General features: G+C 60.1%; 105 protein-coding genes, 4 tRNA genes and 1 pseudogene (1 of these 110 cut by a window edge). 83 read left to right on the top strand and 27 right to left on the bottom strand.

From position 1 onward, the window contains the following. Window positions 1-8, bottom strand: the 5' portion of a protein-coding gene (lgt, locus tag AACO21_RS10135; RefSeq protein WP_346192400.1) for a prolipoprotein diacylglyceryl transferase. Its footprint begins 784 nt before the window's first position; the window shows 8 of its 792 coding nt (coding positions 1-8); it begins with the start codon at window positions 6-8; its stop codon lies beyond the left edge, outside the window. 91 nt (window positions 9-99) lie between these two features. Between lgt and ilvD the strand changes: the two genes are divergently transcribed. The 48 genes from ilvD to rplQ all read left to right on the top strand — a co-directional run bounded on the left by ilvD (window position 100) and on the right by rplQ (window position 34,767). Then, window positions 100-1,956 carry a dihydroxy-acid dehydratase gene (gene ilvD, locus AACO21_RS10130; RefSeq protein WP_346192399.1) on the top strand — a complete coding sequence of 619 codons (1,857 nt, stop codon included), beginning with the start codon at window positions 100-102 and terminating at the stop codon, window positions 1,954-1,956. A gap of 192 nt (window positions 1,957-2,148) precedes the next feature. After that, window positions 2,149-2,457, top strand: a complete 309-nt coding sequence (locus AACO21_RS10125) for a c-type cytochrome (RefSeq protein ID WP_346192398.1) — start codon at window positions 2,149-2,151, stop codon at window positions 2,455-2,457. 112 nt (window positions 2,458-2,569) lie between these two features. Further along, window positions 2,570-2,654, top strand: a tRNA-Tyr gene (locus tag AACO21_RS10120). Between the two features lie 42 nt (window positions 2,655-2,696). Continuing rightward, window positions 2,697-2,770: transfer RNA gene (locus tag AACO21_RS10115), tRNA-Gly, on the top strand. A gap of 30 nt (window positions 2,771-2,800) precedes the next feature. Then, window positions 2,801-2,875: transfer RNA gene (locus AACO21_RS10110), tRNA-Thr, on the top strand. Window positions 2,876-2,929: 54 nt separating this feature from the next. Continuing rightward, a complete protein-coding gene (gene tuf / locus AACO21_RS10105) occupies window positions 2,930-4,120 on the top strand; it encodes an elongation factor Tu (protein WP_346192388.1) in 1,191 nt (396 codons plus the stop codon). A 59-nt stretch (window positions 4,121-4,179) separates the two neighbouring features. After that, window positions 4,180-4,255: transfer RNA gene (locus tag AACO21_RS10100), tRNA-Trp, on the top strand. A 24-nt stretch (window positions 4,256-4,279) separates the two neighbouring features. Beyond that, a complete protein-coding gene (gene secE / locus AACO21_RS10095; RefSeq protein ID WP_346192397.1) occupies window positions 4,280-4,633 on the top strand; it encodes a preprotein translocase subunit SecE in 354 nt (117 codons plus the stop codon). Beyond that, window positions 4,630-5,163, top strand: coding sequence for a transcription termination/antitermination protein NusG (gene nusG / locus AACO21_RS10090; protein WP_346192396.1), 534 nt, complete (start codon window positions 4,630-4,632; stop codon window positions 5,161-5,163). The genes secE and nusG overlap by 4 nt, the downstream gene beginning before the upstream one ends. Before the next feature lie 104 nt (window positions 5,164-5,267). After that, window positions 5,268-5,699 carry a 50S ribosomal protein L11 gene (gene rplK, locus AACO21_RS10085; protein WP_346192395.1) on the top strand — a complete coding sequence of 144 codons (432 nt, stop codon included), beginning with the start codon at window positions 5,268-5,270 and terminating at the stop codon, window positions 5,697-5,699. 2 nt (window positions 5,700-5,701) lie between these two features. Next, window positions 5,702-6,397 carry a 50S ribosomal protein L1 gene (gene rplA, locus AACO21_RS10080; RefSeq protein ID WP_346192394.1) on the top strand — a complete coding sequence of 232 codons (696 nt, stop codon included), beginning with the start codon at window positions 5,702-5,704 and terminating at the stop codon, window positions 6,395-6,397. Window positions 6,398-6,630: 233 nt separating this feature from the next. Continuing rightward, window positions 6,631-7,134: a 50S ribosomal protein L10 gene (rplJ, locus tag AACO21_RS10075; RefSeq protein ID WP_346192393.1), complete on the top strand. Its 504-nt coding sequence runs from the start codon at window positions 6,631-6,633 to the stop codon at window positions 7,132-7,134. 38 nt (window positions 7,135-7,172) lie between these two features. Next, the gene (rplL, locus tag AACO21_RS10070) at window positions 7,173-7,544 is read left to right on the top strand and encodes a 50S ribosomal protein L7/L12 (RefSeq protein WP_346192392.1); all 372 of its coding nucleotides are present in this window, start codon (window positions 7,173-7,175) and stop codon (window positions 7,542-7,544) included. Window positions 7,545-7,753: 209 nt separating this feature from the next. Then, the gene (rpoB, locus tag AACO21_RS10065) at window positions 7,754-12,034 is read left to right on the top strand and encodes a DNA-directed RNA polymerase subunit beta (RefSeq protein WP_346192391.1); all 4,281 of its coding nucleotides are present in this window, start codon (window positions 7,754-7,756) and stop codon (window positions 12,032-12,034) included. Between the two features lie 22 nt (window positions 12,035-12,056). Next, window positions 12,057-16,268: a DNA-directed RNA polymerase subunit beta' gene (rpoC, locus tag AACO21_RS10060; RefSeq protein ID WP_346192390.1), complete on the top strand. Its 4,212-nt coding sequence runs from the start codon at window positions 12,057-12,059 to the stop codon at window positions 16,266-16,268. A 157-nt stretch (window positions 16,269-16,425) separates the two neighbouring features. After that, a complete protein-coding gene (gene rpsL, locus AACO21_RS10055) occupies window positions 16,426-16,803 on the top strand; it encodes a 30S ribosomal protein S12 (protein ID WP_027456682.1) in 378 nt (125 codons plus the stop codon). Window positions 16,804-16,913: 110 nt separating this feature from the next. Further along, window positions 16,914-17,384, top strand: a complete 471-nt coding sequence (gene rpsG / locus AACO21_RS10050) for a 30S ribosomal protein S7 (protein ID WP_234087945.1) — start codon at window positions 16,914-16,916, stop codon at window positions 17,382-17,384. Between the two features lie 18 nt (window positions 17,385-17,402). Continuing rightward, window positions 17,403-19,496 (top strand): elongation factor G, encoded by a 2,094-nt coding sequence (fusA, locus tag AACO21_RS10045; protein ID WP_346192389.1) that lies wholly within the window; start codon window positions 17,403-17,405, stop codon window positions 19,494-19,496. A 31-nt stretch (window positions 19,497-19,527) separates the two neighbouring features. Continuing rightward, window positions 19,528-20,718 carry an elongation factor Tu gene (gene tuf / locus AACO21_RS10040; protein WP_346192388.1) on the top strand — a complete coding sequence of 397 codons (1,191 nt, stop codon included), beginning with the start codon at window positions 19,528-19,530 and terminating at the stop codon, window positions 20,716-20,718. A gap of 62 nt (window positions 20,719-20,780) precedes the next feature. After that, entirely contained in the window at window positions 20,781-21,092 is a 312-nt protein-coding gene (gene rpsJ, locus AACO21_RS10035) for a 30S ribosomal protein S10 (RefSeq protein ID WP_346192387.1), read from the top strand. 110 nt (window positions 21,093-21,202) lie between these two features. After that, on the top strand, window positions 21,203-21,841 hold the full coding sequence (gene rplC, locus AACO21_RS10030; RefSeq protein WP_346192386.1) for a 50S ribosomal protein L3: 639 nt from the start codon (window positions 21,203-21,205) through the stop codon (window positions 21,839-21,841). Between the two features lie 9 nt (window positions 21,842-21,850). Then, window positions 21,851-22,474, top strand: coding sequence for a 50S ribosomal protein L4 (gene rplD / locus AACO21_RS10025; RefSeq protein WP_346192385.1), 624 nt, complete (start codon window positions 21,851-21,853; stop codon window positions 22,472-22,474). Further along, the gene (rplW, locus tag AACO21_RS10020; protein ID WP_346192384.1) at window positions 22,471-22,773 is read left to right on the top strand and encodes a 50S ribosomal protein L23; all 303 of its coding nucleotides are present in this window, start codon (window positions 22,471-22,473) and stop codon (window positions 22,771-22,773) included. The genes rplD and rplW overlap by 4 nt, the downstream gene beginning before the upstream one ends. Then, a complete protein-coding gene (rplB, locus tag AACO21_RS10015; protein WP_346192383.1) occupies window positions 22,773-23,600 on the top strand; it encodes a 50S ribosomal protein L2 in 828 nt (275 codons plus the stop codon). The genes rplW and rplB overlap by 1 nt, the downstream gene beginning before the upstream one ends. Window positions 23,601-23,610: 10 nt before the next feature. After that, window positions 23,611-23,886 carry a 30S ribosomal protein S19 gene (gene rpsS / locus AACO21_RS10010; RefSeq protein WP_346192382.1) on the top strand — a complete coding sequence of 92 codons (276 nt, stop codon included), beginning with the start codon at window positions 23,611-23,613 and terminating at the stop codon, window positions 23,884-23,886. Window positions 23,887-23,895: 9 nt separating this feature from the next. Next, window positions 23,896-24,225 carry a 50S ribosomal protein L22 gene (gene rplV, locus AACO21_RS10005; protein ID WP_346192381.1) on the top strand — a complete coding sequence of 110 codons (330 nt, stop codon included), beginning with the start codon at window positions 23,896-23,898 and terminating at the stop codon, window positions 24,223-24,225. Window positions 24,226-24,234: 9 nt separating this feature from the next. Beyond that, on the top strand, window positions 24,235-25,017 hold the full coding sequence (gene rpsC / locus AACO21_RS10000; protein ID WP_346192380.1) for a 30S ribosomal protein S3: 783 nt from the start codon (window positions 24,235-24,237) through the stop codon (window positions 25,015-25,017). A gap of 1 nt (window position 25,018) precedes the next feature. Beyond that, window positions 25,019-25,432 carry a 50S ribosomal protein L16 gene (gene rplP / locus AACO21_RS09995; RefSeq protein WP_027456671.1) on the top strand — a complete coding sequence of 138 codons (414 nt, stop codon included), beginning with the start codon at window positions 25,019-25,021 and terminating at the stop codon, window positions 25,430-25,432. A gap of 2 nt (window positions 25,433-25,434) precedes the next feature. Beyond that, the gene (gene rpmC, locus AACO21_RS09990; protein WP_346192379.1) at window positions 25,435-25,629 is read left to right on the top strand and encodes a 50S ribosomal protein L29; all 195 of its coding nucleotides are present in this window, start codon (window positions 25,435-25,437) and stop codon (window positions 25,627-25,629) included. Beyond that, window positions 25,626-25,892 (top strand): 30S ribosomal protein S17, encoded by a 267-nt coding sequence (gene rpsQ, locus AACO21_RS09985; RefSeq protein WP_346192378.1) that lies wholly within the window; start codon window positions 25,626-25,628, stop codon window positions 25,890-25,892. Before rpmC ends, rpsQ begins: the two co-directional genes overlap by 4 nt. Before the next feature lie 151 nt (window positions 25,893-26,043). Continuing rightward, the gene (gene rplN, locus AACO21_RS09980; protein WP_027456668.1) at window positions 26,044-26,412 is read left to right on the top strand and encodes a 50S ribosomal protein L14; all 369 of its coding nucleotides are present in this window, start codon (window positions 26,044-26,046) and stop codon (window positions 26,410-26,412) included. Window positions 26,413-26,422: 10 nt separating this feature from the next. Continuing rightward, entirely contained in the window at window positions 26,423-26,740 is a 318-nt protein-coding gene (rplX, locus tag AACO21_RS09975; protein ID WP_346192377.1) for a 50S ribosomal protein L24, read from the top strand. A 9-nt stretch (window positions 26,741-26,749) separates the two neighbouring features. Beyond that, on the top strand, window positions 26,750-27,289 hold the full coding sequence (rplE, locus tag AACO21_RS09970; protein WP_346192376.1) for a 50S ribosomal protein L5: 540 nt from the start codon (window positions 26,750-26,752) through the stop codon (window positions 27,287-27,289). Window positions 27,290-27,296: 7 nt separating this feature from the next. Beyond that, window positions 27,297-27,602 carry a 30S ribosomal protein S14 gene (gene rpsN / locus AACO21_RS09965; RefSeq protein WP_346192375.1) on the top strand — a complete coding sequence of 102 codons (306 nt, stop codon included), beginning with the start codon at window positions 27,297-27,299 and terminating at the stop codon, window positions 27,600-27,602. 15 nt (window positions 27,603-27,617) lie between these two features. Next, complete coding sequence (gene rpsH / locus AACO21_RS09960) at window positions 27,618-28,013, top strand: 30S ribosomal protein S8 (protein ID WP_346192374.1); 396 nt, start codon at window positions 27,618-27,620, stop codon at window positions 28,011-28,013. A 12-nt stretch (window positions 28,014-28,025) separates the two neighbouring features. Further along, window positions 28,026-28,556: a 50S ribosomal protein L6 gene (rplF, locus tag AACO21_RS09955; protein ID WP_346192373.1), complete on the top strand. Its 531-nt coding sequence runs from the start codon at window positions 28,026-28,028 to the stop codon at window positions 28,554-28,556. Between the two features lie 9 nt (window positions 28,557-28,565). Beyond that, the gene (gene rplR, locus AACO21_RS09950) at window positions 28,566-28,922 is read left to right on the top strand and encodes a 50S ribosomal protein L18 (protein ID WP_346192372.1); all 357 of its coding nucleotides are present in this window, start codon (window positions 28,566-28,568) and stop codon (window positions 28,920-28,922) included. A gap of 27 nt (window positions 28,923-28,949) precedes the next feature. Further along, a complete protein-coding gene (rpsE, locus tag AACO21_RS09945) occupies window positions 28,950-29,477 on the top strand; it encodes a 30S ribosomal protein S5 (RefSeq protein WP_346192371.1) in 528 nt (175 codons plus the stop codon). Between the two features lie 2 nt (window positions 29,478-29,479). Beyond that, the gene (gene rpmD, locus AACO21_RS09940; RefSeq protein ID WP_346192370.1) at window positions 29,480-29,662 is read left to right on the top strand and encodes a 50S ribosomal protein L30; all 183 of its coding nucleotides are present in this window, start codon (window positions 29,480-29,482) and stop codon (window positions 29,660-29,662) included. A gap of 3 nt (window positions 29,663-29,665) precedes the next feature. Beyond that, window positions 29,666-30,100, top strand: a complete 435-nt coding sequence (gene rplO / locus AACO21_RS09935; protein ID WP_346192369.1) for a 50S ribosomal protein L15 — start codon at window positions 29,666-29,668, stop codon at window positions 30,098-30,100. Between the two features lie 22 nt (window positions 30,101-30,122). Further along, entirely contained in the window at window positions 30,123-31,445 is a 1,323-nt protein-coding gene (gene secY / locus AACO21_RS09930) for a preprotein translocase subunit SecY (RefSeq protein WP_346192368.1), read from the top strand. 6 nt (window positions 31,446-31,451) lie between these two features. Next, a complete protein-coding gene (gene infA / locus AACO21_RS09925) occupies window positions 31,452-31,670 on the top strand; it encodes a translation initiation factor IF-1 (protein WP_346192367.1) in 219 nt (72 codons plus the stop codon). A 71-nt stretch (window positions 31,671-31,741) separates the two neighbouring features. Further along, window positions 31,742-31,855 (top strand): 50S ribosomal protein L36, encoded by a 114-nt coding sequence (rpmJ, locus tag AACO21_RS09920; RefSeq protein ID WP_205201551.1) that lies wholly within the window; start codon window positions 31,742-31,744, stop codon window positions 31,853-31,855. Between the two features lie 50 nt (window positions 31,856-31,905). Next, window positions 31,906-32,268, top strand: coding sequence for a 30S ribosomal protein S13 (gene rpsM, locus AACO21_RS09915; protein WP_346192366.1), 363 nt, complete (start codon window positions 31,906-31,908; stop codon window positions 32,266-32,268). Window positions 32,269-32,280: 12 nt separating this feature from the next. Beyond that, a complete protein-coding gene (gene rpsK, locus AACO21_RS09910) occupies window positions 32,281-32,670 on the top strand; it encodes a 30S ribosomal protein S11 (protein ID WP_028994208.1) in 390 nt (129 codons plus the stop codon). A gap of 12 nt (window positions 32,671-32,682) precedes the next feature. Continuing rightward, on the top strand, window positions 32,683-33,312 hold the full coding sequence (gene rpsD, locus AACO21_RS09905; protein ID WP_346192365.1) for a 30S ribosomal protein S4: 630 nt from the start codon (window positions 32,683-32,685) through the stop codon (window positions 33,310-33,312). Between the two features lie 24 nt (window positions 33,313-33,336). Further along, window positions 33,337-34,311, top strand: coding sequence for a DNA-directed RNA polymerase subunit alpha (gene rpoA, locus AACO21_RS09900; protein ID WP_346192364.1), 975 nt, complete (start codon window positions 33,337-33,339; stop codon window positions 34,309-34,311). A 57-nt stretch (window positions 34,312-34,368) separates the two neighbouring features. Continuing rightward, the gene (gene rplQ / locus AACO21_RS09895) at window positions 34,369-34,767 is read left to right on the top strand and encodes a 50S ribosomal protein L17 (protein WP_346192363.1); all 399 of its coding nucleotides are present in this window, start codon (window positions 34,369-34,371) and stop codon (window positions 34,765-34,767) included. Between the two features lie 132 nt (window positions 34,768-34,899). Here rplQ and AACO21_RS09890 read toward each other — a convergent pair whose 3' ends face one another. The 3 genes from AACO21_RS09890 to AACO21_RS09880 all read right to left on the bottom strand — a co-directional run bounded on the left by AACO21_RS09890 (window position 34,900) and on the right by AACO21_RS09880 (window position 39,277). Next, a complete protein-coding gene (locus AACO21_RS09890) occupies window positions 34,900-36,441 on the bottom strand; it encodes a SpoIIE family protein phosphatase (protein WP_346192362.1) in 1,542 nt (513 codons plus the stop codon). 94 nt (window positions 36,442-36,535) lie between these two features. Next, on the bottom strand, window positions 36,536-38,341 hold the full coding sequence (locus AACO21_RS09885; RefSeq protein WP_346192361.1) for an ABC transporter ATP-binding protein/permease: 1,806 nt from the start codon (window positions 38,339-38,341) through the stop codon (window positions 36,536-36,538). A 402-nt stretch (window positions 38,342-38,743) separates the two neighbouring features. Beyond that, complete coding sequence (locus AACO21_RS09880) at window positions 38,744-39,277, bottom strand: response regulator (protein ID WP_346192360.1); 534 nt, start codon at window positions 39,275-39,277, stop codon at window positions 38,744-38,746. Here AACO21_RS09880 and AACO21_RS09875 point away from each other — a divergent pair. After that, window positions 39,275-39,673: pseudogene (locus AACO21_RS09875) on the top strand (ATP-binding protein); the annotation flags it as partial. The gene AACO21_RS09880 and the pseudogene AACO21_RS09875 sit on opposite strands and share 3 nt — an antisense overlap. A gap of 586 nt (window positions 39,674-40,259) precedes the next feature. Here the strand turns inward: AACO21_RS09875 and AACO21_RS09870 are convergent. The 3 genes from AACO21_RS09870 to AACO21_RS09860 are packed head-to-tail and all read right to left on the bottom strand — an operon-like array spanning window position 40,260 to window position 46,384. Then, a complete protein-coding gene (locus AACO21_RS09870; RefSeq protein ID WP_346192359.1) occupies window positions 40,260-42,998 on the bottom strand; it encodes a response regulator in 2,739 nt (912 codons plus the stop codon). After that, window positions 42,962-45,487, bottom strand: a complete 2,526-nt coding sequence (locus AACO21_RS09865; RefSeq protein ID WP_346192358.1) for an ATP-binding protein — start codon at window positions 45,485-45,487, stop codon at window positions 42,962-42,964. The genes AACO21_RS09870 and AACO21_RS09865 overlap by 37 nt, the downstream gene beginning before the upstream one ends. 15 nt (window positions 45,488-45,502) lie before the next feature. Then, window positions 45,503-46,384 (bottom strand): transporter substrate-binding domain-containing protein, encoded by an 882-nt coding sequence (locus AACO21_RS09860; RefSeq protein ID WP_346192357.1) that lies wholly within the window; start codon window positions 46,382-46,384, stop codon window positions 45,503-45,505. Between the two features lie 321 nt (window positions 46,385-46,705). Between AACO21_RS09860 and AACO21_RS09855 the strand changes: the two genes are divergently transcribed. Next, a complete protein-coding gene (locus tag AACO21_RS09855) occupies window positions 46,706-47,320 on the top strand; it encodes a response regulator (protein WP_346192356.1) in 615 nt (204 codons plus the stop codon). Between the two features lie 340 nt (window positions 47,321-47,660). Here AACO21_RS09855 and AACO21_RS09850 read toward each other — a convergent pair whose 3' ends face one another. Next, on the bottom strand, window positions 47,661-47,885 hold the full coding sequence (locus AACO21_RS09850; protein ID WP_346192355.1) for a hypothetical protein: 225 nt from the start codon (window positions 47,883-47,885) through the stop codon (window positions 47,661-47,663). A gap of 284 nt (window positions 47,886-48,169) precedes the next feature. Here AACO21_RS09850 and radC point away from each other — a divergent pair, with 284 nt between their 5' ends. The 5 genes from radC (at window position 48,170) to AACO21_RS09825 (ending at window position 51,938) form a co-directional block, all read left to right on the top strand. Continuing rightward, the gene (radC, locus tag AACO21_RS09845; protein ID WP_346192354.1) at window positions 48,170-48,778 is read left to right on the top strand and encodes a DNA repair protein RadC; all 609 of its coding nucleotides are present in this window, start codon (window positions 48,170-48,172) and stop codon (window positions 48,776-48,778) included. A gap of 268 nt (window positions 48,779-49,046) precedes the next feature. Next, the gene (locus tag AACO21_RS09840; RefSeq protein ID WP_346192353.1) at window positions 49,047-49,607 is read left to right on the top strand and encodes a hypothetical protein; all 561 of its coding nucleotides are present in this window, start codon (window positions 49,047-49,049) and stop codon (window positions 49,605-49,607) included. Continuing rightward, the gene (locus AACO21_RS09835; protein ID WP_346192352.1) at window positions 49,591-49,989 is read left to right on the top strand and encodes a hypothetical protein; all 399 of its coding nucleotides are present in this window, start codon (window positions 49,591-49,593) and stop codon (window positions 49,987-49,989) included. The genes AACO21_RS09840 and AACO21_RS09835 overlap by 17 nt, the downstream gene beginning before the upstream one ends. A 173-nt stretch (window positions 49,990-50,162) precedes the next feature. Continuing rightward, the gene (locus AACO21_RS09830) at window positions 50,163-50,537 is read left to right on the top strand and encodes a hypothetical protein (protein WP_346192351.1); all 375 of its coding nucleotides are present in this window, start codon (window positions 50,163-50,165) and stop codon (window positions 50,535-50,537) included. A gap of 198 nt (window positions 50,538-50,735) precedes the next feature. Further along, complete coding sequence (locus tag AACO21_RS09825) at window positions 50,736-51,938, top strand: tyrosine-type recombinase/integrase (protein ID WP_346192350.1); 1,203 nt, start codon at window positions 50,736-50,738, stop codon at window positions 51,936-51,938. A 195-nt stretch (window positions 51,939-52,133) separates the two neighbouring features. On the opposite strand, the gene AACO21_RS09820 is transcribed toward AACO21_RS09825, so the two are convergent. Further along, the gene (locus AACO21_RS09820) at window positions 52,134-52,490 is read right to left on the bottom strand and encodes a hypothetical protein (RefSeq protein WP_346192349.1); all 357 of its coding nucleotides are present in this window, start codon (window positions 52,488-52,490) and stop codon (window positions 52,134-52,136) included. A 100-nt stretch (window positions 52,491-52,590) separates the two neighbouring features. After that, window positions 52,591-53,589 (bottom strand): hypothetical protein, encoded by a 999-nt coding sequence (locus tag AACO21_RS09815; RefSeq protein WP_346192348.1) that lies wholly within the window; start codon window positions 53,587-53,589, stop codon window positions 52,591-52,593. A gap of 290 nt (window positions 53,590-53,879) precedes the next feature. Here AACO21_RS09815 and AACO21_RS09810 point away from each other — a divergent pair, with 290 nt between their 5' ends. The 7 genes from AACO21_RS09810 (at window position 53,880) to AACO21_RS09780 (ending at window position 62,288) form a co-directional block, all read left to right on the top strand. Then, window positions 53,880-55,355: a tyrosine-type recombinase/integrase gene (locus AACO21_RS09810; RefSeq protein WP_346192347.1), complete on the top strand. Its 1,476-nt coding sequence runs from the start codon at window positions 53,880-53,882 to the stop codon at window positions 55,353-55,355. A gap of 281 nt (window positions 55,356-55,636) precedes the next feature. Then, the gene (locus AACO21_RS09805) at window positions 55,637-55,981 is read left to right on the top strand and encodes a hypothetical protein (RefSeq protein WP_346192346.1); all 345 of its coding nucleotides are present in this window, start codon (window positions 55,637-55,639) and stop codon (window positions 55,979-55,981) included. Window positions 55,982-56,070: 89 nt separating this feature from the next. Next, on the top strand, window positions 56,071-58,989 hold the full coding sequence (locus AACO21_RS09800) for a hypothetical protein (protein WP_346192345.1): 2,919 nt from the start codon (window positions 56,071-56,073) through the stop codon (window positions 58,987-58,989). A 272-nt stretch (window positions 58,990-59,261) separates the two neighbouring features. Continuing rightward, the gene (locus AACO21_RS09795; RefSeq protein ID WP_346192344.1) at window positions 59,262-59,657 is read left to right on the top strand and encodes an acyl-CoA thioesterase; all 396 of its coding nucleotides are present in this window, start codon (window positions 59,262-59,264) and stop codon (window positions 59,655-59,657) included. Between the two features lie 64 nt (window positions 59,658-59,721). Further along, window positions 59,722-60,909: an outer membrane protein transport protein gene (locus AACO21_RS09790; RefSeq protein ID WP_346192343.1), complete on the top strand. Its 1,188-nt coding sequence runs from the start codon at window positions 59,722-59,724 to the stop codon at window positions 60,907-60,909. A 3-nt stretch (window positions 60,910-60,912) separates the two neighbouring features. Then, window positions 60,913-61,437, top strand: coding sequence for a DUF2802 domain-containing protein (locus AACO21_RS09785; protein ID WP_346192342.1), 525 nt, complete (start codon window positions 60,913-60,915; stop codon window positions 61,435-61,437). An 11-nt stretch (window positions 61,438-61,448) separates the two neighbouring features. Then, window positions 61,449-62,288, top strand: coding sequence for an SPOR domain-containing protein (locus AACO21_RS09780; RefSeq protein WP_346192341.1), 840 nt, complete (start codon window positions 61,449-61,451; stop codon window positions 62,286-62,288). A gap of 3 nt (window positions 62,289-62,291) precedes the next feature. Here AACO21_RS09780 and AACO21_RS09775 read toward each other — a convergent pair whose 3' ends face one another. Both AACO21_RS09775 and AACO21_RS09770 read right to left on the bottom strand, forming a co-directional pair. Then, entirely contained in the window at window positions 62,292-62,537 is a 246-nt protein-coding gene (locus AACO21_RS09775; protein ID WP_346192340.1) for a hypothetical protein, read from the bottom strand. 85 nt (window positions 62,538-62,622) lie between these two features. Continuing rightward, window positions 62,623-62,949: a tetratricopeptide repeat protein gene (locus tag AACO21_RS09770; protein ID WP_346192339.1), complete on the bottom strand. Its 327-nt coding sequence runs from the start codon at window positions 62,947-62,949 to the stop codon at window positions 62,623-62,625. 42 nt (window positions 62,950-62,991) lie between these two features. Between AACO21_RS09770 and AACO21_RS09765 the strand changes: the two genes are divergently transcribed. Together AACO21_RS09765 and recG are read left to right on the top strand one after the other, a co-directional pair. Beyond that, window positions 62,992-63,372 carry a RidA family protein gene (locus AACO21_RS09765; RefSeq protein ID WP_346192338.1) on the top strand — a complete coding sequence of 127 codons (381 nt, stop codon included), beginning with the start codon at window positions 62,992-62,994 and terminating at the stop codon, window positions 63,370-63,372. Next, window positions 63,365-65,395, top strand: a complete 2,031-nt coding sequence (gene recG / locus AACO21_RS09760; RefSeq protein WP_346192337.1) for an ATP-dependent DNA helicase RecG — start codon at window positions 63,365-63,367, stop codon at window positions 65,393-65,395. The genes AACO21_RS09765 and recG overlap by 8 nt, the downstream gene beginning before the upstream one ends. A gap of 78 nt (window positions 65,396-65,473) precedes the next feature. Here recG and AACO21_RS09755 read toward each other — a convergent pair whose 3' ends face one another. Continuing rightward, window positions 65,474-66,361: an alpha/beta hydrolase gene (locus AACO21_RS09755; RefSeq protein WP_346192336.1), complete on the bottom strand. Its 888-nt coding sequence runs from the start codon at window positions 66,359-66,361 to the stop codon at window positions 65,474-65,476. A gap of 146 nt (window positions 66,362-66,507) precedes the next feature. Between AACO21_RS09755 and AACO21_RS09750 the strand changes: the two genes are divergently transcribed. From AACO21_RS09750 to AACO21_RS09730, 5 genes are all read left to right on the top strand, one after another. Next, window positions 66,508-67,272 carry a transporter substrate-binding domain-containing protein gene (locus AACO21_RS09750; protein ID WP_346192335.1) on the top strand — a complete coding sequence of 255 codons (765 nt, stop codon included), beginning with the start codon at window positions 66,508-66,510 and terminating at the stop codon, window positions 67,270-67,272. Window positions 67,273-67,347: 75 nt separating this feature from the next. Further along, window positions 67,348-67,500 (top strand): hypothetical protein, encoded by a 153-nt coding sequence (locus AACO21_RS09745; RefSeq protein ID WP_346192334.1) that lies wholly within the window; start codon window positions 67,348-67,350, stop codon window positions 67,498-67,500. Between the two features lie 4 nt (window positions 67,501-67,504). Then, complete coding sequence (locus AACO21_RS09740; RefSeq protein WP_346192333.1) at window positions 67,505-69,421, top strand: ATP-binding protein; 1,917 nt, start codon at window positions 67,505-67,507, stop codon at window positions 69,419-69,421. Between the two features lie 68 nt (window positions 69,422-69,489). Next, the gene (locus tag AACO21_RS09735) at window positions 69,490-69,801 is read left to right on the top strand and encodes a metalloregulator ArsR/SmtB family transcription factor (RefSeq protein WP_346192332.1); all 312 of its coding nucleotides are present in this window, start codon (window positions 69,490-69,492) and stop codon (window positions 69,799-69,801) included. After that, the gene (locus AACO21_RS09730) at window positions 69,801-71,264 is read left to right on the top strand and encodes an AMP-binding protein (RefSeq protein WP_346192331.1); all 1,464 of its coding nucleotides are present in this window, start codon (window positions 69,801-69,803) and stop codon (window positions 71,262-71,264) included. Before AACO21_RS09735 ends, AACO21_RS09730 begins: the two co-directional genes overlap by 1 nt. A 363-nt stretch (window positions 71,265-71,627) precedes the next feature. On the opposite strand, the gene AACO21_RS09725 is transcribed toward AACO21_RS09730, so the two are convergent. The 7 genes from AACO21_RS09725 to AACO21_RS09695 all read right to left on the bottom strand — a co-directional run bounded on the left by AACO21_RS09725 (window position 71,628) and on the right by AACO21_RS09695 (window position 80,931). Further along, on the bottom strand, window positions 71,628-72,014 hold the full coding sequence (locus AACO21_RS09725) for a hypothetical protein (protein WP_346192330.1): 387 nt from the start codon (window positions 72,012-72,014) through the stop codon (window positions 71,628-71,630). A 22-nt stretch (window positions 72,015-72,036) separates the two neighbouring features. Beyond that, the gene (locus tag AACO21_RS09720; RefSeq protein WP_346192329.1) at window positions 72,037-75,156 is read right to left on the bottom strand and encodes an efflux RND transporter permease subunit; all 3,120 of its coding nucleotides are present in this window, start codon (window positions 75,154-75,156) and stop codon (window positions 72,037-72,039) included. 10 nt (window positions 75,157-75,166) lie between these two features. Then, a complete protein-coding gene (locus AACO21_RS09715; protein WP_346192328.1) occupies window positions 75,167-76,297 on the bottom strand; it encodes an HlyD family efflux transporter periplasmic adaptor subunit in 1,131 nt (376 codons plus the stop codon). Beyond that, window positions 76,294-76,833: a hypothetical protein gene (locus tag AACO21_RS09710; RefSeq protein WP_346192327.1), complete on the bottom strand. Its 540-nt coding sequence runs from the start codon at window positions 76,831-76,833 to the stop codon at window positions 76,294-76,296. The genes AACO21_RS09715 and AACO21_RS09710 overlap by 4 nt, the downstream gene beginning before the upstream one ends. Before the next feature lie 38 nt (window positions 76,834-76,871). Then, complete coding sequence (locus AACO21_RS09705; protein ID WP_346192460.1) at window positions 76,872-78,065, bottom strand: TolC family protein; 1,194 nt, start codon at window positions 78,063-78,065, stop codon at window positions 76,872-76,874. A gap of 229 nt (window positions 78,066-78,294) precedes the next feature. Beyond that, window positions 78,295-78,645, bottom strand: coding sequence for a DUF2946 family protein (locus AACO21_RS09700; protein ID WP_346192326.1), 351 nt, complete (start codon window positions 78,643-78,645; stop codon window positions 78,295-78,297). A 48-nt stretch (window positions 78,646-78,693) separates the two neighbouring features. Continuing rightward, entirely contained in the window at window positions 78,694-80,931 is a 2,238-nt protein-coding gene (locus AACO21_RS09695; protein ID WP_346192325.1) for a heavy metal translocating P-type ATPase, read from the bottom strand. Window positions 80,932-81,053: 122 nt separating this feature from the next. Here AACO21_RS09695 and cadR point away from each other — a divergent pair, with 122 nt between their 5' ends. The 7 genes from cadR (at window position 81,054) to AACO21_RS09660 (ending at window position 91,187) form a co-directional block, all read left to right on the top strand. Then, window positions 81,054-81,503: a Cd(II)/Pb(II)-responsive transcriptional regulator gene (gene cadR, locus AACO21_RS09690; protein WP_346192324.1), complete on the top strand. Its 450-nt coding sequence runs from the start codon at window positions 81,054-81,056 to the stop codon at window positions 81,501-81,503. 180 nt (window positions 81,504-81,683) lie between these two features. Next, window positions 81,684-83,108, top strand: a complete 1,425-nt coding sequence (locus AACO21_RS09685; RefSeq protein WP_346192323.1) for a site-specific integrase — start codon at window positions 81,684-81,686, stop codon at window positions 83,106-83,108. After that, window positions 83,101-86,406 carry a VPA1269 family protein gene (locus AACO21_RS09680; RefSeq protein ID WP_346192322.1) on the top strand — a complete coding sequence of 1,102 codons (3,306 nt, stop codon included), beginning with the start codon at window positions 83,101-83,103 and terminating at the stop codon, window positions 86,404-86,406. Before AACO21_RS09685 ends, AACO21_RS09680 begins: the two co-directional genes overlap by 8 nt. Window positions 86,407-86,408: 2 nt before the next feature. Then, window positions 86,409-87,110 carry a hypothetical protein gene (locus AACO21_RS09675; RefSeq protein ID WP_346192321.1) on the top strand — a complete coding sequence of 234 codons (702 nt, stop codon included), beginning with the start codon at window positions 86,409-86,411 and terminating at the stop codon, window positions 87,108-87,110. A gap of 107 nt (window positions 87,111-87,217) precedes the next feature. Further along, a complete protein-coding gene (locus tag AACO21_RS09670; RefSeq protein ID WP_346192320.1) occupies window positions 87,218-88,021 on the top strand; it encodes an AMP-binding protein in 804 nt (267 codons plus the stop codon). Between the two features lie 53 nt (window positions 88,022-88,074). Continuing rightward, on the top strand, window positions 88,075-89,310 hold the full coding sequence (locus tag AACO21_RS09665) for an amidohydrolase family protein (protein ID WP_346192319.1): 1,236 nt from the start codon (window positions 88,075-88,077) through the stop codon (window positions 89,308-89,310). Beyond that, entirely contained in the window at window positions 89,307-91,187 is a 1,881-nt protein-coding gene (locus AACO21_RS09660; RefSeq protein WP_346192318.1) for an MFS transporter, read from the top strand. The genes AACO21_RS09665 and AACO21_RS09660 overlap by 4 nt, the downstream gene beginning before the upstream one ends. Here the strand turns inward: AACO21_RS09660 and AACO21_RS09655 are convergent. Further along, window positions 91,184-92,482: a diguanylate cyclase gene (locus AACO21_RS09655; protein ID WP_346192317.1), complete on the bottom strand. Its 1,299-nt coding sequence runs from the start codon at window positions 92,480-92,482 to the stop codon at window positions 91,184-91,186. The genes AACO21_RS09660 and AACO21_RS09655 overlap by 4 nt on opposite strands. Before the next feature lie 106 nt (window positions 92,483-92,588). Here AACO21_RS09655 and ubiA point away from each other — a divergent pair, with 106 nt between their 5' ends. The 3 genes from ubiA to AACO21_RS09640 are packed head-to-tail and all read left to right on the top strand — an operon-like array spanning window position 92,589 to window position 95,393. Next, window positions 92,589-93,464 (top strand): 4-hydroxybenzoate octaprenyltransferase, encoded by an 876-nt coding sequence (ubiA, locus tag AACO21_RS09650; RefSeq protein WP_346192316.1) that lies wholly within the window; start codon window positions 92,589-92,591, stop codon window positions 93,462-93,464. Then, window positions 93,461-94,936: a 4-hydroxy-3-polyprenylbenzoate decarboxylase gene (ubiD, locus tag AACO21_RS09645; RefSeq protein WP_346192315.1), complete on the top strand. Its 1,476-nt coding sequence runs from the start codon at window positions 93,461-93,463 to the stop codon at window positions 94,934-94,936. The genes ubiA and ubiD overlap by 4 nt, the downstream gene beginning before the upstream one ends. A 43-nt stretch (window positions 94,937-94,979) precedes the next feature. Then, a complete protein-coding gene (locus AACO21_RS09640; RefSeq protein WP_346192314.1) occupies window positions 94,980-95,393 on the top strand; it encodes a hypothetical protein in 414 nt (137 codons plus the stop codon). A gap of 15 nt (window positions 95,394-95,408) precedes the next feature. On the opposite strand, the gene AACO21_RS09635 is transcribed toward AACO21_RS09640, so the two are convergent. From AACO21_RS09635 to AACO21_RS09625, 3 genes are read right to left on the bottom strand one after another with little or no spacing between them, the layout of a single operon-like run. Further along, window positions 95,409-96,014 (bottom strand): YitT family protein, encoded by a 606-nt coding sequence (locus tag AACO21_RS09635; protein WP_346192313.1) that lies wholly within the window; start codon window positions 96,012-96,014, stop codon window positions 95,409-95,411. Window positions 96,015-96,055: 41 nt separating this feature from the next. Then, complete coding sequence (gene dacB, locus AACO21_RS09630; protein WP_346192312.1) at window positions 96,056-97,534, bottom strand: D-alanyl-D-alanine carboxypeptidase/D-alanyl-D-alanine-endopeptidase; 1,479 nt, start codon at window positions 97,532-97,534, stop codon at window positions 96,056-96,058. A gap of 58 nt (window positions 97,535-97,592) precedes the next feature. Then, on the bottom strand, window positions 97,593-99,677 hold the full coding sequence (locus AACO21_RS09625; protein ID WP_346192311.1) for a methyl-accepting chemotaxis protein: 2,085 nt from the start codon (window positions 99,675-99,677) through the stop codon (window positions 97,593-97,595). 330 nt (window positions 99,678-100,007) lie between these two features. Here AACO21_RS09625 and groES point away from each other — a divergent pair, with 330 nt between their 5' ends. From groES to AACO21_RS09605, 4 genes are all read left to right on the top strand, one after another. Then, window positions 100,008-100,298 carry a co-chaperone GroES gene (groES, locus tag AACO21_RS09620; RefSeq protein ID WP_346192310.1) on the top strand — a complete coding sequence of 97 codons (291 nt, stop codon included), beginning with the start codon at window positions 100,008-100,010 and terminating at the stop codon, window positions 100,296-100,298. Window positions 100,299-100,342: 44 nt separating this feature from the next. Further along, window positions 100,343-101,992, top strand: coding sequence for a chaperonin GroEL (gene groL, locus AACO21_RS09615; RefSeq protein WP_346192309.1), 1,650 nt, complete (start codon window positions 100,343-100,345; stop codon window positions 101,990-101,992). Between the two features lie 596 nt (window positions 101,993-102,588). Then, entirely contained in the window at window positions 102,589-103,674 is a 1,086-nt protein-coding gene (locus AACO21_RS09610; protein ID WP_346192308.1) for an efflux RND transporter periplasmic adaptor subunit, read from the top strand. Next, on the top strand, window positions 103,674-106,727 hold the full coding sequence (locus tag AACO21_RS09605) for an efflux RND transporter permease subunit (protein WP_346192307.1): 3,054 nt from the start codon (window positions 103,674-103,676) through the stop codon (window positions 106,725-106,727). The genes AACO21_RS09610 and AACO21_RS09605 overlap by 1 nt, the downstream gene beginning before the upstream one ends. On the opposite strand, the gene AACO21_RS09600 is transcribed toward AACO21_RS09605, so the two are convergent. Genes AACO21_RS09600 through AACO21_RS09590 form a run of 3 tightly spaced genes read right to left on the bottom strand, consistent with a single transcriptional unit; the run spans window position 106,704 to window position 114,125 of the window. Further along, entirely contained in the window at window positions 106,704-110,384 is a 3,681-nt protein-coding gene (locus tag AACO21_RS09600) for a translocation/assembly module TamB domain-containing protein (RefSeq protein WP_346192306.1), read from the bottom strand. The genes AACO21_RS09605 and AACO21_RS09600 overlap by 24 nt on opposite strands. 1 nt (window position 110,385) lies before the next feature. After that, window positions 110,386-112,074, bottom strand: a complete 1,689-nt coding sequence (locus AACO21_RS09595) for an autotransporter assembly complex family protein (RefSeq protein WP_346192305.1) — start codon at window positions 112,072-112,074, stop codon at window positions 110,386-110,388. Beyond that, the gene (locus tag AACO21_RS09590) at window positions 112,074-114,125 is read right to left on the bottom strand and encodes a preprotein translocase subunit TatB (protein WP_346192304.1); all 2,052 of its coding nucleotides are present in this window, start codon (window positions 114,123-114,125) and stop codon (window positions 112,074-112,076) included. The genes AACO21_RS09595 and AACO21_RS09590 overlap by 1 nt, the downstream gene beginning before the upstream one ends. Window positions 114,126-114,346: the final 221 nt, after the last annotated feature.

The following is a 114,346-nucleotide window of genomic DNA, read 5'->3' as shown; positions in this document are numbered from 1 at the left end:
GTCAGCATGTTGCGGGCAGAGTCGGCTAGAATCCCAAGATTATAGTTTGCCCCAGACTGCACCCGTGTGACGGGTGTTTTGCTTCCGACGGAGAAAGTCATGCCTCAGTACCGTTCCCGCACTTCCACCCATGGCCGCAACATGGCCGGCGCCCGCGCCCTGTGGCGCGCGACCGGCATGAAAGACGGTGATTTCGGCAAGCCGATCATTGCGGTCGTCAATTCCTTCACGCAATTCGTGCCGGGCCACGTTCACCTGAAAGACCTCGGTCAGATGGTGGCGCGCGAAATCGAAGCCGCCGGCGGGATTGCCAAGGAATTCAATACCATCGCCATCGACGACGGCATCGCCATGGGCCACAGCGGGATGCTGTATTCCCTGCCTTCGCGTGACCTGATCGCCGATTCCGTCGAATACATGGTCAATGCCCACTGTGCCGATGCCATGGTGTGCATTTCCAACTGCGACAAGATCACCCCGGGCATGCTGATGGCTGCCATGCGCCTCAATATTCCGGTGGTGTTCGTCTCTGGCGGCCCGATGGAGGCCGGCAAGGTCAAATTGAAGGATCAGGTCGTGCACCTCGACCTGGTGGATGCCATGGTCAAGGCGGCCGATGCCTCCGTGCCGCAGGCCGAACTCGACGAAATCGAGCGTTCCGCCTGCCCGACCTGTGGTTCCTGCTCCGGCATGTTTACCGCCAACTCGATGAACTGTCTGACCGAAGCGCTGGGTCTGAGTCTGCCGGGCAACGGGACAGTGGTGGCAACCCATGCCGACCGCAAGCAACTGTTCCTGCGTGCCGGCCGTCTGGCCGTGGAGTTGTGCAAGCGCTACTACGAGGAAGAGGACACCTCTGTCCTGCCGCGCTCGATCGCGAACCATCGCGCATTTGAGAATGCCATGACCCTGGACGTGGCCATGGGTGGTTCGACCAACACCGTGCTGCACATCCTGGCTGCCGCCCAGGAAGCCGGTGTGGATTTCACCATGGCTGACATCGACCGCATTTCGCGCTCGGTGCCGTGTCTGTGCAAGGTCGCGCCGATGACCGACAAATACCACATCGAAGACGTGCATCGCGCCGGCGGCATCATGGGCATTCTGGGCGAACTGGATCGCGCCGGTCTGATTCACCGTGACGCCCCGACCGTGCACGCGAAAACCCTGGGTGATGCCATCGATCGTTGGGATGTGGTGCGCGAGCACGACGTCAAGGTGCATGAGTTCTTCAAGGCGGCGCCGGGCGGGGTGCCGACCCAGGTTGCCTTCTCCCAGGATCGCCGCTTCAATGAACTTGATCTGGACCGTACCCACGGTTGTATCCGCAACAAGGCCAATGCCTACTCAAAAGACGGCGGTCTGGCGGTGCTTTCCGGCAACATCGCGGTCGATGGCTGTATTGTGAAGACGGCCGGCGTTGATGAGTCGATCTGGCAATTTACGGGTCGTGCCCGCGTCTTCGAAAGCCAGGACTCGGCGGTCGACGCCATTCTGGGCGGCAAAATCGTCGCGGGCGATGTGGTCGTGATCCGCTACGAAGGCCCGAAGGGCGGCCCGGGGATGCAGGAAATGCTCTATCCGACCTCCTATCTGAAGTCGATGGGCTTGGGTAAGGCCTGTGCATTGCTGACCGACGGTCGCTTCTCGGGGGGCACCTCGGGCTTGTCGATCGGACACGCCTCGCCGGAAGCTGCCGACGGTGGCGCCATCGGTTTGGTCAATGAGGGCGACCGCATTGAAATCGATATTCCGAATCGTCGCATTCATCTGGCGATTTCCGATGCGGAGCTGGCTGCCCGTCGTGCTGCCATGGAAGCCAAGGGCGATGCCGCCTGGAAGCCGGAGAGCCGTGAGCGTGTCGTGTCTGCGGCGTTGCAGGCTTACGCCTTGATGACGACCTCGGCGGACAAGGGGGCGGTGCGGGACGTGTCGCAGATTCAGCGTCGCAAATAAGCGCAAGCGATCGTGTCCGGACGGCCCGCATTGCGGGCCGTTTTTCTTTGGCCTATGTCAACGTCCCAGCCAGATAATGCGTTTATCCTGTCAGCCCCTCGGGGGCAGCGTGTGCCGGCTGTGCCGTCGTACAGAATTAGGTATATCATCACACGCTGATTTATCCATCAACTCGTAGAACGGAGCGAGAGAATGAAAGCTGTGTATATCGCCATGATGGCGGCTGCTGGTGTTGTGATGGCTGGCCAGGCTCAGGCTGACGAAGCGCTGGCCAAGGCCAAGAACTGCATGTCCTGCCATGCCGTCGACAAAAAGCTGGTTGGCCCGGCTTACAAGGACGTGGCTGCCAAGTACAAGGGTGACGGCAAGGCTGCTGCAACCCTGGCTGCCAAGATCAAGGCCGGTGGCAAGGGCGTCTGGGGTGAAATCCCGATGCCGCCGAACAACGTCAGCGATGACGAAGCCAAGAAGCTGGCTACCTGGGTGCTGTCCCAGAAGTAAGGTTTGGGCCTTGCATCTCGAAAGCCGACCATGGGTCGGCTTTTTTATTTAAAAAAATACTGTGAAAGTGTTGACAGCGCTATTGGGTCTCAGGATAATTGCGGGCTCTCCCGGAGGGATACCCAAGCGGTCAACGGGAACAGACTGTAAATCTGTCGGCTCTGCCTTCGAAGGTTCGAATCCTTCTCCCTCCACCAGATTAAATGCTGTAGCGGCCAGTGCTGCGGGCGTAGGGTTAAGCGGGTGTAGCTCAATGGTAGAGCTGAAGCCTTCCAAGCTTAAGACGAGGGTTCGATTCCCTTCACCCGCTCCACGATGCGGTACGGCTGGAGTTTTAAGGTAGGCCCATGTGGCTCAGTGGTAGAGCACTCCCTTGGTAAGGGAGAGGTCGGCAGTTCGATCCTGCCCATGGGCACCACCGATTAGCTTGGATTCTGGGTTTTTTGCTTATATAGATCATTGAGGAACTGGAATGGCTAAGGAAAAATTCGAGCGTACGAAGCCGCACGTCAACGTTGGTACGATTGGTCACGTTGACCACGGTAAGACCACGCTGACCGCTGCGATCACCACCGTGCTGGCTGCCAAGTTCGGCGGCGCTGCCAAGAAGTACGACGAAATCGATGCCGCTCCGGAAGAAAAGGCTCGCGGTATTACGATTAACACCGCCCACGTCGAGTACGAAACCGAAAACCGTCACTACGCTCACGTTGACTGCCCGGGTCACGCTGACTACGTGAAGAACATGATTACCGGTGCCGCCCAGATGGACGGCGCGATCCTGGTGTGTTCCGCTGCTGACGGCCCGATGCCGCAGACCCGCGAGCACATCCTGCTGGCCCGTCAGGTTGGTGTGCCGTACGTTCTGGTGTTCATGAACAAGTGCGACATGGTTGACGACGCCGAGCTGCTCGAGCTGGTCGAAATGGAACTGCGCGAGCTGCTGTCCAAGTACGACTTTCCGGGCGACGACACCCCGATCATCCACGGTTCCGCACTGAAGGCCCTGGAAGGCGATCAGTCCGAAATCGGTGAGCCGGCAATCTTCCGCCTGGCTGCTGCCCTGGACTCCTACATCCCGACCCCGGAGCGTGCTGTTGATATGCCGTTCCTGATGCCGGTTGAAGACGTCTTCTCGATCTCTGGTCGCGGTACCGTTGTGACCGGCCGTGTCGAACGCGGTATCGTCAAGGTTGGCGAAGAAATCGAAATCGTCGGTATCCGTGCTACCCAGAAGACCACCTGTACCGGTGTTGAAATGTTCCGCAAGCTGCTGGATCAGGGTCAGGCTGGTGACAACATCGGCGCGCTGCTGCGTGGTACCAAGCGTGAAGACGTCGAGCGTGGTCAGGTGCTGTGCAAGCCGGGTTCCATCACCCCGCACACCCACTTCACGGGCGAAGTGTACGTTCTGTCCAAGGACGAAGGTGGTCGTCACACCCCGTTCTTCAACAACTACCGTCCGCAGTTCTACTTCCGTACGACCGACGTGACCGGCGCGATCTCGCTGCCGGAAGGCGTTGAAATGGTTATGCCGGGTGACAACATCCAGATGACCGTCAAGCTGATCGCTCCGATCGCTATGGAAGAAGGTCTGCGCTTCGCAATCCGCGAAGGTGGTCGTACCGTCGGTGCTGGCGTCGTCGCCAAGATCATCGAGTAATTAAACGCTTCAAAGCTTTGGGGCGCTCTGGAAACAGGGCGCCTTGATGTCTCTGCTGCAGGGGTGTAGCTCAATTGGTAGAGCGCCGGTTTCCAAAACCGAAGGTCGGGGGTTCGATTCCCTCCGCCCCTGCCACTCTCTTTAAAGATCGCGAACGTCATGGCTGACAAGATCAAGTTTGCGCTGGCGCTGGTTATTCTGGCTGCTGGCGTGGCTGGCTTCTACCTGCTCTCCGAGCAGGCAATGATTTTGCGTGTCCTGACGGTGCTCGTTGGGATTGCGCTGGCGGTGGCTGTGGCTTGGAAAACCGAGCCGGGTCAACGCTTTTTTGCGTTTTCCAATGAGGCGGTTGTCGAGGCCAAGAAGGTTGTTTGGCCCAGCCGCAAGGAAACCATGCAAACGACGGGTGCGGTGTTCGCATTCGTGGTGGTCATGGCGCTGTTTCTCTACATGACGGATAAGAGCCTTGAGTGGGTTCTTTACGATCTGGTTCTGGGCTGGAAGAAATCATGAGCAAACGCTGGTATGTCGTACATGCCTATTCCGGCTTTGAAAAAAGCGTGATGCGCGCCATTCAGGAGCGCATTAATCGCTTGGGCATGCAGGATAAATTCGGCCGCATTCTGGTGCCGGTTGAAGAAGTGGTTGAAATGAAAGGTGGCCAGAAGTCCATCTCCGAGCGCAAGTTCTTCCCGGGCTATGTGCTGTGCGAAATGGAGATGGATGACGATAGCTGGCACCTCGTCAAAAATACGCCGAAGGTGACGGGCTTTGTGGGGGGTACGGGTAACCGTCCGACCCCGATTTCCCAAAAGGAAGTCGATAAGATCATGCAGCAGATGCAGGATGGTGTCGACAAGCCGCGTCCGAAGATCCTCTTTGAAGTGGGTGAAGTGGTCCGCGTCAAGGAAGGTCCGTTTACCGATTTCCATGGTTCGGTTGAAGATGTGAATTACGAAAAGAACCGCTTGCGCGTTTCTGTCACCATCTTCGGTCGTGCCACCCCGGTCGAGCTTGAGTTCGGCCAGGTCGAGAAGTCCTAAAGTTTCAAGGGTTCGCCGGGTTCCCTGATTCCCGGCAAGAGGAGCGTCAGTAGCTGCTTTCAGGCGGTCAACGCGCGTTACGACTCATTTTTCAGGAGTAATCAATGGCCAAGAAAATTGTTGGCTACGTCAAGCTGCAAGTGCCGGCTGGCAAAGCAAATCCGTCGCCCCCGATCGGCCCGGCCCTCGGTCAGCGCGGTCTGAATATCATGGAATTCTGTAAGGCCTTCAATGCCCAAACTCAGGGCATGGAGCCGGGCCTGCCGATTCCGGTTGTGATCACCGCCTACGCGGACAAGTCCTTCACCTTCGTGATGAAGACCCCGCCGGCCACCATCCTGATCAAGAAGGCTGCTGGCATCAAGTCCGGTTCGGCCAAGCCGCATACCGACAAGGTTGGCAAGATCACCCGTGCCCAGGCCGAAGAAATCGCCAAGACCAAAATGCCTGACCTGACTGCCGCCGATATGGAAGCAGCAGTTCGCACCATCGCCGGCTCCGCCCGTTCGATGGGTATCACGGTGGAGGGCCTGTAATCATGGCTAAGCTGTCGAAAAAGCAAAAGGCCCTGCAGGGCAAGATCGAGCCGCAAAAGCTCTACCCGCTCCAGGAAGCCCTGACCCTGGCCAAGGAAACCGCTACCGCCAAGTTTGACGAGTCCATCGATGTGGCCGTTAACCTGGGCGTGGATGCACGTAAGTCCGACCAAGTGGTGCGTGGCTCCGTCGTGCTGCCGGCTGGTACCGGCAAGTCCGTTCGCGTTGCCGTGTTCGCCCAGGGCGACAAGGCTGAGGCTGCCAAGGCTGCCGGTGCAGAAGTCGTCGGTTTCGACGATCTGGCTGCTGACATCAAGGCCGGTAACCTGAACTTCGATATCGTCATCGCCACCCCGGACGCCATGCGCGTCGTGGGTCAGCTGGGCCAGATTCTGGGTCCGCGCGGTCTGATGCCGAACCCGAAGGTCGGTACCGTGACCATGGACGTTGCCACCGCCGTCAAGAACGCCAAGGCCGGTCAGGTTCAGTACCGTACCGACAAGGCCGGTATCATTCACGCCACCATCGGTCGTGCTTCCTTCAGCGTTGAGAGCCTCGAGTCCAACCTGAAGGCGCTGATTGATGCGCTGAACAAGGCCAAGCCGGCTTCCTCGAAGGGCCAGTACCTGAAGAAGGTTGCTGTTGCCGCGACGATGGGCCCGGGTGTCCGCATCGACCAGGCTACGCTGGTCGGCTAAAAAACTTTGGGTCACGGCCTGGCCTGCGAAAGCAGACCGGGCCGTGGATCGTCAAAGACCGCAGGTGTCGGGTTGGCTACGGTCAACCTGATTTAATCGCTGAAAAGTAGCCTGCGCAGACGGTGTCCCCGAACAAGATTTCTGTCTCCTAAAAGAGGCAAGCTTCTGGTTCAGGTCGCCGTATAGGGGCGGCGGGTAACCGCCGTGTTATGACTTGAAAGGAGGAAAGACCTGTGGGTCTCAATCTGAACGACAAAAAAGCTGTCGTCGCCGAGGTTTCGGCACAAGTGGCGAATGCCCAGACGATCGCGATTGCCGAATACCGTGGTATCGAGGTCGGTGACCTCACCGTGCTGCGTAAGAAGGCTCGCGAATCTGGCGTTTACCTGCGCGTGCTGAAGAACACCCTCGTTCGTCGCGCTGTGGCAGACACTCAGTTTGCCGGCCTGGCTGACCAAATGGTCGGTCCGCTGATTTACAGCATCTCCGACGATCCCGTGGCAGCCGCGAAAGTCCTGAACGACTTCGCAAAGACCAACGACAAGCTGGTGCTCAAGGCCGGTTCTTACGCCGGCAAAACGCTCGACAAAGCAGGTGTCCAGGCGCTCGCCTCGATCCCGAGCCGCGAAGAGCTGCTCTCCAAGCTGCTGTACGTCATGCAAGCTCCGGTCGCCGGCTTCGTCCGCGCCGTGGATGCACTGGCCAAAAAGCGCGAAGAAGAAGCAACCGCTGCTTGATCATTACCGCATACGAACTGAATTAGGAGTACTTTGAAATGGCAATTAGCAAAGAAGACATCCTGGAAGCCGTTGGCTCCCTGACCGTTATGGAACTGAACGACCTGGTTAAGGCGTTCGAAGAGAAGTTCGGCGTTTCCGCCGCTGCCGTCGCCGTCGCTGGCCCGGCTGGTGGTGCTGCTCCGGCTGCTGAAGAGAAGACCGATTTCACCGTCGTCCTGGCTGCTGCCGGCGACAAGAAGGTTGAAGTCATTAAGGTCGTCCGTGCCGCTACCGGCCTGGGCCTGAAGGAAGCCAAGGATCTGGTTGACGGCGCTCCGAAGCCGGTCAAGGAAGGTCTGCCGAAGGCTGACGCCGAAGCCCTCAAGAAGCAGCTCGAGGACGCTGGCGCCAAGGTCGAACTCAAGTAATCGACTTGTGCCCTTTGGGCTGGCGGTTTTACCGCCAGCCCTTTTGTGCTTTGTACGACAGGTTTAGACGAATCTACTTTCCCTTGCTTGACCATCGCCACCGGCAAACGCAAACGTTGCTTTCCCTCTCCCCGGCCGGAGAGGTGAGCCCGTTTGCGTTTGCCTGTTTCGACAGGTTCAACGTTTGATTTCATCCTCACGGAGTTACCATGACTTACTCCTTCACCGAGAAGAAACGCATCCGCAAGAGCTTTGCCAAGCGCGAAAGCGTGCTGGAAGTTCCCTTCCTGCTGGCAACCCAGCTTCAGTCCTTCACTGCTTTCCTGCAGACCGATATTCCGGTCGAGAAGCGCAAGAATGAGGGGCTGCAAGCCGCGTTTACCTCGATCTTTCCGATCGTCTCGCATTCGGGCAACGCACGTCTCGAATTCGTCAGCTATGCCTTGGGCGAGCCGGCGTTCGACGTCACCGAATGTCAGCAGCGTGGCCTGACCTTTGCCTCCTCGCTGCGCGCCAAGGTGCGCCTGGTCATCATGGATCGTGATGCGCCGGATACGGTCAAGGAAGTGAAGGAACAGGAAGTTTACATGGGCGAAATTCCGCTCATGACGAACAACGGTTCCTTCGTGATCAACGGCACCGAGCGTGTCATTGTGTCCCAGCTGCACCGTTCCCCGGGCGTCTTCTTCGAGCACGATCGCGGCAAGACCCACAGCTCCGGCAAGCTCCTGTTCTCCGCCCGCGTGATTCCTTATCGCGGCTCCTGGCTGGACTTCGAGTTCGATCCGAAAGACACCCTGTTCTTCCGCGTCGACCGTCGCCGCAAGATGCCGGTCACGACGCTGCTGAAGGCCATCGGCATGAGCTCGGAAGAAATTCTCTCCGAGTTCTTCGAGTTCGATACCTTCCTGCTCGGTCGCGAACAGGTTGAATTCACGCTGGTGCCCGAGCGTCTGCGCGGTGAAGTGGCCCGCTTTGATTTCACGGCGCCGGATGGCAAGCTGATTGTTGCCAAGGACAAGCGCATTACCGCCAAGCACATTCGTGACATGGCGGCCGCTGGCCTGAAGCAGATCGTTGTCCCGGAAGATTTCATTCTGGGTCGCGTCGTCGCCAAGAATATTGTCGATACCGAAACCGGTGAAGTCGTGGCCAATGCCAACGACGAAATCACCGAGACCCTGCTCGCCAAGCTGCGCGATGCCGGTATCACGACGCTGGAAACCCTGTACACCAACGATCTGGATCGTGGTGCCTTCATTTCCAACACCTTGCGCGGCGATGAAACCGCCTCCCGTCAGGCAGCGCGTGTCGCCATCTACCGCATGATGCGCCCGGGCGAGCCGCCCACGGAAGAAGCCGTCGAGATCCTCTTCAACGGCCTGTTCTATTCGGACGAACGTTACGACCTGTCCGGCGTTGGCCGCATGAAGTTCAACCGCCGTCTGTCGCGTCAGGACGTGATCGAATACAAGGTGATGGTGCGTGGCCTGGCCTCCAAGGCTGAAGCCGCACTCAAGAACCTGTCTGAAGGCGCTGAACTGCCGCTCAACGCGATTTACGATCTGGTCAATGGTCTGTCCTACGGTGCGCGTGCACTGATGGAAAACATGACCCTGGCGGATGCTGAAGCGCTGGCTGGCAAGATCAAGCCGCTGGGTGCCCAGGCTGAGGTGCGTGAGCAACTGACCCTGTCGCCGCGCGACATCGTCGATGTCATCAAGATCCTGGTCGAACTGCGCAATGGCCGTGGCGAAATCGACGACATCGATCACCTCGGTAACCGTCGCGTCCGTTCCGTTGGCGAACTGGCCGAAAACCAGTTCCGTGCCGGCCTCGTCCGTGTCGAGCGCGCCGTCAAGGAGCGCCTGAGCCAAGCCGAGTCCGATAACCTGATGCCGCACGACCTGATCAATGCCAAGCCGATCAGCGCCGCCATCAAGGAATTCTTCGGTTCCAGCCAGTTGTCGCAGTTCATGGACCAGACCAACCCGCTGTCGGAAATTACCCACAAGCGCCGCGTTTCGGCCCTTGGCCCGGGTGGTCTGACCCGCGAACGCGCCGGCTTCGAAGTGCGTGACGTGCATCCGACCCATTACGGTCGTGTCTGCCCGATCGAAACGCCGGAAGGTCCGAACATCGGTCTGATCAACTCCCTGGCGCTGTTTGCCCGCGTTAACGACTATGGCTTCATCGAGACGGCCTACCGCAAGGTGATTGACGGCAAGGTAACCAACGAAATCGATTACCTGTCGGCCATCGAAGAAGGCAAGTACGTGGTTGCGCAGGCGAACGCGACGCTGGATGGCGAGCGTCTGGCTGACGAACTTGTGACCTGCCGTGAAAACGGTGAAACCATTCTGGCTGAGCCGTCCCGTGTCCAATACATGGACGTGGCGCCGGGTCAGATCGTTTCCGTGGCTGCTTCGCTGATTCCGTTCCTGGAACACGATGATGCGAACCGTGCGCTGATGGGCGCCAACATGCAGCGTCAGGCCGTGCCGTGTCTGCGTCCGGAAAAGCCGCTGGTGGGTACGGGTATCGAACGTACCGTGGCTGTTGACTCCGGCACTGCTGTCGTGGCCCGCCGTGGCGGCGTGGTCGACTACGTCGATGCCGGCCGCGTTGTGGTTCGTGTGAACGATGCCGAAGCCGTTGCCGGTGAAGTGGGCGTCGATATCTACAACCTCGTCAAGTACACCCGTTCCAACCAGAATACGAACATCAACCAGCGTCCGATGGTTAAGGTGGGCGACAAGATCGCCGCCGGTGACGTCGTGGCGGACGGTGCCTCGACCGATAAGGGCGAACTGGCGCTGGGTCAGAACATGCTGATCGCGTTCATGCCGTGGAACGGTTACAACTTCGAAGATTCGATCCTGATCTCCGAGCGTGTTGTAGCAGAAGACCGTTACACCTCGATCCATATCGAGGAACTGACCGTCGTCGCCCGTGACACCAAGCTGGGGCCTGAGGAAATCACCCGCGATATCGCATCGCTGGGCGAAGCACAACTGTCCCGCCTGGATGACTCCGGTATCGTCTATATCGGTGCCGAAGTCGAAGCCGGTGACGTGCTGGTCGGTAAGGTGACGCCGAAGGGCGAAACCCAGCTGACGCCGGAAGAAAAGCTGCTGCGCGCCATCTTCGGTGAGAAGGCCTCCGACGTGAAGGACACCTCGCTGCGCGTGCCGTCCGGTATCGCAGGGACCGTGATCGACGTTCAGGTCTTCACCCGTGAAGGGATTGAGCGTGACAAGCGTGCCCAGTCGATCATCGACGAGCACCTGCGTCATTACAAACTCGATCTGGCCGACCAGATGCGTATCGTCGAACGTGACGCGTTCGCCCGTGTCGAGCGCCTGATTCTGGGCAAGAAGGCCAACGGTGGTCCGAAGAAGCTGGCCAAGGGCAGCGAGATCACCAAGGAATACCTGGACGGTATGGATCCGCACCACTGGTTCGATATCCGTATCGCCGAGGATGACGTTGCGCTGCAACTCGAACAGGTCAAGGACAGCCTGGAGCAGGCTCGCAAGGACTTCGACCTGGCTTTCGAAGCCAAGCGCAAGAAGCTGACCCAGGGCGATGAACTGCCCCCGGGTGTGCAGAAGATGGTGAAGGTCTATGTGGCCGTCAAGCGTCGCCTGCAGCCGGGTGACAAGATGGCCGGTCGTCACGGTAACAAGGGTGTGGTTTCCCGCATCCTGCCGGTCGAAGACATGCCTTACATGGAAGATGGCTCGCCGGTCGACATCGTGCTGAACCCGCTGGGCGTGCCGTCACGGATGAACGTCGGTCAGATTCTTGAAGTCCACCTCGGCCTGGCGGCCAAGGGGCTGGGCCACAAGATCGGCGCCATGCTGCGCGCGCAGGCCACGACCAAGGAAGTCCGTGGTTACCTGGACCAGATCTACAACGCTTCCGGCAAGCAGGAAAATCTGGACGAGCTGACGGACGTTGAAGTCATGGAAATGGCTGAAAACCTGAAGGCCGGTGTGCCGTTTGCCACCCCGGTTTTCGATGGTGCCAAGGACGAGGAAATCAAGCAGATGCTGGATCTCGCTGGCATGCCGTCGTCGGGCCAGATGACCCTGTTCGATGGCCGCACTGGCGATGCCTTCGAGCGTCAGGTGACGGTGGGCTACATGCACTACCTGAAGCTGCATCACTTGGTCGATGACAAGATGCACGCCCGTTCGACCGGTCCGTACTCCCTGGTTACCCAGCAGCCGCTGGGTGGTAAGGCCCAGTTCGGTGGTCAGCGTTTCGGTGAAATGGAAGTTTGGGCACTGGAAGCCTACGGCGCATCGTATGTGCTGCAGGAAATGCTCACCGTCAAGTCCGATGACGTGAATGGCCGTACCAAGGTCTACGAAAACATCGTCAAGGGCGAGCACAAGATCGATGCCGGCATGCCGGAATCCTTCAATGTGCTGGTCAAGGAAATTCGTTCCCTGGCGATCGATATCGATCTGGAACGTTACTGATTCAGGGCTTAGGAGTTAAACAATGAAAGCATTGCTCGATCTGTTCAAGCAGGTAACCGCCGAAGAAGAATTCGACGCGATTACCATTGGCCTCGCTTCGCCCGAAAAGATCCGTTCCTGGTCCTATGGTGAAGTCAAGAAGCCGGAAACCATCAACTACCGTACCTTCAAGCCGGAGCGTGACGGTCTGTTCTGTGCCAAGATCTTTGGCCCGATCAAGGACTACGAGTGCTTGTGCGGCAAGTACAAGCGCCTGAAGCATCGTGGCGTGATCTGCGAGAAGTGCGGCGTCGAAGTCACGCTGGCCAAGGTTCGCCGTGACCGCATGGGTCACATCGAACTGGCCTCGCCGGTTGCCCACATCTGGTTCCTGAAGTCCCTGCCGTCCCGTCTGGGTATGGTGCTCGACATGACGCTGCGCGATATCGAACGCGTCCTGTACTTCGAAGCCTATGTCGTGACCGACCCGGGCATGGTGAGCAATCTGCAACGCGCTCAGCTGCTGACCGAAGAACAGTATCTCGACATGGTCGAAGAGCATGGCGATGACTTCCAGGCCCTGATGGGGGCGGAAGGCGTGCGCGAGCTGCTGCGCAGCCTCGAACTCGACAGCGAAGTCGAGTCCCTGCGTGCCGAACTGGATGTCACCGGCTCCGAAGCCAAGAACAAGAAGATCGCCAAGCGTCTGAAGGTGCTTGAGGCCTTCCAGAAATCCGGCATCAAGCCGGACTGGATGATCCTCGAAGTCCTGCCGGTGCTGCCGCCGGACCTGCGTCCGCTGGTGCCGCTGGATGGTGGCCGCTTCGCGACCTCAGATCTGAACGATCTGTACCGTCGCGTCATCAACCGTAACAACCGTCTGAAGCGCCTGCTGGAGCTGAAGGCCCCGGAAATCATCGTGCGCAACGAAAAGCGCATGCTGCAGGAAGCGGTTGATTCCCTGCTCGACAACGGTCGTCGTGGCAAGGCCATGACCGGCGCCAACAAGCGTCCGCTGAAGTCCCTGGCCGACATGATCAAGGGTAAGGGCGGTCGTTTCCGTCAGAACCTGCTGGGTAAGCGCGTTGACTACTCTGGCCGTTCGGTCATCGTGGTCGGCCCGCAACTGAAGCTGCACCAATGCGGTCTGCCCAAGCTGATGGCGCTGGAACTCTTCAAACCCTTCATCTTCCACAAGCTGGAAGTCGGCGGCTACGCCACCACCATCAAGCAAGCCAAGAAAATGGTGGATGGTCAGGAGCCGATCGTTTGGGACATGCTGGAAGACGTCATCCGCGAACATCCGGTCATGCTGAACCGTGCGCCGACCCTTCACCGTCTGGGTATCCAGGCATTTGAGCCGACCCTGATCGAAGGCAAGGCCATTCAGCTGCACCCGCTGGTTTGTGCCGCCTTCAACGCCGACTTCGACGGTGACCAGATGGCTGTTCACGTGCCGCTTTCTCTGGAAGCCCAGATGGAAGCCCGTACGCTGATGCTGGCCTCCAACAACGTGCTCTCGCCCGCCAACGGTCAGCCGATCATCGTGCCGTCCCAGGATATCGTTCTGGGTCTGTACTACGCGACCCGCGAAAAGATCAACGGCAAGGGTGAAGGCATGTACTTCGCCGACGTGGCCGAAGTCGAGCGTGCTCTGGCGGCCGGTCAAGTCGATATCCATTCGCGTATTTCCGTCCGCCTGAAGCAATTCGAAGCGGCTGCGGTCGACGGTGAATGGAACGAGAAAATCGTTCGTGTCGAAACCACGGTGGGTCGTTCCATCCTCTCCAAGATCCTGCCGAAGGGTCTGCCGTTCAAGGCCATTGATCGTGCGCTGAAGAAGAAGGAAATTTCCAAGCTGATCGACGAGTCCTTCCGCCGCTGCGGCCTGAAGGAAACGGTGGTCTTCGCCGACAAGCTGATGCAGAACGGTTATGCGCTGGCAACCCGTGCTGGTATTTCCTTCTGCTCGGACGACATGCGCGTGCCGGCCAAGAAATACGAAATCATCGCGGCAGCCGATGCTGAAGTGAAGGAAATCGAAGACCAGTACAAGAACGGTCTCGTGACTCAGGGCGAACGCTACAACAAAGTCGTCGATATCTGGGGCCGCACGGGTGACCAGGTAGCCAAGGTGATGATGGACGAACTCGGCCACGAGGAAGTCATCGACCGCCATGGCAAGAAGGTCAAGCAGGATTCCTTCAACTCCATCTACATGATGGCCGACTCCGGGGCGCGGGGTTCCGCTGCCCAGATCCGTCAGCTCGCCGGTATGCGCGGCCTGATGGCGAAGCCGGACGGTTCCATTATTGAAACCCCGATTACGACCAACTTCCGTGAAGGTCTGAACGTGCTTCAGTACTTCATCTCGACCCACGGTGCCCGTAAGGGTCTGGCCGATACGGCATTGAAGACGGCGAACTCCGGTTACCTGACGCGTCGTCTGGTCGACGTGACCCAGGATCTGGTGATCACCGAAGACGACTGCGGCACCGCCAACGGCTTCGTCGTCAAGGCGCTGGTCGAAGGGGGTGAGGTCATCGAGCCGCTGCGCGAGCGTATCCTCGGTCGCGTTACGGTCGACGATCTGGTTGACCCGGAAACCCAGGAAACCGTCATTTTCTCCGGCACCATGCTGGATGAAGACCTGGTTGATCTGATCGACAAGCTGGGTATTGATGAAGTCAAGGTCCGCACGCCGCTGACCTGTGACACCCGTTACGGCCTTTGCGCCCAGTGTTATGGCCGCGATCTGGGCCGTGGCACGATGGTCAACGCAGGTGAGTCCGTTGGTGTGATCGCTGCTCAGTCGATCGGTGAGCCGGGTACCCAGCTGACCATGCGTACCTTCCACGTGGGTGGTGCCGCGTCTCGTGCTGCCGTGGCCGACAAGGTCGAAGGTAAGTCGGCCGGTACGGTGCGTTACTCCGCGAACATGCGTTACGTCACCAGCGCCAAGGGCGACAAGGTGGTGATTTCCCGCTCCGGCGAAGTGTTGATCACGGATGATCATGGTCGCGAGCGCGAGCGTCACAAGGTGCCGTACGGCGCCATGCTTGAAGTGGATGAAGGCAAGGCTGTGAAGGCAGGTGCCAAGCTCGCTTCTTGGGATCCGCACACCCGTCCGATCATTACCGAATACGCCGGTACGGTGAAGTTCGAGAACGTCGAAGAAGGTGTCACTGTTGCCAAGCAGGTTGACGATGTGACCGGTCTCTCGACCCTGGTCGTGATCGACAACAAGCGCGCTGGCAAGGCCGCCAACAAGGGCGTTCGCCCGGCTGTGAAGCTGCTCGACGAAAATGGCCAGGAAGTGAAGATCCACGGTGGCGACCATGCCGTCTCGATCGCCTTCCAGGTCGGCTCCATTATTTCCGTGGTGGATGGCCAGCAGGTGGGTGTGGGTGATGTGTTGGCCCGTATGCCGCAGGAATCGGCAAAGACCCGCGACATTACCGGTGGTCTGCCGCGCGTGGCCGAGCTCTTCGAAGCCCGTACGCCGAAGGATGCCTCCGTGCTCGCCGAGTTCACCGGCACCATCAGTTTCGGTAAGGACACCAAGGGCAAGCAGCGCCTGATCATCACCGATCTCGACGGCCAAACCCATGAATACCTGATCCCGAAGGACAAGCACGTTCTGGTGCACGATGCACAAGTCGTGAACAAGGGTGAGAAGATCGTCGAAGGCGAGCCGGATCCGCACGATATCCTGCGTCTGCAGGGTGTTGAGGCGCTGGCACGCTACATCACCGATGAAGTTCAGGACGTTTATCGTCTGCAGGGCGTGAAGATCAACGACAAGCACATTGAGGTCATCGTGCGTCAGATGCTGCGTCGTCTGACCATTGTTGAGCCGGGTGACACCAAGTTCATCAAGTCCGAACAAGTCGAGCGCGCCGAACTGCTTGCCGAAAACGATCGCGTGATCGCCGAAGGCAAGATTCCGGCGACCTTCGAGCACATGCTGCTGGGTATCACGAAGGCTTCGCTGTCCACCGATTCGTTCATTTCCGCCGCTTCCTTCCAGGAAACCACGCGTGTTCTGACCGAAGCCGCCATCATGGGCAAGCGCGACGAACTGCGTGGTCTGAAGGAAAACGTCATCGTCGGTCGTCTCATTCCGGCCGGTACCGGTCTGGCCTATCACCGCAGCCGCAAGGCTCAGGCGGCAGGCGAAGATCTCGGTGCAGACCGTTTGGTCGACGAAGCGGTTTCGCAGAACGCCTCTCAGGAAGCCGAACAGGGTTCCTGATGGGATTACCAGCCCCCATGTTTCGTTGACATGGGGGTTGATCAACCATAGAATCTATGGTTTTTGTCGGCAGGGGCTAATCATTGTCCCTGCTTTGGATAACAAAATCGCCGTCGTGCCTTGCAACGCAAGGCCCGGCCGTTGAAGGAAGTTTGATATGCCGACCATCAACCAGCTCGTGCGCAAGCCGCGCGTCGCGGAAAAGGCCAAGAGCAAGGTTCCTGCTCTGGAAAAGTGCCCGCAGAAGCGTGGCGTTTGCACCCGCGTTTACACCACCACCCCGAAGAAGCCGAACTCCGCACTCCGTAAGGTTTGCAAGGTTCGTCTGACGAATGGCTTCGAAGTCATTTCGTACATCGGCGGTGAAGGCCACAACCTGCAGGAACACTCCGTGGTTCTGATCCGTGGTGGTCGTGTCAAGGATTTGCCGGGTGTGCGCTACCACACCGTTCGCGGCTCCCTGGATACGCAAGGCGTCAAAGATCGTAAGCAGGCCCGTTCCAAGTACGGTGCCAAGCGTCCGAAGGCTGCTTAATTCATTAAGTGGCTTAAGTAAGTGGCCGTTCTTATGGGCGGTCGAGAGAGCCGGGTGGGTGAAAACCCCTTCCCGGCTTTTCAACTGAATCGTGTTTTTTAGAGGTTAATATGCCCCGTCGTCGCGAAGTACCGAAACGTGACATTCTGCCGGACCCAAAGTTCGGCAATGTCGAAGTCTCCAAGTTCATCAACGCCATCATGCAAAGCGGCAAGAAGTCTGTTGCCGAGCGCATCGTTTATGGTGCTTTTGACATCATCACCACCAAGTCCGGTAAGGATCCGCTGGAAGTCTTCGGTTCTGCCATGGCCAACGTCAAGCCGATGGTTGAAGTGAAGTCCCGCCGTGTGGGCGGTGCGAACTACCAGGTTCCTGTTGAAGTTCGTCCGGCTCGTCGCGCTGCGCTCGCCATGCGCTGGCTGCGTGAGTCCGCTCGCAAGCGTTCCGAAAAGTCCATGGGTCAGCGTCTGGCTGCCGAAATGATGGAAGCGGCTGAAAACCGCGGCGGCGCTGTCAAGAAGCGCGACGAAGTTCACCGCATGGCCGAAGCCAACAAGGCCTTCGCTCACTTCCGCTTCTAATCCATCGAGGGCTACAACGTGGCACGTAAGACTCCTATCGAGCGCTACCGTAATATCGGTATTTCCGCTCACATTGACGCCGGCAAGACCACCACGACCGAGCGTATCCTCTACTACACCGGTGTTAACCACAAGATCGGTGAAGTGCACGACGGTGCTGCCACCATGGACTGGATGGAGCAGGAGCAGGAGCGTGGTATCACCATTACCTCCGCTGCAACGACCTGCTTCTGGAAGGGTATGGACAGTTCCTTCCCTGAGCACCGTTTCAACATCATCGACACCCCGGGACACGTTGACTTCACGATCGAAGTTGAGCGTTCCATGCGTGTTCTGGATGGTGCCTGCATGGTTTACTGCGCGGTCGGTGGCGTTCAGCCGCAGTCCGAAACCGTTTGGCGTCAAGCAACCAAGTACCAGGTGCCGCGTCTGGCCTTCGTGAACAAGATGGACCGTTCCGGTGCTAACTTCTTCAAGGTCGTTGACCAGATGAAGACCCGCCTGAAGGCCAATCCGGTGCCGATCGTGATCCCGATCGGTGCTGAAGATACCTTCGCTGGTGTGGTTGACCTGATCAAGATGAAGGCCATTTTCTGGGACGAAGCTTCCCAGGGTATGAAGTTCGATTACCGCGATATCCCGGCTGATCTGGTTGATACCGCTCAGGAATGGCGCGAACAGATGGTCGAAGCGGCTGCTGAAGCCTCTGAAGACCTGATGAACGAATACCTGGAAAACGGCGATCTGTCGGAAGAGAAGATCAAGCTGGGTCTGCGTCTGCGCACCCTGGCCTGCGAAATTCAGCCGATGCTGTGCGGTACTGCGTTCAAGAACAAGGGTGTTCAGCGCATGCTGGACGCCGTCATCGAACTGCTGCCGTCGCCGGTTGATATTCCGCCGGTTCAAGGTACGGACGAGCGCGAGCAGCCGGCTTCCCGCAAGGCTGACGACACCGAAAAGTTCTCCGCACTGGCATTCAAGCTGATGACCGACCCGTTCGTTGGTCAGCTGACCTTCATCCGTGTTTACTCGGGCGTGCTGAACTCCGGCGCAACCGTCTACAACTCGGTCAAGGGCAAGAAGGAGCGTATCGGCCGTATTCTGCAGATGCACGCCAACAACCGCGAAGAAATCAAGGAAGTTCTGGCTGGTGACATCGCCGCTTGCGTTGGTCTGAAGGAAGTCACCACGGGTGAAACCCTGTGTGATCCGGATGCCCCGATCATTCTCGAGCGCATGGTTTTCCCTGATCCGGTGATTCACGTCGCCGTCGAGCCGAAGACCAAGGGCGACCAGGAAAAGATGGGTCTGGCGCTGGGTCGTCTGGCTGCTGAAGATCCGTCCTTCCGCGTGCGTACTGATGAAGAATCCGGCCAGACCATCATTTCCGGTATGGGCGAATTGCACCTCGAAATCATCGTTGACCGCATGAAGCGCGAATTCAACGTTGAAGCCAACGTGGGTGCGCCGCAGGTTGCTTACCGCGAATGCATCAAGAAGGCTGTCGAACAGGAAGGCAAGTTCGTCAAGCAGTCTGGTGGTCGTGGTCAGTTCGGTCACGTTTGGCTCAAGATCGAGCCGAATGAGCCGGGTGCAGGTTACGCTTTTGTCGATGCGATCAAGGGTGGTGTGGTTCCGCGCGAATACATCCCGGCAGTCGACAAGGGTCTGCAGGACGCGATTTCCAATGGTGTGTTGGCCGGCTTCCCGGTTGTGGACATCAAGTTCACGCTGTTCGACGGTTCTTACCACGACGTTGACTCGAACGAAAACGCGTTCCGCATGGCAGCTTCCATGGCCTTCAAGGAAGGTATGAAGAAGGCCAGCCCGACGCTGCTCGAGCCGATGATGGCTGTGGTCGTCGAAACCCCGGAAGACTACATGGGTAACGTCATGGGCGACCTTTCTTCCCGTCGCGGTATCGTTCAGGGTATGGACGACCTGCCGGGTGGAACCAAGGAAGTGCGTGCAGAAGTGCCGCTGTCCGAAATGTTCGGTTATGCTACTTCGCTGCGCTCCCTGTCTCAGGGTCGTGCGACCTACACCATGGAATTCAAGCACTATGCTGAAGCGCCGAAGAACGTCGCTGAAGCTGTTATTAACAAGAAGTAATCAGTAATCGTATTTTGGAGATCCATTAAAAATGGCCAAGGAAAAATTTGAACGTACGAAGCCGCACGTCAACGTTGGTACGATTGGTCACGTTGACCACGGTAAGACCACGCTGACCGCTGCGATCACCACCGTGCTGGCTGCCAAGTTCGGCGGCGCTGCCAAGAAGTACGACGAAATCGATGCCGCTCCGGAAGAAAAGGCTCGCGGTATTACGATTAACACCGCCCACGTCGAGTACGAAACCGAAAACCGTCACTACGCTCACGTTGACTGCCCGGGTCACGCTGACTACGTGAAGAACATGATTACCGGTGCCGCCCAGATGGACGGCGCGATCCTGGTGTGTTCCGCTGCTGACGGCCCGATGCCGCAGACCCGCGAGCACATCCTGCTGGCCCGTCAGGTTGGTGTGCCGTACGTTCTGGTGTTCATGAACAAGTGCGACATGGTTGACGACGCCGAGCTGCTCGAGCTGGTCGAAATGGAACTGCGCGAGCTGCTGTCCAAGTACGACTTTCCGGGCGACGACACCCCGATCATCCACGGTTCCGCACTGAAGGCCCTGGAAGGCGATCAGTCCGAAATCGGTGAGCCGGCAATCTTCCGCCTGGCTGCTGCCCTGGACTCCTACATCCCGACCCCGGAGCGTGCTGTTGATATGCCGTTCCTGATGCCGGTTGAAGACGTCTTCTCGATCTCTGGTCGCGGTACCGTTGTGACCGGCCGTGTCGAACGCGGTATCGTCAAGGTTGGCGAAGAAATCGAAATCGTCGGTATCCGTGCTACCCAGAAGACCACCTGTACCGGTGTTGAAATGTTCCGCAAGCTGCTGGATCAGGGTCAGGCTGGTGACAACATCGGCGCGCTGCTGCGTGGTACCAAGCGTGAAGACGTCGAGCGTGGTCAGGTGCTGTGCAAGCCGGGTTCCATCACCCCGCACACCCACTTCACGGGCGAAGTGTACGTTCTGTCCAAGGACGAAGGTGGTCGTCACACCCCGTTCTTCAACAACTACCGTCCGCAGTTCTACTTCCGTACGACCGACGTGACCGGCGCGATCTCGCTGCCGGAAGGCGTTGAAATGGTTATGCCGGGTGACAACATCCAGATGACCGTCAAGCTGATCGCTCCGATCGCTATGGAAGAAGGTCTGCGCTTCGCAATCCGCGAAGGTGGTCGTACCGTCGGTGCTGGCGTCGTCGCCAAGATCATCGAGTAATCGTTCTTTACTAAAATCAGGGGCGGGTTTTTTCCCGCCCCATTGCTCTTTGGAAGCCAATCATGCAAAACCAAAAAATCCGTATCCGTCTGAAGGCCTTTGACTATCGTCTGATCGATCAATCCGCTCAGGAGATCGTCGAAACCGCCAAGCGCACCGGCGCTGTGGTGCGTGGCCCGGTCCCGCTGCCGACCCGCAAGCAGCGTTTTGACATCCTGCGCTCGCCGCACGTGAACAAGGCTTCCCGCGATCAGTTCGAGATCCGTACCCATCTGCGTCTGATGGATATCGTGGATCCGACCGACAAGACTGTCGATGCGCTGATGAAGCTGGATCTGCCGGCTGGTGTCGACGTCGAGATCAAGTTGCAGTAAAGATTGTTTTGCGGATATAATCCGCTGTTTTCGGGGGTGGTCGTTCGCGACTGCCCATTTGTTGTTTTACATCGACCGGCCAATCGCAGCCGGCGATGAGGAGAATAACCATGAGTCTAGGCCTTGTTGGTCGCAAGGTTGGCATGACTCGCATTTTCTCCGAGGATGGTGTTTCCATCCCGGTGACTGTGCTTGACGTGTCGAACAACCGCGTGACCCAAGTCAAAACGCCGGAGGTTGACGGCTATGCTGCCGTTCAAGTTACCTTCGGTACGCGCCGTGCCTCCCGTGTTTCCAAGCCCCTGGCTGGTCATATGGCCAAGGCGGGCGTCGAAGCCGGGCATACCCTCAAGGAATTCCATATTGATGCTGATCAGCTGGCTTCTCTGAAGGCCGGTGACCAGGTTGCTGTCACGATTTTCGCCGAAGGGCAGAAGGTTGACGTTACCGGTACCAGCATTGGTAAGGGCTTCCAGGGTGGTATCAAGCGCCACAATTTCAGCTCCAACCGTGCCACCCACGGTAACTCCATCTCCCATAACGCCCCGGGTTCCATTGGTATGGCGCAGGATCCGGGTCGTGTTTTCCCGGGTAAGCGCATGGCCGGTCATCTGGGTGCTGTTCAGGCAACCACGCAAGGTCTCACCGTTGTTCGCGTTGACGCTGAGCGTCAGCTGCTCTTGATCAAGGGTGCGGTTCCGGGTGCCAAGGGTTCCGACGTCGTTGTGCGTCCGGCAGTTAAGGCTTAAGGGGGCGAGATGGAACTGAAGGTTATTAACGAGCAGGGTCAGGAAGCAGCCAAGCTGCAGGCTTCCGATATTCTGTTCGCTCGCGAATTCAACGAATCGCTGGTTCATCAGCTGGTTGTTGCCTATCAGGCAAACGCTCGCTCCGCTGACTCCAAGCAGAAGGATCGTTCCGAAGTTCGTCACACCACGACCAAGCCGTGGCGTCAGAAGGGTACTGGTCGTGCTCGTTCCGGCTCCAATGGTTCCCCGTTGTGGCGTGGAGGCGGTCGGATTTTCCCGAATTCGCCGGATCAAAATTACTCCCAGAAGGTCAACAAGAAGATGTTCCGTGCCGGTATGGCCGCCATCCTCTCCGAGCTGGCTCGCCAGGATCGTCTGGTGGTCTGCGAAGACCTGTCTGTTGATGCGCCGAAGACCAAGCTGTTTGCCCAGAAGTTGAAGGGCATGGGCCTGGAAGGCAATCTGCTGGTCGTTACTGACGAACTCAGCGAAAACCTGTATCTCTCGTCGCGTAACCTGCCGAACGTGCTCGTTCTGGAAGCTCAAGAAGCTGATCCGGTTTCCCTGGTTCGCTTCAACAAGGTTCTGGTCACCAAGAGCGCCGTGGCTAAGTTCGAGGAGATGTGGGGATGAATCAAGAACGTTTGATGCAGGTGCTGTTGGCACCGCAAATCTCCGAAAAAGCGACTTACATTGCTGAAAAGAACGAGCAAGTCGTTTTCCGTGTTGCTTCTGATGCTACCAAGCCGGAAATCAAGGCTGCCGTTGAACTGCTGTTCAAGGTTCAGGTTGAGTCCGTTCAGGTTGCCAACGTAAAGGGCAAGGTAAAGCGTTTCCGCGGTGCTGTTGGTCAGCGCAAGGGCTGGAAAAAGGCTTACGTTAGCCTGAAGCCGGGTCAGGAGATCAACTTCGCTGAAGGGGGTAACGCCTAATGGCTCTCGTTAAAGTCAAGCCGACTTCCCCTGGCCGCCGCGGTGTTGTTCAGGTCGTTAATGCCGATCTGCACAAGGGTAAGCCGTTTGCCGGTCTGGTTGAGTCCAAGTCCAAGAAGTCCGGTCGTAACAACAATGGCCGTATCACCGTTCGTCATCAGGGCGGTGGTCACAAGCAGGCTTATCGTGTTATCGACTTCAAGCGTACCAAGGATGGCATCCCGGGTAAGGTTGAGCGTCTGGAATACGATCCGAACCGCACTGCCAATATCGCGCTGGTGCTGTATGCGGACGGTGAGCGTCGCTACATCATCGCCAACAAGGGTATGGTTGTCGGTCAGCAGATCATGAGCGGCTCGGAAGCGCCGATCAAGTCTGGTAATGCACTGCCGATCCGCAATATTCCGGTCGGTACGACCATTTGCCTGGTTGAGATGTTGCCGGGTAAGGGTGCTCAGATCGCCCGTTCTGCCGGTACCTCCGTCCAGCTGCTGGCCCGCGAAGGCACCTACGCTCAGATCCGTTTGCGCTCTGGTGAAGTTCGTCGTGTCCACGTTGAGTGTCGTGCCACCGTTGGTGAAATCGGCAACGAGGAAAACAACCTGCGCAAGATCGGTAAGGCCGGTGCTCAGCGTTGGCGTGGTATTCGCCCGACCGTCCGTGGTACTGCGATGAACCCGATCGATCACCCGCACGGTGGTGGTGAAGGTAAGACCGGTGAAGGCCGTGTCCCGGTTAACCCGTGGGGTCAGCCGACTAAGGGTTATCGCACCCGCAGCAACAAGCGCACGAACAGCATGATCGTTCAGCGCCGTCATAAGCGTTAAGGGGTAGGAAATGGGACGTTCTCTCAAAAAGGGCCCGTTTGTTGATTCGCATCTGATCGCCAAGGTCGAAGCAGTGCGCGCCACCAACGACAAGCGCCCGATCAAGACCTGGTCGCGTCGTTCGACGATCCTCCCCGAGTTCATCGGCCTGACGATTGCGGTCCACAACGGCAAGCAGCATATTCCGGTTTTCGTGACCGAGAATATGGTCGGTCACAAGCTCGGCGAGTTCTCGCTGACCCGTACGTTCAAGGGTCACACCGCCGGCAAGAAGGCCAAGAAGTAAGGAGCTGATATGGAAACTCGTGCAAGTCTGCGGGGCGTACGCCTCTCTGCGCAAAAGGGTCGCCTGGTTGCTGACCTGGTGCGCGGCAAGCCGGTTGCTCAGGCTCTGAACATCCTGGCGTTCTGCCCGAAAAAGGGTGCTGGTATCGTCAAGAAGGTTCTGGAGTCGGCAATCGCCAACGCCGAACATAATGACGGTGCTGATATCGACGAACTGAAGGTTACGACCATCTACGTCGAAAAAGGCATGGTGCTGAAGCGCTTTACCGCGCGCGCCAAGGGTCGTGGCAATCGGATCAGCAAGCCGACGTGCCATATTTATCTGACCGTTGGTAACTAAGGAAGAGCCATGGGACAGAAAATTCATCCGACTGGCTTCCGTCTGGCCGTCACCAAAAACTGGAGTTCCCGCTGGTACGCTAACAGCAAAGATTTCCCGGGTATGCTCCAGGAAGACGTCAAGGTTCGTGAGTACCTGAAGCGTAAGCTGGCACACGCATCCGTGGGTCGCATCCTGATCGAGCGTCCTGCCAAGAACGCCCGCGTCACCGTTTACTCCGCCCGTCCGGGTGTGGTGATCGGTAAAAAGGGTGAGGACATCGAGGCGCTGCGCACCGATCTTCAGCGCATCATGGGCGTGCCCGTCCATGTTTCGATTGAAGAAATCCGCAAGCCGGAAATCGATGCTCAGCTGATCGCTGATTCCATCGCCCAGCAGCTGGAGAAGCGCATCATGTTCCGTCGCGCCATGAAGCGTGCGATGCAGAACGCCATGCGCCTCGGTGCCCAGGGTATCAAGGTGATGAGTGCCGGTCGTCTGAACGGTGCAGAAATCGCTCGTAGCGAATGGTATCGTGAAGGCCGTGTGCCGCTGCACACCCTGCGCGCTGACATTGACTACGCGACTTCCGAAGCGCTGACCACCTACGGCATCATCGGTATCAAGGTTTGGGTCTACAAGGGCGACATGCTCGACCGCAACGAGCAGCCGGCGGCTGAAGAAGTTGCTGCCGAGGAGCGTCGTTCCCGTCGTGCTCCGGGTAAGCCGGAAGGCGATAAGCCCCGTACCCGTACGGTCAAGAAGGCCGACGGCGAGGCTCCCGCCAAGCGCGTAAGAAAGGCAGGTGCATAACATGCTGCAACCTAATCGTCGCAAGTTCCGCAAGGAACACAAAGGGCGTAACGAAGGTCTCGCTACCCGCGGTACCAAAGTTTCGTTCGGCGAGTGGGGTCTCAAGGCAACGGGTCGTGGTCGTCTGACTGCTCGTCAGATCGAAGCGGCGCGTCGTGCGATGACCCGCCACATCAAGCGTGGTGGTCGCATCTGGATCCGTATTTTCCCGGACAAGCCGATTTCCAAGAAGCCGGCGGAAGTTCGTATGGGTAACGGTAAGGGTAACCCGGAGTACTGGGTTGCTGAGATCCAGCCGGGCAAGGTCCTGTACGAAATGGACGGTGTGAATGAAGCGCTGGCTCGCGAAGCGTTCGCGCTGGCTGCTGCCAAGCTGCCGATTTCCACGACCTTTGTCACTCGTCACCTGGGGTAATCATGAAAGCAAGTGAACTGAGAACCAAGAGTGTGGACGAGCTCAAGGCTGAGCTGCTCGAGTTGCTGAAGGCCCAGTTTGGTCTGCGCATGCAGCTGGCCACGCAGCAGCTGGGCAACACCAGCCAAATGTCCAAGGTGCGTCGCGATATCGCTCGCGTCCGCACGCTTATCCGTGAAAAGGCGGTGCAGCAATGAGCGAATCCACCAGCATCAAGCGTACGCTGATCGGCCGTGTCGTCAGCGACAAGATGGAAAAGACGGTTACCGTCCTCGTCGAACGTAAGGTCAAGCACCCGATGTACGGCAAGGTTATGGTCCGTTCCAAGAAGTACCATGCCCATAACGAAGGTAATGTGGCCAAGGCGGGTGATCTGGTTGAGATCGTCGAAACCCGTCCGGTGTCCCGTACCAAGACCTGGGCAGTGACGAGCGTTCTGGAAAAGGCTATTGTTGTTTAAATAGTCTTACAAAACGCTTGCGCAGTTGCGAAAGAAGCCGGTATAATCCGGCTTCTTTTTTGTTGGCTGCTGCAATGGTGGTCAGCAAATTGTTCGACCCGTACGGGTTCCAAGACTGACCGCATTGCGGATTAAGTTGGAGTTTAATTAAATGATTCAGATGCAGACGATTCTGGACGTCGCCGATAACACCGGTGCGCGTTCGGTAATGTGTATCAAAGTCCTCGGTGGTTCCAAGCGCCGCTATGCCGGCATTGGCGATATCGTCAAGGTCAGCATCAAGGACGCCGCTCCGCGTGGGCGCGTCAAGAAGGGTGACGTTTATAACGCCGTGGTGGTTCGTACCGCCAAGGGTGTTCGTCGTCCGGATGGTTCGCTGGTCCGTTTCGATGGCAATGCTGCTGTTCTCCTCAACAACAAACTTGAGCCGATTGGCACTCGTATCTTTGGCCCGGTGACCCGCGAACTGCGTACCGAGCGTTTCATGAAGATCGTGTCCCTGGCTCCTGAAGTGCTGTAAGGAAGGCGAGATGGAAAAGATTCGCAAGGGCGACGAAGTCGTCATTATTACCGGCAAGGACAAGGGCAAGCGCGGTACCGTGTTGCGCCGTGTTGATGCTGATCACGTCGTTGTCGAGGGTGTGAATCGTGCCAAGAAGCACGTGAAGCCGAACCCGGTCAAGGGCGTGGCCGGTGGCATTGTCGATAAAGACATGCCGATTCATATCTCTAATGTTGCGCTGTTCAATTCGGCGACCCAGAAAGCTGACCGTGTTGGCTTCAAGGCGCTGGAAGATGGTCGCAAGGTTCGCGTGTTCAAGTCGAACGGCGAACCGGTGAACGCTTAAGGGGTTGTCATGGCGCGTTTGCAACAGTTTTACAAGGACACCGTTGTTGCTGATCTGGTTAAGCAGTTCGGTTATAAGTCCGTGATGGAAGTGCCCCGTATCACCAAAATCACCCTGAACATGGGTGTGGGTGAAGCGGTTGCCGATAAGAAGGTTCTGGAAAACGCCGTTGGCGACATGCAGAAGATCGCCGGTCAGAAGCCGGTCACCACGAAGGCTCGCAAGTCGATCGCCGGCTTCAAGATTCGTGATGGTTACCCGATCGGTTGTATGGTTACCCTGCGCGGTCCGCGCATGTTTGAATTCCTGGATCGTCTGGTCACCATCGCTCTGCCGCGTGTTCGCGACTTCCGTGGTATCTCCGGCAAGGGTTTTGACGGCCAGGGTAACTACAACATGGGCGTCAAAGAACAGATCATCTTCCCGGAAATCGAATACGACAAGATCGATGCTCTGCGGGGTATGAACATCAGTATCACCACGACCGCCAAGAGCGACGCAGAAGCCAAGGCTCTGCTCCAGGCGTTCAAGTTCCCGTTCAAGAATTGAGGCAATCATGGCAAAACTTGCTCTGATCAACCGCGAAGAGAAGCGCCGCAAGCTGGTGGCACAGTACGCCAAGAAGCGTGCAGCCCTGGAGGCGATCATCAATGATGCGAGCCTCTCTGACCAGGAGCGTTACGACGCCCGTCTGAAGCTCCAGGCGCTGCCGCGCAATGCGAGCCCGAGCCGTCTGCGCAATCGTTGCCAGCTGACCGGTCGTCCGCGTGGTGTTTTCCGTAAATTCGGTCTGTGCCGTAACAAGATTCGTGAACTTGCCTTCAGCGGCGAGATTCCGGGTGTTGTTAAGGCCAGCTGGTAATCAGGAGATACAGAAATGGCTATGAGCGATCCGATCGCGGATATGCTGACCCGCATCCGCAACGCCCAGCTCGCCGAGAAGGCGTCTGTGTCCATGCCGTCCTCCAAGCTGAAGGTTGCTATCGCAGCTGTGCTGAAGGATGAAGGGTATATTGAAGAGTTTGCCGTCCGTCAAAACGAAGGCAAGGCATCCCTCGAAATCGGGCTGAAGTACTATGCTGGTCGTCCGGTTATTGAGCGCATCGAGCGTGTTTCCAAGCCCGGTCTGCGTATCTACAAGGGCTGCGAAGACATTCCCCGCGTCATGAACGGCCTGGGTGTCGCCATCGTGTCGACCCCGAAGGGTGTGATGACCGACCGCAAGGCTCGCGCCAACAAGGTTGGTGGCGAAGTGCTCTGCATCGTCGCCTAAGGGAGAAGCTAGATGTCTCGTATTGGTAAGAATCCCGTTGTGCTGCCGGCTGGTGTTGAAATCACCATCGCCGACCAGATCACGGTCAAGGGCCCGCTGGGTACCCTGAAGACCGCTGCTCACCCCGCCGTCAAGGTGGTTGTTGAAGGTCAAAACGTTGGTGTTTCCAAGGTTGAAGGTGCTGAAAATGCATCCGCCATGTGGGGCACGATGCGCGCAAACCTGAACAACATGGTGATCGGTGTTTCCAAGGGTTTTGAGCGCAAGCTGCAACTGGTTGGCGTGGGTTATCGTGCCCAGGCTGCCGGCGACACGCTGAACCTCTCCCTCGGTTTTTCGCATCCGGTTGCTCACAAGATGCCGGCTGGTGTGAAGGTTGAGTGCCCGACCCAGACCGAAATCGTTCTCAAGGGTGCCGACAAGCAGCAGGTTGGCCAGGTTGCCGCAGAAATTCGTGCGTATCGCAAGCCGGAGCCCTATAAGGGCAAGGGCGTTCGCTATTCGGACGAAGTTGTGGTTATCAAGGAAACCAAGAAGAAGTAAGGGTGGCATATGTTTAACAAGAAAGAAGCACGTCTGCGTCGTGCCCGCAAAACCCGGGCCAAAATCGCCGAGCTCAAGGCTGTGCGCTTGTGTGTCAATCGCACGAACTGCCACATTTACGCCCAGATCGTCTCGCCTTGCGGCGGGAAGGTCCTGGCTTCGGCTTCCACGCTGGACAAGGACGTTCGTACGAGCGTTCAGAACGGCGGTAACAAGGCTGCTGCAACCGCTATCGGCAAGCTGATTGCCGAGCGCGCCAAGGCTGCCGGTATTGAACAAGTTGCTTTTGACCGTTCCGGTCATCAGTACCATGGTCGTATTCAGGCGCTGGCTGAGGCTGCGCGTGAAGGCGGCCTGAAGTTCTAACCGACGGCGAAAGGACGAGGTTAAGAAATGGCTAAACCTGAAAGAAACAAGAAGCCGCAACAGGCTGAAGAGCGCGACGACGGTTTGCGCGAAAAGATGGTTGCGGTCAACCGCGTTACCAAGGTGGTTAAGGGCGGCCGTATTCTCGGCTTTGCAGCCCTGACGGTCGTTGGTGATGGCGATGGTGGCATCGGCATGGGCAAGGGCAAGTCCCGCGAAGTGCCGGTTGCTGTTCAAAAGGCTATGGATGAGGCACGTCGCAAGATGGCCAAGGTCAGCCTCAAGAACGGTACTGTTCACCACACCGTGATGGGCCGTCATGGTGCCACCACCGTGATGATTCAGCCGGCACCGGAAGGTACGGGCATCATCGCCGGCGGCGCTATGCGTGCAGTCTTCGAGGTCGTTGGCGTGACCAACGTCGTCGCCAAGGCTCACGGCTCCACCAATCCCTACAACATCGTGCGTGCCACCATCGACGGTCTGTCGAAGGTGAACACCCCGGCCGAGATCGCCGCCAAGCGTGGCCTGACGGTCGAGCAGATTCAGGGGTAATCATGGCTGACAAGAAAATCAAAGTGACGCTCGTCAAGAGCATCATCGGCACGAAGCAGGATCATCGTGCTACCGTTCGTGGCCTGGGTCTGCGCAAGCTGAACAGCTCTGCAGAACTCCTGGATACGCCGCAAGTTCGCGGCATGATCCAGAAGGTCCAGTATCTGGTCAAGGTTGAGGGTTAAGCCATGCGTCTGAATACCATCAAGCCGGGTGAAGGCTCCAAAAAGGCTGCCAAGCGTGTTGGCCGCGGGATTGGTTCCGGTCTCGGTAAAACCTGTGGTCGTGGCCACAAAGGTCAGAAGTCCCGTTCCGGCGGTTTCCACAAGGTCGGCTTTGAGGGCGGTCAAATGCCGCTGCAGCGCCGCCTGCCGAAGCGTGGCTTCAATTCGATGACCCGTGCTCGTAACTACGAAGTGCGCCTGACCGATCTGGACCGTCTGCCGGTCGACGAGATCGATCTGCTCGCGCTGCAAGTCGCTGGCATCGTGCCGGGTGACGCGCTCTCCGCCAAGGTTATCCTGGCTGGTGCCATTTCCCGTAAGGTTGTCCTGAAGGGTGTTGGCGCTACCAAGGGTGCCAAGGCTGCTATCGAAGCCGCTGGCGGCTCCGTTAGCGAGTAATTGATTAGGAAAGGTAAGAACGTTGGCTGCAAATCCCACCACCGTTGGCAAAGGCGGCAAATTCGGCGATCTGAAGCGCCGTCTTTGGTTCCTCGTTGGCGCCCTGGTTGTTTATCGCATCGGTGCGCATATTCCGGTACCGGGTATTGATCCCAACGTTCTTTCCGATCTCTTCAATTCGCAGAAGGGCGGCATTCTGGGCATGTTCAACATGTTCTCCGGTGGCGCCCTCTCTCGCTTCACCATCTTTGCCTTGGGGATCATGCCGTACATCTCAGCCTCGATCATCATGCAATTGATGAGCGTTGCCAGCCCCCAACTTGAGGCACTCAAGAAGGAAGGCGAGGCTGGGCGGCGCAAGATTACACAGTACACCCGTTATGGCACGGTTGCACTCGCACTGTTCCAGGGCTTGGGTATCGCTGTGGCACTGGAGGCTCAGCCGGGCCTGGTTCTGGATCCGGGTTTCATGTTCCGTCTGACGACCGTGACGACCCTGGTCACCGGGACCATGTTCCTCATGTGGCTGGGTGAACAGATCACCGAGCGCGGTCTGGGCAACGGTATCTCCATCATTATTTTTGGTGGTATTGCAGCCGGTTTGCCGAACGCGATTGGCGGACTGCTCGAATTGGTGCGTACCGGGGCAATGCATCCGCTGACTGCCCTCGTGATTTGTGTCCTGGTCGTGCTGGTGACTGCCTTTGTTGTGTTCGTAGAGCGCGGTCAACGAAAAATTTTGGTTAATTACGCCAAACGCCAGGTAGGCAACAAGGTTTATGGCGGGCAGAGTTCTCATCTGCCGCTCAAATTGAACATGGCCGGTGTGATTCCGCCGATTTTCGCCTCCTCCATCATCCTGTTCCCGGCGACCGTTGCAGGTTGGTTTGGCTCTGGCGATTCCATGCGCTGGTTGAAGGATGTCGCAGGGACGCTGTCGCCGGGTCAGCCGATCTATGTGATGCTCTACGCTGCCGCAATCGTTTTCTTTTGCTTCTTCTATACCGCTCTGGTGTTTAACTCCAAGGAAACCGCGGATAATTTGAAGAAGAGTGGTGCGTTCGTTCCCGGTATTCGCCCGGGGGAACAGACCGCCCGTTATATCGACAAGATTTTGATGCGTCTGACCCTGATCGGCGCAGCCTATATCACCGTGGTTTGTCTGTTGCCAGAGTTCCTGATTCTGAAGTGGAACGTGCCGTTCTATTTCGGTGGAACGTCGCTGTTGATCATCGTGGTTGTCACGATGGACTTCATGGCCCAGGTTCAGGCCTACGTCATGTCCCACCAATATGAAAGCCTTTTGAAGAAAGCAAACTTCAAAGGTAGTCCGATGATCAAGTAAGCGTCCATGGCAAAGGAAGATTACATTGAAATGCAGGGCGAGGTTATTGAAAACCTGCCCAATGCAACCTTCAAGGTGAAGCTGGAAAACGGGCACGTGGTGCACGGATTCATTTCCGGGAAGATGCGCATGCACTACATCCGTATCCTTCCGGGCGATAAGGTCACTGTCCAGCTGACCCCCTACGATTTAACCAAGGCGCGGATTGTTTTCCGCTCCAAGTAAACAGTTCTCTACGCAATAACCGCAGGGCAAGGAAGACGGCTGCTTCCAAGCTCAGCAGACGAGGAGTTACCATGAAAGTTCAACCTTCAGTGAAGTGCATCTGCCGCAATTGCAAGGTGATCCGTCGCAAAGGCGTCGTGCGCATCATTTGCAAGGACCCGCGTCACAAGCAGCGCCAGGGTTAATCCCTGACGAGTCCGGCATTCGTTAATTTTCGAAATATTGGAGTGAAAGAATGGCCCGTATTGCAGGGGTAAACATTCCGAACCATCAGCATGCTGAAATCGCCCTTACCGCGATCTACGGCATCGGTCGTACCCGCGCACAGAAGATCTGTGACGCGGCCGGCATTGGTCGTACCACCAAAATGAAGGACCTGTCCGATGCGGACATGGACCGTTTGCGTGATGAAGTGGGCAAGTTCACCGTTGAAGGTGATCTGCGTCGTGAAGTCACCATGAGCATCAAGCGCCTGATGGACCTGGGTTGCTACCGTGGTATGCGTCACCGCAAGGGCTTGCCTTGCCGTGGCCAGCGTACCCGTACCAACGCCCGTACCCGCAAGGGTCCGCGCAAGGCCATCGCCGGCAAGAAGTAATAGGGACAGAACATGGCTAAGACTGCTACCAAAGTTCGCAAGAAGGTCAAGAAGAACGTTGCTGAGGGTATCGCCCACATTCACGCTTCGTTCAACAACACCATCATTACCATTACCGATCGTCAGGGCAACGCCCTGTCGTGGGCTACTTCCGGTGGTGCCGGCTTCCGCGGTTCGCGTAAGTCCACTCCGTTTGCAGCTCAGGTCGCTGCTGAAGCGGCTGGCAAGGTTGCCCAGGAATGTGGCGTTAAGAACCTTGAAGTCCGCATCAAGGGCCCTGGTCCGGGTCGTGAGTCTTCCGTCCGCGCACTGAACGCGCTGGGTATGAAGATCACTGCCATTTCCGACGTGACGCCGGTGCCGCACAACGGCTGCCGCCCGCCCAAGAAGCGCCGTATCTAAGGAGAATCACACGTGGCTCGTAATCTCGATCCCAAGTGCCGTCAGTGCCGCCGTGAAGGCGAGAAGCTCTTCCTGAAGGGCGAAAAGTGCTACACCGACAAGTGCGCCATCGAACGTCGCTCGTATGCGCCGGGTCAGCATGGCCAAAAGTCGGGCGCTCGTCTGTCCGACTACGGCGTTCACCTGCGCGCCAAGCAGAAGATCCGTCGCGTTTACGGTGTTCTGGAAGGCCAGTTCCGCAAGACCTTCGCCGAAGCTGAGCGCCGTAAGGGCCAGACCGGTGAAAACCTGCTGCAGCTTCTCGAAGCACGCCTGGACTCCGTCGCCTATCGCATGGGCTTCGGTGCTTCCCGCTCCGAGTCCCGCCAAGTGGTTCGCCACAACGGCGTGCTGGTGAACGGCAAGCGCGTCAACATCCCGTCCTACATCGTGAAGCCGGGTGACGTTGTTCAGCTGACCGACCGTGCACGCGCTTCTCTGCGTTGCAAGGCCGCTCTCGAAGCTGCTGAGTCCCGCGGCTTCCCGGAGTGGATCTCCGTGGATGTCAAGGAAGGCAAGGGCACGTTCAAGGCCATGCCGCAGCGCGCTGAGCTGCCGTCGACCCTGAACGAAGGTCTCGTCATCGAACTTTACTCGAAGTAAGCACTGAGCAGAGGAATTTAGCCCATGCAAAGCAGTGGACTTCTGAAACCCCGCATTATCGACGTGCAGAGCGTCTCGCCGGTGCAAGCCAAGGTTGTCATGGAGCCGTTTGAACGCGGCTACGGACACACTCTGGGTAATGCCCTGCGTCGCATCCTGCTGTCGTCCATGCCGGGCTATGCGCCGACCGAAGTAAGCATTGACGGCGTGCTTCATGAATACTCCACCGTTGATGGTGTGCAGGAGGATGTCGTGGACATCCTTCTCAACCTCAAGGGTATCGTGTTCAAGCTGCACAACCGCGATGTGGTTACGCTGAACCTGGTCAAGGAAGGTGAAGGTCCCGTTCGTGCAGCTGACATCGAGCTGCCGCACGACGTGGAAATCATCAATCCGGAACACGTCATTGCTCACCTTTCCGCCGGCGGCAAGCTCGCCATGGAAATCAAGGTCGAGAAGGGGCGTGGCTATGTGCCGGGTAACGTCCGTAACCTGGGCGATTCCAAGACCATCGGCAAGCTCGTGCTGGATGCCTCTTTCAGCCCGATCCGTCGTGTTGCCTACGCTGTCGAAAGCGCCCGCGTTGAGCAACGTACCGACCTGGACAAGCTGATCGTTGATATCGAAACCAATGGCGTTGTCGAGCCGGAAGAAGCCATCCGCTACGCTGCCCGCGTGCTGATGGAACAACTTTCCGTCTTCGCCGATCTGGAAGGGACTGCCCCGGTTGCAGAAGCCTCCAAGCCGGCGCAAGTTGATCCGGTCCTCCTCCGTCCGGTGGATGATCTCGAACTGACGGTTCGCTCTGCGAACTGCCTCAAGGCTGAGAACATCTATTACATCGGCGATCTGATTCAGCGTACCGAGAACGAACTTCTCAAGACCCCGAACCTGGGTCGCAAGTCGCTGAACGAGATCAAGGAAGTGCTGGCCTCGCGTGGTCTCACGCTGGGTATGAAACTCGAGAACTGGCCGCCCGCCGGTCTGGAAAAGGCGTAAGCCTTTTTCGGATCAGGGCAGTCAAGGGACGCCTGCAGAACATAGAAAGGATTAACCATGCGTCACCGCAATGGACTTCGCAAACTGAACCGCACCAGCAGCCATCGCCTCGCGATGCTGCGCAACATGACCGTTTCCCTGCTCAAGCACGAGGCCATCAAGACCACGCTGCCGAAAGCCAAGGAACTGCGTCGTGTCGCCGAGCGTATGATCACCCTCGGCAAGACCCCGACCCTGGCCAACAAGCGTCTGGCTTTCGACCGTCTGCGCGACCGCGAGATCGTCGTCAAGCTGTTCGCTGAAATCGGTCCGCGTTACGCCAATCGTCCGGGTGGCTACCTGCGCATCCTGAAGTGCGGCTTCCGCGTTGGCGACAATGCCCCGATGGCTTTCGTCGAGCTGGTTGACCGCCCGGAAACGACCGAGGCTGTTGAAGTTGAGGACGCTGCTGAGTAATTTGCTCAGAGTGGTCACAAAAAACCCGCTGCCTAGGTAGCGGGTTTTTTTATGGCCGTTTTACGGCCTTTTCGCGTTTGGCAGGCGCGCTACGGCAGGAACTGGAGGTCGAGAGGCAGCGCCTTGGCGGCCTCAGGGGCAGTCAATGACCATCAGGGAGACATCATCGGCGGCTTGCATGCCGGCGAGATGGGTTTCGAGGGCTTGATCGATACAGGCAAAGCGCGCGCCGGCTGGGACACTGGCCGCGGCACGCAGAAGCGTATCGACGCCAAATTGCTCCCCTTGCGGATTGGTTGCTTCGCTGAGCCCGTCCGAATGCAGGATGAGCTGAGCGCCCTTGTGCCACGTAAATGCAGTGGGTGTGCCGTCGAATCCCTCGTTGGGGATAATCCCGAGCGGCAGCCCGGTCGAGGGAAAGGTGGCCGCAACGCTGCCATCGGTTTCCAGCAAATACGCCTGTGGCGTACCGCCGACCCAAATTTCGCCCGAAAGACTCACTTCGTCCAGGCAGAGTACGGTTGCCGCCACAAAGCGGCCGAGCGGCATGGATTCCTTGAGCTGCTGATTGAGTTCAAGGATCAGATCCTTGAGCGCATGATTGGTCCTCGCCAGACGATAGAAGATGGCCATGACCGGCAGGGCAGAGATCGCTGCGGTCAGGCCGTGTCCGGTGGCATCTGCCAGCAGGATGTAGAAGCGGCCTTCCGGAGAGCGGGCGGCCGCGACGATATCGCCACTGAAATTTTCGGCAGGCAGGACTTTGTAGCGTAAGCGGGGGTCTGACAAGCCGGGACGATGCAATTGCTTTTCCATGAGGTGCATCGCCAGTTGCTGTTCCGACTGGGTTCGGTCGTAATAGGAACGGAGCTCCTCCGCGTTTTCACGCAGGGTTCGTTCGGTTTCCTTCTGTCGGGTGATATCCCGAACCACCCCGATGAACATGGGTTGGTTGTCGAGCGCGATCTGCGTGATACCCAGGGTGATTGGGAACTGATGACCATCCTTGTGGCGGGCTTCCAGTTCTCGTTCCTGGCCGATGATCCGGGGCGCGCCGCCATCGCGATAGCGCTGCAGATAGTTGTCGTGCTGGCTGTGGTACGGCTCGCCCATCAGCATATTCACATTCTTGCCCAGCATCTCGTGCGGGGGATAGCCGAAAATCCGCTCTGTTGAGGGGTTGACCGTCTGAATAGTGCCGAATTGATCGATTGTGATGATCGCATCGAGCACGTTGTCCGAAATGGCCTTGACCCTGCGCAAGGAATCGATGGCCGCCTGTTGCAGGCCCAGCGAACGTTGTACGGAGCGTAGCTTTGCTTCCAGGACGACGAAATTGATCGGCTTCGTGAGATAGTCGTCGGCCCCGGCATCCAGGCCTTCCACCAGATTTTCGTCGCGATTCAGCGCTGACAGGAAAATCACGGGGGTCCAGCGTTCAGCACGTATTGCCTTGATGCGCCGGGCCGCTTCGAAACCATCCATGATCGGCATCATGATGTCGAGGAGGACAAGGTCGGGCGACTCTGCTTCGAATCGACGCAACGCCTCTTCGCCGTTTTCGGCAAGAATGACGTCGTGGCCGAGTTTCTTCAGGAAGACCTGAAGGATGTGAAGATTGGTGCGGTTGTCGTCAACCGCGAGGACCTTCATCTTTTGGATGGGCTGGGTCATGGATGAGCAGTAAGGCTGCGCGGATTTCCTAGGCGATCTATCCTACCACTTAGAAGTGATATGCGCGCCAAACCTTAAACTAAAGTAATAGGTTTTAGCGGTTTTCGGCCTGTTTTTCATCTTGTTGCAGTGCCCAGAGCCCCGCATACATGCCGCCGCATGCGACAAGTTCGCTGTGCCGTCCGGTTTCCATGACGCGCCCTTCCTGAAGGACGACGATCTTGTCTGCATTCATGATCGTCGAGAGCCGATGCGCAATGATCAGCGTGGTTCGCCCGCGCGCCACCTGTTCCAGCTGGGCCGAGATGGCCCGTTCGGTCCCGGAGTCGAGTGCGGAGGTTGCTTCGTCGAAAATCAGGATGGGCGGGTTCTTGAGCAAGGCACGCGCAATCGCGACACGCTGCTTTTCGCCGCCCGAGAGCTTGAGGCCGCGCTCGCCGACACGTGTCTCGTAGCCCAGGGGCAATGCCGCAATGAATTCGTCGAGTTGGGCCGCCTTGGCTGCAGCCAGGACGGCTTCGCGGCTGGCATCGGGGCGCCCGTACTGGATGTTGTAGAAAATACTGTCGTTAAACAGCACCGTATCCTGCGGAACGATCCCGATGGCCTGGCGCAGGCTGCTTTGCCGGTATGCCCGCAAATCGCGGCCATTGATCCGGATGGCACCTCCGGTGACATCGTAGAAGCGGAAGAGGAGGCGGGAGAGGGTCGATTTGCCCGCGCCCGAGTGGCCCACGACAGCAACGGTTTGGCCCGGTTCGATGGTCAGGTCGATATGATGCAGGATGGGCCGTGCGGCTTCATAAGCGAAGTCGACACCGTCGAAATGCACGTCCAGAGGGCCCGGAGGCAGTTCGATGGCATTCGGAGCATCGGCAATTTCGCGATTTTCTTTCAGCAGGCCGAACATGCGCTCAATGTCGGTCAGGGCCTGGCGGATTTCCCGATACACCACTCCGAGGAAATTCAGCGGGATATAGAGCTGAATCAGAAAAGCATTGACCAGGACCAGATCGCCGATGCTCATGCGCCCATCAACCACGCCCTGGGCGGCGCGCCACATCATGGCCGTGACACCCAGTGCAATGATGGCCTGCTGGCCCAGATTGAGCATCGCCAGGGTTTTCTGGCTGCGGACAGAGGCCGCTTCCCACTGCCGCAAATGGGTGTCGTAACGTTCGGCTTCCCAGGCTTCGTTATTGAAGTATTTGACGGTTTCGTAGTTCAGCAGGCTGTCGACCGCCCGGGTGTTGGCGGCCGAGTCGTTTTCGTTCACGGCGCGCCGGATGTCGATGCGCCAGTTGCTGACCATGATGGTGAACAGGATGTAACTGCTCAGGGATATCAACGTGATCACGACAAAGCCCGCATCGTACTGGACGAACAGGATGCCGATGACCAAACCCACTTCGACCAGCGTGGGCAGGATCGAATACAGCGAATAGGAAATCAGGCTGGAAATGGCGCGGGTGCCACGCTCGATGTCCCGCGAAATGCCGCCGGTCTGGCGCTCAAGATGAAAGCGCAGGGAGAGCGCATGCAGATGCCGGAAGACCTCCAGCGCGACGTGGCGCACTGCCTGTTGGGTGACGCGGGCAAACAGGATTTCGCGCATTTCCTGAAAGAGCGCCGTCGAGAAGCGCAGTACGCCGTAGAGTCCAAGCAACAGGGCGGGAAGGGCAAGTGCCTGTTGCCCGGGGCTGAGCGTATCGATCATCTCCTTGAAAACCATCGGGACGGCCACGTTGGCGAGCTTGGCGCCGATCAGGCAGCTCATGGCGGCGACGACGCGCACGCGGTAACGCCACAAATAGGGAAACAGGGTTTTCAGGGTGAGCCAGGTGTGGGGCGTGGCCAGCGGTTGGCCGGCGGGAGGGCGTTCGTGAGCGGAGCGGCGCATGAGTCTGAGTCCGGAGAATCACGCGAGTATATGAAATCCAACGACTTGGGTGTTGGCGGCCAAGCCTTCGTCGCTCGAAACGCTTGCGGGGCAAGGGGTTTTGACGATGTGACGGTCGATGTAATAAAGCCCTTCCGTGCTGTCTGGTTCATTTCTGGTTCAGACTCGAGTCGGGCGCCTTATGCTTTACGACGTGTCCCGACGAATGGCAGGAGCATTTGCAATCTGCTATTGGGGCAATTCACACTGGTTGGCTTTATGTTGAGGTCCCCTGAGGCCGAGATGGCGCCTGTTGCCATTAGCATCAGGCTGGTGATCGGTCTTAGCTGCCGGTGGGAGATCGGGCTGTGTCGGGCCGCAGTCTGTCGGTAAGCTGACCGTCAACTGCGAAGGTCTCAAACGTCAGCTTGCGGCAGTCTCTTTGAGAGAGAGCCAGCGAAGTAGCAATTGATAAAGGACTGCTGGCTCAGTAGGCTTCGTGATGAAATCGTTCATGCCTGCAGCTAGGCAGGCCTCTCGGTCTTCGTTGAAAGCATTGGCTGTCATGGCCAAGACCGGTACGTCCTTGTATCCCGGAAGTCCTCGTATTGCACGGGTAGCATCCACGCCATTCATAACAGGCATCTGCATGTCCATGAGGATGAGGTCGTAGCGAATTTCCCCGGTAAGTCGCAGCGCTTCGGCACCGTTATCCGCTGTATCGACCAGGAGTTGAACATCCCGCAGTACTTCTCGAGCGATTTCCTGGTTAATTGGCTCGTCCTCGACCAATAGAATTCGCTTATTTGCATGGTTTTGGCGAAGGGTGGCTTCGGCATCGATTACCGGCGCATCGTTTAGCTGATGAATTTTAGAATTTGTCTTTCTGAACTTCGCTGTCAGCCAGAACGTCGAGCCATGACCTTCAACAGTGTCGACGCCAACCGCGCCGCCCATAAGCGGGTCCGCTTCTTCTCGACGGTCGATCTGGTCAATGCCTTGGAACAGGAGAAGCAGGCCGGCAAGCAAGGCCAGATTGCCAACCGCTTGGTGCATGCCGATCTCGTGATCCTGGACGAACTGGGCTATCTGCCGTTCAGTCAGAACGGTGGCGCTTTGCTATTCCATCTGATGAGCAAGCTCTACGAGAAGACTAGTCTGATCATCACGACGAATCTGAGTTTCTCCGAATGGGCCAGTATCTTTGGCGATCCGAAGATGACCACTGCGTTGCTCGATCGTCTGACGCATCACTGCCATATCGTCGAAACCGGCAACGAAAGTTACCGTTTCAGAAACAGCTCAACCAAGAACAGCAAGGAGGTGAAAACGAGAAATTCAGCTGTGACCTGAGCCATACTGCGGCTCATCGGGTGGGTCAGATTTCAGTGCAAATCCCGGGTCAGTTTTACGTGCAACTCAACACCCCCATAACACTGGCAATTGGCTGATGTTGGTTGGAAGGCTTTTTTGCTCGCCAATTTTCTTATTAGGACAAATCCTTCACTTCATTTAAGGTTAGCACGAATTTGAGAAATTTAGCATCACTAGTAAATTCCCGTCCGCAATACGTGTGAAAGGATTTCCTTGCTGATAAAGCAGCCATATCAATGTCCGCTTTACATCAACCGTAACCGTGTGGGTCACGGCGATACCTCCTAGCGTCAATGTCGATGTCTGTATTTTTATAGCAACGCTCGAGCGCCAATTGGAAATACCGATTTACCGAAACGAAAAGCCTATGTCCAAGAGTAGCCGATGACAGCTAATTGACGAATTGCAGCCTGATTAACCGGATGAGCCAAACGTCCACTGCGGGCCGACAGCTCGCGTACGTCACCCTGCCGGTTAGCCGACAAAGACCGCTATTGAGCGCCATCAGTACTGAGCAGCAGCTAACCTGTCCTTAAGTTGGGAAGAGTGCCGTCTAGACTGCTCTTCATGCCATTTTTGAAATATCCATCAAAATTTGCAACGCGCGATCAAAGTCGTACCTATTGAGAAGCCTTGCAAACGAGCCCGCTTCGTTTCCAAGATAGCGGTTCAACTCAAGCTGATGTTCCTGATAAAAACTAACTGAACCAAAATCCGAGCCTGCCAGCATGTCCTCGATTGTTGATACGAGTTGGCTATCGATCGGTTTTGGCGATTCGGCAATTTCTGCCCCCATATCTGTCGCATTGCATTGGCCCAATTCAGCCCTGATGGCAGTGGCGAGTTCAGCAAATTTCCTTTCAGCAGCCATTGCAGCTGCAACCAGATCAAAGCTCGGATCGAGCTGTTGTCGGCCACGGATTTCAGCATCGATGGCAGCCACTTGAGCATAGAGAACGGAAGCCCCCATTGTTCCCGCTAGACCCTTCAACGAATGGACTGCACGTTGTGCACCGATGAGGTCGTTTTCGCGAGCAGCACTCAGGAGGATTGAAGCACTGCTGTTTTCAGAAAATTGCAGGAGTATTTTTCGATACAGATCCATATTTCCACCGACGCAATGCAATCCGGCGGAGGTATCGAGATCAGGTATTTCAAAGCCAACGGCACCTTCGTTCGCTCCTGAATTCAGGCTGATTCCGGGCTTCCGCGATGTCGCACCTTCGGAGGGGGAAGTCTTTGGCTGCTGCCTTGCGGGTAGCCAGCGTTCCAGTGCCGCATAAAGCAATTCCGGCGCAACCGGCTTGGCAATATGGTCGTTCATGCCTGCGGCCAGGCTGGTTTCGCGAGACTTATCAAAGGCATTTGCGGTCATAGCGAGAATTGGAATCTCTTCCCGGCCTGGTATCGCCCGTATCTGACGTGTTGCGTTGATTCCGTCCAAAACCGGCATGTCCACGTCCATCAGGATCAACTCGTAATCCCGTTTCTGTACCTTGGCTACGGCAATTTCGCCGTTATCGGCGACATCCGGTTGAATGTTGATACTGCGCAGGAGATCAATGGCTACCTCCTGATTGATAAGATTATCTTCGACGAGCAGGATGTCGGCACCCCCCCGATTTCTCAGCGTGATCTCTGCGCTAGTGGGGAGGAGGTTGCGCGCTGGCCTGCGCTTTCCCGTTAAGGCATCCTGTATTGGGTCATAAAGTGTCGATAGCGCCAGTGGCTTGACCAGGTTGTCGAAATACCCCGCTGCATCCAGACTGGCGCGTGATGGATCCTCGCCGTAGACCGTCAGCAATAGGCGGACGGGTTGATGCGACAACGGTATGCTGGACAACTCGATTCCTAAATGCAGACCATCGATGTCAGGAAGACGGGAATCGATTAGTAGCAGATCGAACGGATTCCCCCCCATTTCGGCATGCTGTATGCAATTCAATGCTGCCGCGCCGGAGTTCGCAAGTGTGACCTGCATGCCAAGCATCTCCAGCATGTCGCGTAATGCCTCACGGGTTTCTGGCTGAGCTTCAGCCAGCAGAATCGTCAGCCCCACCGTTTCAATGGATTCCCTTCGTTCGCGGAGGATCGTCTCGCCAAATCCTAACGGAACCTCGATCCAAAAGGTGCTGCCTCGTCCTGGCTCGCTCTCCACGCCGATTCGACCGCCCATCATGTCGATTAGCCGTTGACTAATAGCTAGCCCGAGCCCCGTTCCCCCGAACTTTCGACTGGTTGAAACGTCTGCCTGAACGAAAGGCTTGAACAGCAGCTTGCGTTGATCTTTCGTTAGCCCGATGCCTGTATCGATGACCTCGAAGCGGACAGTCAGTCCCTCATCGGATGCGCTTATCACCCAGGCACGCACCATGATGCTGCCTTCGGTTGTGAACTTCGCTGCATTGCTCATCAGGTTGAGCAGTACCTGCCCCAGGCGATGGCCGTCACCAACGAGGGTGGCCGGCAGGGCATGTAGGTCAGCTATGAGTTCGATCGCTCTTGAACCGATTTTTTCATGCAGGATGTTGCAAAGGTTCAGCACGACAAATTCCGGATCGAACTCTGTCTTCTCGATTCCGAGCTTACCTGCCTCAATCTTCGACATGTCGAGAATGTCATTGATCACGGAGAGGAGATGCTCTGCGGCACCGTCGATCTTGCTAAGGCGTTCGGACTGGTCGGGACGTGGGGCGTTTCTACGCAGCATGTGCGTCAGGCCAATGATGGCGTTCATTGGCGTCCGAATCTCATGACTCATGTTTGCGAGAAAGGCGCTCTTCGCCCGGCTGGCGGCTTCTGCGGCATCCTTTGCTGCTTCCAGTTCAGTAGTACGCTTCGTCACCTCCTGTTCCAGGGTCTGGCGATGAAGTTGCAACGCCTTTCGCAACTGCTCCCGCTCGATCAGGTTGCCAATCCTCTGTGCCGCGATGTCCACGTTGATCGGCTTGAGCAGGTAATCCGCAGCCCCGAGACGAAGGCCATCAAGTTCCGAACCGGAATCCGGCAGGGCCGTAATGAATACAACAGGAATTTCCGCCAACGAGGGGTCTGCCTTGATTCGCCGACAGGTCTCGAAACCGTCCATCACGGGCATCATCACGTCGAGCAGGATCAGGTCGGGATGGTGCATCCGTGCCATGATTAAGCCGTCTTCGCCGGTGGTGGCCAATTGGAACGAATATCTGTTGCTCATCGTTCTCGCTAGCACCATCAGATTCGCCGGTGTATCGTCAATCGCAAGAATCCGTGGCTTATGCTCAAAATTCACGCCACGCTCCGTTCCTGTAGGAGTGATGACCATCCCTCGCGCGTGGCCAATGCGCGCAATTTCCTTGCTGCCGCATCGAAATCGAGTATTACGAGGTCGTTCGATATACTTTCAGTAAGCCCTTCAGACGATGTTCCCGCCAGCATCTTCCGAAGCGCCTCAAACTCAGCAATTGCATCAAATAGATGCATCTCAATCAGGGGAATCAAAGACGCGACCATCTCCGCGACCAGCGCCACATCAACAAGCCGGAGCGACGGATGTTCTTCGTTTGCCGACGCCGGAGTGACATCAGCTTTGCCCAGCCATTTTCCGATCACCCGCTCCAGTTCACCCATGTTCACTGGTTTGACCAGAAAGTCATCCATTCCTGCATCCAGGCATCGCTGACGGTCTTCATCATACGCATTGGCCGTGAAGGCAATAATCGGGCAGTGCCTCAGCGATGCTTCTAGCTGCGCCTGGCGAATTCGCGCGGTCGCCTCAAATCCGTCCATTTCCGGCATGCAGACATCCATCAGGATGAGATCAATGTCAGATTGACTGGAGAAATGTTGGACAGCTTCGTGACCATTCTCGGCTTCGATCACGTTCAGCCCCTTTTTCGTGAGGGCGACCTGAATAACCCTGCGGTTGAACAGGTTGTCGTCGGCAACCAGAATCGTTCCGGAAAAATTTGCGTACTTGTCTCGCTGTAATGAACGTTCCGCTGCAGAGATCGGAGATTGTTCCGCCATTCTCGTTGCGCGGATACTGAACCAGAAGCGGGATCCCTTACCTGGCAGCGACTCGACGCCGGTATTTCCTCCCATCAACAGGGCGAGCTTGCGAACGATGCTCAATCCCAAGCCTGTACCTCCAAACTGCCTCGCCGTAGAGGAGTCTGCCTGAGTAAATGGCTCGAATAGAGAGGATAACTTGTCTTGGTCGATCCCGATCCCGGTATCACGCACTGAAAATTCTAGTTCTGCATGGTCGCCATGGGTCGCAATCTGAGTCAGAGAAACCTCGATTTCACCCCGCTGTGTGAATTTCACCGCATTGCCGATCAGGTTGCCCAGCATTTGCCGCAAGCGATCACTGTCTGCCTTAATGAACACCCTTTCGGGCAGGTTCGATCTGACGACGAGATCGATTTGTTTGCTTCGCGCAGCTTCGGAATACAAGCGGGCACATCCGTCCAGCAGTAACGCCGGACTGCACTCTACCAATCGCAATTCCAGCTTGCCGGCCTCTACCTTGGACAGGTCGAGAATGTCGTTTAGCAGGGTAAGCAGGGTGTTGCCGGAATCGTTGATGATCCGAATGCAATCGCGACGCTCAGACTCTGGCATTTCATGCGCGTTCAGCAATTGCGCCATGCCGAGAATTCCGTTCATAGGCGTCCTGATTTCGTGGCTCATCATCGCCAGAAAGTCGGACTTCGCCCTGCTTGCCTCTTCGGCCTTGCGGACATTCAGCTGCAAATCTTCGGTCAGCGACTGAAGTTTCTGATAGTTGATTTGAAGTTCATCTTCCAGTCGCTTGCGGCGGGCAATTTCATCGGCCAGGAGTTGATTGTTCGTTTGAAGTGCCAGGCTTCTATTGCGTTGACGATGGAGCGCAATGGTGGCAGTCAGCAGCAGGAGAGGAAAGACAACCAGCGTAATCAGGATAAATCGGGAATCCAGCGCCCCATCCAGATCCTCTTTTGGAATCAGTGTGATCAATGAAAGTGGGGTTCCTCTGACTTCGCTGCGAATGGCCCATTGTGAGCCGTTCGATTCAACTTCTCCTTTCGCCAAGGATGGGATTGACATTACGGCGTTAAGGGGAAGGCTCGATAGCTCCACCGCGGAAGCTTCACTTGTCCATCGCCGACTGGTCGAATTTGCAAGGATGGCAGCGCGTCCATCGGTCAGGTACTCCTGAAATTTCCATTTGGCTGGCGAACCGAAAAGCAAGTAGCTGATATTCCCGAGGTCACTGATCGTTACCACAGCCCCTCGGTAGGCGCCCTTAAAGTTGACAGGTACTGCAATGATGACGTGCCTGCTGTGCATATCGAACTGCATCAGGACCTCATCCGCGTTCCCGGACAGCGGCAAAGGCAGGGGGGGGGATGGCGGAGCACCTTCAGTCAACGCAACGCCGCGCTCGTCATAAAGCACGATCTGATCAAAAATCGGAACGCCGAGAACTTTTCGTTGTGCTTTTTTTCGTGCGAAGTAATCATCAATCGCCACGAGATTGGAGAGCAGGCCATAGCGCTGCGACATGCCCAATGCCGCGTTGATGAAATAAGCCTCGATCTCGTAACGTTCGACAATCTCCCTGACTTCATTGCGACGATCGTCGATGTAGGCCGTCAAGGTGTCGGCTCGTCGCTGACTTTCCATGAGCACTCGTTCATCCATCGACTGGCGCAGGCTGTTCTGCGCCGAGTCCGCGTACCAGAGCAAAACAAACGAGTAGCAGCAGAACAGCACTGCGATCCACGGTAGCCAGCGCGTGATCTCCAGTTTGTTCGGTTCTTGCGACATAAACGTGTGCGGTTTTCAGTTCCGACGGGAAAAAAAGTCGGGGAAATAGCGCCGGATCCCTGGGTAGTACTTATCGACAAGGCGGTCATAGGTCCCGTCGGCTTTTATTTGCTGCAGATAGGTATTGAATTCCTTGCGCAGTTCTGGCGCATCCTTGGGAAAGGCAGCCGCGAGATCCTGATACTCTGAGATCGGACCGATAACCTTGATTTTTCCAGCCCATTTTTTCAAGTCGATAATGGCATCGGGAACGTCAAGCAGCGTCAGTTCAGCCTCCTTGTTGATCAGCGCCGGCACCATTTCGCTGAGATTGGAACTCCGGTTGTATGCCTTGAGGTCGATTCCGGATGCCCTCAGGCCGTAATTGGAGGGGTCAAGACACGTACGCTCCATGACCAGCAGGCTCTGTTTTCCAATCAGCGCTTTGGTTGAAGCGATGTCTTGGGCGAGACTCTTTGACTCTTTGATAGGTTGCAGCTTGGAGTCGTGTCGGGCAACCAGCAGGACTTGCGATGGAAAAGTTGGCTTCGAGTACAGCAAGACCGCCTCTCGCCAAGGCAGTACCGTGAATCCGGTGGCAATCATGTCGCCCTTCACAGGGTAGTTGCCCGTCAATGACACCTCATCACCCTTGCGCACCGGATCTTTGCCAAGGAGGTCGCGAATGACATTGTAGAAGTCGGAGACAACCAAAGAATAACGAACCCCGATATGCTTGGCGAACCCTTGGACCAACTCGACATCGAAACCATCACCCGATCCCGTCACGAAGTTGGCGTATGGGATTCCAAGGTGACGTAATTCTCCACGGGCTTGTATTTCCTTGAGATCTGCTGCCGATGCCAAGTTTCCCGACCATAGTCCTAGACATAAAGCTAACTTGAGAATCAAGTTCATTTTATTACTCCCTGTTGCAGTTATCGTTTTCATGAGTACGCGCCATTTGGGCGGCCTTCCCTGGGCTTCGACGTAGTTTGGTGATCGTTCTTGTCATTGATCGGTAAGTGTTCGTGAAATGACTAGAGGGGAAGTTGCCCAGGAAAATTAGGGCGGGCGGATTTGCATTCGACGGCCGATTTCAAGGGTTTCAAATGGTGCCCATGGACAGATCCCTTCTTTTTGCGTGGGAATCCTGCACCCCATGCCTGCCAAGATCAAACGCTGGCAAAATATGAAACCACGGTTTCATATTTTTGATGCTGCTGTCACGGAGATGCCATGGATAGGACCAAGAACTACTACACCACGCGCGAGGCAGCAAAGCTGCTCGCCATATCGGTCCGTACGGCGCAACAGTGGGTTGATCGAAAGATTCTCGAGGGGTGGAAGACCGAAGGCGGGCATCGCCGGATATCAGCAATGTCGGTCGATCGGCTGCGCCACAAGAGTGGGCAGGTTAGTGACGGAAGCTTTCCCGCTCCATCGCTTCGCGTACTAATCATCGAAGACAACCAGTCGATGTTGCGGCTTTACCGGATCAATTTTTCACAGTGGCCGTTTCCGGCCGAAATCTTCTCTGCCCCCAATGGCTTCGAGGGACTGGTGATGGTTGGCGAAATCGCGCCGCACTTGCTGATTTGTGACTTGCGCCTGCCCGGCGTAAATGGGTTTCAAATTGTTCGGTCACTTCGCGAAATGCCTCGCTACCGAGATCTGTTTATTGTTGTTGTGAGTGGGATGGAACTAACCGAAATTGATGCACACGGCGGACTGGATAATTCGATAGATTTTTTGGAAAAGCCAGTTAGCTTCAAACGATTGAAATTCATTGCCGAAAATGTATTCAACACAACCGCAGCATCTCGCACCGGCATGAAATCAGAAAAACCGTGAAAACACCAAAAAAATACAACATGAAGGCCCGACATCCCCCCGTTTTCAGTAGCAGTGGGCTTTACAGTCAGTGGGCGTCGCCACGTTCATGGATGCCTGCTTCTCCAAGCCACCAACTGCCGCTCTGGGTGGCAAGCGGATGAAGCAGGTAGTACCAAAGCCGTCATTGGTATCGTTAGAGCACAAATGGCCGGTCTGTCTTTAGAACCGGACATTTGCTTTTAGAAGCCCACCGTCGGCTATGGCCGAGATGCCGCCCTCGGTTATGCCGATATACGCTCCTGTCTGACGCGCTGAGAAAAACCCCGGGAAGTTACCCCCGGGATTTTCTCGACATCAATCACGCCTCCGCACAGTAGGCAATCACGTCCTCCGCAGAGAGTTCGAAGCAATATCCCGCCTCGGCCATGTTCAGGAAGGGATTAACGATCATGAACCCTCCGAGATTGGCGATGCCGCCAACACCCTTGCGAGACTTGATCGCCGTCAGACCAATGCTCTTTGCCATACGGCGCGCGCGTTGTTCCAAGGCCTTCACTGCGCGTTCTTGTTGATTCAACATCATGGTGATCTCCAAAACAATGAAGAGAGGACTGGAGGCGCCCGGGGTATCCATCCCTGCTTCAGTTCGGTATAGACGGGATTGTCCAAACCGCAGCTGAATCACCTTGCCACAATCAGTACCGGTAAGCCGGCACAGCCCAAGCGTTCCGCAAAGAATACGCTCGGCTCGATAAGAGCTCAAGGCTGCAAGACGTAAGAGCATGTTTGCTCAAACAGATTTCATTCTCCTGACCCCGGTCGCTGCAAGGCGCCCGGGGTTTTCCTTTTCTGACTAGGAGAATTCCAATGCTTTCACCTCCCCCTATCCGGGCGATGCCGACGCCCGCCTTGCTGGCTTTGCTACTCGGCGAAGAAGCCGCCGCGCGCTTGGCCGGCCGATCCTTGATCGAAATCTTCGCACTCCACGCTGGCCGTACCCTGCTTAACGAGGTTCATGCCGGTTATGGCCCTGAGCGCACGCTGGAGGCCTGCAAGGAATTGATGGCACGGGCGCTCGCCGAGACCATGCGCTTGGGCGATTGCCTGAGTGATCCTGCCACCATCCGCGATTACCTGCGCCTGACCGCCGCCGGTCTGCCCCATGAGGTCTTCACTGTGTTGCTGCTCGACGCCCAGAACCGCCTGATCGACTGCGTCGAGCTATTCCGAGGCACGCTGACGCAGACCTCGGTCTATCCCCGTGAAGTGGTCAAGCTGGCCCTTGAGCGCAATGCAGCCGCCGTCGTGCTCGCCCACAACCATCCCTCGGGTGTCGCTGAGCCGAGCGCAGCCGATAAAATGCTCACCCGCTCGCTGAAAAGCGCGCTGGCCTTGGTCGATGTCCGCGTTCTCGATCACTTCATCGTGGCCGGCACGACGACGCCGGTGTCCTTCGCCGAACGTGGCTTGCTCTGACCGTAATCACCGTCATGTCCTTCTATCACTCCTGAACGTGGAGCCTGCCATGCTTCCTTTACTGATCGGCCCGGTCGTCGAGGCCATCGTCATTGCCGCGGCCACCGCGGTCGTCAAACAACTGCTTGATGACGATCCGCGCCGCAAGTAGTACCTCTGACCCCAAGGCGGACTTGCCGCCTGCTGTTTCTCTCTCCTGTAACGCCGATGCCCTGCTGGGTATCGGCGTTTTCCATTTCTGACCTGCATTCCTTTACCGGAGACAACCATGACCACCCAGACCCCGCAGTACTTGAAACTGAAATCGGCCGAAGCGCAAAAGCTCGGCAGAAATGGCGGTTCGATCACCTACGTGATCCTGACCGATACCGATTTCCAGCAGTTGTATGTCAGCATCGTCGCCAACGACAGCGGTGGCTACTTCAGCACCGAAATCGCTCCTTTCGAAAAGATAGAGGCCTGCCTGCCGGCGGATCGCGCCCAGCCGTTTGCGGCCAAGGCCTTGATTCCGGCCTTTGTCAGTCGTAGCGCCAACCAGCCTTCTTTCTGCGCCGCATTGCTGCGTGCCGAAGGGTTGACCGCTGCCGTTGACGGCAAGCCGCACCTACATCAGATCGCCGGCGACTGGGCGGCCTGGAAAGCGGCAATGCTCGCCTTGCCGAGTGAGCCCTATGTTCCACCGGTCAAGGCCGCTGCCGCGACGAGCACGATGACCCGGCAGGAACTGCCCGGTGAAACTGAAGGTGGGGAGCATCCTGGCCGGCGTAAGAGCAAGAAGCTGCGTGTCGCGAAACCGGCCGAGGAGGTTGTGCATGCGCATCCTGCGTGATGAAGCAGCTATCGCTGCCTTGCCAGATGACGCCCTGCGCCGGCTGATCGAGAAACGCGTGGCCGAGATCAACGAGTGCTGTCCGTGGGATGCCGACGAGCTCGGCTACTTCATTGTGGTCGAGCCCGGCGACAGCACCGATGCACTGGAGGCTGAGATCGGGTTTCCAGTGATGCGCGGCCTGTTGGATGACATCCCATTCCCCGAGGAGGGGTTCTCGCCCAGCTTTGAGTGGGCGGAGACACATGTCGAGGGTTTCTACGAGCTGGTCTACATCGTCAACGACGGCGGCTATGGCTACGACATATTCATCGCTGACCAGCCCGGCGCTGACCCGGGCTTGCTCGCCATGTGCCAAGCCTACGCCACGCCTTCCGTCTAATCCGGCATCTACCGCTATTCCACTACAGGCGCCGTGAGCCTCGCGCTCATGGCGCCATTTTTACGTCTGGAGAATCTGCAATGACCTTCCTTTCCTTGATTACACCGCCATGGCCGATTCATGGGTGTGGCCGGCTGTCGATCACCGTCCTCTTGGCCCGGAGTGATTGAGCCATGAATGCGCAAATATGCGACCCCCTTCTGCGGCCGTTCGCTGGCAATGCGCTTTCCCGGCTCGATGAAGCCCAGGTCGAGCACATGATGGAGCGTAGCGCCATTCTGGCCAGTGAAGCCGGCGTCCAGCCGCCGGCACTCTGCGACGCGCTCGCCTTGCTGGAGGTGCTGCGCCTGTATCCAGCCGTACTCACGGGCCTAGCCGCGCTGGAAATCGAACTCGACGGCGCAACGCAGTGGCTGCTCACCACCGATCTCGACCTGGCTCGTGTCTACCTACGCGACATCGGCGGCACCGAGATTGCCGTTCTCGACCCCGCCGACGTCGTCCGGACGCAATACGGCGGCGTGGCCCTGCTTGGCACGCTCGGCTGAGCGGCACAAAACCTTCGTAAAAACCGGAAATGGACCGGACGTGTCGATAGCGCCTTGGCTGTGGCCGGGTGCCTTCGCACGTTCCCAAGTCCTTGTTCAACCCATGGACGACCCCGAAAAATGATCTCGTGTAACTCGAAGGATAGAGAAGACTCGACACTTTTTTCGGGGGCGTCTGAACCTCGCCGAGGAGATGCGATGAAGCGTCAAATTCGTTTTATCCGGAAAGTGCTCGATAGCCTTCCGCCGTGCCCGCCGGATCATGGCAGCAAAGAACTGGAATTCACGTCGCTCGAAGCGCCACCGGGATTGCGCTTCGTCGTCAGCAAGCGTGGCGTCAAAAGCTGGCTGTTTCGATATTCGATGCCGGAACCTACCGGCAGCGGCCGTAAGCGCGCCGTCAAGCTGGGTGCCTACCCCGGCCTGGAGCCCCCCGAGGCCATCAGTACCTGCCTCGAAATGCGCGGCCTGATTGCGAAAGGGATCGACCCGCAAGAGCAGCGCAAGCAAATCGAGCAGAAGGACATCACCCTTGATCGTTTCTTTCGGGAAGAGTACTTCCCGAATGCCCAGAATCTGCGCGACGTCAAAGGGATCGAGGGGCTATGGCGGATTCATCTCTCGCCGGTATTCGGTAAGTTGCGCTTTAGTGAGCTGAAAACCGCCGACATCGTCCGCTTTCATGATGCGAAACGAGTACAGCTTAGTGCAGCAACGGCTAATCGCATCCTGGGGATGCTCAAGCGTGTTGTGAACGTTGGAATGCTGCTTGAACGCTGCGATCGAAATCCCTGCCGGGGTATCAAGATGCATGCCGAGCAAAATGTGCGCATGCGGACATTGTCCGGTGACGAGCTGAAACGTTTCCTCGCCGCATTGGCCGAAGAGAAGTCCCGCGTCATGGCGGATGCCCTGCTGTTTGGCCTTGCTACCGCCGCTCGCCGCGAAGAATATCTTCAGTTGAAATGGTCCGAGCTTTCTGTCGAGGAACGTATCTGGCGCTTACCGGCCGCACGAGCCAAAAGTGGTAAGGCCCGCGTGATTCCGCTCAACGATATTGCGCTGAAGGTGCTGGCGACCCGGGCTGAAGCAGGGAAAGTGGAGTATGTCTTCCCGGGCCGGAAGGGGAAAGCTTTGGCAACCCCCGAGCTAGCCCTCAAAAGGGTGATCAAGCGCGCCGGCATTACCGATCTCAAAGTGCACGATCTTCGCCGATCCGCAGCCACTTTGGTTTTGAATGACGGTGGCAGCATGAGTCAGACCGGGGGGCTGTTGGGCCATGCGCCGGGAAGCACAGTCACGGCGACAAGGTATGCCTTCCTGGGTGATGAAAAGCTGTTTGATGCCAGCCGGCGTCTCAACAGCGTGATCACGGCCGCTTGCGAGACCTCATCGGAATAAGAAGAGGCAACGGCTGACGCCGTTGCCTCTTCTACCGCTTCATTTTTTTCCGAGCAGAATCCCCTCGACGTTCGTCACGTCACTTGAACATGGCTGGTTTCACTTTCTGCACGGGGGATATGTAGCAGTCAAAATGAAACCAGTGGTCGGCACATCCGGCCTGAGGCCCCCGCCATAAACAGCAGTAGTTGCTTGTCACGCCCCGCGCTTTTCCAAGCGCAACGGGATCGATGATCCCGCTTCGACCAAGGTAATCCGGAAAGATCGGCCTGGCAGCTTGGCAATTTTGATCAGGCCGGCGGCTTCAAGTCGATGCGCGGAATCCGCCGCTGCCCAGCGGGAGAGATTGACGCGGGCAGCCATGTTCCTGGATATTTGCACGGTCGGTGAACGACGGATCGTGACGAGCATCCAGAGCGCAATGCAGAAGTGCATCCCCTTGCCCGCCGGTAACGCGGCTGCAGCTTTCTCAAGCCAATCCATGCGGACCGGGCGTGGCTCGCTCGGATTGATGCGGATGCGCGGCAAATGGTGCGACTGGCTGGCTGACATAGGCGACTCGCGGAGGGTTCGGTTATCGTCTTGTTCGATGCCGACGAGCGACGGGTGGCCCGTCGTCACCACCCCGGGTGACGAGGGGTTACCACTTACCTCATTCGGACTTGGCGAGGTTGTCACCTAAGCCCTCACCATGGCCGGATTGCGTGACCTGCTGACGCAGCGAGGTCAGCGAAGACCACAGCGTATTGATCAACGTATCCTTCTGGTGATGGTTGAGCTTCGTCAAGTCAGGCAGGGCTGACATGTCCGCATTCAGCAAGGGGTCATCGACAACCGGCGGCAGCAGCAGATCGGCCAGGCTGACCTGCGCCAAGGGTCTGGACACTGAATGCTTGAACTTGAACTTGATGCGCAGAACGGGACCGTCCGTGCGTGATGCCGGCATGTCTTCGGCAACCAGGAACTGCTCGGCCTGTGACAGCACTGCACCTAGTCCGCTGCCTTTAGGGGCGTGCAGGATGATCGGTGTGTCCGCGTTGCCGCCCGTGGCCATCTGCCTGGCCCGCAGTTTTCCCCCGAAGTCTGTCCACTGGCCTGTTGTCAGCATGGCCGCCAACGACACTGACGTCTTGCCGCTTTGAGTAGCATAGCCTTGGCAGGGGTCGGTCAGCATCACGTGCAGCCAGCATTGCTCCAAGTGGTAAGCGACCAGCAGGACTTGCATTCGGCCATGATCCCGTGACTGTACTTTCTCGACCTGGACGGGAAGCGCGCGAAACGTGATGTGCTCGACATGGCCCGGCTTCAGGCCGAGTTGCTCGTCGATCTGGTGATAGGCCTCACCGCGCAACGCCAGCACCTGCTTGAGTAAGCGTTTCCGTTCCGCCGTTGTGGCAACGTCGGCCGATGCCTGCTTTCCTTGTGCACGCCGTGATAACCACTCGTCGTAGATTGACTTGGGCAGGACTTCGCGGAATCCGAGCGCTTTTCCATAGGCAAGCAGCACCTTGGCCAGGTCGCGATTCGACATGAGCGTTAGCGCCAGAAACTCCTGAATGACCAGGGACAGCATTCTGGCCCTGGATGGTGCGTTTTTACCCGTGAGTAACTCAAGCGAAAAGTATTCACGGTTTTTATCCATGGCATTCATCTAATCGGCCTATCCATAGTCATTTTGCGAGTGTAGATCACGAACGCTGTTCTTGCGATGCTCCTTGATGGCCTCCGCGGGGTGATGGCGGTTTTCGATGCGGTCCTCCGTGGGCGTAATGTCACATCGAAAATGTGCTAGCAACCCCGTTCGCGAAATTTATACGCAATAAAATCATCGGCTTACAAGCGAAAAAATTCAAAATCGCTGTTTTCGATGGAGGAGAAATCGGTCATCATGGCTGCCATCGATTCCTTCTTTTTTCTCCTCGATAGTCTTCATTCCTCGCCATGACATCAAGTAAACAGCTCAGCGACAGTGACGTGCTCCGCGTCGATAGCGTAAGCCGCCCTTCGGCCTCCGTGATCGATCTGGCGAGCTATCGCCAGGGGGAGAGCGGCCGTGGTGTCTCGGGCAATGCGAACACGGTTTCAGCAATGTCTCGCCGCCAACGTGCAAAGCAGCCGGCCAGCCTTCGGATCGAAAACGCGTTCCAGTACTTGAGCGAACTGCCCTCTACTGTCGCTGTTCAGCTCAGGGACTATCAGCGGTCGTGGGAGAGATTTGAATCGGGGTTGGGAGCGAGACCCCAACCCCAAGTCCAGATCAGCATTCCCGGCGCACCTGACTTGGCGATCCAGGCGTACTACACCGGCACGCTCAAGTGGCGAGTCCGCCACCCTGATCCGCTGACGGGCAACTGGACTTGCTCGATTCTCGATTCGCTTCCGGAAATGTCATTTGCTGGCGCTGCCGCTGCGCAAGCGAAATTGCTCGACGACGTTGCCATGGGCGTTCTGCCAGGCATCGGCAATCGGATGACTCTCGATCAAGCAGTCATCGAACATGTCTTCCCAAACAGCGAACGGAACGGCAAGAAGTCACTGCGCAATGACCGATATCGGTACCCCAAGCACGTGAAACGGCTGTGGGGGGCGATGTTGCTGAGCGCGTTGACCGAGCCTGTCATACGACGTGGTGTCGAGGAAATTCGCAGCCTGGAAACGCCGGCCAGCGCCGAGAAACATGTGGCCTTGATCAAGTTTATCTGCCGTGACTTGGAAGCTCTGCGCTTGATCGCCTACAACCCTGCAGCGCGCATCAAGATGCGCCGGGTTGAAAACCCCGTTCTCGTCATTCCGTCCGACGAGCAGTTGGCGAAGCTCGGCCGTGTGCTGATGTCAGGACCGCCGACCATCAACAGCGATTTTTTCCTGGTCCAAGCGCTCACCGGTACGCGCAGCCGGGAACTCCAGTACGCCCTGGTCAGCGACCTTGATGTCAACCGGAAAGTGTTGATCGTTCGTGAAACGAAAAGCGGCCGGATCGAAGAAGTGCACCTGTGTGATGCCGCCTTGACAGTGCTGATCCGGCGCAAGTCGCTGGCAACCGGGCGCTATCTGTTTGGCTCAAAGCGTGGTGATCGCCCGATCGGGTACCCCCGGCATGCCTTTCTCAAGCTGTGCGGGCAGGCCGGTGTTACCGGCATCACGTCGCATGCATTTCGCAGGGGTTTCGCTACCGCCGTTGTTCAAGCGCCGGGCGGAACCAGTCATGACGCTAGCAAGCTGCTCCGGCATTCCAACGTGCGGACGACGGAAAAGTTCTATCTGGTGGCAACCGACAGCCGCTTGCAACAGGCTGCCAACGCGGCAGGGCAGGCCATTGCGCATCGCCTTGGCCTCGACCCGAAAGGGCGGCCCTACCTCCGTCCTTCCGTGCGCAGTCTGGTGGTACCGGATCATATTCGGCTGGTGGCGGCCTGATGCTTGCCACGCGCCCATTCAGTTTTTTCAACCCGATCTGTAGGAGATCACTGATGGACCAGGAACGCTACTTCGATGAGCGCGATTACGAGGCTGAACACATGGATTACAACGCCGTCATCGACGATGACGAGGAACAGGAGGTGTACGAGTACGACCACGAAAACAACTGACTCGCACTGATCACTCAGTTTGGTGTGGCAGGCAGCATCGGCAAGCTTCCCGGCAAGAACGGTGCCGCCGCCACGTTACAGCAAGCCATATCTTAAAGGAGATTCACCATGGCTAAACATATCCGCAGCCTGATGCTGCCCAACTACTCTTCCCTGCTCGTCATGCTGATGGCGCGTATCGCCATCTACGAAGATGGCATCGGGATTCAAAACGCCGGCGGCAAGACCATCGGGTGGATCGACATCTTGGCCGAAGATGAAGCCGTCCGTACCGATCATTTCATGCGTACTGCAACGATCCTGAACGACATCATCAACGATCCCAAGCATGCCGTTCAGCCGGACTGGAGCTACCTGGACCCGGCCCAATCCGTTGAACCGGCAGCAACGGCAACGCAGCCTACCCGCTCGATGAAGAAGGTCGATGCGGGCGGCGAGGTGAAGTCGGCCTGATCCCCTCCTGCTGATGTAAACAAGAGCCGCCCCGTGCGGCTCTTTCTTTTTGTGATCTGGTTTCAATTCCTATACGGGGGATATGAAGCATGAAAAATGAAACCACCGTGGCTGATTCGGATAATCCGAAACGGGCCAGCGACGATGCGCTGCTGGCCTACTGCGACGGCTACTTTGCCGAGTTGATGGAAAACTCGCTGACTGACGAGGCCCGCCAAAAACGCGGCCTGGCGCCTAAACGGCCGAAACAGCTGACCGACAAAGAGCGCTATCTGAAGGCCCGCCAGACGGGCAAGTTCAACCTCAACCGCGCCATGCGCCGGCGCGTCGACCGCAAGCTGGGGCCAGAACGCGGCCTAGGGGCGCGGGTATTCATTGGCTTCGACGCCGAATGGACCCGCTCACGCAAGGGGCGCAATCGCATTCTAAGCGTCCAGTTCTACCTGATCGGCCCGACGGGTGAAGTCCTGACCCTGGTCATTCACATCGAAAACGGCGACATCCTGAGCCAGCGTCCGCGCCTGGGCGACGTCATCAACGAGCTGCTGGAAGCCGCCCTGGATGATGGCACCATCGAGGAATGGCCTGCCGAGGTGGTGCTGTGCGGGTTTTTCACGAGAGCGGACATCACCGTATTCTCAGACTTCAAGCACCTGCGCCCGCAGCTCGACGGCGTGGGCGGGACGCTGGTCACCGTCGGCAAGGCTGCCAAGTTCGAGTTGCCGATGTCGGCCACGCGGCGTGCTGTGTTGAAACAGCGTTACCAGTCCGTTGTCGGTGACGAATTCGAGCCGCATCTGCTGAGTCTGCGCCTGATCGACGCCAGCCGCCTGGCACCACCCGGCAAGTCGCTGGCCAATATTGGACACTGGTTGGGGATACCCAAGATCGACTTGCCGGCTGGCTATGACAAGTCGGACATGACCCGCTTTGAGCGTGAATGGCGCGAGGAATTCGAAGCCTACGGCCTGCGCGATGCTGAAATTGCCGTCATGTACGTGCTGTGGGTCATCTGGTTCTCGACGCGCCATCTTGGCCTCGACATGCGGCACCTCTCCGCCACGGCCAGTGGCTTGGCGGTACGCATCGGCGAAAGTTGCATCCGGCGAGATGGTGTGGCGCTCAACGTGGCCTTGAATTACGAGGTCAAGCAGATCACCCGCTGGGACAACACCCGCGGTGTTCCTTACTCCCAGAAAAAACGCATCCCGAAACAGGCCCGACGCTGGCTGGAGCCCTTCCTAGCCGATGTTTTTATTGGTGGCCACAATCAGTGTTTCGTCTATGGCCCGACGGACCGCCGGCGCTTCTACGATCCCGACCTTTCCGGCGCTTATCTGACGGCCTTGGCCTACCTGTTCGTGCTGGACTACGACGCCGTGCGCTGGACGACGGATATCGCCGATTTCATCGGCCATGTCGCCGGCTTTGCCTTGGTCGAATTCGAGTTCCCTGAAGATGTGGCTTACCCCTGTCTGCCGGTATCGACGGAAGATCGTGGCCTGCTGTTTCCTCGTCGCGGCCTATCGCTCTGCACCGCCCCTGAAATCGAATTGGCGAAAGCAATGGGGGCCACGAAGCTAATCATTAAGCACGGGCTGGTCATTCCCTGGATGGCGCGCGATAAGGTGTTTGCGCGTAGTGCAGCCGCACCCGGTAAGCATCGTTCTAAAACCAAAGAGACACCGGGTAACGACGCGCCACAGGACGGCCTGTTGGCGACCGACAAGCAGGCGTTTCCGCCCGAGCATTACGGTGACGAGGGCTATCGGCTGTTTGAAAGCTTTGCGATCTTCATCCGCGACATGCGTAGCCCGTATGCCCGTAAAACGCTGCCTTTCGAGTTCGTCAAGTTGCTCGGCAACAGCCTTTACGGCAAGACTGGCCAGGGCTTCAAGCGCAAACGCGCCTTCGGCGTTCGCGAAATGGATAGCGTTGTCGTCGGCACGTCGCGAGTGTCCGAAGCAGCTGTTGCCGCGCTGGTCTGTGGCTTCATCCGCGCCGTCATCGGTGAAATTCTATGGAAGCTCCCCAAGGGTGCGACATTAGTCAGCGCAACGACGGACGGTTTCCTCGTGGACTGCCCGATCGATCAACTGGACTTGACCGGGACGCTGTGCCGGCGCTTCCAGGCCTTGGTGGATCGCGTATCACCGGGATCGCACATGCTGGAAAACAAGCATCAGGTGATGCAACTGTTTGCCGGCCGGACGCGCCTGCAATTCACGGTCGAAGCCGATGGCGATCACAAGACGGTCACCGCCAAGGGCGGCATCAAGCCCGGGCCGGACGTGAAGGACGAAAACGCCTTCATGCTCGACCTGACCCTCAATCGCCAGCCCGGCCAGAAGCTGACCTACGAGTCGTTCATGTCGATGCGCGACCAACTGCCGCTGGAACTCGATCTGCAAACGGAAACGCGGGAAACCCGGATCAACCTTGAGTACGATTTCAAGCGTCGGCCGATTCCCAGTAGCGCGCGCATGATCCCCATGGCCGGAACCGGTCAAAGCCATCTGGCATTCGATACGGAACCCTGGAACACCGTCGACGAGGCGCTGGCGACCCGCCTGATCTTCGATGCCTGGCGGGACGATCACTGCCTGAAAACCCTCGAAGACTTCCAGACCTGGGAGTACTACCGGGCGTTCAAGATGGCGAACCTGAAGGGGGCCAAACCGGCGGCGCCGAGTACTGCTGAATCGGGGCCCCGGACGGGGCGGAAGAACCTGACGAAGGGGGGTTACCTGGCCGTCGCCAAGCAGTTTTTCCTGGGCGCATACCAGAAGAAGCTGTGGGGGCTGGACGGTGCTGACCTCAGCCAGCGCAAACTGGCTGAATGGCTGACGTTGCAGGGCTATAAGACGTCCGTTTCGGCAGTGAAGAACGGGACGCGGGAACAGCCGGTCGAGCATCTGGTGCCGGCGACAGATGAGGTTGTCGCCTTCCTGGCCAAGATGAAGGAGCGTTTCCCGGGGCTGGAAACCGCGAAATTCTTGATCCGCTAAACCTGTCAAGGATGGCTATGCGCACGTGTGCATAGCCATAAATCCTGCATTCCTCTGGTCCATTTCCGGTTCTTTTGCGGCTCCATTTCACTATATGGTGCTTATCTGGTCAGCAGGAATGTCGAATTTTTGAAAGAATAATCTGTGGCAAGTTGCTGATTATGCTCAGCTTGCAGGGGTGATGTAGTCGCCAAAAAGTTTCCTTTCTGTAGGATATGAAAAGCCCACGCTTTCCGGGAGAATGTCTGCCCGGATTTCATTTTGAGCCCATCATGACCGTTGACCGTCTGACCCTGCCCGATCGCCAGCCTGCCTTGCGTGTGGTGCCCATGCCTGCCGACCTGAATCAGAACGGGGATGTGTTCGGCGGCTGGGTGATGGCCCAGGTCGATGTGGCGGGTGCGATTCCCGCCATGCGCCGTGCGCGCGGCCGTGTGGCCACGGTCTCGGTCAATTCCTTCCTGTTCAAGCAGCCCGTCTCGGTGGGCGATATCGTCAGTCTTTTTGCTGAAATCGTCCGTGTCGGGAATACCTCGGTGACGGTCCGGGTGGAGGTCTTTGCCGAGCGCAACTACGCCCATCCTGTCGTCGTAAAAGTGACGGAAGCCGAGCTGACCTATGTGGCCATCGACGATCACGGCGGGAAGCGCACATTGCCGGCGCAATAAATCGAGCTAAATGTAATAAAATCCGAACGTTAACCATTCCAGCCCGCTTTGGGGAGAGAACTTCATGCACAAGAATACCCTGCGCACGCTGCCGGCCCTGCTGGCACTGGCCTTCGCCGGCTCTGCTTCGGCTGCGGCCTTCCAGCTCTGGGAGCAGAACGCAAGCGGTCTGGGCACAGCCTATGCCGGCTCGGCAGCCGTCGCGGATAACGCCAGCGCCAATTTCTTCAATCCGGCCAGCCTGACCCAGTTGTCGGGGATCAATATTTCTGCCGGTGTCACGGGCGTTGGCCCGAGCTACCAATACCGCGATAACGCAGGCGCCAGTAATACCGGTGGCGATGCCGGCGGTTGGGCGGCCGTGCCGAACGCCCATATGTCGGCGCAATTGTCGCCGGCCTGGACGGTCGGTTTTTCGGTCAGCGCCCCTTTCGGCCTGGCAACGGAATACAACAGCGGCTGGGTGGGGCAAACTCAATCGCTGAAGTCTGAAATCAAGACGGTCAATTTTAATCCGTCCGTGGCCTACAAGCTCAACGACAAGGTCTCCCTGGGCTTTGGTCTGAACTATCAGACCATTGATGGCGAATTGACGCGTTACAGTGGCAGCCCGGTAATCGGTAACGTGGTCCTCAAGGGCGATGATCATTCCTGGGGTTGGAATGCCGGTGCGTTGTTCACGCTGTCACCCTCGATGCGTGTTGGGGTTTCATACCGCTCCGCCGTGAAGCATGTCCTTGAAGGGAATGTGACGACCCAGACCAGCACGACACCGGTGCGTGCCGATGTGAAGTTGCCGGATACCTTCATCCTGTCGGTGTGGCAGCAGGTTTCCGACCGTTGGGAAGCCATGGGCGATCTGTCCTACACCCGTTGGGAGTCGATGCAGGCCCTGAATGTGATCAACCGGAACAGCGGTACGCTGGTTTCCTCCGAGCGCTTCAACTACGGTAATTCCTGGCGGATCGCCTGGGGCGCTGCTTACAAGGCGACGGATGCCGTGAAGTACAAATTCGGGATCGCGTATGACCGTACGCCGGTGCAGGATGGCGACCGTTCCCCGCGTGTGCCGGACAATGACCGTCTGTGGCTCTCGTTGGGCGCACAATGGAATGCCGGTAAGGCTGGCAAGGTCGATGTGGGTTACAGCTACCTGTACGTCAAGGACCCCAGCATCCAGCAGGGTAGCCTGAACGGTCGTTACGATGCCCATGCCCATATCGTCGGGTTGCAGTATTCCGTCGGGTTCTAAGGCTTGCACTGGACGATAGCCGGTATCGCCATCGGTATGCGCGAGGTCGTGGTCGGCCTCGTGCTGCTCTTGGCGGTGTATATCGTTTTTCTCCTGCTGCGCATGCGGAGGATCGGCGAGTCTGCGGTGGTGACGCCTGAGCCAGCACCGCTGCCCCCCGTCGAAACGCCCGCCCCGTCGCTGGACGCGCTGCTCGCTGAACCGCCCGAACCGCGTTACACCCCGCCGCCGCAGCCGGTGCCTTCCCCCGTCAACATGGCTGAGCGTGCCATGCACGCCAGCCTGGAACGGGAACTGCTGCAATTGCGGGAAGAGGTGGATGCCATGCGCGGTGAACTGGCCGCGCTGCGCGAGGACATGACCCGGGAACTGGCGCATGTGCGCGCCGGGCAGACCGTGGCGCCGATTTACGGTGATGCCATGCAGATGGCGGTGGCCGGATACGATGCCGCGATGATCGCCGAACGTTGTGGTATCGCACGGGCCGAGGCCGAGTTGGTGGTGGCGCTGGCCAAGAGCCAGGGATGATGGATCGACAGATGTCAGAACAAAAAACAGACCTGGAACCGGAAGAGGCCGGGCGTGACCTGCGCGGCAAGCTGATCGGACGACTGGCCGTGGCCGGGACCCTGGTTGCTGTCCTGCTGGGCGCGCTCGCTTTTTTCGATCACCTGGCGTCGCATGACGACGACGAGGATGCTGTCGTCTATTCCCGTCCCGTGCCGGTGGCCCCCAAAAAGCCGGTATCGCAGCCGGTGACCCCGACGGAAAACCTGCCGGAGCCGCCGGCTGAAAAAGCCGTTGAAGCGCCCGCCGCAGAGAAACCTGCCGAAAAACCGCCAGAGAAAGTGGCCGAAAAGCCCGTTGAGGCATCCCCGCCAGCCCCGGCGCCTGCTGCTCAGCCGGCCATGCCGCGCGAGGTGATGGCCGACCCACGGGGAACGCAACGTCCGGAAAAGCGTGCTGCCGCACCGGTGGCGCCGGTTGTCCAAAAGCCGGCACCTGCCGTGCAGCCGTCGGCCCCCCCCTCCGCCACGCCGAAAGTACCGCTGGACGAACGCGCCATTCACGAGACAGGCTCGGTTGCCCCGGCAACGCGTCAGCCAAGTGCACGGGTCATTGAAACCCGTCAGGCCCCGGTCATTCCGCCGAGCGGTTTGTCCCGCCTGTTCAACGGATTTGTGCTGCAGGCCGGCGTCTTCAACAGCCCGCAACGGGCGGAAGAATTGCACGCGAAACTCACGTTGAGCGGTGTTCCTTCCACCCTGGAAACCCGGGTTCAGGTCGGTCCGTTCAAGACCCGCCAGGAAGCGGAAACGGCACAGGCCAAGTTGCGCGAACTTGGCATTGATTCCGTACTGGTTGCGCCGCGCCGCTGAGGATCACCAACGGTGACCGTCGTGGTCGTGCCAGCGATGGCGCCCGTGACCATGGCGATGGCCGTCGTAAGCGGGGGGATACACGATCATCGGCGGCGGTGCGACACGGTAAACCGGCCGGGTTTCGACGTAGACCGTCGGCGGGCGATAGTACCCGCCCGACTGTGCCGGGACGACCGTACAGCCGCCGAGTAGCGTTCCCGTGACGACAAGGGTCAGCAGGGCAACGGATTTCAGGCGGGTTTTCATGGGATGACTCCAGTTGATCATGCCCGAATAACGTCTGAGTGCCCGTCGGCGCCGACCGCAGGATGTAAGCGCTTGTAAGCAGTTGTTACGACTGCCCTGCTTTTTGCAGACGTCGAATGAAAACGCCCATTTCCTTGCTGGCCTGAATATCGCCGCGCTGCTCGGCTGCAGCCAGACCTTGCGTGTAAGCGGCCAGCGCGCCGGCGAGATCGCCTGTCTCACTCAAGGCCTTGCCCAGGCCTTTCCAGGCAGCGGAATAGCCGGGGTCGCGCTCGACAGCAGCATGAAAGGCTTTGGCAGCCTCCTGCCAGGCGTTTTCCTTCATGAACTCATTCCCTAGGGAAAAGCGGAGCAGGGCCCCGTCGCGGGGGCCATTGAGCATTTTTTGCAGGGATTCGATGCGCGGGTTCATCTAGAATTCAGGTTTTCGTTTGTCAGTGAAAAGGATTGCTTCATGGCCAAGACCATCATCGCCACGCCGAATGCCCCGGCCGCCATCGGAACCTATTCGCAAGCCGTGCGCGTCGGCGACACCGTGTACCTCTCCGGGCAGATCGGCCTCGATCCGGCCTCCATGCAGATGGTAGACGGCATCGATGCACAAATCGTTCGCGTTTTCGACAATCTGAAGGCAGTGGCCGAGGCGGCCGGTGGCACGCTGGGCGACGTGGTCAAGCTCAATGTCTTCCTGACTGATCTGGCCAACTTCGGCAAGGTTAATGAAACCATGGCCCGCTACTTCAGCGAGCCCTTCCCGGCCCGCGCTGCCGTCGGCGTCAAGGAACTGCCGCGCGGCGCATTGGTCGAGGCCGATGCGGTGATGGTGATTGGCTGAGCCTCGCCCCCTGCGCGTCGGTGACGCGCTGAAGAAAAAGCTGGCCAAGCTCGGCCTCCACACGGAGGCCGACTTGCTCCTGCATTTGCCGCTGCGCTACGAGGACGAAACCCGGATTACCCCGGTCGGTCGTGCCTGGGGCGGTGTCGCGCTGCAGGTGGAAGTGGTGGTGCTGGACAATGAAGTGCAGTTCAGGCCGCGCCGGCAAATGATCGTCAAGGCCAGCGATGGCACGGGCGAGATCACCCTGCGCTTTTTCAGTTTTTATCCCAACCAGCAGGCGGCCCTGGCAACGGGGGCGCGCGTGCGGGCCTTTGGCGAGGTCCGCGGGGGCTTCTTCGGGCTGGAAATGGTGCATCCGCGCTTTCGCGTGGTGTCGGAAGACGAGCCCCTGCCGACGGAAATGACCCCGATTTACCCGTCGACCGCCGGATTGGCCAATTCGGCCCTGCAAAAGCTGATCAACCGTGCGCTGGCCGATGCTCCGCTCGAGGATACCTTGCCGGACGGCCTGCGCCAGTCGCTCAAACTGCCCGGCTTTGCCCGCAGTCTGCGCTATCTGCATCAGCCCCCGGCCGGTGCGGATGTGGCGCCGCTGGAGAGTCGCCAGCATCCGGCCTGGCAGCGCATGAAGTTTGATGAAGTGCTGGCACAACAGCTTTCCCTGCGGCGCGCCTATCTGGCACGCCGGGAGCAGGGGGCGCCGGTGCTGGTGGCGCGCGATGATCTCGGCGCACGCTTGCTGGACAGCCTGCCTTTCGGGCTGACGGGGGCCCAGTTGCGGGCCATGGCCGAGATCGCGGCCGACCTGGCCCAGCCCTATCCGATGCATCGCCTGCTGCAGGGCGATGTCGGCGCCGGCAAGACCATTGTCGCGGCTCTGGCGGCCTGCCAGGCAATCTCGGCAGGCTGGCAGGTCGCCTTCATGGCGCCGACGGAAATTCTGGCCGAGCAGCATTACCTGAAACTCTCCGCCTGGCTCGAGCCGCTGGGCGTCAAGGTGGCCTGGCTCTCCGGCAGCTTGAAGAGCAAGACAAAGCGCGAGCAGTTGGCGGCGGCCGCGGCGGATGCGCAGCTCGTGGTCGGCACCCATGCCCTGATCCAGGATGGCGTGGATTTCGCCCGCCTGGGCTTGTCCATCGTCGATGAGCAGCATCGCTTCGGGGTCGCACAGCGTCTGGCCTTGCGCAAAAAAGGCAGCAACCCGCATCAGCTGATGATGTCCGCCACCCCCATTCCGCGCACCCTGGCGATGAGTTATTACGCCGATCTCGACGTGACCGTGCTCGACGAATTGCCGCCGGGCCGGACGCCGATCAAGACGCGGCTGGTGGCCGACACGCGGCGCGACGATGTGGTCGATTTCGTCAAAAAGCAGGTTGAGGAAGGGCGCCAGGCGTATTGGGTCTGCCCTTTGATTGAGGAGTCCGAAGCCCTGCAGTTGCAGACGGCGGAAGACACCTTTACCCAACTCTCGGCCGATTTGCCCGCGCTCACGGTGGGCCTCGTGCATGGCCGGATGAAGGCGGACGAGAAGCAGGCCACGATGGCCGCCTTTGCGGCCGGCGAGATCGATGTGCTGGTCGCCACCACGGTGATCGAGGTGGGCGTGGATGTGCCGAACGCGAGCCTGATGGTGATCGAGCATGCCGAGCGTTTCGGTCTCTCGCAATTGCATCAGCTGCGGGGGCGGGTCGGGCGCGGGCAGTATGAATCGAGTTGCGTGCTGATCTATGCCGGCCCCTTGGGCGAGGTGGCGCGGCAGCGTCTGAAGATCATCTTTGAAAACACGGACGGCTTCGAGATCGCCCGCCAGGACCTGCAGCTACGCGGGCCGGGCGAGTTTGTCGGGGCGCGTCAGAGCGGCGTGCCGCTGCTGCGCTATGCCGATCTGGAACTCGATGCCGGGCTGGTCGAGCAGGCGCGCGGGGTGGCTGAAACCTTGCTGAAAGACCATCCCGAGGCGGCCGAGCGGCATCTGCAGCGCTGGTTGGGCTCGCGCGAGGAACTGCTCAAGTCCTGATGCCGCCGGGCTGCCGGGTTTTAGCCTCAGTCCGACGGTCGACCGTCGGACAGCCGGCAAAATGCCCCGGTGGCCGGTTCAGGGGAAAAACCCCTCGATCAGTTCGGCGCATGCTTCCGGCTGATCGTGGTGCAGCATGTGGTCGGCCTGCTCGATCCAGCGTTCGGTCAGATCGGCAAAACAGGCCTGACGGCGCTCCCAGTCGCCCGGGCGTTCGTTGAAATCCCGCACGATCCAGGATTCGCGACCGGCGACCCAGAGCACCGGGCAGCGGATCTCTTTCCAGATGGCCATCGATTCTTCCAGGCGGAAGAGGTAGGGCGAAAAATTCTTGTGCCAGGGGTCGCCATTCCAGACCACGCCGTGGCGCAACTGTCCGGCTTTGTTCTGGCCTTCGCCAATCTTGGCGAGATGCCGGGAGAGGAACTCGGCGCGTTCGGCGCTCAGAAAGCGGTCGGTTTTCATCAGCCGGCGGGCAAAGGCGGCGCGATCCGGATACACATGCAGACGCGGCGTGTCCCGCGTCTGGTCCAGCCACTGCCGATAACGGGCCGGCGCCATGTCCGGCGTGGTCGGCGCAATGCCAAAACCGTCCAGGGTGACCAGGCGCTCGACGCGCTCCGGGCGGATGCCGGCATACAGACAGCTCAAAATCCCGCCCATGCTGTGGCCGACCAGGCGGACTGCGCCTTCGGGCGCGTAATGGTCGAGAATGGCCTCGAGATCGGCAATGTGCTCGGCGAAGTAATACGGCCGGTTCAGCCATTGGGATGGCCCGAATCCCCGCCAGTCGGGCGCGATGATGTTCCAGTCGCGTTTGAGGGCGTCCACCACGAACTGATAGGAGGCCGAGACATCCATCCAGCCATGCAGCAGGAAAAGCGTGGGCGCGTCCGGGTTACCCCAGCGCCGGATGTGCAGACGGATATCGGGAAGGTCGAGGTATTCGGAACGGGAGGCGTGCATGGAAACGACAGGGCAGTCTTGCAGGGGAAGGAGTCGGACTATAGCGCATGCATGCGGCCCTGTATCATCGTATGTCGATATAGCGCTCTGTGTGATTTGTCACTAAAGTGATAAATGTGTCCCTTATCGACCAGCAAGGAGTCATCGTGGCAGGCAGAAGTCTCATGCGCCGCATCGCGATCCTGGCGATTGTCTGCCTGCTGTTGCGTGTGCCGTGCCTGGCGAAGGGCGAGCAACTGACGTTGTTTACCGAAGAATATCCGCCGATCAATTACAGCGAGGCGGGGCGTGCCAGCGGCCTGGGCAGCGCAATTGTCTCGGAAATCATGCGGCGGGCCGGTATCCAGGCGAGCATCGAAGTGGTGCCTTGGGCCCGGGGTTATCGCACCGTGCTCACGACACCGAACACGGGCCTGTTTGTGACCGCCCGTACACCGCAACGGGAAGCGGCATTCCGTTGGGTCGGGCCACTGGTGCGGACCCAGGGCATGCTTTACGGACGCCGGGGCGACTTTCCGTTGATCAGCGTGCTGGAGGATGCGGCCAAGGTCGATAAGTTGGCCGTGCCGCGCGACTGGTACCTGCAGCAGATTCTGGAAAACGCGGGCTTCAAGAACCTCCATTTTGTGGTCACCCCGCTCAAGGCGCTGCAGTTGCTGCATTTGGGACGGGTCGCGTTGGTGGCCATCGACGATGTCAATCTGGAGGTGACTGCCCGAGAGCTGAGTGTTGATGCCTCGGAGTTCGTGCCCCTCTACCGGGTGGCTGAGAGTCATCATTATCTGGCGCTCTCCCTGGGTACACCCGAACCGGTTGTGCAGGCCTGCCGCAAAGCATTGGAGACGATGAAGGCAGACGGTACACTGGCGCAGTTGTATCGACGCTGGTTGCCTGGCGTGGCCCCACCCTGATTGATTTCTCAAGGGCAACGCCAAAGTCATGCCCAAACGTTTCATTGCGCCGGAAGGCGGTGTCAGGATGGATTCATGCAGACGATGCTTGCCCGATTTTCGATGCGTTGGCCACGCCTCCGGCCACCCATGCTGGTTGTGCTCTGGGGCCTCTATGTGCTGGGCGTGCTGGCCTGGTTCGGCTTTCAAGATGCCCTGATGGGGATGCTCTGTCGCGTACCGGGGTGAGCGCATGCTGATCCGGCACATCTTTGAACGGGAAGCCAGCTACGACGCTTTGCTGCAAGCCTACCGCTCCCGGGCTGACCGCGTCATGGTCGGGATGAATCTGTTTTTGCTGCTGGTTTGTGTTGCGTTGGCGCCCTATCGAGACAGCTATGTGGCGGTCCTGGCGATCGGCCTCCCCACCGTGCTGCTTGCCCTCTGGCTGGCCCGTCGGCAGCCCGGTGCCTTGCTGACCCGCGTGTACATGGGCTGTGCGTTCATGGCGTTTACCGGCTTGATCATTCATCAGAGCGGTGGCGACATTGAGGCGCATTTTTCAGCCTTTGGGCTGATCGGCGTGCTGCTTTATTACCGCGACTGGCGAACGATCGGCGCCGCCACCCTCTTTATCTATCTGCACCATCTTGTTCTCGGTTATGCGCAAAGCCAGGGGGCGCCGATCTATGTCTTCGATGAAGCGAGATTCTGGACCCTGTTCGGCTTGCATGTGGCGTATTTCCTGCCTTTTGTCGGAATGATGTCCTATCTGGCGATCTGGCTGCGCCGAGAGGGGTTTGAAGCGCAGCATGTGATTGCACTCGCGCAGTCGATCGTGCAGGGAGGGCGCCCGGCCGCCGCCGATGATCTGTCTGATGCTGCGCGCATGCCGCTCATCGCTTCGGTCCTGCATATGAAAAATGCCCTGCTTGAGCATCAGACCCGGCTCGAGGCGCTGGTCGAGGCCCGCACGCAGGATCTGCTTTTGGCCAAAGATGCTGCAGAAGCCGCCAATCGCGCAAAAACGGCCTTTCTGGCGAATATGAGCCATGAACTGCGGACGCCGATGAATGGCGTGATGGGGATGATTGAACTGGCCCGGCGTCGCATCGATGATGGACACAGCCAAGCCCTCCTGGACAAGGCATGGCACGCCGCGGACCATTTGCTCGCCATCCTGAACGACATCCTCGATATCTCCCGGATTGAGGCTGATCGAATGGTTATCGAGACCGTTCCGCTGGATTTGCGCGGCATCCTGGATCAGATGGAGGCCGCGCTCGGGCACACGGCAACAGCCAAGGGGATTGCCCTGGCGGTCAATCTGCCAGACGCGCTGGCGGTGATGCCGCTGCGTGGTGATCCCTTGCGCCTGAGTCAGGTATTGCTCAACCTTGTGACGAATGCGATCAAGTTTACGCAGGCCGGCGAAGTCTCGGTCGCGCTTCGGTTGGTTGAGGAAAATGCGGATCGGGTGCGGGTGGCGTTTGCGGTGACGGACAGCGGGGTCGGGATTGCGCCGGATGTGTTGCCTCGCTTGTTTCGGCCCTTCGAGCAGGCCGACAACAGCATGACCCGGCGCTACGGGGGGACAGGGCTGGGCCTGGCCATCAGCAAGCGACTGGTGCATCTGATGGGGGGCGAGATCCATGTCGAAAGTGCGTTAGGGAAGGGGAGTTGCTTCCGCTTTGAACTGCCGCTTGTCCGTCGGTTCGAGACGGTGGCGCCCGTGCCTGCGCCAGCCCGGAGGGTTGCGCCGGAACGGGCTTTACGCGAAGCCCATGCGGGTACGCGCGTGCTCCTGGTCGAGGATGAGCCGATTACCCAAGAGGTTATGCGCGTTTTGCTGGAGGATGCCGGCTTGTCGGTGGATCTGGCAGAGCATGGGCAACAGGCCTTGGACCTGTGCCGTGAGCAGCGCTATGCCTTGATTCTGATGGATATGCAGATGCCGGTCATGAACGGCCTGGATGCCGCCCGTGCCATCCGGGCAGACAGCCTCAATGCCGATGTTCCCATCGTCGCGGTGACGGCCAATGCCTTTGCCGAAGACCGGGCGGCTTGCCTGGCCGCCGGCATGGATGAACATCTCAGCAAGCCGGTCAGTCCGGAAGAGCTCTACGCGACCTTGCTTAACTGGTTGAAGCGCACCACTGCCTCGCATTGAGGCAGTGCTCGCCGGTGTGCCATCCGTTTGCTTGACAAAAACATATCGATATAACTAATATCATCGATATGAAATCCGACTACAAGCAAACCATCCCCCCCCAGTGGGCGGCGATGTCCAAGATTTTCCTCGCGTTGGGTGACGAACACCGTCAGCGCATCCTGCTGCTGTTCGAGCCGGGCGAGCGTCTGAATGTGGGCCAGGTGGCCGAGGTGTCGACGCTGGCGCGGTCGACCGTTTCGCATCATCTGAAGGTGCTGCATGAGGCGGGGGTGCTGGCCTCCGAGAAGATCGGCAAGGAGGTCTGGTTCTGGATCAACCGCGACGCCCTGACCGAGACCTTTACCCATGTGCTGGATTACGTGAAGGATCACACCTGATGCTGCGCCGTTGCTTACGCACCCTGTTGCGTCCCCTGCTGCGCGGGCTGGCCCGCGCCGTGTTCCGCGTCGAAGTCCGGTTTGCCCAGCGTGATTTCTCGGCGGATCGCCTGCTGGTCGTGGCCAACCACGAATCCTTCCTCGACGGCCTCTTGCTCGGCCTCTTTTTGCCCGTCGATCCGGTCTTCGTCGTGCATACCGGGATTGCCAACAATCTGTGGTTCCGTCTCCTGCTCTCGCAAGTCGACTACCTGGCCGTCGATCCGACCAGCCCGATGGCGATGAAGAAGGTGATCCGGCTGATCGAATCCGGGCGCCCGGTGGTGATTTTCCCGGAAGGGCGGATCACGCAAACCGGTTCGCTGATGAAGGTTTACGACGGCCCCGCGTTTGTGGCCGCGAAAACCGGGGCAACGGTGGTGCCGGTCCGCCTGGATGGCGCATCGCGTTCCTATTTTTCGCGCCTGTCGGGCAAATATCCGAAGGTGCTCTGCCCGAAAATCCGGCTGACCGTCCTGCCCGCCGCGCATTTCCCGATGCCGGCGGCGCCGACGGCCAAATTGCGGCGTCGCAAATCCGGCGAGCAGATGCGCAAGCTCATGCAGGCCATGATTTTTGCCTCCCGCCCGCAGCAGACCTTGTATGCCGCCCTGTGTGACGCGGCCGACATCTTCGGCATGGGGCGCCGCCTGGTCGAGGACATGAAGCAGATCGAGTATGCCTACAAAGATCTGCTCAAGATGGCGCTGATCCTCGGTCGTCAGGTCGAGCGCATGACGCAGCCTGGCGACAAGGTCGGCGTGCTGTTGCCCAATCTGGTGCCGACCATCGGTTTGATCTTCGGCCTGAGCGCGCGCCAGCGGGTGCCGGCCATGCTCAACTACACGGCGGGCACCGAGGCCATGCAGGCCGCGTGCACGGCGGCGCAAATCCGCGTCATCCTGACCTCGCGTGCCTTTGTCGAGCAGGCCAAGCTGGGCGAGAAACTGGCCGGCTTGCAGGGCATCGAATTGCACTATCTGGAGGACATCCGGGCGGGCATCGGGCTGGGTGACAAACTCTGGCTGATGCTTTGGGCGATCCACCGGCCACGTGCCTTCGAGCTGCCGACCTCGCCCGAAGCGCCGGCGGTGGTGTTGTTCACCTCGGGCTCCGAAGGCAAGCCCAAGGGCGTCGTCCTGCCGCATCGGGCCGTGCTCGCCAACATTGCCCAGGTGCGTGCGGTGATCGATTTTTCGGTCGATGACAAGGTACTCAACGCGCTGCCCATCTTCCACAGTTTCGGTCTCACGGCCGGCGCGCTCCTGCCGGTGCTGACCGGCGCCAGCCTCTTCCTCTATCCCTCGCCGCTGCACTACCGCGTCATCCCGGTTCTTATCCCCAAACTGATACAACTATTTGGCGGATGTATCGACCCATTCAAGCGTCTACAGTCCAGCCACCTGCGCTTCGCATTAGGCTGAGTTTAATTCTCTCCCGATGAGGGAGTGCGGTCTCGTCAACTTATTCTCTCAATCGGTTTTCAAAATGAACTTAACCTGGGCTCGGGCCGGCGAAGCCGAACGAGCCAGGAGGCAAGCGAGCGTAGCGGAGCGCGGCAGGTACGGAGTGAGGACGCTTGAGTTTGCGTTGATGGTGGTGGAGGGTCGGAATACCTCTGCGCTCGTTCCACTCTGACTGACTTGAATCGACCCATTGCCGCCTGTCGCGGAAGGCGGCGACAACATCAGCTATCTGGGACATAGCAGACGCCAATGCTCGTCGACCTCTCGCCGCAAAACAAAAAGCCCTCCTGAGAACAAGAGGGCTTTTGGAGGACCGTGGCACTATTCGACGACGAAACGCACGGTTGCTACTTTCTTGGCAGGTAGGCTCACCACCGCAACAGCTTTAGCTCCTGCTGCAATGCTGAATGTTCCTTTGGCCTCAAGTACCTCGCCGTTTGGAGCCAGGTCGACTTCAGTTTTGCTGCCACCACTGAGTAGAGTGACCTTCGCGGAAGCACCCTTCATACTTAGCGGTTTGTCATGGTCACGAACATAGAGCTTGATGGTGTCCGGTTTGGCAACCAGTTCGAAATCGAGGTGATTAGCCTCTGCAACCACACCGCCCTGCAAACCTTTGTGTTCGTGAGCGTGGTTATGGCCGTCAGCAGCAAATGCAGCCCCAGTGAGTGCCAGGGAGACAGAGGTAAGCAGTTGAATCAGCTTCATTAGGGTTCCTTTCAGGAAATGGTTAAAAGGCTTCAGCATTGGTTTCGTCGAGGAGCCGTTCTGCATCTTTGCGACCGAACATCCAGAACATGAGCGGAGTCAGGAAGGTGTCGAGAAGGGTCGAGCTAACCAGCCCCGAGAAAATCACCACCGCCACCGGATTCAGGATTTCCGTACCCGGTCGCTCAGCCTCGAACAGCAGCGGTGCCAGCGCGAACGCCGTCACCAGCGCCGTCATCAGCACCGGGCTCAGACGCTCCATCGAACCACGCACAATCATCTCCGGCGTGAATCGTTCGCCTTCGATACGCATCAGGTTCAGGTAGTGGCTCACCTTCAGAATGCCGTTACGCACCGAGATGCCGGCCAGCGTGATGAAGCCAATCAAGGCTGCCACTGACAGCGGCTGGCCGGATAGCCACAGGCCAACTACCGCGCCAACCAGGGCCAGCGGGATATTTGCCATGATGAGTGCTGACAGGGTCACCGACTTGTAGCGGCTGTAGAGCACCACGAACATCAGCACTAGCGAGACGATGGCCAGCATGCCTACCAAGCGACTGGCTTCTTCCTGGGCTTGGAACTGGCCGCCCAAGGTTACGAAGTATCCTTCCGGCAGTTTCGTCTCCGCCACCACTTTTCGGATGTCAGTGACCACATCGGAGAGCGCCCGTCCTTGGGCATTGGCAGAGAGCACAATACGCCGCTTGCCGTCATCCCGACTGATTTGGTTGGGGCCGTCGCTATCCTCGATGGCCGCTAGCTTGGACAACGGCACACGCCCCTTGGGCGTCTCCAGAAGGATTTGCCCCAAACCTTCCAGAGACCGTGCAGTCTCGGGCAGGCGTACGACCAGCGCAAATCGGCGATTGCCTTCCACGATTTGTGTAACTTTCTCGCCTTCGACCAGACTCTGGAGGACCGACAAAATCTGCGGCGCAGGCACGCCGTACTGGGCGGCGGCCGCGTAGTTCACGTGTATCTTGATTTGCGGTGCCAGTACCTGCTTCTCGACCTCCAGGTCAGCCAGGCCGGGAATGCCGGCCAACTTGGCCCGCAACGCATCGGCCTGGCCGCGCAAGGTATCGAGGTCCTCGCCAAACAGCTTGATAGCGATTTGCGAGCGAACCCCAGACAGCATGTGGTCAATGCGGTGGGAAATCGGCTGGCCGATGGCGATGGCCGCCGGCAGATTGACCAGGCGTGCTCGGATGTCAGCCTGAACCTCGGCAACGCTGCGCTTCATTTCCGAAGCGGGGACCAGGCCGACGTCCAGTTCGCTGACGTGGACGCCTTCAGCGTGCTCATCCAGTTCTGCGCGCCCGCTACGCCGACCGACGTGGGTGACTTCAGGTACTTGGCGTACCAGCACTTCCGCCTGGCGAGCCAAGGTGGCCGATTCAGCCAGGGTTACACCCGGGTTCAGGCGCATACCGATAAGGAAGGTGCCTTCGTTGAAGGGCGGGAGGAAGGTTGTCGGAAAGAACGGCACGGCGATAGCCGCCAGGACAACCGCCACCATACCAGCGGCCAGCACGGGCTTGGGACGTCGCAGCACTTGCTGAAGCTTGCCTTGGTATCCCGCTTTTAGCCACGCCAGAAATCGTGTATCCCCGTGTTCCAACGACTTCATTCTGGGCAGCAGGTAGAAGGCCAGCACAGGGGTGACGGTAACTGACACCACCAGCGAAGCCAGTGTAGAGACGATGAAGGCAACGCCCAACGGTACGAACAGACGACCTTCCATACCCGGCAAGGCGAATAGCGGCAGGAAGACGAGGACGATGATGATGGTGGCGTAGAGAATGGCTGAACGGACTTCCAGGGTCGCCGCCTTGACAAGTTCCAGCGGATGCAGACGGCTTTGCGGATGTTTCTCGCGGTCCACCTTCAGACGCCGCAGGACGTTCTCGATGCCGACGACCGCGTCATCCACCAAGCCACCGATGGCAATAGCCAAGCCGCCCAGCGTCATCGTATTGATGGACATTCCGAAATAGCGGAAAACCAATGCCGTGATGAAGATGGAGACCGGAATCGCGGTCAGGGCAATGATGGTCGGGCGCAAGGTCCCGAGGAAAGCGAACAGGATGACCGCCACAAACACTGAGGCGCCAATCAACTTCCCTTGCAGGGTCGAAATGGAGGCTTCGATGAAGCTCGCCTGCCGGAAAGTTACCTGCGGCTCGTCCATACCGGCCGGAAGGGACTTCTTCAGGTCACCGAGCGCCTCTTCAATCTTCCGGGTCAGGTTGATGGTGTCGGCTGTCGGCTGCTTCTGGATACCCAGTATGACCGCAGGCTTGCCCTCAAATCCCGCATCGCCGCGCTTAATGGCCGGTGCGAAGGTCACGTCGGCAATCTGGCGCAGTAGAATCGACTGGCCATCTTTGGCGGTCAGCGCAAGGTCCATCAGGTCATTCAGGCGCGAGGTGCGGCCGATGTTCCGGATGAGGTATTCGCGGCTGTTGAGCTCCAGGAATCCACCTGAGGTGTTAGAGGAGAAACCTTTGAGGGCGCTTTCTAGCTGGTCATGGCTGATGCCCAGCTCGGCCATACGCACCGTGTTCGGCTGCACCTGGAACTGACGAACCTCGCCACCGATGGGGATGACCTGTGCCACACCCGAAATAGCCATCATCCGAGGGCGCAGCACCCAGTCGGCGTATTCGCGGACGGCCATCGGCGAAATCTTCTGCACGTCGATGGGAATGGCGACCTGCATGATTTCGCCCATGATTGAACTGATGGGGCCCATGCGTGGCACCACGCCTTCTGGCAGCGCCTGTTCCATCGAGGAGAGCCGCTCAGAGACCATTTGCCGGGCCCGGAAAATGTCCGTACTCCAGTCGAAGGTTACGTAGATGAAGGACAGGCCGGCGCTGGAACTGGAGCGGACGCTATCCACACCGGGCAGACCGTTCATCGTGGTCTCCAGGGGGAAAGAGATGAGTTGCTCCACTTCTTCGGCCGCCATACCGCCGGATTCCGTCATGATGGTGACGGTTGGCCGGTTAAGGTCGGGGAAAACATCCACCGGTGCACGGGAAAGCGTGAAAGCGCCGTAAGCAACCAATACCAGGCTGGCGATAAGCACCAGCAAGCGGTTGGCCATACTGTTGTCGAGTAGCCACTTGAACATGTGCTGCTCCTTAGCGAACCTGGTTGATGAACGACGCACCCTGCGTCGCCACCCGTTCGCCAGCCTTGACGCCGGAAGTCACGGTCACCGAGGTGCCATCCAGAGATTCGTACGTCACCACGCGGGGCTCAAACATCTCCGGCGCTTCCTTGACCCAGACAATTGCTTGGTTGGCTGGATTTTTGAGGACAGAGCCAAGCGGTACCGGTATGCCCCTGATGCGCTGGGTGGTTTGGGCAAAGACCTTTACCGGTTGGCCGACCGCCAGGCTTGCGAGGGCGTCGGATTGCCCGGCAAAGGCAATCGGCAAGGCCTGGTCGCGCATGCTCTTCGCGGCACCGAGCAGTTTGAGAGGCACGCGCTCCGAGCCAATCGCAACGAAGGCGCTCGAAATACTCTGGGCCTGTGCGCTGTCGTAGGCCAAGGCTTCAATGTGCAGACGTGATGGGTCGACGACCTCATAGACCTGTTCGCGTGCCTCCAGCACCTGGCCGGCCACTGCGTTGGCGGATGCAATGACGCCCGAAACCGGCGCCACGAGCGCGTCACGGTTGGACAGACCAGCAGCAACAGCCTGAAGGCGTCCGCTCAGGCTAGCCAATTCGCTCTCGGCGGCTTCAATGTCCTTGCGCGGGACGGTATCTGAAAGCTCTTTGAGGCGCGCCAGTCGCTTTTCAGCCAAGGAGCGCGCCGCCTGCAACTCGGCTTGTTGCGCGACTTGATTTGAGCGTTCGATGGCCCCTGAGGTCGGAATCACGTAAGCCAGGATGTCCCCTTTACGCACTCTTTGACCGAGCACCGGCAGTCCTTGCGGACCAGCCGCCAAGCGCCCAGCCAGGGCGGCCTGAACCTTGCCGCCAGCATTAGGGTCCATGGTGACCTTGCCGGACAGTTCGAAAACCTTGGGTTGTTCGGACTCAGTTACCGTCAGTGTCCGTATCCCCAGCTGGTGCTGAGCCGGTTTGGGCAGGAAGACGCGACCGTCCGGCTGGCGTTTTGGGCCATTGCCGCTGACTGCTGCCGGGGCATCCCCGTGGTCGTGACCGTCACCGGCGAAGCTTGCCGGAGCGGACAATGCCAAGCCCAAAGCGGCCAAGGTGATGCAAACACCTTGCTTGAGGGGGAAGAACTCCTTGTTCATGCTGCACCTCCCACAACGCGATTGCGCTTTATGCGCAGTGCTGCGCCAAGAGCCAGGAGGAGCGCCGCGCCGGCCGCGATAGGCTTCCACGGCAAGGCTCCCGCGTTTTTGTCCGCATGAGCCTCGGAGTGAATATCCAGGTTTGCGGCCAGCAGGTCTGAGTCGTTGCCTGCAACGATGGTCGCCGTAATGGGGAGTTCGCCTGGTTGCGGTTCCGTAGCTAGCGTGGCTTCGAATTCACCCTCGCCAATATTGTTCACGGCAACGGCTTTGCCACCGACTTCGAGTTCCAGCTTGGCGTCTTTGACCGGGCTGTTGTCGGCCGTGTGGTCCAGGTAAAGCGAGAGCTTCCGCTCGTTCAGGATGCCGACGAGTTCGTAGGTTTCCGATGTGGCGGAAAAGCGTGGGGATGCGACTCCCGCGGGCGTAGCGGGCGCTTCACCGTGGTCATGGCCATCCCCGGCGTGGGCGGGAAGAATTGTGGCGCCCAGGAGAAGCAGTCCTCCGAGCAACTGGGTCATGGTGTTCTTGTTCATGGTCGTTCTCAATTCGGAATTCGTGGATTTGTGCGAGCTCATTCGGGGAGCAGGCCCAGCGACTGGCGCAGTGAGGAAATTGCCGCGGCGACGTCGATACGGGCTCTGGCGAGCTGGCGTTCCGCTTCGGCCGCTTCCAACTCGATACGCAGCCGCGTCGGCAAATCGGTTTCTCCCAGACGGAAGGACTTTTCGAAGAAGCCCTGCGATTCCCGAGCAAAACGGGCGCGCTTTTCGGCGGCCGTGAGCCGCCCCTGGGCTGCCAGAACTTGGGCCTGCGCCGATTCGATACCGGCGACGATGCGGCTCCGTTCCAGGTCGGCCGAGGATTCGGCATCCAAGGCCTCGGCACGAGCCGTAGCACGCCGCGCTTCGGCACGGGGGCCGCCGCCGAAGGGAAAGCGAATGCCAAGGGTGTAGGTCTGGTCTGTCGCTGCGCCGGTTTCGGCACGAGTGCGGGTCGTGGCAATCAGAAGTTCGGGGTTCGCTCGGGTTCGAACACTCGCCAGTTCAGCCGCTCGCCAGGCAACCGTTGCCCGGTCCAGCAATTCGACCAGGGCCGGGTGATTCGCTGGCTCGTTCAAGGCTTGCGAATCTGGCATCGGCTCGAGGACAAGGGCCTGCACATCCGGGTTCAGCGATGTTTTACCCACCAGACCGCGCAAGGCGTTCAGGGCGACATCGCGGTTACCTTGCGCCTCCGCCATGGCGGCATCTGCCTGGGCCAGCAGGCCATCGGCTTGATGTTGGTCAGCCCGCGAAAGGTCGCCGGCCTTGAAGCGCCGTGCCACATCATCGGCCAGCTTGCGAGCATTTGCCTGGCGTTCATTGGCCAGGGCAAGTTCGGCCTCACCGCGGTAGTAGTTCCACCACCGTTCCCGCACAAGCTCGGTCACGCGCAATTTGGCTGCCAGAAAGCGGCTGTCCAGCGCCTTTGCCGCCGCCTCAGCGAGCTCGCCGGAGCGGCTTCTCTCACCAGGCAGCCACAGTGGGATGGCGAGGCCCACTTCATACTCGCGGCTGCCATTGTTGGAGCCCATCCGGTCGGATTTGCCGAGGAGTTCCAGGGCTGGGGACTCGACGGTCCAGCTCGAAGCCGCAGAGCGAGCGGCACTCACAGCCTCTTGGCGGACATCTTGCGAACGGGCTTCAGGTTGCCTGCTCCAGGCAAGCTCAAAAGCTTCTCTGAGAGTCAGTTGCCGCGCCTGGGGCTGGGCTGCCGCAGAGGACATCTGCTTGTTTCCTGCCGGCGCCTGAGCCCAGACAGAAGGGGCGCCCATCAGCCAAGCAGTGGCGACGATGGGCAGTAGTTTTTTGAAATTGCTTCGGTACATCCGATTCTTCTCCAGTGAAACATGGGGATTGAATCGGCGAGGTGTCGACTGAAAATACCGCGCAAAGGCACGATAGCGCCCAGCAGATGCTCAGTCGGAGAGTGGGATGCCTAGACCCGCCTCGCCGTTAGGCGAAGCGGTTCCAATTGGGGCGTTCGGGCTGCGTTTGCGGTGGGGTTGGGAGTGCAAACACTGGAGCCACCGCAGGTGGAGGCGCGAGAGCGATGGGCTCGGTACGCGTGGCCTCGCTGTACAAGGCGCTACAGAAAGCATGGCAGGCTTGGCAGTCGCTATCGTCGAGGCCCGGCAACTGATTGTCGGAGCCGTCAGCGTTGCTCACCCCATGGTGGTCATGGGTGTGATGGCCGATATGGAAGGTCTTCGGTTCCTTTTCGTGCTGGCAATACGGCGCCGCCGCAGCCCAGACGGCTTGCAGCGGAAACAGCACCAGGAAGAAGATGGCAATCCAGCGACGCATAATTTCGGAGTATAGCCTAGAGTTTTATATTCATTACTTAGCGGAAGCTTAACGCCGGCCTTTGAGCAAGCGTAGCCCGTTGAAAACCACCAGCAAGCTGGCCCCCATGTCGGCGAACACCGCCATCCACATGGTGGCGTTGTCGAAGATGGCGAGCAGCAGGAAGACAAGCTTGATACCCAGCGCCAGGGTAATGTTCTGCCAGAGCACGGCATGCGTTTGCATGGACAGGCGGATGGTCTCCGGAACCCGCCGCAGGTCGTCGTTCATGATGACTACGTCGGCGGCCTCCATGGCGGTATGGGTGCCGGCGCTGCCCATGGCGAAACCAATATCTGCTGTTGCAAGGGCTGGCGCATCGTTGATGCCGTCTCCGACCATGGCCACTTGGTGGCCGACACTGGCCAAAGCACGGATAGCGTCGAGTTTTTCCTGTGGCAGGAGATTGGCACGGACATCGGTAATGCCGGCCTGGGCTGCAATGCTGGCCGCAGTGGCAGGGTTGTCGCCGGTTAGCATGATGGGGGTCACGCCGAGTTTCAGCATCTCCCCGATGGCTTCCTGAGAGCTCGCCTTGATGGTGTCCGCGACCGCGAACATGGCGAGCACGGCCTCCTGGTTGGCCAACACGGCTACGGTGCGCCCCTGACGCTCGTGTTCGGACAGGAGTGCTTCTAATTCAGGGGAACACTGACCACGGTCGTGAATCCAGCGGTGGTTGCCCAGCACGTAGTTGTGGCCGGCCATCGTCCCGTAGACTCCGCGTCCGGCTTCGGCGCCGAAATCTTGAACATCCAATTGTTCAGTTAGCCCCAGTCCTGTTGCAACTGCCTTGGACACTGGATGGTCAGAGCGCCCTGACAAGGCGTAGGCGATGCGTAAAACATCAGACTCGGGAAGTGCCTGGGAAAGGATTACCTGCGCGACGAGCTTGGGGCGTCCCTCAGTTACCGTGCCCGTCTTGTCCAAGGCCACTGCCTTGAGCTTCCTGGCCTCTTCCAGATAGGCGCCACCCTTAATCAGGATGCCGCGTCGTGCCGCCGCTGCCAGGCCGCTGACCACGGTTACCGGCGTGGAAATGACGAGGGCACAGGGGCAGGCAATCACCAGCATGACCAGGGCCTTGTAGAGGCTGGCCATCCAGGTCCAGCCCAGGGCTAATGGACCGGCAAGGGCGACACCGAGCGCGAGGACAAAGACGCCTGGCGTGTAAATGGCAGCGAAACGGTCGACGAAGCGCTGGGTGGGGGCCCGCGAACCCTGGGCCTCCTCCACAGCATGAATGATGCGGGCCAGGACAGTATCACTCGCCGGTGCAGTGACCTCGAATTCCAAGGCGCCGCTTTGATTGATAGTGCCCGCAAATACCTCGTCGCCCGGTCCCTTTTCAATCGGCATGCTTTCGCCGGTCACGGGCGACTGGTCCACGGCACTATTGCCGGTGGTGACTTTGCCGTCCAGCGCAAAGCGCTCACCAGGACGGACACGGACTCTCTGACCAACCTTGATTTCCTTGGCCAGGACTTGAATCCATGACCCATTCGGTTGAAGCACTTCGGCCTGCTGGGGCGATAGCTCAAGAAGGCTCTTGATGGCGTTACGAGCACGGTCTACGGCGCGGGCCTCAATGAGTTCGGCAATCGCGTAGAGAGCCATCACCATTGCTGCTTCGGGCCATTGGCCAATCACGAAGGCCCCGGCCACAGCAACCGACATCAGGGCATTGATGTTCAACTGCCTGCGCAGGAGGGCGGCCAGCCCTTTCTTAAAGACCGAAAGCCCAGACAGCGCGATGGCCAGGCCCGCAATGCCCATTCCCCCCAGTTTCCACACCAGCGTTTCGGGCGCCACATACGCAACAGCCTCGGCGACAATGGCGACCAGGAGTGCGGCGATGGGCTGAAAAAACTGGTTTCGGAGCTGCTCAGCCGTATCCATGCTGGGGGGTTCGGAGAGGCGTTCCGAATCGAAACCTGCCTTCTTGATGGCTGACTGAATGTCCGGCCAGGCTTCGGTCGGTGCTTCGAGGCTTAGTGTTCGGGCTGCCAGGTCAAACGACAGGCGGCGGGCGGCGGGAAGATTCTCCAGTGCGCGCCGGATGAGTCCTTCTTCCGTCGGGCAATCCATCGCGGGAACACTCAGCAGGAGTTGCCCAGGCAGCGGCACGGCTTGTGGCTTATCAATCCCCACAGGTATTTTGCCCGAGACGTTGCAAGCATGGTTACAGCCGCAACTGTGGTCATTGGGCTGAGCAATTGAGTTGTTGGCTTCGTGAGGGGAAGACATCGGTACTCTCCAGTGGCAAGTCGCCAGTATAGATATGCGTAGTATAGATATGCGTATTAGAATCTCTGGAGTGACTACAGGGTCAAGCCTAGAATACAGCCAATTTCAGGCAGGAGAATGCAATGCGGATTGGCGAACTGGCCAAGGCCACCGGTGTGGATGTCGAAACCATCCGTTACTACGAGAAAGCGCAGCTACTGAGCGCTCCGACGCGCAGCGACAATGGCTACCGTGCCTACACCCAGGCCCATCTGGAGCGGCTCGCATTCATTCGCCACTGCCGAGCCCTCGACATTCCCTTGGCGGACGTGCGGCGTCTGCTGACCTTCGTCGATAGCCCGCATTCGGACTGTGGTGAAATTAACCACCTAGTTGATGCTCAATTGGCAAAAGTACGTGCACGGCTAGCGAGCATGCAAGCGTTAGAGCGCCAGTTGATGGCGCTGCGCGGGCTGTGTTTGGCTCCTCATGCGGCATCAGAGTGCGGCATCCTGCACGAACTCGTCGCGGCAGCACACGGCGAAGCCTGTGCCTGCCACCCGAGGAGCAAAGGAAGTGCAACCTTGAAATAATGCTGAGTAGTCATGCCATTGGCCGACTGATGCCAAGCGATTGGTAAATACGGTAATGGTGTTTGGTGTGGTGCCGTGAGACTCAATTTCCTTTGGTCAGATATTTCTCAAATTTGCAAAGTAATTTTATACCTACCCTATACTTTTAACTATTAAGTTGGTTAATATGCTCTGCAATACATGTCTAAGTTACCGTCTCCTCTTCGTACTGCGCATGCGATTGTCGATGTCCCAATCGAGGGGCGACTTGGAATTGCTTTACCCATCTTGCTGCTGGCAGCGGGAGAGGTATCCGTCTTCGCTGCCTCCTATCTCCGTAATATGTTGTTCAGGGGAGTGGAGCCAGCAACCTTAGCGAAGGTAGTTAAGTCCATCGGGCTGTTTTATGACTACTACGTTCTGGAGAAGAATGCGCCAACGCTTGATGAGCGAGGGATGGCGCGCTTGGTTGCGCAGTTCTATGAGGCTCGCCTCAAAGGTTGTTTGGGTCTTGGGTGGTCCCCCGTCAAGCAGACGACGGCCAACAATGATTTGAGGCACATAACCGATTTCTCAAGCTTTTGCGCGACCAACTTCGGGCATGTTGAAGCCAATCCTTCCGAAGAGGTGCTATTGCGCCAACTCTCTGGGCCACTCCTGCATCTCTGGATGGCAAGAGCGGCTGCCAGGAAACAATGGGACCTGCTGTTTCATGCCTATGAGGCTACAGAGGAGGGGCGAGGCAAAATTCAGGTGTCGGCTTTCAGCCCCAAGAAACGCAGGGGCAAAGGCGGTGCCGCTGTCAAATATTTCCCTCCCGACCAGGTGCTCAATTTCATCTCCCACGCTCACACGGTGCGCGACCGCATGTGTTGGCTGCTTCTGTTCTTTGGTGGTGTGCGCATCTCCGAGCTCATGCATATCTACACGCGTGACATCTCGCTGAACAAGGACGATGGCACGGCGCGGGTGGTACTCGCCCATCCACAGGAAGGAGAAATTGACTGGGTGGACGCTAGGGGAACGCGTCGGCGTAGTAGCCGTGCCGCCTTCCTTCTGGACAAGTACAACCGTATCCCCCGTAACGATTTGCCTGTGCGGCATCCACTTCATGCTGGCTGGAAAGGGATGTTGCTGGAAGACCCACGGCGAGCAGAGAGTGAGGTCTATTGGATTGACCCGAGCATTGGTCGCCTCTTCTGGGAACTCCATCGAGAGTACATGCGCACGGTTCGTCTTCGGGTCGGTGATGAGCACCCTTATTATTTTGTTTCACAGCGTGGCGAGAACTTTGGGGAGCCCCTGAAGCTTTCTGGTCTGACGAAACAGTTTTACCGATGTGCAGGCCGGGCAGATATTCCTGTTCCTTCGCCCGGAGCTCATCCCCATGGCGGCCGACATTTTTACGGCTATTACGCGGCAAGCTGGCTAAAGCTTTCCAAGGAGCGAGTGCAGAAGATGATGCACCACTCGAACGTCGCTTCTACCGAGGTGTACTACGCGCTAGACAGTGCTGTAGTCCGCTCCGAGCTGGCCCAGGCACATCAGCGTATGACCGAGAGCATGCCGGCGTTTCTCCAGAACAAACAGCTCTTGCTATCAGATGAGAGTGGCGCCGATGAATGATGCCGGCCTGAAGTATTTCTACTCCCCGGTGACCAAACGCAGGGTTGCCCTCAATCCGCATCCGGCAGATTTCGCGTGGCTGCACCTTCCGACCAAGGCGGAGTTCGAGGCCGTGCTTCGTGAGCACGAGCGTATTCGCATCCAGGAGACTTGGAAGGAGTGGTCTGAGCAGGATGGCGAGTCGTGGATTAAGGGCTTCCGCGATGGCCCTAATTCTTCCCTTCGGGTTCTGGCGGCGAGGGCCGTGGCCGAGCGCCTGGGTCTCGAGAAATTTCGAGGGGTGGGCGATGAGCTGCGGAAGCTCCCGCTTGATGAACAACGGAAACTGCTCAATCAGTGCATGCCCACCTGTTACGAAGAGCTTAGGGGACTCCTAAGCCCGGCGGGCTTGAACCACGCCTATGGTCAGGACATCAGGCAAGAATTTCTTGCCGTTGGCGACGTGCGCGAGTTTGTGCGGCAGATGTGCGCTTATCGACCAGAGCAGAGTGATGACCGGCGGATGGCCGGGCGCTACTCGGAGATTCTCCTCATGCTGCGTGCAAGAGGATGGCTTCTGTTCTCGACCGCTTTCGTCCATTGGAGCGCGTCCAGCAAGTGGCGGGCAGCCTTCAACCCGGCATACGCCGGGAGCGTTGCCCAACTGTTGCGTGAAGTCAGCGGTCATTTGGATGACGAGCGCCGTGACCACATGAGTCCGGTTGAGCGGTTTGGTTGTGGAGCGGTACTCATCAGTTCAATGACCGAAATCAGCGACATGTCGGAGCCGTTCATCAGCGAGCTTGAGTCACTGTGTGAGCAGTGGACAAAAACTGCCGGGCGGGACGGTGGTCAGTTGGCTGGTGATGGCCGATGGGAATTAAAGCTGGGCAGAGCATTGCGTTCCATCTGGAATCACGTACATCCAACCCATCAGATAGCCAACAAACCCCACCATAACAAGAAGACCGTCCTCAAAACCGACGGTACTTTCGAATGGCTCGTCCAGGTGAGGCCGGACCTTCATGTCTGGGCAACGACAATGGCAAGCTTTGTCAGTCAGCGTACGTTGTCGAATTCCAAGGTGGCGCTCATTGCAGGATTGAATTTCTTCTGCGACTACCTCCTTTCACTTCCATCTCCGCCCCTGTCGCCAGAGCTGGTGGACCGTCGGCAGCACATTCATGACGTAACCTTACGCAACAAGGTTACCTACATGCAGGCCCTCTCAGTCTGGGATAGCGCAGCCAGAAGGAAAAACCTGTTTCTGGGCTACCTCCGCGAGTTCTTCGATTGGGTACGTGACTGGCTTCATGCAACGGGTAGGTCAGCCGCGGCTAGCAGCTATGTAAATCCCATCTCGACCCAGGATTACTTCGACACCAGCGGACGCCCCGGCCAGAGCTTCCGCACTGCGTTGCCGTCCTGGCTATTGAAAGAGCTGCGAAATACCCTCACCGAAGACGACTTCGCGTTCTTCCGTGGCCACCCGCGACACGACTGGGTAACGGTCTATGACCGCGATGAAGGTAAGAGCGTTCGTCGATGGTGGCCGGGCACCGCAATCTGCTTATTGGTAATGCTGGAGCTCCCTCTGCGCAGCCACCAGGCACGATGGCTAGATTCTGGCGTCCTCGATGAACTGACAGTGGACCACAAAACGGGGCTGGCAACCAAGAACAGCCAAGTGGGTGCCATCGCTGGCCGCCGAGAGGGTTGCATCCGCACGCTTCATGACACGCTTCGGCAGGAGACGTGGTGTGGCCTGTTCGTAAACACGAATAAGACGGCCATGTACAACGCGGCTACCCGAGGATACGAAATCCCCTATCTTCCGCCTGATTTGGCGGATTACCTCATGCAGGTACGGGACTGGAGCCTCCGTTATTTGCCGCCGCTGGCCGAGCCCGTTCTGTACGCGGAGTCCGGCGTCGGCCGCCATACCTATTCCTCTGGCAAGGACATTAGCCAATCACCTCGCGTGGCGCCGTTGTTTCGGGACCCCACGACCATTGAGAAGACAAGCCCGGTAGCCTACAGCAGGCTTGCCCGCGCTTATGTCCGCCTCCTGGCCGAGACCGAACAACGGGTCAAGGCGAAGTATGGGGTAGACATCGCGCTCACCGAGCCAAAGGCCAATGGCAAAGGCTTGGCGTGGAAGTACGACCTGCACACCCTGCGGGTGAGCGGCATCAGCGCCATGATTGAGAACGGCGTACCTCTTGAAGTGGTTTCCCAGTTCGTGGCCGGGCACGCCTCCCTTGTCATGACGCTGTGGTATTTCAAGAACTCACCGGGCAAGCTGAGGGATTTCATTTCCAAAGCCCATGACAAGGCAGCGGCCGAGGGGGATTTCGTCGGCAGTAGCGAGTTCCTGGCTAACGTAGAGCAGTTCTCGTCCTTCTTGCTCTCAAAGGACGGTGACCAACGTCCCCTGGGTGGCGATGCTGCCTTCATGGCGATGAAGGAGCACACAGGACTGTGGACCATCTCGAGTGATGGCATCTGTCCTGGTACGTCGTGCTCGGAGGGCGGCGTGCTTGATACGACTGGCGACCATTATGGCCCGGTGCCGGGCGGCCGCCGGTGCGGCCTGTGCCGGTTCTGGCTGACGGGGCCTGCATTTATCCTTGGGCAGGTTGCCGAAGCAAACAACCTTATCTATCAGATTCGACGGAAAGGGCTGGAGCTGGGTGAGTCCCGCGACCTGCTCATTGAGCAAACAGATGCCGGCGCGAAATCGAAGGCAGCCCATACCCGCAATCGCATTGAAGCACTTGAGCGTGAATTGTCCCTCGACATTACCGAGTGGCAGGCCAGGTACGCCTTTGCCATGTCCTCGTCGAACCTGCTTGAAGAATACGCCGAGGCCCGCCAGAACTTGGCGCAAGACAGAAATCTGCCGGCGCCGCTGCTGACAGCCAGTTCTGCCGATGAGCTCAAGGTGACCTTGCAGGAAACCAACGAGTTCGTCCTTATCGACCACGTTACCCAGATGGTGGACTTCCTGCCGGGATTTAAGAATCGAGAAGCTGTGCATGAAAAGCACCTCATGCTTGCCAAGGTGCTGGAAGCAAATGACTTGCCTCAATTCATGCTGCAACTGGATGCAGACATGGCGGAGGAAGCTTCCAACCTACTGTCATCCATGCTTCTCCAGTACGTGAAAGCTCAGGACCTATCCAAGGTCTTGTCCGGCGAACTCAAGCTCGCCAGCCTCCCCACTCTTGAGGCAGGAGTCAAGGAACTGGCCTCGTTGGCGACAGGCTCCTTGCGGGAACTGACAGCGCGGCAACTCATCCCCGTCGTGGAGGATTAAACATGTCCAAACCTAAGCAGACTGACGACCTCTTCAAAAACCTGTCTGACGGCATCACAAACCCACGCTTGAAACAATCGCTTGAGCGGATAAAGGATGCGTGCGATTTCCTCGAGAACTCACGAGTAGCTATCACGCCGACGGCCGTCGGCAAGTATTGTGAGGACCGTTGGAAGGGGCCAAAAACGCAATCCATTCGAAATGCCCAAGATACGCTGTTCCGCTATCTACAGGCACGGCGCGCGCAGCAAGTGCTTCCGGTGGCGGTTCGGAAGGAGTCCTATGAGCCCGCCATTCAAGATGAAACCATCCGGGCCTATGTGACGCTGCTCAAGACAGAGCGAGATGAGGCAATTCGCCTCAAGAATCGCATCGTCGCCGGCCTTCGGAGCCTACCTGGCCTACCTATCGACGACCTGATTGCGTCAGGGTTCAAGTCCGTGCCCAACCAGAAGGAGGCGGAGAGGGTAAGCGTTGTCAGCGATGAGGTCCGAGGGGCCCTGTCGCGCCTCTTCTCCGAGGAGAACTTAGCCTCGGTGGGTCTGGAGCTCTATCGGCAAAGGCTTCGGCATATCACGACCAAGAAGGTGCTGCTCGAGAAGGGGGACGTTGAGGCTTTGCAGGGTCTCATTCAGGCGCAGACAGAAGCCTCCCGGACAGCATCGCTACCGTCTCCGGCCTCGGTCGTCTTGGACGATATTTAGAAAGCCGAGCCGTGCTTTGCCAAATAAACGATGCGAAAGCCACAAATAGTTACGCAACTATTCAGAACAGTTGTGATTTAGATGGTGTTTCGGAAATAGTTGCTTTTTTGGGGTCTTGGCTCCCGGAAGTGGCCTACGACCGCAACTGCACCGTACTCTTCGGGACCTCGACCTTCCTCGCCAACTACGCGAAGTTCGCGCATCCGTATGACTTCTACCGCCTGCGCTACGTGGTCGCCGGGGCGGAGAAACTGGCCGACAACGTGCGGATGCTCTGGTTCGAGAAATTCGGCATCCGCATTTTCGAAGGCTACGGTGCGACTGAAACGGCGCCGGTGCTGGCGGTCAACACGCCCATGGCCTACAAAACCGGCACGGTCGGCAACCTGCTGCCGGGCATCGAATACCGCTTGCAGCCGGTGCCGGGCATTCCGGCAGGCGGCATTCTGCATGTGCGCGGCCCCAATGTGATGGCGGGTTACCTCAAGGCGGAGCGGCCCGGCGTGCTGCAGGCGCCGTCCTCCGATCTGGGTGAAGGCTGGTACGAGACCGGCGACGTGGTCGAGATCGATGACGAAGGCTTCGTGAAGATCGTCGGGCGGGTCAAGCGCTTTGCCAAGATTGCCGGCGAGATGGTCAGCCTGGAAGTCGTCGAAAAGCTCGCCACGGCGACGTCGCCCTTGCTGGCGCATGCCGTATCGAGCCAGCCGGACGCCAGCAAGGGCGAAGCCCTGGTCTTGTTGACGACCGATGCCGCGCTGGCCCGCGAGGCCCTGGCCGCCAAGGCCCGCGAACTCGGCTTGCCGGAACTGGCCGTGCCGCGCAAGATCAAGGTGGTCGATGCCCTGCCGCTGCTCGGCACGGGGAAGATCGACTATGTGACCCTGAAAACCTGGGCAGTGGCGCTGTGATGCGCGGCACGCACCCGTCCGACGGTCAACCGTCTGCAACGCCGGAAAATGGGGTGAGTCAGCCCGACCCGATGCGGCGTCGCCTGCTGGCCGGACTGCTTGGCAGCGGCGCCTTGCTCGGGGGCGGTGCGGCGCTCGCCAAGCCCTTTGTCGTCAATCCCTGCCGTGCCGCCATTCCGCTCTCCCTGCTCGACAGCCCCTGGCTGCGCCAGGCCTGGGCCGGGATCGATCCGGCCCAGCTCTGGGATTGCCACGTGCATCTGGCCGGGCTGGGTGACGACGGCAGCGGCATCGAGATCGGGCCGCAGTTATCCACGCCCTTGCGCCCGTTTCAGTACGCGCAGCGTTTGTTCTACATGAATGCCGGGTGTGCCCACAACGCGCCGGGCAAGGTCGATGGTGCCTATGTGGCCCGCCTGCTCAACCTCTGCGATGCGCTGCCCGAGGGCTTCAAGGTCATGCTCTTTGCCTTCGAGCGTTTTCACGATCAGCACGGCGCGGCGCATCCCGAGCATTCCGCTTTTTATGTGCCGAATGCCTGGGCGGCCAAGCTGGCCCATACCTTTCCGCAGCGCTTCGAGTGGGTGGCCTCCTTGCATCCTTACCATCCGGCGGCGGTCGACCGTCTGGAAGCGGCCATTTCCGACGGCGCGCGTGCGGTCAAATGGCTGCCGGCGGCGATGGGCATGGACCCCGCATCGGCGCAGTGCGATGCCTTTTATCGCGTCCTGGCCGCGCGTGGCGTGCCGCTGATCGTCCATTGCGGTGAGGAAAAAGCCGTCAAGGGCAGCGATACCCAGGCCTTCGGCAATCCGCTCCGTCTACGGCGGGCGCTCGATGCCGGGGTCAAGGTCGTGGTCGCCCACTGCGCCAGCCTGGGGCACGACCTCGACGATGCCGGGCAGGTCCGACCCAGCTTCGATCTCTTTCTCGAACTGATGGCGGAGGCGCGGGCCAAGGATCGGCTCTACGGCGACATTTCCGCAATCACCCAGCGCAACCGCGATGTGCGTATCATGCGCAGCCTGCTCGAACGGGGCGACCTGCATCCGCGTCTGCTGCACGGTTCGGATTACCCGCTGCCCGGTATCCTGCCGCTCACCGCGCCGGCCAAGCTGGCGCAGGCGGGCCTGTTGCCGCATGAGGCAGTGCGCGATCTCGATACCCTGCGCCAGCACAACCCGCTGCTCTTTGATTTCACCCTCAAGCGCCTGCTCAGCTGGCAGGGCCATTCCTTCTCCCCGGCGGTCTTTCAGACCCGCCGCCTTTTTGCTGCGAGCCAAGCATGAGCGGACAATTCGGCCTTCTCAAACAAGCGCGCTTCGCGCCGTTTTTCGCCACCCAGTTTCTCGGGGCCTTCAACGACAACCTGTTCAAGAATGCGCTGGTCGTCCTGCTGACCTTCCAGGCGGCGCGCTGGACCACGCTGGCGCCCGAACTGCTGGCCAACCTGGCAGCCGGGGTGTTCATCCTGCCGTTTTTCCTGTTCTCGGCGACGGCCGGCCAACTGGCTGACAAATACGACAAGGCCATGCTGGCCCGCCTGGTGAAAGTGCTGGAAATGGCGATCATGGCGATTGCCGCCGTCGGCTTCGCGCTGACCAGCCTGCCGATTCTGATGCTGGCGCTGTTTCTGCTCGGCTGCCACTCGACGCTGTTCGGGCCGGTCAAATACGCCATCCTGCCGCAGCATCTGCATGCCGAGGAACTGGTCGGCGGCAATGCGCTGATCGAAGCCGGGACCTTCGTCGCCATCCTCATCGGCACCTTGGCCGGCGGCTTGCTGGCCGGCGCGGTGGCGCATCCGGCCTGGATTGCTGCGGGCGGCTTCGTGGTCGCGCTGGCCGGCTACCTGACCAGCCGGCGCGTACCGGCGGCACCGGCGCCGGTGCCGGATCTGACGGTCAACCTCAATCCCTTGTCCGAAACCTGGCGCAATATCGCCTTTGCCCGCCAGAACCGCACGGTCTTCCTGTCCATTCTCGGCATCTCGTGGTTCTGGCTCTATGGGGCGCTTTTCCTCGCCCAGTTTCCGGCGTATGCGAAAAACGTGCTTGGGGGCGGCGAGGCCGCGGTGACGCTGCTGCTGGCCACGTTTACGGTCGGCATTGGCATCGGCTCCATGCTCTGTGAGCGCATGTCGGGCCGCCATGTCGAAATCGGGCTGGTGCCCTTCGGCTCCATCGGCCTGACCCTGTTCGGGCTGGATCTGTACTTTGCCTCGCCGGACGCGCTGGCCGGGACCACGCCGCACGCACTGCTCGCCTTGCTCAGCTTGCCGGCCGTCTGGCGTGTGCTGTTCGACCTGATGATGCTGGGCGTGTTCGGCGGGTTTTTCATCGTGCCGCTGTATGCCCTGGTGCAGTTGCGCAGCGCGGAAGCGACGCGGGCCCGCATCATTGCCGCCAACAATATCCTGAACGCCTTGTTCATGGTGGTGGGGGCGCTGGGGGCGGCGGCCCTGCTCGGCGCCGGGATGAGCATCCCGCAATTGTTCGCGCTGGCTGCGGTGCTGAATGCGCTGGTGGCGATCTACATCTACGGACTGGTGCCGGAGTTCCTGCTGCGTTTCATTGCCTGGCTGCTGGTCAAGGCGGTGTATCGCCTGCGCAGCGAGGGCCTGGCGCACATTCCGCAGGATGGGCCGGCGCTGCTGGTGGCCAATCACGTGAGCTTTGCCGATGCGGTGATCCTGATGGGTGCTTCGCCCCGCCCGATCCGTTTCCTCATGGATCACCGGATTTTCAGGACGCCGGTCCTGGGCTTCATCTTCCGGCATTGCGGCGCGATCCCGATTGCGCCGGCCAAGGAAGATCCCGCGATGCTGGAAGCGGCCTTTGCCGAAGCCGCCAAAGCGCTGGCGGCGGCGGATCTGGTCGGGATCTTTCCCGAGGGCAGCATTACCCGCGATGGTGAATTGCAGCCCTTCCGTCCGGGCATCACGCGCATTCTGGCGCTCAATCCGGTGCCGGTGATTCCGATGGCCTTGTCCGGCTTGTGGGGCAGTTTCTTCTCGCGGATCGATGGCGCTGCCATGAGCACCCCGTTCCGGCGCGGCCTTTTTTCGGCCATCGATTTGCGCGTCGGGCCGGCATTGCCGCCGGAAGCCGCCACACCGGCTGCGCTGCAGGCCTGTGTGGCTGAACTGCGCGGGGCGCGCCGCTAGGCCGGGTTACTGGGCAGCAGCTTGACCTCGACACGGTTGCGGCCGCCCGCCTTGGCCGCATAGACCGCGTCGTCGGCTGCCTTGGCCAGGGTGGTGAAGTCGGTGACGCCGCCGCGCTCGATGCTGCCGATCCCGATGCTGGCCGTGACGGCGAGCCCGCCGGGGCGCAGCGCTTCGAGTTCGCTGCGCAGGGTTTCGGCAAAATAGCGGGCTTTGCCGGCGTCCCGGTTGATGAGCAGGAGCACGAACTCTTCCCCGCCGATGCGCGCGGCAATCTCGCCGCTCTGGCAGAGACGCTGGAGCAGGGCGCCGGTTTCAGTGAGGACAAGATCACCGACCGGATGCCCGTGGGTGTCGTTGATGTTCTTGAAATGGTCGAGGTCGAGCATCAGCACGCTGACCGGCAGGCCATGGCGGAAAGCCTCCGGGACGCGCTGGGCCGCGATGTCGCCGAGGTAGTAACGGTTGTAGAGGCCGGTCAGCGGGTCGGTCATGGCCATGCGGCGCAGTTGCTCGCGCTGGGCTTCGGCCTCCTGCAGCAGGTAAGCCAGGTGCAGCATGTTGCTGACGCGGGCGGCGAATTCTTCTTCATCCACCGGCTTGGAAATGAAATCGTTGGCCCCGTTGCGCAGCAGGGCGATCTTGCGTGCCTGTTCGTTCAGCCCCGAGACGGCCAGAATGGGCACGCGGGCGTTGCGGTGTTTCAGCTGGCGCACGGCCTGAACCAGTTCGAGGCCGCTCATGGCCCCGGCGAGCTGGACGTCCGTAACGAGCAGGCTGAGCGGGCGGCGCTGAATGAGCGTCAGGGCCTCTTCGGCGCGCGGGCAGGATTCTGCGGTCAATCCCAGGTGGCGCAGCATGCCTTCAAAGAGTTTGGCCACGGTCGGGCTGTCTTCGACGACCAGGGCATGGCCTTTCAGGTGGCGGCTGGCGAGGGCTTCTCCTTCGCGTTGCGCGATATGGTCAGCCAGGGCTTCGATGTCCCTTTTGGCAAAAACCTGCTGAATGCCGGCGTGCCGGGCTTCCTCGATCAGGGCATTGTCCGGGGAGGAGGTCAGGAGCAGGCAGGGCGGCGCCGGCAGGTCCGGCCGTTCGCGCAAGCGCTGGGGCAACTCAAGGCCGCGGCCATCGGGCAGGGTGCCTTCCAGGCAGATGAGGTCGATGTCGCCCTGCTGTATGCGTTTGAGCGCCGCTTCGAGCGAGCCGCAATAACTGGCCGGATAGGCGAGAAAGGCCAGGTGCCGCTGCAGGACCTGGCGGAAAAACTTGGAGGCGACGACCACGAGAACGCGCATGCGATGTCCTGTCTACAAAATAGCGGCTGCCCGGATGTTCAGACTAGCAGAAAATGGCGGCGGCGAGGGCTACGGTCGACCCGCATGGGCAGGGTAAAATTCCCGGATGAACTGGCATCGCATCACCGAAAAATTCGATCTCTATATCAAGCTGACGCGCCTCGACAAGCCGATCGGCATTCTGCTCCTGCTCTGGCCGACCCTGTGGGCGGTCTGGCTCTCGGCGGCAGGGCGGCCCGAACTGGCCGTGGTGGTCGTCTTCGTGCTCGGCACCGTGCTCATGCGCTCGGCCGGTTGCGTCATCAACGACTACGCCGACCGCGATTTCGACAAACATGTCGAACGCACCAAGGAACGTCCGCTGACCGCAGGCCGCGTCACGTCGCGCGAGGCGCTCGCCTTGTTTGCCGTGCTCTGCCTGCTGTCCTTTGCACTGGTGCTGGCGCTGGGCAAGCCGCTGGTCATCGCGCTCTCCGTCCCGGCGGTTTTTCTGGCGGCGAGCTACCCCTTTACCAAACGTTTTTTTGCCATCCCGCAAGCCTATCTCGGCATCGCCTTCGGTTTTGGCATTCCGATGGCTTACGCCGCCCATCTCGACAGCGTGCCTGCCGTCGCCTGGTGGCTGCTGCTGGCCAATGTGTTTTGGGCCGTGGCCTACGATACCGAGTACGCGATGGTCGACCGCAACGATGACCTGAAAATCGGCATCAAGACCTCGGCCATCACCTTTGGCCGTTTCGACGTGCTGGCCGTCATGCTCTGCTATGCCGCCACCCTGGCCATCCTGGCGGGCGTCGGCATGCATCTGCAACTGGGCTTCGCGTATTACGCCGGCCTGGTCGTCTCGGCGGGCATCATGGGCCTGCATTACACCTGGATTCGCGGCCGCGAGCGCATGGCGTGCTTCAAGGCCTTTTTACACAACAACTACGTCGGCATGGCGCTCTTTGCCGGCATCGTCCTCGACAGGCTGTTCCGATGAAATATCACGATCTGCGCGACTTCATGTCGCAACTGGAAAAAACCGGCAAATTGAAGCGGGTGACGGTCGACGTCGATACGCACCTCGAAATGACCGAGATCGGCGACCGCGTGCTGCGCGCCGGCGGGCCGGCCCTGTTGTTCGAAAAGCCGGTAACGGGCAGCCAGCGCCACAGCATTCCGGTACTGGCCAATCTGTTCGGCACGCCGAAGCGGGTGGCGCTCGGCATGGGCGAGGAGTCGGTGAGCGCCCTGCGCGAAGTCGGCAAGCTGCTCGCCTACCTGAAGGAGCCGGAGCCGCCCAAGGGCCTGAAGGATGCCTGGGACAAGCTGCCCATGCTGAAAAACGTGCTCAACATGGCGCCGAAAAAAGTCTCCTCTGCGCCGTGCCAGGAAATCGTCTGGGAGGGCAAGGATGTCGATCTGTCCCGCCTGCCGATCCAGCATTGCTGGCCAGGCGACATTGCGCCGCTGATCACCTGGGGCCTGGTCGTGACGCGCGGTCCGCACAAGAACCGCCAGAATCTCGGCATCTACCGCCAGCAGGTGCTCGGGCCGAACAAGGTGATCATGCGCTGGCTGGCCCATCGCGGTGGCGCGCTGGATTTTCGCGATCATCAGCTGGCCCATCCGGGCGAACCCTTCCCGGTGGCCGTGGTGCTCGGCTGCGATCCGGCGACCATCCTGGGCGCGGTGACGCCGGTGCCGGATTCGCTCTCCGAATACCAGTTTGCCGGGCTGTTGCGCGGCAGCAAGACCGAGCTCACGCAGTGCCTGGGATCGACGCTGCAGGTGCCGGCCTCGGCCGAAATCGTGCTCGAAGGCGTGATCCATCCCGGCGAGATGGCGCTGGAAGGGCCGTATGGCGACCACACCGGGTACTACAACGAGCAGGCCGAATTCCCGGTGTTCACGGTCGAGCGCATCACGATGCGCAAAAATCCGATCTATCACAGCACCTACACCGGCAAGCCGCCCGATGAGCCGGCCGTGCTCGGCGTGGCTTTGAACGAGGTCTTCGTCCCGCTCTTGCAGAAGCAATTTACCGAGATCGTCGATTTTTACCTGCCACCGGAGGGCTGTTCCTACCGCATGGCGATCGTCAGCATCCGCAAGCAGTATCCGGGACACGCCAAGCGTGTCATGTTCGGCATCTGGTCCTTCCTGCGCCAGTTCATGTACACCAAGACCATCATCGTGGTCGATGAGGACATCGACATCCGCGATTGGAAGGAAGTGGTGTGGGCGATGACCACGCGTTTCGATGCCGTGCGCGACACGACGCTCGTCGATAACACGCCGATCGATTACCTCGATTTCGCCAGCCCGGTGGCCGGCCTCGGTTCCAAGATGGGGATCGACGCGACCAACAAATGGCCGGGCGAGACGAATCGTGAATGGGGGCGGCCCATCGTCATGGATGACGCGGTGAAAGCGCGCGTCGACCAGCTCTGGGATCGCCTCGGTCTTTGATTTTGTGCCACTGAAGGCGGTCGACCGCCGGAAAGGAGCTGTCATGCAGGAACCGATCCCCGTCGTGCCCGATACGGGAGGCGTGCGCCCCTCGTTGATCCAGCTCACGCATGTGATCTATGCCTTGCATGCCTGCGCCGTTTTTGTCGGCGTCACCTCGTCGGTGGCGACCGTGGCGGGCGGCTTTGTCTTTGGCTTGCCGTCGCTGCTGGCCGTTTTTCTCAATTACCTGAAGCGCGGCGATGTGGCCGGGACCTGGCTGGAAAGCCACTTCACCTGGCAGATCCGCACCTTCTGGTTCACCGCGCTCTGGCTCTGCATTGCCTTCGTGCTGATGCTGACCCTGATTGGCATTCCGCTGGCGGCCTGGATCCTGATCCCGATTTTGGGCATCTGGGTCGGTTACCGCGTGGTGCGCGGCTGGCTGGCCCTGGCCGGAGTGCGGCCGGTCCAGTAAGTCCGTGCGGAGACCTCAGGTCCCCATGTAGCGCCCGGACTTGTGATTGACCGCGATCACCAGGTTGAGGGCGATGGCGCCGAGGATGGACAGCGCCACGCTCAAGGGATCGCGCACGAAGATGCCGGCGGCCAGGATGAGCACGTCGGCGGCCATCTGCAGTTTGCCGGCACGCCAGCCGCGCGTGTTCTGCAAATGGATCACGAGAATGCCCAGGCCGCCCAGGCTGGATTTGTGGCGGATCAGCATGAGGATGCTGATGCCGGCCAGAAAACCGCCCATGACCGCCGCGAACACGCGATCGATCGATTGCAGGCTGATCCAGTGCGGCAGCAGTTCCGCATAGACCGAGAGCAGGGCCACCGCGATGAACGTCTTGATCGTGAAGGTGCGGCCCATGGCTTTCATGGCCAGCAGGTAAAACGGCAGGTTGAGCACGAAGAGCACCGGCCCGATGGCCCAGCCGCTGAGGTAATGGATCAGGAAGGCAATGCCGATGGTGCCGCCCGTGAGCAGACCGGCCTCGCGGAAAAGCAGCACGGCAAAGGCGCAGAGCAGCGGGGCAACGAGCAGGCTCTGGGCATCTTCGAAGAGGGTGTGGCGGTGGGCGGCGGTCGACATCGTAAACAGGGCAAAAATGGGCGAGGGACAGGCGGGGGGCGTCAGTCGTTGACCAGCGCGGGCGGTGTTTCGTTGCTGCGTCGTTGCGCCACCCAGGTGATCAGCGCATCGATGGCCGGCCCGCCCAGCGCGGCGCGCGGATGGTTGATCAGGAAGGTGACCGCATGGCGGCGGCCCTGGGCATCGAGGGCGTAACCGGCGGCAGTCTTGACGCCGTCCAGCGTGCCGGTCTTGATGTGGGCGCGGCCGCTTGCCTCGCCGTTGGTCAGGCGCTTTTTCATGGTGCCGTCGATGCCGACGATGGGCAGGCTGGCGATGAATTCCGGCATCACCGGATTTTTCCAGGCATCGAGCAGCAGCCGGTTGAGGCTGCCGGCGCTGATGCGCTCGCGGCGCGACAGGCCGGAACCGTTTTCGATCTCCAGCTCCGGGAAGCGCAGGCCGCGCCCGGTCAGCCATTGCCCAATGCGCTGGCGCGCCCGCTCCGGTTGGGCGGCGGTCAACTGCCCGTCGCGGCCGGATTCTGCCCCCAGCGTCAGGAAGACCTGCCGCGCCATGACGTTGTTGCTGAATTTGTTGATGTCGCGCACGGCATCGGCCAGCGGCGGCGATTCGTGCTGGGTGAACAGACGGGCGCCGAGCGGCACGTTGCCGGCGCGCACGCTGCCGGCCAGTTGGCCGCCCAGCTCCTGCCAGAGGGCGCGGATCAGGCCGTTGGCGTGTTCGTCGGCGGTCAGCGGGGCCATGTTCAGGCTGCGCTCGCCGCAGAGGGCGCTGTAAGTGCCGGTGAATTCGAGGCGGGCGCGCCCGTTTTCAGGGATCAGGCGGGTCTGGATGAGGTCTTTCCAGTTGCTCGCGCAGGCGCCGTCGCCGGCCTGCAGGCGATTATCGACACGCAGGCCCTCGCTGGGCGTTTCCATCAGGACGCGGGGGCGGCCATTGTCCGGCTGCAGTGTGAAGCGGATGGATTGGAAATTGAGGAGCAGGGCGTTCGGGCCGACGTTGTAGGGACGCATCGGCTTGTCGTCGAAGGCGCCGGGATCGATGCCGGGGATGTCGAAGGCGCTGCGGTCGAGCACGATGTCGCCGTTGATCTGGCGGATGCCGCGCGTGCGGGCCTGACGCAGGAGCGTGCTCAGGTGCTCGATGGCGAAGCGCGGGTCGCCGTTGCCGCGTAAGTACAGATTGCCATTCAAAATGCCGTCGACCGGCGCCGTGTCCAGCCAGAGTCCCGTGGTCCACGTCCAGGCCGGACCGAGCAGATCGAGCGCGGCATAGGTGGTGACCAGCTTCATGACCGAAGCGGGGTTCATCGCCCGGCTCGCCTGGTGGGCCACCAAGGGGGCCGCTGCCTCGACCGGTTGCACGACGACCGCCACCTGATTGGCCGGAATCTGCGCGGCTTTCAGGGCTTTCATGACCTCCGGGGGCAAGCCGTCGGCATGGGCGGTCGCGGCCAGCAGCGCGGTCAGGCCGGCAAGGCGACGCAGGGTCTGGTGAAACGAATGGAAGCGGGACATGAAATGAAACGGGGCGCCGGAAAAGCGCCCCATTTTAATGAAAGCCGGTCGGCTTGGGTCAGCGACGGTGCAGTTCGAAACTGGCGATCAGGGTATCCAGACTGCGGGCCGTGGCCAGCAATTCATCGGCCGCCTGACGGGCTGACTTGGCCGATTCGGTATTCTGTTCGATCAGGATGGTGATCTGCTGCATGCTGTTGGCCACGTCTTCGCTGGCCACCCCTTGCTGGCGGGCCGAGTCGGAAATGTGGCCGGCCATGTCGGTCACTTCGCGCGTGGCGGTGGTGATGCTTTCCAGGCCGGCGACGCTTTCCTGCAGCTTGCCGATGCCGGTCTGAACTTCCTGTGCGGCGCGGTCCATGCTGCTCACGGCCTGGGCGGTGACTTGCTGGATGGTCTGGACGGTCTGCGTGATGTCGGCGGTAGAGAGCGTGGTGCGTTCAGCCAGCTTGCGCACTTCGTCCGCCACCACGGCGAAGCCACGTCCGGCTTCGCCGGCACGGGCTGCTTCAATGGCGGCATTCAGGGCGAGCAGGTTGGTCTGGTTGGCGATCTCGGCAATCACATGCGTGATGTCACCAATCTTGACGATGGATTCCTTGAGTTCCCCGATGGTGCTGTTGGATTCGGTCACCGCGTCGACGACACGGGCGGTCGCCTGCATGCTCTGGCCGATATTGGCGTTGCTGTCGATCACGCGTTCCTGCGTCTGGCGTGCGGCTGCGGCGGCCTCGGCGGCGCTGGTGGCGACTTCCTGGACGGACTGGCTGAATTCTTCCGCGGTGGCGGCCACCCCTTCGACCCGCTGGTGCTGGTCTTCAGACTGGCGCGTCACCTGCTGCATGCGGCTTTCGAGCAGGCGGCAGCGCGTGTCGATATGGCGCGAGGCCTGCGCGATGTCATCCAGCATGGCCTTCAGCGTGGCCTGCATGGTGGCCAGGTTGCAGAGCAGGACGCCGGCTTCGTCGCGCCCGCCAATGTCGATCTCGTCGGTCAGCTTGCCTTCGGCGATGTGTTCGAAGGCGTGAACGGCCTGCTGGATCGGCTTCACGATACTGGCGATCAGCAGTGCGCCGCCGCCGAGCGCAGCGAGCACGGCCAGGGCCAGCAGGCCCAGGCTGATGGCGCGGATGCGCTGGTACTCCGCCTCGCCATGCTGGTGGCGCTCCTTGGCGCCGGTGCTCAGCGCCTCAATCAAGGCTTCGCCGGCTTTCTGCATTTCGCGGTACAAGGGATTGATCTGCAGCAGCAGGGTCGCGTTCGCTTCCGTGTATTTGCCGTCTTTCAGCAGGGTGCGGGCGACATTGACGCCCTCCTTCGAGAAGCGCTCGCGTGCGTCACCGAACTTGTCCAGCAGTGCTTTCTGCTGATCGGTGAGTGCGATCAGTTTCAACTGGTCGAGCAGGGCGTTGATTTCGGTGCGGTTCTTGAGCGTGGCATCGATGTGCATGTCCAGCGCGTGATCATGCAGTTTGGCATTCGGATTGGCCGGGTCGTGCTGCAGGCCGAGCATGACCTGGGATCGGTTGTCCGAAAGCAGGAACATCATCCGGTTGACCAGGTTGGACGGCAGCAGGTTATCCGAGTACATCGCCGTCATCTGGGCGTTCGAGTTGGCCATGCCGTTCAGGCCGATGAAACCGGTGACCGCCATGAGCGCCACCAGCAGGGCCAGCCCCGCCCACAGTCTCAGCTTGACGGAGAGGCTGCGTCGTCCCGTGCGGGGCAGGCTGCCATTCTGGCCGGCCGCCTTGTAGGCAGCTTCAGCCTGCGCGCGGCGATCGGCCGGGGCCGGCGTGCGCACCGACTGGTAGCCGATGATTTCGCCATTCTTGCGGATCGGCGTCACGAACGCCTCGACCCAGTAATGATCGCCGTTCTTGCAGCGGTTCTTGACGATGCCGCGCCAGGGCAGGCCGCTCTTCACCGTGGCCCACAAGTCTGCAAAGGCCGCTTCCGGCATGTCGGGGTGGCGGACGATGTTGTGACTCTTGCCCATCAGTTCATCGTGTGTGAAGCCACTGATCTCAACAAAGGCCTCGTTGGCCTGGATGATGATGCCTTTCAGATCGGTCCGGGACACCAGGTAGGTGTTGGGCGGAAACGGGACTTCGCGCTGGGTGATGGGCTGATTGTTTTTCATCGGTCGAGGAGGGCGCAACGAGGTCGAAGGGGCGGTCGGCGAACGCTGCTAAAAGCCGAGGCATGGATAGGGGCATTATGACTAAAGTCATGCTTTGCTGCCTAGTCTTATTTAAGCGGCAATAAAACAGATGCTTAGCGATGCCGGGTAGCAAAAGAAAATTGTCGAAGCACACTCTTGAAATCGATTTGGGGCGACCTTATTATTAGCACTCACCGGATGCGAGTGCTAATAAACGGCGTCGTGTCCGATCCCGGTGGCAGCCGGTCCAACCGATGCTGACCGGCCACATTCATCTTTTCTTGTAAGAGAACCAACAGGAGTAATCGTATGAACATCCGTCCTCTGCACGACCGTGTCATCGTCAAGCGCGTCGAAGCCGAGCGCACCACCGCTTCCGGCATCGTCCTTCCGGATTCCGCCGGCGAGAAGCCGGATCAAGGTGAAGTTCTGGCCGTCGGCCCGGGCAAGCGCGACGAGAACGGCAAACAGATCGCCCTCGACGTCAAGGTCGGCGATCGCGTCCTGTTCGGCAAGTACGCCGGCCAGGCCGTCAAGGTTGATGGTCAGGAAGTCCTGGTCATGCGCGAAGAAGACATCATGGGTGTCCTGCAGAAGTAATCTGCGGTCGACTGCCTCAACTGTACACATTTCAGGAGTTTTAAATGGCTGCTAAAGAAGTCAAATTCGGTGATTCCGCCCGCGCCCGCATGGTCGAAGGCATCAACATCCTGGCCGACGCGGTCAAGGTGACCCTGGGCCCGAAGGGCCGCAACGTGGTGCTCGATCGTTCCTTCGGCGGCCCGACCGTCACCAAGGACGGCGTGTCCGTTGCCAAGGAAATCGAACTGAAGGACAAGTTCGCCAACATGGGCGCCCAGATGGTCAAGGAAGTCGCTTCCAAGACCTCCGACATCGCCGGTGACGGCACCACCACCGCTACCGTGCTGGCCCAGGCCATCGTTCGCGAAGGCATGAAGTACGTGGCCGCCGGCATGAACCCGATGGACCTGAAGCGCGGTATCGACAAGGCTGTCGCCGCCACCATCGAAGAACTGAAGCAGATCTCCAAGCCGTGCACCACGACCAAGGAAATCGCTCAGGTTGGCTCCATCTCCGCCAACTCCGATTCCTCCATCGGTGACATCATCGCCGAAGCCATGGAAAAGGTCGGCAAGGAAGGCGTCATCACCGTTGAAGACGGCAAGTCCCTGGCCAACGAACTCGACGTCGTCGAAGGCATGCAGTTCGACCGCGGCTACCTGTCCCCGTACTTCATCAACAACCCGGACAAGCAGATCGCCCTGCTGGACAACCCGTTCGTCCTGCTCTTCGACAAGAAGATCTCCAACATCCGTGACCTGCTGCCGGTCCTGGAACAAGTCGCCAAGGCTTCCCGCCCGCTGCTGATCATCGCTGAAGACGTCGATGGCGAAGCGCTGGCCACCCTGGTTGTGAACAACATCCGTGGCATCCTGAAGACCGTTGCCGTCAAGGCCCCGGGCTTCGGCGACCGTCGCAAGGCCATGCTGGAAGACATCGCCATCCTGACCGGCGGTACCGTGATCTCCGAAGAGACCGGTCTGACCCTGGAAAAGGCCACCCTGAAGGATCTGGGCCAGGCCAAGCGTGTCGAAATCGCCAAGGAAAACACCACCATCATCGACGGCGCCGGTGACGAAGTCGCCATCCAGGCTCGCGTCAAGCAGATCCGCGTCCAGATCGAGGAAGCCACCTCCGATTACGACCGCGAAAAGCTGCAGGAGCGTGTTGCCAAGCTGGCTGGCGGCGTGGCCGTCATCAAGGTTGGCGCTGCCACCGAAGTCGAAATGAAGGAAAAGAAGGCCCGCGTCGAAGACGCGCTGCACGCCACCCGTGCTGCCGTTGAAGAAGGCATCGTCCCGGGCGGCGGCGTCGCACTGCTGCGTGCCCGTGCTGCCGTCAAGGGCCTGAAGGGTGACAACCACGATCAGGACGCCGGCATCAAGCTGATCCTGAAGGCCATCGAAGCCCCGCTGCGCGAAATCGTCGGCAACGCCGGTGACGAGCCGTCCGTGGTGGTCGACAAGGTCGTCCGCGGCAAGGGTAACTACGGTTACAACGCTGCTTCCGGCGAGTACGGCGACATGGTCGAAATGGGCGTGCTGGATCCGACCAAGGTCACCCGCACCGCACTGCAGAACGCCGCTTCCGTGGCCGGCCTGATGCTGACCACCGAGTGCATGGTTGCTGAACTGGCTGAAGACAAGCCGGCCGGCGGCATGCCGGATATGGGCGGCATGGGCGGTATGGGCGGCATGGGCATGGGTATGTAATACCCGCGCTGCTGCGCTTCGCTGCTTGTCCGGCGTACCGGCCTTCTGGCCGGCGTCGGACGAAACGCCGAAACAATGCCTGCCATCGAAAGATGGCGGGCATTGTTGCTTTTGCGGTGTGCACATGCGCGGGCGATTGCGGTGTCGGTATTCGCGCAAGACGGCGGCTCGAATCGCGACCGTGGGCATGAGGCATTGCACGCCCGCCATCCGAGATGTGCATGACCACCGAGAAGGCGATTCGGTGAGGGCGACATTGCCCTCCCTGACGGGGGTGTCAAGTCATTTTTTACACAGGCTGAACGGAATATTTTTTGTAAAACCCATTGACAGATGTGAAACTGGGCAAAGTTGTTGAATTTTGCTTAATTCGTTATAAATCAATGGCTTAACTGTTTTGCTGAAGTTTCGGGCAAGGTAAGAAAAACCCTTTTCAGACCGGTACTTAGCAAAACTTTACAGACGCTGTTCACAGACTTATCCACAGGTTTTGTGGATTGTTGATAACCCGCGAGCACGTCTTGCGGTTTTCCCGAGTGGAGTCACGGGGCGTCCTTCTTTATGATGGGCGTTTTCCTCGTATCCGGTCACCTGTCATGTCTTCGGCCTTTCGTTTTGCCCTGCTTGCCCTGCCTTTCAGTCTGCTCGCCGCTTGTGGCGGCGATGCACCGGAGGAAAAGGCCAAGCCGGCCGCCCGGGCTGCCCTGAGCGTGACCTTGGCCACGCCGCGCAGCGAGGCCTGGCCGCAGGTGCTGGCTGCGAACGGCAACGTGGTGGCCTGGCAGGAAGCGGTGATCGGGGCGGAGACCGGCAATCAGCGCCTGACCGACGTGCGGGTGCAGGTGGGCGATCGCGTCCGCAAGGGCGATGTGCTGGCCCGCATCGATGCGGAGACGGCGAGCGCCGAGGTGGCCGAGGCCAAAGCCAGCGTGGCTGAACTGGAGGCCGCGCTGGCCGAAGCAAAGGCCAACGCCGGCCGGGCGCGCGAGCTACGCGAAAAAGGCTTCTACAGTGCCCAGATGGCAACCCAGTATCAGACCGCGGAACAGGCTGGTCTGGCGCGTCTGGCTGCGGCCCGTGCGCGTCTGGATGCGGCGCAGCTGCGCCTGGCCCGGACCGCGATCCGCGCGCCCGACGAGGGCGTGATTTCGGCCCGGACGGCGGCCGTCGGTTCGCTGACGCAGGCCGGGCAGGAACTCTTCCGGCTGATCCGGGGCGGTCGACTCGAATGGCGGGCCGAAATTCCGGCTGCCGACCTCTTGCGCCTGAAGGCCGGCAGTACGGCCAGCCTGCGGGGGCCGAACGGCGAGCTGACCGAAGGCAAGGTGCGGATGGTGGCACCGAGCGTCGATCCGGCCACGCGCAACGGTCTGGTGTATGTCGATCTGCCGGCATCGACCGGGCTCAAGGCCGGGATGTTCGCACGTGGCGAATTTGCCCTCGGCGAGCAGCCGGCGCGGGTCGTGCCGCAAGCCGCCGTCGTGTTGCGCGAAGGGTTTGCCTACGTCTATCGCCTGGAAGGGGAAGACCGTGTGGCCCAGACCAAGGTGAAGACCGGGCGGCAACGCGGGGACGCGATCGAAATCCTCGATGGCCTGCCTGACGGGGCGCGCGTCGTCGCCAGCGGTGCCGGCTTCCTGGCCGACGGGGATCGTGTTCAGGTCGTGACGGGCGCGCAGTGATGAACGTTTCCGCCTGGTCCATCCGGAATCCGATTCCGGCGATTCTGCTCTTCGTCCTGCTCACCCTGGCCGGCCTGGTGGCCTTCAAGGCCATGAAGGTCCAGCAGTTCATGGACATCGACCTGCCCACCGTGACGGTGACGGCCAGCCTGCCCGGCGCCGCGCCGGCGCAGATGGAAACCGAGGTGGCCAAGAAGATCGAGAATTCGGTCGCTACCCTGCAGGGCATCAAGCATATCTATACCAAGGTGCAGGACGGCACGGCCACCGTGACCGTCGAGTTCCGTCTGGAAAAACCGACTCAGGAAGCGGTCGACGATGTGCGCGATGCGGTCTCGCGCATCCGTTCCGATCTGCCGGGCGACCTCAAGGACCCGGTGGTGAGCAAGGTCAATCTCTCCGGTGCGCCCATCCTGACCTACACGGTGGCGTCGTCGCGCATGGATGAGGAGGCGCTCTCCTGGTTTGTCGATAACACCGTGGCCAAGGCCTTGCTCAGCGTGCGCGGCGTCGGGGCGGTATCGCGCGTCGGCGGCGTGACGCGGGAAATCCGCATCGAGCTCGACCCGGCCCGCCTGCTTGCCCTGAACGCGAGCGCAGCCGATGTCTCGCGCCAGTTGCGCCGTATCCAGCAGGAAGCCTCCGGCGGCAAGGCCGATGTCGGCGGGGCGGAGCAATCGGTCCGCACGCTGGCCACGGTGCGCCAGGCGAGTGAACTGGCCGCGATGGACATCGTGCTCTCCGACGGTCGACATGTCCGCCTGGATCAAATTGCCCGGATCGAAGACACCATCGCCGAGCGGCGCACGACGGCGCTGCTCAACGGCAAGCCGGTGGTCGGCTTTGAAATTACGCGCAGCAAGGGCGCGGGCGAGGTCGAGGTGGCCGATGCCGTGCTCGCCGCGCTGGGCAAGCTGAAGGCTGAGCATCCGGATATCGAGATCACGGAAGCCTTCAATTTCGTCGATCCGGTGATCGAGAACTATGAAGGCTCGATGCGTCTGCTCATCGAAGGTGCGGCCCTGGCCGTGCTCGTCGTCTGGCTGTTCCTGCGCGATGGCCGGGCCACCTTTGTCTCGGCGGCCGCGCTGCCGTTGTCGGCCATTCCGACCTTTGCCGCGATGTACCTGATGGGCTTCACGCTCAATGTCGTGACCCTGCTCTCGATGTCGCTCGTGGTGGGCATTCTGGTCGATGATGCCATCGTCGAGATCGAAAACATCATGCGCCACCTGCGCATGGGCAAGACGCCCTACGAAGCAGCCATGGAGGCGGCGGACGAAATCGGCCTTGCCGTGATCGCCACCACCTTCACGCTGATTGCCGTCTTTTTGCCGACCGCCTTCATGAGCGGCGTGGCGGGCAAATTCTTTGTCCAGTTCGGGTGGACCGCCGCCATCGCCGTCTTTTTCTCCCTCGTCGTGGCGCGCATGCTGACGCCGATGATGGCCGCCTACATCCTGCGTCCGGTGGGTGCCGAACAGGCCCCGCCGCGCTGGCTGACTCTCTATGAAGGTTGGGCGGCCTGGTGCCTGAAGCACCGCCTGACCACGCTGCTCGGCGCAGCGGGCTTTTTCTTCGGCTCCTTCGCGCTGGTGCCTTATCTGCCGACCGGCTTCCTGCCACCGGACGATCTGTCGCAGACCCAGATCTATCTCTCCCTGCCCCCGGGCAGCCGCTTCGAGCAGACGCTGGCCGCAGCCGAACAGGCGCGCCGGATTGCCGAGGCGAACCCGCATGTGAAACTGGTCTACACCGCCGTCGGCGGCGGCAAGGCGGGCAGCGATCCCTTTGCCCCGGCGGGGGCGGCCGAGGTCCGCAAGGCCACGCTGACGCTCAATCTGACGCCGCGCAATGCTCGTCCCGGCGTCACCAAGCAGGATATCGAGCACGCCTTGCGCGAGGCGCTGGTGGCGATTCCCGGCGTGCAGCTGAAGGTCGGGCTGGGCTCCGCCAACGAAAAATACATCCTCGTGCTGGCCAGTGAAAACGGCCCGCTGCTGGCCGAGCATGCGCGTCAGGTTGAGCGCGAGCTGCGCAGCATTCCGGGCATCGGCAATGTGACCTCGACGGCCAGCCTGGTGCGGCCGGAAGTGGTCATTCGTCCCGATTTCGCCCGCATGGCCGATCTCGGTGTGACCTCGGCATCGATTGCCGACACCCTGCGCATCGCGACCGCGGGCGATTACGACCAGGGGCTGGCCAAGCTCAACCTGGCCCAGCGCCAGGTACCCATCGTCGTGCGTCTGCCGGCTTCGGCGCGCACCGATCTGGCCTTGCTCGAAAGCCTGCCGGTGCCCGGGGCCCGTGGGCCGGTGCGGCTGGGCAACGTGGCGCAGGTCAGCCTGGGGGGCGGCCCGGCCGAGATCGATCGCTACGATCGACTGCGCAACATCAACTTCGAGATCGAGCTCGGCGGTCAACCGCTCGGCGAGGTCGAAAAAGCGGCGCTCGCCCAGCCCAGCCTGCGCAACCTGCCGGCCGGCATTCTCCAGACCACGGTCGGTGACGCCGAGGCAATGGGCGAACTCTTCCAGAGCTTTGGCCTGGCCATGGCGACCGGGGTGCTCTGCATCTACATCGTGCTCGTGCTGCTCTTCAAGGATTTCGTCCAGCCGGTGACCATTCTGGCGGCCCTGGTGCTCTCCGTGCCGGGCGCCTTCCTGGCGCTGTTCGTCGCCCAGAAGGCCTTGTCGATGCCGTCGATGATCGGCCTGATCATGCTCATGGGGATCGCCACCAAGAACTCCATCCTGCTCATCGATTATGTCGTCCTGGCGCGGCGCGAGCACGGCCTGGACCGCTGGTCGGCGCTGCTCGATGCCTGCCGCAAGCGGGCGCGCCCGATCATCATGACGACGGTGGCGATGGGCGCCGGCATGATGCCGATCGCACTCGGCATCGGGGTCGATCCGAGCTTCCGTGCGCCGATGGCGATTGTCGTGATCGGCGGCCTGATCACCTCGACCTTCCTGAGCCTGCTCGTCATCCCCGTGGTCTTCACCTACGTCGATGACCTGATTTTGGGGCTAGCGCGCTGGCGTCGCCGCTGAGTCGCCCGTACGCTCCGGCCCGCCGAAACGCCGCGTCCAGAAAAGATCGACGGCGTTGTCGCTGCCGGCCCGCCCGATCAGGGTCAGGCGGCGGCCCAGACTGACGCTCAGCTTGACGATACTTTCCGCCTTGCCCAGCGCCTGTTCGTAGGAGAGCAGGGTATTGGCGGAAAGGCGCTTGCCGACACTGAAAATCTGCTGGCTGCTGTCGCTGCCGACGGTGCTGCCACCCGCCACGCGGCTGGTGGCGCGCCGCCCGCTGCTGTCGCCCAGCGTGCCCTGGCGCACGCCGAATTCATCGAAACCGAACTGCTTGCGCAGCTGTTGCAGCAGGCCGCCGGCATCGTTGCCGAGCAGCCCGCCGGCCGCGCTCAGGAGCAGGCTCGCATCGCCCGCGCCCATCTGCTCGGGGCCGTGACCCAAGACCAGCCAGGCGAGTTTTTCGGCATCGGGCAGGGCCGGTTCGGAAATCAGTTTGACGACCGGGCGTTGGGCCGTGCCGTTGACCTGGACGCCGGCTTCAACGGCCAGGCCTTTGCGCAGGGCGCGCACGTCGAGCGCCGGATTGTCGGGCAGCCCCTGGAAGTGCAGGATGCCGCGTTCCAGTTCGAGGGTCTGGCCGTAGGCTTCAAAGCGTCCGTCGCGCGTGCGTACCGTGCCGCTCGCGCGGGGCAAGTCGCGGCCGCTTGCCTTCAGGCGCAGGTCGCCATCGAGGCGGGCGCTGAGCCCCGCACCGCTGAACAGGAAGCGCGGCCCGAGATCGATGCCGAGGTCGAGGTCAAGGCGGGGGCGCAGGCCGCTCGCTGCCGTCTCGGGGCCGCGCCGAACGACCACATCGTCCGAGAGGCGCGGGGCCCCGCCCGGCGCCAGGGCCCAGTAGCCGGCATCGGCGGCCACCTGGCCCTGGATGCCGAGGGCGCCATCCTGCCAGTTGAGGCGGCCCTTGCCGGAGAGCAGCAGCCATTGTTCGGGCAGTTGCCAGGGACCGATGCGTTCGAGGCGCCAATCCAGCCAGCCGCGCTCGGCCCGACGGTCGACCTGCAATTCGCCCTGTAATTCGATGCGCCCCGGCTGGGCGGTCAGGCCGGCGAGCGTGGCCTCGTCCTTCAGGCGCAGGGCGCGGGGCGGCGTCTGCAGGCGGCTTTCGAAACTGGCCTGATCAAGGCGCAGCCGGTTGCGTTCGATGGCCAGGCGGAAGCGTCCCCGGTCCAGGTCCAGCCCTTGTTCCGGGCGGCTCAGGGCGAGCTGGCTGCCGCTCAGCTGGCCCTGCCATTGCGGTGCGTTCAGCGTACCGCCGAGGCGCAGATCGCCGTCGATCTGGCCGGCGCTGCGTACGCCGTCATCCAGCCACTCGCCCAGCCAGGCGAGGTCGCGCAGGGCGAGCTGGAGGCTGCCTTGCAGGGGCGCATCGGGGGCGGCTTGCCAGGGGGCGCCGAGCGGGATGTTCAGCTTGGCGGCAATCTGGCCGAGCCGGCTGCCGCTGGCCTGCAACGCCATCTCGGCGTGCCGGGCATCGCTCAGGGCGCTCAGTTCGGCCTGCCAGTCCAGCGTCTGTCCCCGCACCTGGAGCGGGCCCAGGCGGCCACCGGTGCGGGCCACTTCCAGGACGCTCGGGGCGCTCAGGGTGAATGCCCGGGCGGGCTGGCGGGCGGCAAGGTCAAGGCGGGTCAGCTGGCCTTGCCAGCGATCGAGCGCGGCAGACCAGCCACCCTGGGCCACGAGATTCAGGGTCTGCTGACGGTCGACCGTCGCCTGAAGGCGAATCTGGTGCGCGCTATTGCGCCCCGCCGCCTGTAGCGTGACATCACGGATTAATTCCGGCCAGTCCGGGAGGGCGGCGCGGCGCATGCCGAGTTCGAAGGTCAGGGCGGCATCGCCGCGCGGATCGAAGCGGCTGCTCAGGCTCAGTTGCTCGATCTGTCCCAGGCCGTTGCGCGCCAGCTGGCGGCTGTGGATGCGGGCCTCGACGGCGGGGGCGGTCAGTGCGCCGGTGAGGACGGCCTGGGCGTCCAGATCGCCCGTGAGACCAAAGGGGGCGAGCTGCGGCGCCGTCAGGTTCAGGACCAGACGGTCTTCTGCCTTGCCCAGGCCGCCATGGGCCTGCAGGCGATTGGCGCCGGCCTGCACATCGAGGTCGAGACGGAGGGCCGTGCTGCCCTGCCATTGCAGGCGGCCGCCGCCGTTCAGGGGCTGCCCGGCAAAGCGGCTGTTGTTCAGATGGAGCTGGCTGTCGAGTTGCGGCCCCCCGCGCTCGCCGAGGCAGCCCTGCACGTCGAAACGGGCATTGAGGTCGGCCGCCGGGAAGCGGCCAAAACGGGCCGGGTCGAAGTGGTTCAGCTGGCCGCTGGCCGACAGGCGCCGGGCCCCGTCGAGCTGCAGTTCGCCGTGTGCGCTCAGGCTGGCCGCGCCGCTGCTCAGGGTCAGTCGGGGCAGGTGGAGGCGTGCCGCCGCCAGGCGCCCCTCGGCATCGATCCGGAAGCGCGGGTCGCTGAGGGCGATCTGAAAGTGCTGTTCCGCGGCGGTGCGTTTGGCTGAAATGGGGCCGGCCAGGGCGGTCGACCGCAGGCTGCCATGGAGTTGGGCAAGGTCCAGGCGCATGGCACGCACGTTGAGTTCAGCCTGATCGGCCTGCCATTGCGCATCACCGCTCAGTGTGCCGCCGCCGGGGAGGGCGGCGCGCAGGTCGGTCAGATGCAGCTGGTGCGCTGTCTGGCGGAGCCGGGCCTTGAGCTGCGTCAGCGGCAGCCGCTGTTGATCCAGACGGCCGGGCTGACGATTGAGGAGGGCAAGCGGGCCGCTCAAGTGTCCCTCGGCATCGGCCCGGAGATCGAGGTCGATGCGCAGCTGCGCGCTGGGGGCATCGCCCTGCCAGGCGGCAGGGTCCACATGGTCGAGCGCGAGTCGGGCGGCTTGCAGGGGATGCGGCGCAAAGGCGTCCAGGGTGAGGGCGGCCTGACCGGTCCAGCCCTGTTCGGCCTGCAGGTCGAGCTGGAGCGCGTTCAGGGGGCCGTCGGCGCGCAGGCGGAGGACCAGGGGGCGCTCGGCCAGTTGGCCGGCGATCCGGGCTGTTGCCTGCAGGGCGAAGGGCGCATCGCCATTGAGCTGCCCCTGGGCGTTCAGATGGCTCTCGGCCAGTTGCAGGCTCAGCGCATCCAGTACGTGATCACGGCCATTGCTGTGAAAGCGGGCGCTCACATCGTGCAGGCCGGGCAGGCCGGTGAATTCAAGGGTGTCGACACGCAGCGAGGCGAGCGAGACTGCCAGCGGCAGGCGCAGGTTTTCCGGTGCGGGTGTCGGGGTGGGGCTGGCCGGCCACTTCACCTTCAGACTCCCGACATTCAGCTGCGCGACCTGCAATGCGCCCTGCAGCAAGGCCGCCGGTTGCCAGTCGAGTTCAAGGCGATCGGCTTGAACCTGTTTTTCCCCTTCTGCCCAGCGTAATTGCTCGACACGCAGCGGCCCGAGCCAGCGCCCGGTCGCGCCGTCGATGTGCAGTTCACCGGGGGCCAGCGGCGCCAGCCAGCGCAGGCTGGCCTGCAGGCCGCTTTCACTGCCGAGCAGCCAGACCAGGGTCAGTCCGACAACGAGACTGACGACGAGGCACAGGCTGCCGAGGGCGAGCGCAAAGCGAATCAGGGGGGGGCGGGGCAGGCGCATGTCAGAAGGGAATCGAGAGCGCGAAGTGCAGTTGTACTTTGCCGGTGCGTTCGCCATAGGCGAGATCAATGCCGAGCGGGCCGGCCGGGCTGCGCCAGCGGGCGCCGAGGCCGTAGCCGACGGCCAGACGGGCATCGCTCAGGCGGTCAACCGCATCGCCGGCATCGATAAAGGCAGCGATGCCCCATTGTTCGTCGAGCCAGTGGGTCAGTTCGGCGCTGCCGACGGCGAGGTAGCGCCCGCCAACCACGGCATTGCCTTCGCGGATGCCCAGACTCTGATACGCATAGCCGCGCACGCTGCCCGTGCCGCCGGTACGGAAAAGGTAGTCCTGCGGGATGTGCAGGCGGTTGTCCGCATAGGTGCGGCCCAGTTCGCCGCGCAGGGCGAGCACGGTGTGCGTGCCGAGCGAAAAATACTGCTGCACGCGTCCGTGCAGGCGCACGAAATTCTGGTCCGAACCGGCTGCCTTGCTGCCGCCGCCGAACTGCATTTGCAGCACCTGGCCCTGGCGGGGCTCGAGCAGGCTATCGACATGCCGCCACGTCCACATGGCATTGGGAACCAGGGCGCGGCTGATCACCATCTCAGCGTCGGCGGGTTCGCGCCGTTCGCGCTGCCATTGCAGCGAGAGGCGTTGTTCGATGCTGCCGCGCTGTTGAACCTGTTGCACGCCAAAGGCCAGGCGCTCGGTCTGCAGGTTCTGGATGTCGCTGCGTTCGCCCATCAGGCCGAGGCTGTGGCGCCGCTGTTTGGCATCCGGCGGCAGGAAGATGTCGCCGTAGGCGGTTTGCCGTTTCTGTTCCAGACGCAGGCCGGTATCGAGTTCCCAGGCCTGACCGAAGAGGTCGGCCGTGTGCACATTGCCTTCGACTCGGGCACCGGTATTGGAGCTGAAGCCGCCCCCCAGCGCCAGCCGGTGCGGCTGGCGTTCGCGCAGGCGGACGAGGACCGGGGCGCGCCGGGTGTCGGCATCGAGCGTTTCGCTCTCGGCGGTGAGCAGTTCGGCCTGTACGCTGGCGAAGTAGGGCGTGCCTTGCAAGGCCGTGAGCAGGTCGGCCAGGTCGCGTTCGCGATATGGGGCGTCGGGGGTGACGCTGCTGTTGTAGCGCGCAACCAGCGCCGGGTCGTAGCGCGTCAGCCCTTCGATGCGCAGCGGCCCGAAGCGGTAGCGTGGCCCGGCATCGTAGTGCGCGCGCAGGTGTGCCTGCTGCCGTTCGGCATCGATCTCCGCCTGGCTGTCGAGCAGGCGGGCATCGGCATGCTCCTCGGCGAGCAACTCGGCCAGGACCTGCTGCTTGGCGGCATTCCAGTCGGCCTGACGGAAGGGCTGGCCGACGGGCAGACGCCATTCGGCTTCGAGGGCCGCCCGGGTTTCCGGGCTCACGGGGCCGTCGACCGTCAGCGCCAGGCTGTCTATCCGCGTGCGCGGGCCGGGGTCGAGGGTGAGGCGGAGCGCGCCGTCCGTTTCTTCAAACTGGAAACGGGGCGAGAAATAGCCTTCGGTGGCCAGCATGTCCGAGGCCGCCGTTTGCAGGCGACGCGGCGAGGTGGCCTGGGCATCCAGCCAGGGCGTGAGGAGGGCGCGGATGTCCTCGGGGGCGTCGAGACGCAGTTCGCCGGCCGCCGCGCCGTGCAGACACAGGAGCAGGAGCAGTCCATGCAGGCGACGCAGGGGATGCGGCTGCATCAACGCGGATCGGCCGGCGGCAATAGGAAGCTGCGCGGTGCGGCGCGGAATCGTCGCCAGACGGCAGCGGCCAGCGGCCCCCAGTGCTCGAAGCGGATCTGGCGGGCATCCAGGGCCGTGCGCAGGGCGAGGGTGAAGCTCACCGCCAGGTTGATCAGGCCGATCAGGCCGACGCCCAGCACGGCCCAGAGCAGGGTCTTGAGTGGCAGGTCGAACTGGAAGGCGGTCAGCGCATAGCCGAGGTTGGCCGACGAGAAGGCGATATGGCGGATGTCGAGCGGCAGGCCGAGGATGGTGCCGATGACGCCGGTTGAGCCGAGCATGCAGCCGAACAGGAAATTCCCCATGATGCCGCCCAGGTGATCCTCGATGTACTGGCCGACCCGGCCCGCCCGTTCAGCACCGAGCAGGCGGCGCAGCCAGCGCAGTCGGGCGATGCGCCGGCCGACGTCGCGGTAGGCGGCGCGGTTGTCGAAATAGCCGGTGATCAGGCCGGACAGGAAGAGGTAAAAGCCGGCGATGGCCGCATGCGGCAGCGCCCAGGAAATGGGGTCGAGATCAGCCAGCAGATGGGCGCCCTTGCCCATGCCGACAGCCGGCTCGCCCAGCCAGTGGGTGAGCCCGATTCCGATGGCGATCGCCACCGGCAGCGCCACCATCACATTGCCCCCGATGGCCGCGAGCTGGCTGCGGCAGACCGCCGCGGCCACGTCGACCACGCGTTCGATGTCGGCGCTGCGTCGCGGCTTGATGTCGCCGAGCAGCCCGGCAAGGGTCTGCGCGGTCATGGCCGGCTGCTTGGTGGCCACCGTCATGCCGAGCAGGTAGATGAGGACAAAACCCAGGCCGTAGATCATGCTGAACAGGAAGGCTTCGACCGCCAGCGGTGCGTGCAGCGCCGCCGCCTTGATCTTGAGCAGGGCCATCGCGCCGATCAATACGCCGGCGCCGGCGGCCGAGCGCCACATGTGGCCGTAATCCGCCTTGCTCTCGCAGATGTAGTGTTCGCCGGAGCGCGCCGCGTTTTCCGTGACCCGGACGGCAAGCAGGCGCGACAGTTCGCCCAGGTAGGCGCGCAGGCTGTTGCGACGGTTTTCGGCGCGGAAAGTATCGTGGGCGAAATCGGCCCAGGCGATGACGGCCTCGTCGCCGGCGGTCGACGTCCGGGTGGCGCGCAAAATGGTGATCAGGTCGGCCAGGCGCTGCAGGCTCTGGTCGCCGCGCTTCAGGAGGTAGGAGAGGTGCAGGCTGGTGCCGATGCTCTGCGCGCGTTTACGTGTCCGGGTCAGCGCTTCGCGACACTGATCCGCGATGACCAGCAACTGGCTGCCGTCATCGGCGTTCAAGGCCGCATCGTCCAGGGCCGCCCGCTGGCTGTTGGCAAAGAGCAGGGCTTCGGCGGAGAGCGAGATGAAGCGGGGGCGGTCGGCATCGAGATCGGGCGAGGCACGCATCAGTTCGCCATCGACGCCGAGGCCGCTGACCCGGTGGGCGAGCAGCAGGATGGCGTCGAGCAGCTGTTCCTGGATCTGGCGCCAGTCGATGCGTTCGAGTTCACTGCCGGCCGTCATCAATTGCCAGAAGCGGCGGCTGGTTTCGGCCGGCATGTCTTCCTGCCAGCGCCAGTCGTCGCGGCGGTCGTAGATCAGGTGCAGGCAGTCCTTCAGCTGGCGTTCGTCGAGCGACTCCGGCAACAGGCGGTTGCCGAGGATGCGCCACCATTCGGAGAAAAAGCCGGTCCCCGGCAGGATGCCGCTGTTGGTAAAGAAGGTGAGCAGCTTGCGGGTGGCGATGAAATGGATGACATGGTGGCGAAAGGCGGCAAGCAGGTCCGGGTCGGCCTCGAGCAGCGCCAGCAGGTGGGCGTGACGGGCCGGTGCGTCATGGTCGCGTCGCCGGGCCGGGCGCAAGCGGGCGACCAGGTGGCGCAGCAATTCGAGCGAGTCGGCCTCCGGATTGCGGAAGGCGGCCAGCGCCTCGGCGATCGGGTCACGGGCAGGGGCCGGCTTGCCGAGCAGCCAGCGGAACAGGGAGCGAAATTGCATCATCATGGCGGCCATTGTCTCAAATCGCGTTGCCACAGCGGCTGGATTCGGGTGACAGCGTATGCATATTTGTTGACCGACTGGCCGAAACCCGCATCCTTCGGTTTAAAATAGCAGAGTCTCCATTTTAATTTTCAACAGGGAACACACATGATCAAGAATATCGCCAAGAAGTCCCTGGTGCTGGCCCTGCTGGCCGGTATCGGTTTCTCCGCCGTCGCTCAAGA

The organism is Dechloromonas sp. ZS-1 (genome assembly GCF_039649255.1).
In the GTDB taxonomy this organism is placed as follows: domain Bacteria; phylum Pseudomonadota; class Gammaproteobacteria; order Burkholderiales; family Rhodocyclaceae; genus Azonexus.
The sequence above is the reverse complement of the archived record's forward strand: the minus strand, read 5'-3'. Positions and strand labels throughout refer to the sequence as shown.

Coding starts and splice junctions, on each gene's coding strand:
- rplO (WP_346192369.1), top strand. CDS start 29,666: ATGCGTCTGAATACCATCAAGCCGGGTGAAGGCTCCAAAAAGGCTGCC.
- AACO21_RS09790 (WP_346192343.1), top strand. CDS start 59,722: ATGCACAAGAATACCCTGCGCACGCTGCCGGCCCTGCTGGCACTGGCC.
- AACO21_RS09885 (WP_346192361.1), bottom strand. CDS start 38,341: ATGCGCCGCTCCGCTCACGAACGCCCTCCCGCCGGCCAACCGCTGGCC.
- groES (WP_346192310.1), top strand. CDS start 100,008: ATGAACATCCGTCCTCTGCACGACCGTGTCATCGTCAAGCGCGTCGAA.
- rplB (WP_346192383.1), top strand. CDS start 22,773: ATGGCTCTCGTTAAAGTCAAGCCGACTTCCCCTGGCCGCCGCGGTGTT.
- AACO21_RS09600 (WP_346192306.1), bottom strand. CDS start 110,384: ATGCGCCTGCCCCGCCCCCCCCTGATTCGCTTTGCGCTCGCCCTCGGC.
- rplX (WP_346192377.1), top strand. CDS start 26,423: ATGGAAAAGATTCGCAAGGGCGACGAAGTCGTCATTATTACCGGCAAG.
- AACO21_RS09835 (WP_346192352.1), top strand. CDS start 49,591: ATGCGCATCCTGCGTGATGAAGCAGCTATCGCTGCCTTGCCAGATGAC.
- rplP (WP_027456671.1), top strand. CDS start 25,019: ATGCTGCAACCTAATCGTCGCAAGTTCCGCAAGGAACACAAAGGGCGT.
- AACO21_RS09815 (WP_346192348.1), bottom strand. CDS start 53,589: ATGAATGCCATGGATAAAAACCGTGAATACTTTTCGCTTGAGTTACTC.
- AACO21_RS09590 (WP_346192304.1), bottom strand. CDS start 114,125: ATGATGATGCAATTTCGCTCCCTGTTCCGCTGGCTGCTCGGCAAGCCG.
- secE (WP_346192397.1), top strand. CDS start 4,280: ATGGCTGACAAGATCAAGTTTGCGCTGGCGCTGGTTATTCTGGCTGCT.
- AACO21_RS09830 (WP_346192351.1), top strand. CDS start 50,163: ATGAATGCGCAAATATGCGACCCCCTTCTGCGGCCGTTCGCTGGCAAT.
- AACO21_RS09595 (WP_346192305.1), bottom strand. CDS start 112,074: ATGCAGCCGCATCCCCTGCGTCGCCTGCATGGACTGCTCCTGCTCCTG.
- rplF (WP_346192373.1), top strand. CDS start 28,026: ATGTCTCGTATTGGTAAGAATCCCGTTGTGCTGCCGGCTGGTGTTGAA.
- AACO21_RS09710 (WP_346192327.1), bottom strand. CDS start 76,833: ATGAACAAGAACACCATGACCCAGTTGCTCGGAGGACTGCTTCTCCTG.
- AACO21_RS09685 (WP_346192323.1), top strand. CDS start 81,684: ATGTCTAAGTTACCGTCTCCTCTTCGTACTGCGCATGCGATTGTCGAT.
- AACO21_RS10125 (WP_346192398.1), top strand. CDS start 2,149: ATGAAAGCTGTGTATATCGCCATGATGGCGGCTGCTGGTGTTGTGATG.
- AACO21_RS09855 (WP_346192356.1), top strand. CDS start 46,706: ATGGATAGGACCAAGAACTACTACACCACGCGCGAGGCAGCAAAGCTG.
- AACO21_RS09715 (WP_346192328.1), bottom strand. CDS start 76,297: ATGAACAAGGAGTTCTTCCCCCTCAAGCAAGGTGTTTGCATCACCTTG.
- AACO21_RS09810 (WP_346192347.1), top strand. CDS start 53,880: ATGACATCAAGTAAACAGCTCAGCGACAGTGACGTGCTCCGCGTCGAT.
- ilvD (WP_346192399.1), top strand. CDS start 100: ATGCCTCAGTACCGTTCCCGCACTTCCACCCATGGCCGCAACATGGCC.
- AACO21_RS09795 (WP_346192344.1), top strand. CDS start 59,262: ATGACCGTTGACCGTCTGACCCTGCCCGATCGCCAGCCTGCCTTGCGT.
- rpsS (WP_346192382.1), top strand. CDS start 23,611: ATGGGACGTTCTCTCAAAAAGGGCCCGTTTGTTGATTCGCATCTGATC.
- AACO21_RS09700 (WP_346192326.1), bottom strand. CDS start 78,645: ATGCGTCGCTGGATTGCCATCTTCTTCCTGGTGCTGTTTCCGCTGCAA.
- rplD (WP_346192385.1), top strand. CDS start 21,851: ATGGAACTGAAGGTTATTAACGAGCAGGGTCAGGAAGCAGCCAAGCTG.
- AACO21_RS09695 (WP_346192325.1), bottom strand. CDS start 80,931: ATGTCTTCCCCTCACGAAGCCAACAACTCAATTGCTCAGCCCAATGAC.
- AACO21_RS09865 (WP_346192358.1), bottom strand. CDS start 45,487: ATGTCGCAAGAACCGAACAAACTGGAGATCACGCGCTGGCTACCGTGG.
- rplR (WP_346192372.1), top strand. CDS start 28,566: ATGTTTAACAAGAAAGAAGCACGTCTGCGTCGTGCCCGCAAAACCCGG.
- groL (WP_346192309.1), top strand. CDS start 100,343: ATGGCTGCTAAAGAAGTCAAATTCGGTGATTCCGCCCGCGCCCGCATG.
- rpoC (WP_346192390.1), top strand. CDS start 12,057: ATGAAAGCATTGCTCGATCTGTTCAAGCAGGTAACCGCCGAAGAAGAA.
- AACO21_RS09825 (WP_346192350.1), top strand. CDS start 50,736: ATGAAGCGTCAAATTCGTTTTATCCGGAAAGTGCTCGATAGCCTTCCG.
- AACO21_RS09870 (WP_346192359.1), bottom strand. CDS start 42,998: ATGGTCATCACTCCTACAGGAACGGAGCGTGGCGTGAATTTTGAGCAT.
- AACO21_RS09610 (WP_346192308.1), top strand. CDS start 102,589: ATGTCTTCGGCCTTTCGTTTTGCCCTGCTTGCCCTGCCTTTCAGTCTG.
- AACO21_RS09725 (WP_346192330.1), bottom strand. CDS start 72,014: ATGAAGCTGATTCAACTGCTTACCTCTGTCTCCCTGGCACTCACTGGG.
- AACO21_RS09850 (WP_346192355.1), bottom strand. CDS start 47,885: ATGATGTTGAATCAACAAGAACGCGCAGTGAAGGCCTTGGAACAACGC.
- tuf (WP_346192388.1), top strand. CDS start 2,930: ATGGCTAAGGAAAAATTCGAGCGTACGAAGCCGCACGTCAACGTTGGT.
- AACO21_RS09755 (WP_346192336.1), bottom strand. CDS start 66,361: ATGCACGCCTCCCGTTCCGAATACCTCGACCTTCCCGATATCCGTCTG.
- rplA (WP_346192394.1), top strand. CDS start 5,702: ATGGCTAAGCTGTCGAAAAAGCAAAAGGCCCTGCAGGGCAAGATCGAG.
- infA (WP_346192367.1), top strand. CDS start 31,452: ATGGCAAAGGAAGATTACATTGAAATGCAGGGCGAGGTTATTGAAAAC.
- AACO21_RS09880 (WP_346192360.1), bottom strand. CDS start 39,277: ATGGGCGGCGCGGTTGGCGTCGACACTGTTGAAGGTCATGGCTCGACG.
- rplV (WP_346192381.1), top strand. CDS start 23,896: ATGGAAACTCGTGCAAGTCTGCGGGGCGTACGCCTCTCTGCGCAAAAG.
- AACO21_RS09805 (WP_346192346.1), top strand. CDS start 55,637: ATGGCTAAACATATCCGCAGCCTGATGCTGCCCAACTACTCTTCCCTG.
- rplC (WP_346192386.1), top strand. CDS start 21,203: ATGAGTCTAGGCCTTGTTGGTCGCAAGGTTGGCATGACTCGCATTTTC.
- tuf (WP_346192388.1), top strand. CDS start 19,528: ATGGCCAAGGAAAAATTTGAACGTACGAAGCCGCACGTCAACGTTGGT.
- rplK (WP_346192395.1), top strand. CDS start 5,268: ATGGCCAAGAAAATTGTTGGCTACGTCAAGCTGCAAGTGCCGGCTGGC.
- rpsK (WP_028994208.1), top strand. CDS start 32,281: ATGGCTAAGACTGCTACCAAAGTTCGCAAGAAGGTCAAGAAGAACGTT.
- AACO21_RS09675 (WP_346192321.1), top strand. CDS start 86,409: ATGTCCAAACCTAAGCAGACTGACGACCTCTTCAAAAACCTGTCTGAC.
- AACO21_RS09705 (WP_346192460.1), bottom strand. CDS start 78,065: ATGTCCTCTGCGGCAGCCCAGCCCCAGGCGCGGCAACTGACTCTCAGA.
- AACO21_RS09745 (WP_346192334.1), top strand. CDS start 67,348: ATGCAGACGATGCTTGCCCGATTTTCGATGCGTTGGCCACGCCTCCGG.
- AACO21_RS09740 (WP_346192333.1), top strand. CDS start 67,505: ATGCTGATCCGGCACATCTTTGAACGGGAAGCCAGCTACGACGCTTTG.
- AACO21_RS09605 (WP_346192307.1), top strand. CDS start 103,674: ATGAACGTTTCCGCCTGGTCCATCCGGAATCCGATTCCGGCGATTCTG.
- AACO21_RS09840 (WP_346192353.1), top strand. CDS start 49,047: ATGACCACCCAGACCCCGCAGTACTTGAAACTGAAATCGGCCGAAGCG.
- rpoA (WP_346192364.1), top strand. CDS start 33,337: ATGCAAAGCAGTGGACTTCTGAAACCCCGCATTATCGACGTGCAGAGC.
- AACO21_RS09800 (WP_346192345.1), top strand. CDS start 56,071: ATGAAAAATGAAACCACCGTGGCTGATTCGGATAATCCGAAACGGGCC.
- nusG (WP_346192396.1), top strand. CDS start 4,630: ATGAGCAAACGCTGGTATGTCGTACATGCCTATTCCGGCTTTGAAAAA.
- rpsQ (WP_346192378.1), top strand. CDS start 25,626: ATGAGCGAATCCACCAGCATCAAGCGTACGCTGATCGGCCGTGTCGTC.
- rpsJ (WP_346192387.1), top strand. CDS start 20,781: ATGCAAAACCAAAAAATCCGTATCCGTCTGAAGGCCTTTGACTATCGT.
- AACO21_RS09625 (WP_346192311.1), bottom strand. CDS start 99,677: ATGAAAAACAATCAGCCCATCACCCAGCGCGAAGTCCCGTTTCCGCCC.
- AACO21_RS09730 (WP_346192331.1), top strand. CDS start 69,801: ATGCTGCGCCGTTGCTTACGCACCCTGTTGCGTCCCCTGCTGCGCGGG.
- dacB (WP_346192312.1), bottom strand. CDS start 97,534: ATGTCCCGCTTCCATTCGTTTCACCAGACCCTGCGTCGCCTTGCCGGC.
- rpmC (WP_346192379.1), top strand. CDS start 25,435: ATGAAAGCAAGTGAACTGAGAACCAAGAGTGTGGACGAGCTCAAGGCT.
- AACO21_RS09635 (WP_346192313.1), bottom strand. CDS start 96,014: ATGTCGACCGCCGCCCACCGCCACACCCTCTTCGAAGATGCCCAGAGC.
- AACO21_RS09660 (WP_346192318.1), top strand. CDS start 89,307: ATGAGCGGACAATTCGGCCTTCTCAAACAAGCGCGCTTCGCGCCGTTT.
- rpsG (WP_234087945.1), top strand. CDS start 16,914: ATGCCCCGTCGTCGCGAAGTACCGAAACGTGACATTCTGCCGGACCCA.
- rplE (WP_346192376.1), top strand. CDS start 26,750: ATGGCGCGTTTGCAACAGTTTTACAAGGACACCGTTGTTGCTGATCTG.
- AACO21_RS09765 (WP_346192338.1), top strand. CDS start 62,992: ATGGCCAAGACCATCATCGCCACGCCGAATGCCCCGGCCGCCATCGGA.
- radC (WP_346192354.1), top strand. CDS start 48,170: ATGCTTTCACCTCCCCCTATCCGGGCGATGCCGACGCCCGCCTTGCTG.
- cadR (WP_346192324.1), top strand. CDS start 81,054: ATGCGGATTGGCGAACTGGCCAAGGCCACCGGTGTGGATGTCGAAACC.
- AACO21_RS09735 (WP_346192332.1), top strand. CDS start 69,490: ATGAAATCCGACTACAAGCAAACCATCCCCCCCCAGTGGGCGGCGATG.
- rpsH (WP_346192374.1), top strand. CDS start 27,618: ATGGCTATGAGCGATCCGATCGCGGATATGCTGACCCGCATCCGCAAC.
- rpsN (WP_346192375.1), top strand. CDS start 27,297: ATGGCAAAACTTGCTCTGATCAACCGCGAAGAGAAGCGCCGCAAGCTG.
- rpsC (WP_346192380.1), top strand. CDS start 24,235: ATGGGACAGAAAATTCATCCGACTGGCTTCCGTCTGGCCGTCACCAAA.
- rpsL (WP_027456682.1), top strand. CDS start 16,426: ATGCCGACCATCAACCAGCTCGTGCGCAAGCCGCGCGTCGCGGAAAAG.
- AACO21_RS09720 (WP_346192329.1), bottom strand. CDS start 75,156: ATGTTCAAGTGGCTACTCGACAACAGTATGGCCAACCGCTTGCTGGTG.
- rplN (WP_027456668.1), top strand. CDS start 26,044: ATGATTCAGATGCAGACGATTCTGGACGTCGCCGATAACACCGGTGCG.
- rplQ (WP_346192363.1), top strand. CDS start 34,369: ATGCGTCACCGCAATGGACTTCGCAAACTGAACCGCACCAGCAGCCAT.
- rplL (WP_346192392.1), top strand. CDS start 7,173: ATGGCAATTAGCAAAGAAGACATCCTGGAAGCCGTTGGCTCCCTGACC.
- rpmJ (WP_205201551.1), top strand. CDS start 31,742: ATGAAAGTTCAACCTTCAGTGAAGTGCATCTGCCGCAATTGCAAGGTG.
- AACO21_RS09775 (WP_346192340.1), bottom strand. CDS start 62,537: ATGAAAACCCGCCTGAAATCCGTTGCCCTGCTGACCCTTGTCGTCACG.
- AACO21_RS09640 (WP_346192314.1), top strand. CDS start 94,980: ATGCAGGAACCGATCCCCGTCGTGCCCGATACGGGAGGCGTGCGCCCC.
- rpmD (WP_346192370.1), top strand. CDS start 29,480: ATGGCTGACAAGAAAATCAAAGTGACGCTCGTCAAGAGCATCATCGGC.
- AACO21_RS09680 (WP_346192322.1), top strand. CDS start 83,101: ATGAATGATGCCGGCCTGAAGTATTTCTACTCCCCGGTGACCAAACGC.
- AACO21_RS09770 (WP_346192339.1), bottom strand. CDS start 62,949: ATGAACCCGCGCATCGAATCCCTGCAAAAAATGCTCAATGGCCCCCGC.
- AACO21_RS09860 (WP_346192357.1), bottom strand. CDS start 46,384: ATGAACTTGATTCTCAAGTTAGCTTTATGTCTAGGACTATGGTCGGGA.
- ubiD (WP_346192315.1), top strand. CDS start 93,461: ATGAAATATCACGATCTGCGCGACTTCATGTCGCAACTGGAAAAAACC.
- rplW (WP_346192384.1), top strand. CDS start 22,471: ATGAATCAAGAACGTTTGATGCAGGTGCTGTTGGCACCGCAAATCTCC.
- AACO21_RS09780 (WP_346192341.1), top strand. CDS start 61,449: ATGTCAGAACAAAAAACAGACCTGGAACCGGAAGAGGCCGGGCGTGAC.
- AACO21_RS09655 (WP_346192317.1), bottom strand. CDS start 92,482: ATGCGCGTTCTCGTGGTCGTCGCCTCCAAGTTTTTCCGCCAGGTCCTG.
- AACO21_RS09890 (WP_346192362.1), bottom strand. CDS start 36,441: ATGACCCAGCCCATCCAAAAGATGAAGGTCCTCGCGGTTGACGACAAC.
- rpoB (WP_346192391.1), top strand. CDS start 7,754: ATGACTTACTCCTTCACCGAGAAGAAACGCATCCGCAAGAGCTTTGCC.
- rpsE (WP_346192371.1), top strand. CDS start 28,950: ATGGCTAAACCTGAAAGAAACAAGAAGCCGCAACAGGCTGAAGAGCGC.
- rpsM (WP_346192366.1), top strand. CDS start 31,906: ATGGCCCGTATTGCAGGGGTAAACATTCCGAACCATCAGCATGCTGAA.
- AACO21_RS09820 (WP_346192349.1), bottom strand. CDS start 52,490: ATGTCAGCCAGCCAGTCGCACCATTTGCCGCGCATCCGCATCAATCCG.
- ubiA (WP_346192316.1), top strand. CDS start 92,589: ATGAACTGGCATCGCATCACCGAAAAATTCGATCTCTATATCAAGCTG.